This is a genomic window from Streptomyces sp. NPDC051578 (genome assembly GCF_044454045.1).
Classification (GTDB): Bacteria; Actinomycetota; Actinomycetes; order Streptomycetales; family Streptomycetaceae; genus Streptomyces.
In genome coordinates this window covers 410,069-524,674 of record NZ_JBITDH010000004.1, presented here as the reverse complement: position 1 = coordinate 524,674, position 114,606 = coordinate 410,069, and the positions used below count along the sequence as shown (strand labels likewise).

99 protein-coding genes, 1 tRNA gene and 1 pseudogene (1 of these 101 running past the window's edge) are annotated in these 114,606 nt (G+C 72.4%); 39 read left to right on the top strand and 62 right to left on the bottom strand.

The annotated features are described in order from the left end of the window. Window positions 1–359, top strand: the 3' portion of a protein-coding gene (locus ACIA6C_RS21545) for an SCO3374 family protein (RefSeq protein WP_399277967.1). Its footprint begins 247 nt before the window's first position; only the last 359 of its 606 coding nucleotides appear in the window; the start codon falls outside the window, past its left edge; its stop codon occupies window positions 357–359. Here ACIA6C_RS21545 and ACIA6C_RS21540 read toward each other — a convergent pair. From ACIA6C_RS21540 to ACIA6C_RS21490, 11 genes are all read right to left on the bottom strand, one after another. Then, window positions 341–676, bottom strand: a complete 336-nt coding sequence (locus tag ACIA6C_RS21540; RefSeq protein ID WP_190186103.1) for an Lsr2 family protein — start codon at window positions 674–676, stop codon at window positions 341–343. The two genes, ACIA6C_RS21545 and ACIA6C_RS21540, sit on opposite strands and share 19 nt — an antisense overlap. Before the next feature lie 175 nt (window positions 677–851). Next, window positions 852–1,382, bottom strand: coding sequence for an amino-acid N-acetyltransferase (locus ACIA6C_RS21535; protein ID WP_366083212.1), 531 nt, complete (start codon window positions 1,380–1,382; stop codon window positions 852–854). A gap of 9 nt (window positions 1,383–1,391) precedes the next feature. Next, complete coding sequence (locus ACIA6C_RS21530) at window positions 1,392–1,889, bottom strand: BlaI/MecI/CopY family transcriptional regulator (protein WP_399278034.1); 498 nt, start codon at window positions 1,887–1,889, stop codon at window positions 1,392–1,394. A 201-nt stretch (window positions 1,890–2,090) separates the two neighbouring features. Beyond that, the gene (locus tag ACIA6C_RS21525) at window positions 2,091–2,258 is read right to left on the bottom strand and encodes a hypothetical protein (protein ID WP_361129958.1); all 168 of its coding nucleotides are present in this window, start codon (window positions 2,256–2,258) and stop codon (window positions 2,091–2,093) included. 14 nt (window positions 2,259–2,272) lie between these two features. Continuing rightward, a complete protein-coding gene (locus ACIA6C_RS21520; protein WP_366083214.1) occupies window positions 2,273–2,878 on the bottom strand; it encodes a hypothetical protein in 606 nt (201 codons plus the stop codon). Between the two features lie 113 nt (window positions 2,879–2,991). Further along, on the bottom strand, window positions 2,992–3,183 hold the full coding sequence (locus ACIA6C_RS21515; RefSeq protein WP_190185941.1) for a DUF397 domain-containing protein: 192 nt from the start codon (window positions 3,181–3,183) through the stop codon (window positions 2,992–2,994). A gap of 199 nt (window positions 3,184–3,382) precedes the next feature. Then, entirely contained in the window at window positions 3,383–4,192 is an 810-nt protein-coding gene (locus ACIA6C_RS21510; RefSeq protein WP_190185942.1) for a type III pantothenate kinase, read from the bottom strand. A gap of 3 nt (window positions 4,193–4,195) precedes the next feature. Continuing rightward, window positions 4,196–5,185, bottom strand: coding sequence for a carboxylating nicotinate-nucleotide diphosphorylase (nadC, locus tag ACIA6C_RS21505; protein ID WP_361129961.1), 990 nt, complete (start codon window positions 5,183–5,185; stop codon window positions 4,196–4,198). Continuing rightward, a complete protein-coding gene (locus tag ACIA6C_RS21500) occupies window positions 5,182–6,939 on the bottom strand; it encodes an L-aspartate oxidase (protein ID WP_399277964.1) in 1,758 nt (585 codons plus the stop codon). The genes nadC and ACIA6C_RS21500 overlap by 4 nt, the downstream gene beginning before the upstream one ends. Continuing rightward, entirely contained in the window at window positions 6,936–7,946 is a 1,011-nt protein-coding gene (gene panC / locus ACIA6C_RS21495) for a pantoate--beta-alanine ligase (RefSeq protein WP_399277962.1), read from the bottom strand. The genes ACIA6C_RS21500 and panC overlap by 4 nt, the downstream gene beginning before the upstream one ends. Continuing rightward, window positions 7,943–8,899 carry a DUF2520 domain-containing protein gene (locus ACIA6C_RS21490; protein WP_361129970.1) on the bottom strand — a complete coding sequence of 319 codons (957 nt, stop codon included), beginning with the start codon at window positions 8,897–8,899 and terminating at the stop codon, window positions 7,943–7,945. Before ACIA6C_RS21490 ends, panC begins: the two co-directional genes overlap by 4 nt. 108 nt (window positions 8,900–9,007) lie before the next feature. Here ACIA6C_RS21490 and ACIA6C_RS21485 point away from each other — a divergent pair, with 108 nt between their 5' ends. The 3 genes from ACIA6C_RS21485 to ACIA6C_RS21475 all read left to right on the top strand — a co-directional run bounded on the left by ACIA6C_RS21485 (window position 9,008) and on the right by ACIA6C_RS21475 (window position 13,054). Next, window positions 9,008–10,132 (top strand): threonine aldolase family protein, encoded by a 1,125-nt coding sequence (locus ACIA6C_RS21485; RefSeq protein ID WP_399277960.1) that lies wholly within the window; start codon window positions 9,008–9,010, stop codon window positions 10,130–10,132. A gap of 121 nt (window positions 10,133–10,253) precedes the next feature. Beyond that, a complete protein-coding gene (locus ACIA6C_RS21480) occupies window positions 10,254–11,378 on the top strand; it encodes a DUF5937 family protein (protein WP_399277958.1) in 1,125 nt (374 codons plus the stop codon). A gap of 119 nt (window positions 11,379–11,497) precedes the next feature. Next, window positions 11,498–13,054, top strand: a complete 1,557-nt coding sequence (locus ACIA6C_RS21475; protein ID WP_399277956.1) for a M28 family metallopeptidase — start codon at window positions 11,498–11,500, stop codon at window positions 13,052–13,054. A gap of 35 nt (window positions 13,055–13,089) precedes the next feature. Here the strand turns inward: ACIA6C_RS21475 and ACIA6C_RS21470 are convergent, their stop codons facing one another. Beyond that, a complete protein-coding gene (locus tag ACIA6C_RS21470) occupies window positions 13,090–14,112 on the bottom strand; it encodes an SAM-dependent methyltransferase (RefSeq protein WP_399277954.1) in 1,023 nt (340 codons plus the stop codon). 106 nt (window positions 14,113–14,218) lie between these two features. On the opposite strand from ACIA6C_RS21470, the gene ACIA6C_RS21465 reads away from it, so the two are divergent. Both ACIA6C_RS21465 and ACIA6C_RS21460 read left to right on the top strand, forming a co-directional pair. After that, window positions 14,219–15,421: a sensor histidine kinase gene (locus ACIA6C_RS21465; protein ID WP_399277952.1), complete on the top strand. Its 1,203-nt coding sequence runs from the start codon at window positions 14,219–14,221 to the stop codon at window positions 15,419–15,421. A 3-nt stretch (window positions 15,422–15,424) separates the two neighbouring features. Beyond that, a complete protein-coding gene (locus tag ACIA6C_RS21460; protein WP_361129987.1) occupies window positions 15,425–16,102 on the top strand; it encodes a response regulator transcription factor in 678 nt (225 codons plus the stop codon). Between the two features lie 37 nt (window positions 16,103–16,139). Here the strand turns inward: ACIA6C_RS21460 and ACIA6C_RS21455 are convergent, their stop codons facing one another. The 3 genes from ACIA6C_RS21455 to ACIA6C_RS21445 all read right to left on the bottom strand — a co-directional run bounded on the left by ACIA6C_RS21455 (window position 16,140) and on the right by ACIA6C_RS21445 (window position 18,616). After that, a complete protein-coding gene (locus tag ACIA6C_RS21455) occupies window positions 16,140–16,613 on the bottom strand; it encodes a carboxymuconolactone decarboxylase family protein (protein ID WP_366081129.1) in 474 nt (157 codons plus the stop codon). 126 nt (window positions 16,614–16,739) lie between these two features. Next, on the bottom strand, window positions 16,740–18,128 hold the full coding sequence (locus ACIA6C_RS21450) for a PH domain-containing protein (RefSeq protein WP_399277949.1): 1,389 nt from the start codon (window positions 18,126–18,128) through the stop codon (window positions 16,740–16,742). Continuing rightward, entirely contained in the window at window positions 18,125–18,616 is a 492-nt protein-coding gene (locus ACIA6C_RS21445; RefSeq protein WP_399277947.1) for a PH domain-containing protein, read from the bottom strand. The genes ACIA6C_RS21450 and ACIA6C_RS21445 overlap by 4 nt, the downstream gene beginning before the upstream one ends. Before the next feature lie 31 nt (window positions 18,617–18,647). On the opposite strand from ACIA6C_RS21445, the gene ACIA6C_RS21440 reads away from it, so the two are divergent. The 3 genes and pseudogenes from ACIA6C_RS21440 (at window position 18,648) to ACIA6C_RS21430 (ending at window position 20,905) form a co-directional block, all read left to right on the top strand. Beyond that, complete coding sequence (locus ACIA6C_RS21440; RefSeq protein WP_399277945.1) at window positions 18,648–19,790, top strand: NADH-quinone oxidoreductase subunit D; 1,143 nt, start codon at window positions 18,648–18,650, stop codon at window positions 19,788–19,790. A gap of 119 nt (window positions 19,791–19,909) precedes the next feature. Beyond that, window positions 19,910–20,635: pseudogene (locus ACIA6C_RS21435) on the top strand (arylamine N-acetyltransferase); the annotation flags it as partial. A 54-nt stretch (window positions 20,636–20,689) separates the two neighbouring features. Then, the gene (locus ACIA6C_RS21430; protein WP_190185956.1) at window positions 20,690–20,905 is read left to right on the top strand and encodes a hypothetical protein; all 216 of its coding nucleotides are present in this window, start codon (window positions 20,690–20,692) and stop codon (window positions 20,903–20,905) included. A 39-nt stretch (window positions 20,906–20,944) separates the two neighbouring features. Here ACIA6C_RS21430 and ACIA6C_RS21425 read toward each other — a convergent pair whose 3' ends face one another. From ACIA6C_RS21425 to ACIA6C_RS21410, 4 genes are all read right to left on the bottom strand, one after another. Next, the gene (locus tag ACIA6C_RS21425) at window positions 20,945–22,024 is read right to left on the bottom strand and encodes a hypothetical protein (protein ID WP_399277942.1); all 1,080 of its coding nucleotides are present in this window, start codon (window positions 22,022–22,024) and stop codon (window positions 20,945–20,947) included. 112 nt (window positions 22,025–22,136) lie between these two features. Beyond that, window positions 22,137–23,120 (bottom strand): ABC transporter substrate-binding protein, encoded by a 984-nt coding sequence (locus ACIA6C_RS21420; protein ID WP_366081134.1) that lies wholly within the window; start codon window positions 23,118–23,120, stop codon window positions 22,137–22,139. A gap of 88 nt (window positions 23,121–23,208) precedes the next feature. Beyond that, window positions 23,209–23,880: an ABC transporter permease gene (locus ACIA6C_RS21415; protein WP_399277940.1), complete on the bottom strand. Its 672-nt coding sequence runs from the start codon at window positions 23,878–23,880 to the stop codon at window positions 23,209–23,211. A gap of 3 nt (window positions 23,881–23,883) precedes the next feature. Further along, entirely contained in the window at window positions 23,884–24,609 is a 726-nt protein-coding gene (locus ACIA6C_RS21410; protein ID WP_399277938.1) for an ABC transporter permease, read from the bottom strand. 167 nt (window positions 24,610–24,776) lie between these two features. Between ACIA6C_RS21410 and ACIA6C_RS21405 the strand changes: the two genes are divergently transcribed. Continuing rightward, window positions 24,777–25,739 (top strand): ABC transporter ATP-binding protein, encoded by a 963-nt coding sequence (locus ACIA6C_RS21405; protein WP_399277935.1) that lies wholly within the window; start codon window positions 24,777–24,779, stop codon window positions 25,737–25,739. 162 nt (window positions 25,740–25,901) lie between these two features. On the opposite strand, the gene ACIA6C_RS21400 is transcribed toward ACIA6C_RS21405, so the two are convergent. Beyond that, window positions 25,902–27,011, bottom strand: a complete 1,110-nt coding sequence (locus tag ACIA6C_RS21400; protein ID WP_361130015.1) for an alpha/beta hydrolase-fold protein — start codon at window positions 27,009–27,011, stop codon at window positions 25,902–25,904. A 153-nt stretch (window positions 27,012–27,164) separates the two neighbouring features. Here ACIA6C_RS21400 and ACIA6C_RS21395 point away from each other — a divergent pair, with 153 nt between their 5' ends. From ACIA6C_RS21395 to ACIA6C_RS21370, 6 genes are all read left to right on the top strand, one after another. Next, window positions 27,165–29,018 carry a phosphatidylglycerol lysyltransferase domain-containing protein gene (locus tag ACIA6C_RS21395; RefSeq protein WP_366081138.1) on the top strand — a complete coding sequence of 618 codons (1,854 nt, stop codon included), beginning with the start codon at window positions 27,165–27,167 and terminating at the stop codon, window positions 29,016–29,018. A gap of 73 nt (window positions 29,019–29,091) precedes the next feature. After that, window positions 29,092–29,964, top strand: a complete 873-nt coding sequence (gene folP, locus ACIA6C_RS21390; protein WP_399277932.1) for a dihydropteroate synthase — start codon at window positions 29,092–29,094, stop codon at window positions 29,962–29,964. 85 nt (window positions 29,965–30,049) lie between these two features. After that, window positions 30,050–30,436 (top strand): nuclear transport factor 2 family protein, encoded by a 387-nt coding sequence (locus ACIA6C_RS21385; protein ID WP_399278032.1) that lies wholly within the window; start codon window positions 30,050–30,052, stop codon window positions 30,434–30,436. A gap of 130 nt (window positions 30,437–30,566) precedes the next feature. Continuing rightward, a complete protein-coding gene (gene folB / locus ACIA6C_RS21380) occupies window positions 30,567–30,926 on the top strand; it encodes a dihydroneopterin aldolase (RefSeq protein WP_136216387.1) in 360 nt (119 codons plus the stop codon). Further along, entirely contained in the window at window positions 30,923–31,531 is a 609-nt protein-coding gene (gene folK, locus ACIA6C_RS21375) for a 2-amino-4-hydroxy-6-hydroxymethyldihydropteridine diphosphokinase (RefSeq protein WP_399277929.1), read from the top strand. Before folB ends, folK begins: the two co-directional genes overlap by 4 nt. A gap of 55 nt (window positions 31,532–31,586) precedes the next feature. Then, window positions 31,587–32,075: a DUF3180 domain-containing protein gene (locus tag ACIA6C_RS21370; protein WP_361130032.1), complete on the top strand. Its 489-nt coding sequence runs from the start codon at window positions 31,587–31,589 to the stop codon at window positions 32,073–32,075. A gap of 37 nt (window positions 32,076–32,112) precedes the next feature. Here the strand turns inward: ACIA6C_RS21370 and folE are convergent, their stop codons facing one another. From folE to dacB, 6 genes are all read right to left on the bottom strand, one after another. Continuing rightward, entirely contained in the window at window positions 32,113–32,721 is a 609-nt protein-coding gene (gene folE, locus ACIA6C_RS21365) for a GTP cyclohydrolase I FolE (protein WP_361130035.1), read from the bottom strand. Window positions 32,722–32,834: 113 nt separating this feature from the next. After that, the gene (gene ftsH, locus ACIA6C_RS21360; RefSeq protein WP_399277927.1) at window positions 32,835–34,862 is read right to left on the bottom strand and encodes an ATP-dependent zinc metalloprotease FtsH; all 2,028 of its coding nucleotides are present in this window, start codon (window positions 34,860–34,862) and stop codon (window positions 32,835–32,837) included. A gap of 237 nt (window positions 34,863–35,099) precedes the next feature. Then, a complete protein-coding gene (hpt, locus tag ACIA6C_RS21355; protein WP_136216392.1) occupies window positions 35,100–35,660 on the bottom strand; it encodes a hypoxanthine phosphoribosyltransferase in 561 nt (186 codons plus the stop codon). Between the two features lie 69 nt (window positions 35,661–35,729). Then, complete coding sequence (gene tilS / locus ACIA6C_RS21350) at window positions 35,730–36,752, bottom strand: tRNA lysidine(34) synthetase TilS (RefSeq protein WP_366081612.1); 1,023 nt, start codon at window positions 36,750–36,752, stop codon at window positions 35,730–35,732. Window positions 36,753–37,041: 289 nt separating this feature from the next. Continuing rightward, window positions 37,042–38,205, bottom strand: coding sequence for a zinc-dependent metalloprotease (locus ACIA6C_RS21345; protein WP_399277923.1), 1,164 nt, complete (start codon window positions 38,203–38,205; stop codon window positions 37,042–37,044). Between the two features lie 69 nt (window positions 38,206–38,274). Beyond that, window positions 38,275–39,729 (bottom strand): D-alanyl-D-alanine carboxypeptidase/D-alanyl-D-alanine-endopeptidase, encoded by a 1,455-nt coding sequence (gene dacB / locus ACIA6C_RS21340; protein WP_399277921.1) that lies wholly within the window; start codon window positions 39,727–39,729, stop codon window positions 38,275–38,277. Window positions 39,730–39,858: 129 nt separating this feature from the next. Here dacB and ACIA6C_RS21335 point away from each other — a divergent pair, with 129 nt between their 5' ends. Both ACIA6C_RS21335 and ACIA6C_RS21330 read left to right on the top strand, forming a co-directional pair. After that, window positions 39,859–40,353 (top strand): inorganic diphosphatase, encoded by a 495-nt coding sequence (locus ACIA6C_RS21335; RefSeq protein WP_030031597.1) that lies wholly within the window; start codon window positions 39,859–39,861, stop codon window positions 40,351–40,353. A 168-nt stretch (window positions 40,354–40,521) separates the two neighbouring features. Then, the gene (locus ACIA6C_RS21330) at window positions 40,522–42,162 is read left to right on the top strand and encodes a threonine/serine exporter family protein (protein ID WP_361130050.1); all 1,641 of its coding nucleotides are present in this window, start codon (window positions 40,522–40,524) and stop codon (window positions 42,160–42,162) included. An 83-nt stretch (window positions 42,163–42,245) separates the two neighbouring features. Here ACIA6C_RS21330 and ACIA6C_RS21325 read toward each other — a convergent pair whose 3' ends face one another. The 6 genes from ACIA6C_RS21325 to ACIA6C_RS21300 form a co-directional block, all read right to left on the bottom strand. After that, a complete protein-coding gene (locus ACIA6C_RS21325) occupies window positions 42,246–42,950 on the bottom strand; it encodes a DedA family protein (protein ID WP_399277919.1) in 705 nt (234 codons plus the stop codon). A 149-nt stretch (window positions 42,951–43,099) separates the two neighbouring features. Then, window positions 43,100–43,858: a MerR family transcriptional regulator gene (locus tag ACIA6C_RS21320; RefSeq protein ID WP_399277917.1), complete on the bottom strand. Its 759-nt coding sequence runs from the start codon at window positions 43,856–43,858 to the stop codon at window positions 43,100–43,102. A gap of 82 nt (window positions 43,859–43,940) precedes the next feature. Then, window positions 43,941–44,483 (bottom strand): DinB family protein, encoded by a 543-nt coding sequence (locus ACIA6C_RS21315; protein ID WP_399277914.1) that lies wholly within the window; start codon window positions 44,481–44,483, stop codon window positions 43,941–43,943. Window positions 44,484–44,587: 104 nt separating this feature from the next. Further along, entirely contained in the window at window positions 44,588–46,663 is a 2,076-nt protein-coding gene (mrdA, locus tag ACIA6C_RS21310; protein ID WP_399277912.1) for a penicillin-binding protein 2, read from the bottom strand. Window positions 46,664–46,835: 172 nt separating this feature from the next. Next, a complete protein-coding gene (locus ACIA6C_RS21305) occupies window positions 46,836–48,293 on the bottom strand; it encodes an aldehyde dehydrogenase family protein (RefSeq protein WP_399277910.1) in 1,458 nt (485 codons plus the stop codon). Between the two features lie 92 nt (window positions 48,294–48,385). Next, window positions 48,386–49,264, bottom strand: coding sequence for a helix-turn-helix domain-containing protein (locus ACIA6C_RS21300; RefSeq protein WP_399277908.1), 879 nt, complete (start codon window positions 49,262–49,264; stop codon window positions 48,386–48,388). A gap of 354 nt (window positions 49,265–49,618) precedes the next feature. Here ACIA6C_RS21300 and ACIA6C_RS21295 point away from each other — a divergent pair, with 354 nt between their 5' ends. Continuing rightward, on the top strand, window positions 49,619–50,155 hold the full coding sequence (locus ACIA6C_RS21295) for an ATP-binding protein (RefSeq protein WP_361130068.1): 537 nt from the start codon (window positions 49,619–49,621) through the stop codon (window positions 50,153–50,155). A 117-nt stretch (window positions 50,156–50,272) separates the two neighbouring features. Here the strand turns inward: ACIA6C_RS21295 and ACIA6C_RS21290 are convergent, their stop codons facing one another. The 3 genes from ACIA6C_RS21290 to ACIA6C_RS21280 form a co-directional block, all read right to left on the bottom strand. After that, complete coding sequence (locus ACIA6C_RS21290) at window positions 50,273–50,518, bottom strand: DUF397 domain-containing protein (RefSeq protein WP_190185982.1); 246 nt, start codon at window positions 50,516–50,518, stop codon at window positions 50,273–50,275. A gap of 140 nt (window positions 50,519–50,658) precedes the next feature. After that, window positions 50,659–52,710 (bottom strand): FUSC family protein, encoded by a 2,052-nt coding sequence (locus ACIA6C_RS21285; protein WP_399277905.1) that lies wholly within the window; start codon window positions 52,708–52,710, stop codon window positions 50,659–50,661. A 175-nt stretch (window positions 52,711–52,885) separates the two neighbouring features. Continuing rightward, complete coding sequence (locus ACIA6C_RS21280; protein WP_399277903.1) at window positions 52,886–53,470, bottom strand: TetR/AcrR family transcriptional regulator; 585 nt, start codon at window positions 53,468–53,470, stop codon at window positions 52,886–52,888. On the opposite strand from ACIA6C_RS21280, the gene ACIA6C_RS21275 reads away from it, so the two are divergent. Then, entirely contained in the window at window positions 53,462–54,223 is a 762-nt protein-coding gene (locus tag ACIA6C_RS21275) for an alpha/beta fold hydrolase (RefSeq protein ID WP_399277901.1), read from the top strand. The genes ACIA6C_RS21280 and ACIA6C_RS21275 overlap by 9 nt on opposite strands. A 290-nt stretch (window positions 54,224–54,513) precedes the next feature. On the opposite strand, the gene ACIA6C_RS21270 is transcribed toward ACIA6C_RS21275, so the two are convergent. After that, window positions 54,514–55,680: a DUF2786 domain-containing protein gene (locus tag ACIA6C_RS21270; protein WP_399277899.1), complete on the bottom strand. Its 1,167-nt coding sequence runs from the start codon at window positions 55,678–55,680 to the stop codon at window positions 54,514–54,516. Between the two features lie 280 nt (window positions 55,681–55,960). Between ACIA6C_RS21270 and ACIA6C_RS21265 the strand changes: the two genes are divergently transcribed. Further along, the gene (locus ACIA6C_RS21265) at window positions 55,961–57,643 is read left to right on the top strand and encodes a bifunctional 3'-5' exonuclease/DNA polymerase (RefSeq protein ID WP_399277897.1); all 1,683 of its coding nucleotides are present in this window, start codon (window positions 55,961–55,963) and stop codon (window positions 57,641–57,643) included. A gap of 17 nt (window positions 57,644–57,660) precedes the next feature. On the opposite strand, the gene ACIA6C_RS21260 is transcribed toward ACIA6C_RS21265, so the two are convergent. The 3 genes from ACIA6C_RS21260 to ACIA6C_RS21250 all read right to left on the bottom strand — a co-directional run bounded on the left by ACIA6C_RS21260 (window position 57,661) and on the right by ACIA6C_RS21250 (window position 60,910). Beyond that, window positions 57,661–58,923 (bottom strand): hypothetical protein, encoded by a 1,263-nt coding sequence (locus tag ACIA6C_RS21260; RefSeq protein WP_399277895.1) that lies wholly within the window; start codon window positions 58,921–58,923, stop codon window positions 57,661–57,663. 95 nt (window positions 58,924–59,018) lie between these two features. Further along, a complete protein-coding gene (locus ACIA6C_RS21255) occupies window positions 59,019–59,534 on the bottom strand; it encodes a SigE family RNA polymerase sigma factor (protein ID WP_399277893.1) in 516 nt (171 codons plus the stop codon). Window positions 59,535–59,632: 98 nt separating this feature from the next. Further along, the gene (locus tag ACIA6C_RS21250) at window positions 59,633–60,910 is read right to left on the bottom strand and encodes a serine hydrolase domain-containing protein (protein WP_399277891.1); all 1,278 of its coding nucleotides are present in this window, start codon (window positions 60,908–60,910) and stop codon (window positions 59,633–59,635) included. Between the two features lie 368 nt (window positions 60,911–61,278). On the opposite strand from ACIA6C_RS21250, the gene ACIA6C_RS21245 reads away from it, so the two are divergent. Continuing rightward, window positions 61,279–61,977 carry a response regulator transcription factor gene (locus tag ACIA6C_RS21245; protein WP_399277889.1) on the top strand — a complete coding sequence of 233 codons (699 nt, stop codon included), beginning with the start codon at window positions 61,279–61,281 and terminating at the stop codon, window positions 61,975–61,977. Window positions 61,978–62,047: 70 nt separating this feature from the next. Here ACIA6C_RS21245 and ACIA6C_RS21240 read toward each other — a convergent pair whose 3' ends face one another. Next, on the bottom strand, window positions 62,048–62,845 hold the full coding sequence (locus ACIA6C_RS21240; RefSeq protein ID WP_399277887.1) for a UbiA family prenyltransferase: 798 nt from the start codon (window positions 62,843–62,845) through the stop codon (window positions 62,048–62,050). A gap of 318 nt (window positions 62,846–63,163) precedes the next feature. Here ACIA6C_RS21240 and ACIA6C_RS21235 point away from each other — a divergent pair, with 318 nt between their 5' ends. From ACIA6C_RS21235 to ACIA6C_RS21205, 7 genes are all read left to right on the top strand, one after another. Then, window positions 63,164–64,063 carry a YqcI/YcgG family protein gene (locus ACIA6C_RS21235; protein WP_399277885.1) on the top strand — a complete coding sequence of 300 codons (900 nt, stop codon included), beginning with the start codon at window positions 63,164–63,166 and terminating at the stop codon, window positions 64,061–64,063. A 2-nt stretch (window positions 64,064–64,065) separates the two neighbouring features. Then, window positions 64,066–64,881: an arginase family protein gene (locus tag ACIA6C_RS21230; RefSeq protein WP_399277883.1), complete on the top strand. Its 816-nt coding sequence runs from the start codon at window positions 64,066–64,068 to the stop codon at window positions 64,879–64,881. Window positions 64,882–65,104: 223 nt separating this feature from the next. Further along, window positions 65,105–66,082, top strand: coding sequence for a cysteine synthase A (cysK, locus tag ACIA6C_RS21225; RefSeq protein ID WP_361130105.1), 978 nt, complete (start codon window positions 65,105–65,107; stop codon window positions 66,080–66,082). A gap of 56 nt (window positions 66,083–66,138) precedes the next feature. Then, window positions 66,139–67,254 (top strand): homoserine O-acetyltransferase, encoded by a 1,116-nt coding sequence (locus ACIA6C_RS21220; protein ID WP_399277881.1) that lies wholly within the window; start codon window positions 66,139–66,141, stop codon window positions 67,252–67,254. Between the two features lie 28 nt (window positions 67,255–67,282). After that, a complete protein-coding gene (locus ACIA6C_RS21215; RefSeq protein WP_399277879.1) occupies window positions 67,283–68,077 on the top strand; it encodes an SDR family oxidoreductase in 795 nt (264 codons plus the stop codon). Between the two features lie 42 nt (window positions 68,078–68,119). Further along, window positions 68,120–69,052, top strand: a complete 933-nt coding sequence (locus tag ACIA6C_RS21210) for a RimK family alpha-L-glutamate ligase (protein ID WP_399277877.1) — start codon at window positions 68,120–68,122, stop codon at window positions 69,050–69,052. Further along, window positions 69,049–69,951: a DMT family transporter gene (locus ACIA6C_RS21205; protein WP_399277875.1), complete on the top strand. Its 903-nt coding sequence runs from the start codon at window positions 69,049–69,051 to the stop codon at window positions 69,949–69,951. The genes ACIA6C_RS21210 and ACIA6C_RS21205 overlap by 4 nt, the downstream gene beginning before the upstream one ends. A gap of 90 nt (window positions 69,952–70,041) precedes the next feature. On the opposite strand, the gene ACIA6C_RS21200 is transcribed toward ACIA6C_RS21205, so the two are convergent. The 10 genes from ACIA6C_RS21200 to bldG all read right to left on the bottom strand — a co-directional run bounded on the left by ACIA6C_RS21200 (window position 70,042) and on the right by bldG (window position 86,949). Then, window positions 70,042–70,115 (bottom strand) — tRNA-Thr (locus tag ACIA6C_RS21200). A gap of 115 nt (window positions 70,116–70,230) precedes the next feature. Beyond that, window positions 70,231–71,784: an alpha/beta hydrolase gene (locus ACIA6C_RS21195; protein WP_399277873.1), complete on the bottom strand. Its 1,554-nt coding sequence runs from the start codon at window positions 71,782–71,784 to the stop codon at window positions 70,231–70,233. A 161-nt stretch (window positions 71,785–71,945) separates the two neighbouring features. After that, window positions 71,946–73,157 carry a DNA polymerase III subunit delta' gene (locus tag ACIA6C_RS21190; RefSeq protein ID WP_361130124.1) on the bottom strand — a complete coding sequence of 404 codons (1,212 nt, stop codon included), beginning with the start codon at window positions 73,155–73,157 and terminating at the stop codon, window positions 71,946–71,948. A gap of 252 nt (window positions 73,158–73,409) precedes the next feature. Continuing rightward, the gene (gene tmk / locus ACIA6C_RS21185; RefSeq protein WP_399277871.1) at window positions 73,410–76,601 is read right to left on the bottom strand and encodes a dTMP kinase; all 3,192 of its coding nucleotides are present in this window, start codon (window positions 76,599–76,601) and stop codon (window positions 73,410–73,412) included. Window positions 76,602–77,066: 465 nt separating this feature from the next. Further along, a complete protein-coding gene (gene topA / locus ACIA6C_RS21180; RefSeq protein ID WP_361130130.1) occupies window positions 77,067–79,889 on the bottom strand; it encodes a type I DNA topoisomerase in 2,823 nt (940 codons plus the stop codon). Between the two features lie 408 nt (window positions 79,890–80,297). Next, complete coding sequence (locus tag ACIA6C_RS21175; RefSeq protein ID WP_399277869.1) at window positions 80,298–81,827, bottom strand: methyltransferase; 1,530 nt, start codon at window positions 81,825–81,827, stop codon at window positions 80,298–80,300. A 306-nt stretch (window positions 81,828–82,133) separates the two neighbouring features. Next, window positions 82,134–82,691, bottom strand: a complete 558-nt coding sequence (locus ACIA6C_RS21170; protein ID WP_361130136.1) for a small secreted protein — start codon at window positions 82,689–82,691, stop codon at window positions 82,134–82,136. A gap of 198 nt (window positions 82,692–82,889) precedes the next feature. Continuing rightward, the gene (locus ACIA6C_RS21165) at window positions 82,890–85,295 is read right to left on the bottom strand and encodes a sodium-translocating pyrophosphatase (protein ID WP_361130139.1); all 2,406 of its coding nucleotides are present in this window, start codon (window positions 85,293–85,295) and stop codon (window positions 82,890–82,892) included. A 699-nt stretch (window positions 85,296–85,994) separates the two neighbouring features. After that, the gene (locus tag ACIA6C_RS21160) at window positions 85,995–86,435 is read right to left on the bottom strand and encodes an ATP-binding protein (protein ID WP_366079696.1); all 441 of its coding nucleotides are present in this window, start codon (window positions 86,433–86,435) and stop codon (window positions 85,995–85,997) included. Window positions 86,436–86,607: 172 nt separating this feature from the next. After that, the gene (gene bldG, locus ACIA6C_RS21155) at window positions 86,608–86,949 is read right to left on the bottom strand and encodes an anti-sigma factor antagonist BldG (protein WP_030028781.1); all 342 of its coding nucleotides are present in this window, start codon (window positions 86,947–86,949) and stop codon (window positions 86,608–86,610) included. A gap of 81 nt (window positions 86,950–87,030) precedes the next feature. Between bldG and ACIA6C_RS21150 the strand changes: the two genes are divergently transcribed. Beyond that, window positions 87,031–89,484: a DEAD/DEAH box helicase gene (locus ACIA6C_RS21150; RefSeq protein WP_399277866.1), complete on the top strand. Its 2,454-nt coding sequence runs from the start codon at window positions 87,031–87,033 to the stop codon at window positions 89,482–89,484. 721 nt (window positions 89,485–90,205) lie between these two features. Here the strand turns inward: ACIA6C_RS21150 and ACIA6C_RS21145 are convergent. The 7 genes from ACIA6C_RS21145 to ssd are packed head-to-tail and all read right to left on the bottom strand — an operon-like array spanning window position 90,206 to window position 95,215. Beyond that, window positions 90,206–90,553 (bottom strand): Rv3654c family TadE-like protein, encoded by a 348-nt coding sequence (locus ACIA6C_RS21145; protein WP_399277864.1) that lies wholly within the window; start codon window positions 90,551–90,553, stop codon window positions 90,206–90,208. After that, on the bottom strand, window positions 90,550–90,927 hold the full coding sequence (locus ACIA6C_RS21140; RefSeq protein ID WP_399277862.1) for a TadE family type IV pilus minor pilin: 378 nt from the start codon (window positions 90,925–90,927) through the stop codon (window positions 90,550–90,552). The genes ACIA6C_RS21145 and ACIA6C_RS21140 overlap by 4 nt, the downstream gene beginning before the upstream one ends. Further along, window positions 90,914–91,111: a DUF4244 domain-containing protein gene (locus ACIA6C_RS21135; RefSeq protein ID WP_399277860.1), complete on the bottom strand. Its 198-nt coding sequence runs from the start codon at window positions 91,109–91,111 to the stop codon at window positions 90,914–90,916. Before ACIA6C_RS21135 ends, ACIA6C_RS21140 begins: the two co-directional genes overlap by 14 nt. Before the next feature lie 48 nt (window positions 91,112–91,159). Further along, window positions 91,160–91,936 (bottom strand): type II secretion system F family protein, encoded by a 777-nt coding sequence (locus ACIA6C_RS21130; RefSeq protein ID WP_399277858.1) that lies wholly within the window; start codon window positions 91,934–91,936, stop codon window positions 91,160–91,162. Continuing rightward, window positions 91,936–92,805 carry a type II secretion system F family protein gene (locus ACIA6C_RS21125; protein ID WP_399277856.1) on the bottom strand — a complete coding sequence of 290 codons (870 nt, stop codon included), beginning with the start codon at window positions 92,803–92,805 and terminating at the stop codon, window positions 91,936–91,938. The genes ACIA6C_RS21130 and ACIA6C_RS21125 overlap by 1 nt, the downstream gene beginning before the upstream one ends. Window positions 92,806–92,831: 26 nt before the next feature. Then, entirely contained in the window at window positions 92,832–93,980 is a 1,149-nt protein-coding gene (locus ACIA6C_RS21120) for a TadA family conjugal transfer-associated ATPase (protein ID WP_399277854.1), read from the bottom strand. Then, entirely contained in the window at window positions 93,977–95,215 is a 1,239-nt protein-coding gene (gene ssd / locus ACIA6C_RS21115) for a septum site-determining protein Ssd (RefSeq protein ID WP_399278029.1), read from the bottom strand. Before ssd ends, ACIA6C_RS21120 begins: the two co-directional genes overlap by 4 nt. Before the next feature lie 509 nt (window positions 95,216–95,724). Between ssd and ACIA6C_RS21110 the strand changes: the two genes are divergently transcribed. Continuing rightward, window positions 95,725–96,588, top strand: a complete 864-nt coding sequence (locus ACIA6C_RS21110; protein ID WP_190186012.1) for an HAD family phosphatase — start codon at window positions 95,725–95,727, stop codon at window positions 96,586–96,588. 1,438 nt (window positions 96,589–98,026) lie between these two features. On the opposite strand, the gene ACIA6C_RS21105 is transcribed toward ACIA6C_RS21110, so the two are convergent. Further along, entirely contained in the window at window positions 98,027–98,881 is an 855-nt protein-coding gene (locus tag ACIA6C_RS21105; RefSeq protein ID WP_399277851.1) for an oxidoreductase, read from the bottom strand. 109 nt (window positions 98,882–98,990) lie between these two features. On the opposite strand from ACIA6C_RS21105, the gene ACIA6C_RS21100 reads away from it, so the two are divergent. Beyond that, window positions 98,991–100,025 carry an ATP-binding protein gene (locus tag ACIA6C_RS21100; protein WP_399277849.1) on the top strand — a complete coding sequence of 345 codons (1,035 nt, stop codon included), beginning with the start codon at window positions 98,991–98,993 and terminating at the stop codon, window positions 100,023–100,025. On the opposite strand, the gene ACIA6C_RS21095 is transcribed toward ACIA6C_RS21100, so the two are convergent. Beyond that, window positions 99,979–101,289, bottom strand: coding sequence for a hypothetical protein (locus ACIA6C_RS21095; protein WP_399277847.1), 1,311 nt, complete (start codon window positions 101,287–101,289; stop codon window positions 99,979–99,981). The genes ACIA6C_RS21100 and ACIA6C_RS21095 overlap by 47 nt on opposite strands. A gap of 231 nt (window positions 101,290–101,520) precedes the next feature. Between ACIA6C_RS21095 and ACIA6C_RS21090 the strand changes: the two genes are divergently transcribed. The 6 genes from ACIA6C_RS21090 (at window position 101,521) to ACIA6C_RS21065 (ending at window position 109,763) form a co-directional block, all read left to right on the top strand. Continuing rightward, window positions 101,521–103,956: a SulP family inorganic anion transporter gene (locus tag ACIA6C_RS21090; protein WP_399277845.1), complete on the top strand. Its 2,436-nt coding sequence runs from the start codon at window positions 101,521–101,523 to the stop codon at window positions 103,954–103,956. 272 nt (window positions 103,957–104,228) lie between these two features. Continuing rightward, window positions 104,229–106,226: an acetate--CoA ligase gene (gene acs, locus ACIA6C_RS21085; protein WP_399277843.1), complete on the top strand. Its 1,998-nt coding sequence runs from the start codon at window positions 104,229–104,231 to the stop codon at window positions 106,224–106,226. A gap of 318 nt (window positions 106,227–106,544) precedes the next feature. Then, window positions 106,545–107,981, top strand: a complete 1,437-nt coding sequence (gene nhaA / locus ACIA6C_RS21080; RefSeq protein ID WP_399277841.1) for a Na+/H+ antiporter NhaA — start codon at window positions 106,545–106,547, stop codon at window positions 107,979–107,981. 52 nt (window positions 107,982–108,033) lie between these two features. After that, entirely contained in the window at window positions 108,034–108,492 is a 459-nt protein-coding gene (locus ACIA6C_RS21075) for a phage holin family protein (protein ID WP_399277839.1), read from the top strand. Further along, window positions 108,489–109,448 (top strand): alpha/beta fold hydrolase, encoded by a 960-nt coding sequence (locus tag ACIA6C_RS21070; protein ID WP_399277837.1) that lies wholly within the window; start codon window positions 108,489–108,491, stop codon window positions 109,446–109,448. The genes ACIA6C_RS21075 and ACIA6C_RS21070 overlap by 4 nt, the downstream gene beginning before the upstream one ends. 141 nt (window positions 109,449–109,589) lie before the next feature. Beyond that, window positions 109,590–109,763, top strand: a complete 174-nt coding sequence (locus tag ACIA6C_RS21065; protein ID WP_190186021.1) for a hypothetical protein — start codon at window positions 109,590–109,592, stop codon at window positions 109,761–109,763. A gap of 33 nt (window positions 109,764–109,796) precedes the next feature. On the opposite strand, the gene ACIA6C_RS21060 is transcribed toward ACIA6C_RS21065, so the two are convergent. The 3 genes from ACIA6C_RS21060 to nth form a co-directional block, all read right to left on the bottom strand. Next, on the bottom strand, window positions 109,797–110,999 hold the full coding sequence (locus ACIA6C_RS21060) for a MarP family serine protease (RefSeq protein WP_366079679.1): 1,203 nt from the start codon (window positions 110,997–110,999) through the stop codon (window positions 109,797–109,799). 13 nt (window positions 111,000–111,012) lie between these two features. Continuing rightward, window positions 111,013–111,771 (bottom strand): NUDIX hydrolase, encoded by a 759-nt coding sequence (locus ACIA6C_RS21055; protein WP_399277834.1) that lies wholly within the window; start codon window positions 111,769–111,771, stop codon window positions 111,013–111,015. Between the two features lie 115 nt (window positions 111,772–111,886). Further along, window positions 111,887–112,882: an endonuclease III gene (gene nth / locus ACIA6C_RS21050; protein WP_399277832.1), complete on the bottom strand. Its 996-nt coding sequence runs from the start codon at window positions 112,880–112,882 to the stop codon at window positions 111,887–111,889. Between the two features lie 181 nt (window positions 112,883–113,063). Here nth and ACIA6C_RS21045 point away from each other — a divergent pair, with 181 nt between their 5' ends. Then, complete coding sequence (locus ACIA6C_RS21045; RefSeq protein ID WP_003981529.1) at window positions 113,064–113,738, top strand: Crp/Fnr family transcriptional regulator; 675 nt, start codon at window positions 113,064–113,066, stop codon at window positions 113,736–113,738. Window positions 113,739–114,606: the final 868 nt, after the last annotated feature.

The following is a 114,606-nucleotide window of genomic DNA, read 5'->3' as shown; positions in this document are numbered from 1 at the left end:
TGCGGTTCCTCGTGGCGCCCGGGGCCGCGGAGGAGCTGGACGGGCTCCTCGACTGGCTGGAATGGGGCGGGGTGGACCTCGACCTCACCGCGCTCGGCGAGGGGGGCCTGATCGCCGCCCCGGCGCCTCCGGGGCAACCCGCGGCGCACGCCCCTCGGGGGGCCGCGGTGTGGCTGCGGCCCCCCGAGCAGGGGTGCGAGGCATCACTGCCCGCCCTGCCCGGTCCGGGGCAGGGCGACGGGCCCGATCTCGTACGCCTGGTCGCCGCGGCGGCGACGGAGTGCCACAGGGCGCGCCTGCGGCGGCGTACGGCCCCGGCGGGGCGGGCCGGCGCCGTGGATCAGGCCCGGTTCTCGTAGGCCTCGCGGATCTCGGCGGGGACGCGGCCGCGGTCGTTGACCGTGAGGCCCTTGGCCTTCGCCCAGGCGCGGATCTCCGCGGTGTCCGGGTTGCCGGACGTCGCGGCGGCGCGGCCCTTGGAACGGCCCGCGGCGGCACGGCCACCGGTGCGGCGGCCGCTCTTGGTGTAAGGGTCGAGCAGGCCGCGGAGCTTTTCAGCGTTGGCGGCGGTGAGGTCGATCTCGTAGGTCTTGCCGTCCAGAGCGAACGTCACGGTCTCGTCCGCCTCGCCACCGTCGAGGTCGTCGACAAGAAGGACCTGAACCTTCTGTGCCACCGGATTTCCTTTCATCGAAAATGCAGTACGCGGAAAGGAAACCGCTTTTGCCGGGAAAACACAAACCCCCGGTGAGAGGTTCAAGGCGGCCGCGGAGCGGGAAACGTACGCGATTCGGACATAGGCCACAGGCGTGCGGAGCCCGTAAAAGCGGCTCTGATCGAGCACCCACCGATCAGAGGTGCAGAAGCATCCGACTGTTGCCCAAGGTGTTCGGCTTCACTCGTTCGAGACCGAGGAACTCGGCGACGCCCTCGTCATAGGAACGCAGGAGCTCCATGTAGACATCGGTCTCGACCGCGGTCTCCCCGATCTCGACGAAGCCGTGCTTCGCGAAGAAGTCCACTTCGAAGGTGAGGCAGAAAACCCGGCTCACGCCGAGCCGGCGCGCGGTCTCCAACAACTTCGCCAGCACCCGGTGCCCCACACCGGACCCCTTCAAGGCGCGGTCGACCGCGAGAGTGCGCACTTCGGCGAGGTCTTCCCACATCACGTGGAGAGCGCCGCAGCCGACGACCTGGCCGTCGCTGTCGCGTTCCGCGACCCAGAACTCCTGGATGTCCTCGTAAAGGACCACGGGGGCTTTGTCGAGCAGGATCCGCTGCTGCACGTACTGGTCGAGCAGGCGGCGCAGTGCGGGAACATCGCTCGTGCGCGCGCGGCGGATGGTCACTGATTTGGCGTCTTCGGCGGAAAACTCTCCCATGCGGTGACGCTATCGCCCCGGCTCGGGCGGCCGCTCGCCGGTGTCCCCCTCGGCTCCTGCGGCTTCTGCGGCTTCCCCGGCGCCCTCGGCTTCCCCGGCGCCCTCGGCTGCCACGGCCGGCGAGGGCGCCGAGGCGGGCGGGGGCGGCGCCGCTCCGGTGGCGGGTTCCGCGGGCGCCTCGTCGTCGTGGCCGACGATCCGTACGGCGTCCCGGAGGGCTTCGCGCTGTTCCTGGGACATCATGCCGAAGAAGGCCACGAGGGCGGCCGCCGGGTTGTCGCTGGTCGACCAGGCCTCGTTCATCAGTGCGGCCGAGTAGGCGGCCCGGGTGGAGACCGCCGTATAGCGATAGGCGCGGCCTTCGGCTTCCCGCCGGACCCAGCCCTTCTGATGGAGGTTGTCCATAACGGTCATGACCGTGGTGTACGCGATGGACCGTTCCTGCTGAAGGTCTTCCAAGACTTCACGAACGGTGACCGGGCGGTTCCACTGCCACACCCGTGTCATCACGGCGTCTTCGAGTTCTCCCAAGGGGCGAGGCACAACAGCACGATAGTGCGGGTTGTCAGGAATTGCCCGACTATTCGGACGACAACGCGCGACAAATGTGGGGCCCCGACTCGGTCGGGGCCCCACACGAGTTCTCGGGCCGGCTCCCGGTCCGCCGGGACAGTTCCCGGCCTGCGGGTCTGCTCCCGGTCCGCCGGGTCAGTTCCCGGTCTGCCGGGCCGCCTCGGCGCGGGCGAGTACGGCGTCCACCGCCGCGTCTTCCTTTGCCTTGTTGGCGCCGCCCTGGCTCTTCACGATCGTCTTGACGAGGAAGATGAAGAACACGGCCATCACGAAGGGGGGCACGAGCGCGGAAACGTAGTCCATGCCCACCAGCGTAGCTATCCCGCCGCGCGGTCGTCCTTCGGGGGCGGGGTGGGCTTGCGGCGCGGCGGGAAGACCTCACCCGGAGTGGGGATGGGCCGCTCCGGATGCGGCGCCGGCTTCCCACCCGGCTGCGCGGGCTTCTCGGCGGGCCGGGAGGCGGGGCGGGGCTCGGGCCTCGGCTCGGGACGCCGCTCCTCCTCGCGGCCACCGGCCAGGGCCAGCAGGCGGGTCCGGGGCGCCGGCGTGGTGGAGAGCCGGCGGCGCACGGAGCGCTCCGCGATCTTCTGGGCCCGGTCCAGCACCGCTGCGGCGACCGGGTTGGCCCGCAGCGCCCGTAGCGCGGCGAGGTCGTCGGGGACGGGCTCGTAGCCGGCGGCCAGGGCGTCCTGGAGCAGCTCCAGGTACCCGGGCAGACTCCCCGGGAGGGCGGCTCTGTAGCGGGCCAGGTCGGCGAGGAGGAACTCTCTGAGCCGCCCCGCCTCCTGCACCGCGTCGTCCACCGACGCCGCGAGGCGCAGGCAGTCCTGGACCTCGCCGGCCGTCAGGGGGGCCGGGGAGGACTGGAGGGCGTGGGCGAGCGAACGCCTGAGCAGGTGCAGCTCAGCAGCGCTGAACGCCATGCCGCCGCGGGAACCGTAGGGCGTGGGCATGGTGCGAAGATACGCGCTAATCGGACAAAATCCCCCGATGTGGGTTCTTCCCGGCGCGCCGGGGAACCGTCCCGCGGCTCTTCCTACGGCTGCGCCTTGACCGCTTCCAGGAAGGCTGCCCAGGCCGCGTGGGTGGTGGCCAGGACCAGGTGGGCCGGGTCCGCGCGGTCCGCGACGCGGACCAGGACGCCGGGGGCGGAGGCGACGTAGACGCATGCGTCGCCGTCGCCGCAGTAGGACGACTTCTGCCAGGTGAGCCGAGCGGTCGCGGTCATGGTGGTCTCCTCCGCCGGGGAAGGGTTCGGGTGTTTCCCGGAGGGACCGTAACCCCGTCGGACGTGCGTTCCGGCCATTTCGGGGAAATTCCTCGTCGGGGAATTCCCCGTCCGGCCCGGCCCGCGGGGCTTGGCCGGACGCCGGAGCGGCCGGTCCGGCGAGGCGGCTCGGCCCGCCCGGGCGGGCAGGGCGCGGGAGCTAGTCGAAGTTGGGCGCGTTCCGCTCGTAGACCAGCCGCAGGCCGATCAGCGTCAGCCACGGCTCGTGGTCGTCGATCGCCGAGGACTCGCCGAGGACCATCGGGGCCAGGCCGCCCGTCGCGATGACGCGCACGTCGTCCGGCTCGCCGTGGGGGCCGGCCAGCTCCTTGGCCATGCGCGCGACGACCCCGTCGACCTGGCCCGCGAAGCCGTACACCACGCCCGACTGCATCGCCTCGACGGTGGACTTGCCGATCACGTTGCGCGGGCGGGCCAGCTCGATCTTGCGCAGCTGCGCGCCCCGGACGCCCAGTGCCTCCATCGAGATCTCGATGCCCGGCGCGATCACCCCGCCCACGTACTCCCCCTTCGCCGACACCGCGTCGAAGGTGGTCGCCGTACCGAAGTCGACCACGATCGCCGGGCCGCCGTAGAGCTCGACGGCCGCGACCGCGTTGATGATGCGGTCCGCGCCGACCTCCTTCGGGTTGTCCATCAGGATCGGCACACCGGTCTTGATGCCGGGCTCCACCAACACCGCGGGGACGTCCCCGTAGTACCGGCGGGTGACCTCGCGCAGCTCGTGCAGCACCGAGGGCACCGTCGAGCAGATCGCGATGCCGTGGATCCCGTCGCCCAGTTCGGTGCCGAGCATCGGGTGCGTGCCCATCAGGCCCTGCATCAGGACGGCCATCTCGTCGGCCGTCCGCCGCGGGTCGGTCGAGATGCGCCAGTGCTCGACGATCTCGTCACCGTCGAACAGGCCCAGAACCGTATGGGTGTTGCCGACGTCGATGGTCAGGAGCATGGGTTACACCGCCTCGCGCAGATCGAGGCCGATGTCGAGGATCGGCGAGGAGTGCGTCAGCGCGCCGACCGCGAGGTAGTCCACGCCGGTCAGGGCGTAGTCGCGGGCGGTGTCCAGGGTGAGCCGGCCCGAGGACTCCAGGACCGCGCGGCCGGCGACGAGGGCGACCGCCTCGGCCGTCTGGGCCACCGTGAAATTGTCCAGCAGGATCAGGTCGGCGCCGGCCTCCAGGACCTCGCCGATCTGCTCCAGCGTGTCGACCTCGACCTCGATCGGGACCTCCGGGAAGGCCTCGCGCACGGCGGAGAACGCCTGCGCCACGCCGCCCGCGGCGACGACGTGGTTGTCCTTGACCAGGGCCGCGTCCGACAGGGACATGCGGTGGTTGACGCCGCCGCCGCAGCGGACCGCGTACTTCTCCAGCGCGCGCAGGCCCGGGGTCGTCTTGCGGGTGTCGCGGACCTTGGCCGTCGTGCCCTCCAGGACGTCCGCCCAGCGGCGGGTGGCGGTCGCGATGCCGGACATCCGGCACAGCAGGTTCAGCGCGCTGCGCTCGGCGGTCAGCAGGTCGCGGGTGCGGGAGCGTACGGACAGCAGCAGCTGCCCGGCCTTGACGGCGTCGCCGTCCTCCGCGTGCCGCTCCACCTCGAACGCCTCGGTGCACACCATCGAGAACACGGCCTCGGCGACGCGCAGACCGGCCACGACGCCGTCCTCGCGGGCGACGAAGTCCGCGACGGCCTCCGCCTCTTCGGGCACGGTGGCGACGGTGGTGACGTCGACCCCGCCGTCCAGGTCCTCGGACAGCGCCATGTGCGCGATGTCCTCGACCTCGACCGGGTCCAGGCCCGCGTCGGTCAGCAGCTGGGCCAGCGCCGGGTCCAGGCCGGACTCCTCGCCGTCACCGCAGGCGCAGTCGTCGCCGCAACCGCCCTCCGACCGGTCGATGAGGGGGAGTTCGTCGTGCTGGTGGTCGTGCTCGTGCGTGCTCACGCTGACTGCTCCATGCTGTCGTTGACGGTGTCGGTGCCATCGGGGGACCGCTGTACGGACGGGAAGTCCGCCGAGTCGGTGGGGGTGACGACCAGGGCCCGCTTCTCGGTCGCGGAGAGCCGGACGACGAGGTGGCGCCGCCAGTTCTCGTCGTCCCGGTCGGGGTGGTCCTCGCGCCAGTGGCAGCCGCGGGTCTCCTCGCGCCGCCGCGCCGCGGCGACCAGGACCCGGGCCACGCACAGGAGGTTGGTGGCCTCCCAAGTGTCGACGCCCGGTTCGGCGGTCTTGCCGTGCGCCTCCAGGTCGCCCAGGGCGGCCGCGTACAGCTTTTCGAGCGCGGCGGCGGCGCCGGCGAGGGAGCCGGCGGAGCGCAGCACGCCCGCGCCGTCCGTCATGATGCGCTGGACCTCGTAGCGCGCCCCGGCGGGCTGCAGCGGGCCGGTGGCCGGGACGGGAACGACCGGGGCATGGGCGGCGGGCGGGTGGGCCACGATGTCCTCGGCGATGCGCTCGGCGAAGACCAGGCCCTCCAGCAGCGAGTTGGAGGCGAGCCGGTTCGCGCCGTGCACGCCGGTGCAGGCCACCTCGCCGCAGGCGTACAGGCCGGGGACGGTGGTGCGGCCGTGCAGGTCGGTGCGTACGCCGCCGGACGCGTAGTGGGCGGCGGGAGCGACCGGGATGGGCTCGGTCACCGGGTCGATGCCGTGGGCGCGGCAGGCGGCGAGGATGGTGGGGAAGCGCTGCTCCCACATCTCGGCGCCGAAGTGCCTGGCGTCCAGGTACATGTGGCCGGTGCCCTGCTCCTGCATGCGGCGCATGATGCCCTTGGCGACGATGTCGCGCGGGGCGAGTTCGGCCAGCTCGTGCTGGCCCACCATGAAGCGCACCCCGTCGGCGTCGACGAGGTGGGCGCCCTCGCCGCGGACCGCCTCCGACACCAGCGGCTGCTGGCCCTCGGCGTCCGGCCCCAGGAACAGCACCGTCGGGTGGAACTGGACGAACTCCAGGTCGGAGACCTCGGCGCCGGCGCGCAGGGCGAGGGCCACGCCGTCACCCGTGGAGACGGACGGGTTGGTGGTGGCGGAGAAGACCTGGCCCATGCCGCCGGTCGCGAGGATCACGGCCGGGGCGTGGACGGCGCCCACGCCGTCGTGCTGGCCTTCGCCCATGACGTGCAGGGTGACGCCGGCCGTACGGCCTTCGGCGTCCTGGAGGAGGTCCAGTACGAGGGCGTTCTCGACGGTACGGATACCGGCCGCCTGGACGGCCTCGACCAGGGCCCGGGAGATCTCGGCGCCCGTCGCGTCGCCGCCCGCGTGCGCGATCCGGCGGCGGTGGTGGCCGCCCTCGCGGGTCAGCTCGATCTCGCCCGTCTCGGCGGAGGTGTCGAAGACCGCGCCGGACTCCATGAGGCGGCGTACCGCGCCCGGGCCCTCGGTGACGAGCAGCCGTACGGCCGCCTCGTCGCACAGGCCGGCCCCGGCCACCAGCGTGTCGTCCAGGTGCTGCTCGGGGGTGTCGCCCTCGCCGAGGGCGGCCGCGATGCCGCCCTGTGCCCAGCGGGTGGAGCCGTCGTCGAGCCGGGCCTTGGTGACCACGACCGTACGGCGGCCCGCCGCGGCGCAGCGCAGCGCCACCGTCAGGCCCGCGACGCCCGAGCCGACGACCACGACGTCGGCTTCGACGGCCCAGCCGGGGGCGGGGGCGTGCAGCCGTATGCCGGTGCCGGCGGTGCCTGTGCCTGGGGTGCTCACGTGTGTGCTCCGAACTCCAATGGGATGTTGTCGATCAGCCGGGTCGTGCCCACCTTCGCGGCGACGGCCAGGACGGCCTGGCCGGTGAAGTCGGGGCCGACCTCGGTGAAGTCCTGCGGATCCACCAGCGCCAGGTAGTCCAAGGCCAGCGGCGGGTCCTGACGGGCCGCCTCCTCCAGGACGTGGCGGGCGGCCGCCCGCACGGCGTCGGGCAGGCCCGTACCGGCGGCGGAGACCGCCACCGAGACGGCGTGCGCGTCGGCGGAGGCGCGGATCTCGCCGAGCCGGGCCAGGCCGGTGGCCCGCTGGTCGCTGGCGGGGGCGGCCTCGGCGCGGGCGCGCAGGGCGGCCTGGGCTGCGAGGCGGTCGCGGCCCGCGAACAGGGCGCGGGACAGGGCGAGGGCCGTGCGGCGCTCGGCGGGCGCGAGGTAGCGGTTGCGGGAGGAGAGGGCGAGGCCGTCCTCCTCGCGGACGGTGGGTACGCCGACCACGTCCACCGCGAAGTTGAGGTCGGTGACCATCCGCCGGATCAGGGCCAGCTGCTGCGCGTCCTTCTGGCCGAAGAGGGCCAGGTCGGGACGGGTGAGGTGGAGCAGCTTGGCGACGACGGTGAGCATGCCGTCGAAGTGGCCGGGGCGGGTGGCCCCTTCGAGGCGGCCGCCCATGGGGCCGGCGCTGATGCGCACCTGGGGGTCGCCGCCGGGGTAGACCTCGTCGACGGCCGGGGCGAACACGGCGTCGGCGCCCGCCGCACGGGCGATCGCGAGATCGGCGTCGAGGGTGCGGGGGTAGCGGTCGAGGTCCTCGTTGGCCCCGAACTGGAGGGGGTTGACGAAGACGGTGACCACGACCTGGCCGGCGGGGCCGGCCAGATCACGGGCGGTGCGGACCAAGGTGGCGTGGCCGTCGTGCAGGGCGCCCATGGTCATGACGACGGCGCGGCGGCCGGTGCGCGGGAGCCGGTGCAGCGCGTCGGCGGTGTTCAGCAGCAGGGGGTGCTCGGTCATCGGCCGTCGCCCTCGGGGTCGGTTTCGGGGTCGGGGGTCGTCGCGCCCCCGGCGAGGGCGCCCAGCAGGTCCTCGGCGAGTTCCGGCTTGAGCAGACCGTGCGCCAGGGCGCGGTCGGCGGTGGTGCGGGCCATCGCGAGGTAGCCGGGCACGGCGGCGGGGGCGTGCTTGCGCAGCTCGGAGACGTGCGCGGCGACCGTACCGGCGTCACCGCGGGCCACCGGCCCGGTGAGCGCGGAGTCGCCGGAGCGCAGGGCGTTGTCGAGGGCCGCGCCGAGGAGGGGGCCGAGCATCCGGTCGGGGTGCTCGACGCCTGCCTTGCCGAGCAGTTCCATGGCCTGGGCGACCAGCGTGACCAGGTGGTTCGCGCCGAGGGCGAGGGCGGCGTGGTAGAGCGGGCGGTTCTCCTCCGCGATCCACTCGGGTTCCCCGCCCATCTCGATGACCAGGGCCTCGGCGGCGAGCCGCAGCTCGTCGGGGGCGGTCACGCCGAAGGAGCAGCCGGCCAGGCGCTGCACGTCGACCTCGGTGCCGGTGAAGGTCATCGCGGGGTGCAGGGCCAGCGGGAGGGCGCCCGCGCGCCGGGCCGGGTCCAGGACGGCGGTCCCGTAGCGCCCGGACGTGTGGACGAGGAGCTGGCCGGGGCGGATCGCGCCCGTCTCGGCGAGGCCCTCGACGAGGCCGGGCAGGGCGTCGTCCGGGACCGTCAGGAGCACCAGGTCGGCGTGTTCGAGCACCCGCTCGGCCGGGACGACCGGCACGTCGGGCAGCATCCGCGCGGCCCGGCGGCGGGAGGCGTCGGAGACACCGGAGACGGCGACGGGGCGGTGCCCGGCCTGCTGGAGGGCGCGGGCCAGCGCGGGGCCGACCCGGCCGGCGCCGACGACGCCCACGGCGAGCCGGGCAGGGCGGTCGGACGGATCCCGGGGCTCCGTCTGATGGGCTGCGTTCACGCGGGGAATGCCTTCCGTTCCAGTCCGCGGGGGGTACCGGACGATACGCCGCCATGCTAGCCCCTGGGCGTGTCGGCCCGTCGGCGGCGGCCGGGCGATGATCAGGTCATGACGGATGACGAAGACCGGACGAAGCGGCTGGTGGCGGCGTGGCGGGGGGCGGAGCGGAAGCTGTCCGGGAGCCTGCTGGAGCCGACGCTGGGCGAGCTGCTGGCGACCCTGCCCGGGCTGGCCGGGGCGGACCCCGACGAGCCCGTCGACGCGTACGGCGACGGGGTGGTGGCGCGGCTGGAGCAGCGCGTCGCGGAGCTGCTGGGGACGGAGGACGCGGCGTTCTTCCCGAGCGGGACGATGGCCCAGCAGGTCGCGCTGCGGTGCTGGGCGGGGCGGACGGGGAACCCGGTGGTCGCGCTGCACCCGATGAGCCACCCGGAGCTGTGGGAGGGCGGCGCGCTGTCGGTGGTGTCGGGGCTTCGGACGGTGCACCCGACGCGGGAGGCGCGGCAGCCGACGGCGCGGGAGGTCGCGGAGCTGCCGGAGCCGTTCGGCACGCTGATGCTGGAGCTGCCGCTGCGGGAGGCGGGGTTCGTGCTGCCGACGTGGGAGGAGCTCGTCGCGCTGGTGGAGGCGGCCCGCGAACGGGATGCGGTGGTCCACTTCGACGGGGCCCGGCTGTGGGAATCGACGGTGCGGTTCGGGCGGCCGCTGCCGGAGATCGCGGGGCTCGCGGATTCGGTGTACGTGTCGTTCTACAAGTCGCTCGGGGGGCTGAGCGGGGCGGCGCTGGCGGGCTCCGCGTCGCTCGTCGCGGAGGCGAGGGTCTGGCGGCACCGGTACGGGGGCCAGGTCTTCCGCCAGTTCCCGCAGGCGCTGTCGGCGCTGGCCGGCCTGGACCGGGAGCTCCCGCGCCTGCCGTCGTACGTGGCCCAGGCGGGGGTGGTCGCGCAGGCGCTGCGCGAGGGGTTCGGGCGGGCCGGGCTGCCGTGGTTCCGGGTGCATCCGGAAGTGCCGCACACGCACCAGTTCCAGGTGTGGCTGCCGTACAAGGCGGAGCGGCTGACGGAGGCGGGGGTGCGGCAGGCGGAGGAGACCGGGCGCGTGCTGTTCCGCCGCTGGGCGCCCGCCGGGCCTCCGGGCGTGTCCATGACGGAGCTGGAGGTCACCGCCCCGTCCCTCTCCTGGACCCCGTCGGACGTCCAGTCGGCCGTCGCCGACTTCACCACCCGCCTCTAGCCGAACCGCCCCCCACTCCGGCCGAAACCGCAGCCCGGCCGGCGGTGAGGCCCGGGGGGAGGGGGTCGCTCGGACGGACCTTGTGGGGGGCGGGGGGACGGGCGGCCGGGAGAATGGGGCGATGAGCGTCACCATCGACATCGCCGGGCTCCCCGCGGAGCGGATCCGCTTCGCGCCCTCCCCCCTCGCGGAACTCTGCATGGCCCTGCACGCGCTCTCCCAGACCGCCCACCACCCCCGCCTCGCCCCCTGGGCCACCGCCACCACCGCCGCGCTCGACCCCTGCCTCGCCGACCGGCTCCTGGAGGCCGACTTCCTCTGGCGCAGCTCCTTCTCCGACATCTTCATGCCCTTCGCCGGCACCCCTGGCGGCACCGGCCTCCCCGCCGCGACCCTGGCCGAGGAGCTCGACGTACTCGACGGCCTCGACGACGAGCGCTTCGTGACGGCCGCCCTCGAACACTGCTGGCTCGCGCTCTACAACGAGGGCGGCGTCCCCTCCCCCCTCAAGGACCCCGGCTCCCGCGCCAGGGTGCTGGAGGCCGCCGCCGCCCGCGGTCCGGCCCAGCTGCGGTTCTCCCGGCGGCTGCTGGACGACACCGCCGCCGTCCGCGTCTGGCTGCGCCGCCTCCTGGAGGACTGCGACGAGGCGTTCTTCGCCGAGACCTGGCAGCGCACCGGCCCCCAGCAGGCCGCCGACGCCCGCCACAAGACCGAGGTGCTGCGCCGCAAGGGCCTGCCGGCCGCGCTCCGCGAGGTCTCGGCGGCGCTGAGCGTCGACGCGGCCGGGACCACCATCACCGCCGACAAGATGGTCGACGGGTCGACCACCGCCACCGACCCCACCATCGGCGCCGGCCTCGTCCTCATCCCCACCAACTTCGGCTGGCCGCACCTGCTCGTACTGCACGCGCCCGGCTGGCGGCCGGTCGTCCACTACCCCCTCGGCACGCCCGAACCGGCCTCCTCCCCCGGCTCGGTGGAGCAGCTGCGGCGCCGCATGGACGCCCTCGCGCACCCGATGCGGATGCAGCTGTGCCGCAGCCTGGCCAGGGCCCCGTACACCACGGGCGAGCTGGCCACCGTGTGCGGCATATCCGCCCCGGAGGTCTCCCGCCACCTCTCCGTGCTCAAGAAGGCCGGGCTCCTGCACACCCGCCGCCAAGGCCGCTACGCGCAGCACCAGTTGGACCTGTCAGTGGTGTCCCGCATCGGATCCGACTTCATCGAGGGGATCCTCCGCTGACCCGTGACCGGTAACTCCTCTTGGACTGGCCGGAATTCGCAGTCTGGCGGGAGCGGCTCCCCGCTGCTTAACGTGCGTCCACCGTTCGGCCCGCCGCACCTTGCCGTGAAAGGACCTCCATGCCCTCACGCCGTATAGCCGCAGCCACCGCCGCCCTGGCCGCGCTGGCCCTCGCCTCCCCGTTGCTGCTCGCCGGGCCCGCCGGTGCCAGCAGCCCGCAGAGCGACGCCGCCCAGGGTGACGCGCTCGCGAAGAAGCTGGTCCGGGAGGCGACCGGCAAGGGCGCCGAAAACCACCTCAAGGTCTTCCAGTCCATCGCCGACTACAACAACGGCACCCGGGTGGCCGGCTCCAAGGGCCACGTGCAGTCCGCCCAGTACGTGGAGGCCGTGATGAAGGCGGCCGGGTACAAGGTCACGCGGAACGCGTTCGACTTCGTGTACGTCGAGACGGTCGCCGAGACGCTGAAGGTCAACGGCGCCTCCCCGCGCGAGGTCCCCATCAAGCTGATGACGTACACCGCCAGCGGCCCGGCCGACGGCGTCACGGCGCGCCTCGCCGTCGCCCCCGTCGACGCGGACGGTACGAACGGCTGCGAGCCGGGCGACTTCGCCCCCGGCGCGTTCACCGGCCGCATCGCGCTCGTCAAGCGCGGCGGCTGCACCTTCGCCGTCAAGCAGGCCAACGCCGCGGCGGCCGGTGCGGTCGGCGCGATCATCTACAACAACACCGAGGGCGCCCTGAACGGCACGCTCGGCGAGGCCGACGCGGGCAAGGTCCCCACCGGCGGCGTCAGCCAGGCGGAGGGCGAGAAGCTCGCCGCCGAGGCCGCGGCCGGACCGGTCGAGGTCACCCTGGACATCCGCGAACTGCGCGAGAACCGCACGACGTACAACGTCATCGCCGAGACCCGCGGCGGCGACGAGAACAACACCGTCTTCCTCGGCGCGCACCTCGACTCGGTCGCGGCGGGCCCCGGCATCAACGACAACGGCTCCGGATCGGCCGGCATCCTCCAGGTCGCGCAGCGCCTCGCGAGCAGCCAGACGAAGATCAAGAACAAGGTCAGGTTCGCCTGGTGGTCGGCGGAGGAGTTCGGCCTGCTCGGCTCCGAGGCGTACGTGGGCGGCCTGACGGACGCGCAGAAGAAGCAGATCCGCCTCTACCTGAACTTCGACATGATCGCCTCGCCCAACGGCGCCTACTTCGTCTACGACGGCGACGACTCCGACAAGGTCGGCTCCGGCCCCGGACCCGAGGGCTCCGCCCAACTGGAGAAGGGCATCACGGACTTCCTGGACGGGCGGAACATCCCGCACGAGGGATCGGACTTCACCGGCCGCTCGGACTACGGCCCGTTCATCGAGGCCGGGATCCCCGCAGGCGGTACGGACACGGGAGCCGAGGGCATCAAGACCGCGGCGCAGGCCGCCAAGTTCGGCGGCCAGGCCGGTGTGGCCTACGACGTGAACTACCACGGCAAGGGCGACACCATCGCCAACATCGACCCCAAGGCGCTCGACGTCAACGTCGACGTCATCGCGAACGCCGTCGGCCACTACGCCTACGACCTGGCCCCGCTCGCGCGGCCGGCCGCCGCGCGGCCCGCGGGCGGCGGCGCGGGCGGCAGCGGCGGCGGTCTGCGCGAGGGCCACGGCCCCGGCCTGACGCGGTAGTGCGGCGGGTCCGGCAGGGGCGGCGCCGCACGGCGTCAGCCCGGCCGGACCCCGGAGCCGGACCCCGGCAGGCCCGGCAGGCCGTACAGGCCCGGGGTCCCTCGCAGCCCCACCGGCTGCACCAGCCACCCGAAGTCCCCGAGCCCGCCGCGCGCGGTGAGTTCGGCCGCCTCCCCCGCCGAGGCGAGGGCGCGCACGTATCCCGCCGGGTCCGTCGACGCCAGCGTCAGCGGCGGGCGGGCGCCCGAGACTCCGAGCCCCGCCAGCGCCTCCCGCTGCGTGAGCAGGGCCGCGCCCGGCCCCGCGCAGGCGTCGAGGGCCACGTGCGCGGTGATGTCGCAGCTGCCGTCCGGGACCGGCGGGACCTCCCGGCCGCCGCGGAAGCCGGTCAGGGTGCCGTACGGGGGCCGCGCCCCGCGGGTGTGCGCGTAGTCCACCGCCACCGCCAGGCCCCGGTCGAGGGTCGCGACGGCCGCCGCCCAGGCCTCGTCGCGCGGGCGGCCGATCTCGGCCCGGCCCCCGCCCGGCCACCACCGCTCCAGCCAGGCCCGGTCCCCGCTGTCCAGCGGGCCGCCCGGGCCTTCCGTACCGTCGGGCGCGACCAGTACGTACCGCCCGTCCTCGGCGACCTCCAGCGGTACGTTGTCCAGCCACTCGTTGGCGAACAGCAGCCCCGCGGTCCCCGCGGGCGGCCGCGCGACCCAGCGGATGCGGGGGTCCAGTCCCTCGGGCCGGCCCGCGCGTTCCACGGCGTACGGGCGCACCCGCCCCGCCGCCTCCGCGGGCAGGGCGGCGAGCACCCCGGTCAGGAGTTCCCCGCGCCCGGCCCCCACGTCGACCAGATCCAGCGTCTCCGGGCAGCCGAGGGCCTCGTCCACCGCGAGGAGGAGCCGGGCCACGGCGCCCGCGTAGAGCGGCGAGGCGTGCACGGAGGTACGGAAGTGCCCGGCGGGGCCGGGGCCGCGCGGGTCGACGTAGAAGCCGCCCGGTCCGTACAGCGCCGCCTCCATGGCGGTACGCCAGCGGACCGGCCCGATCCCTTCACCCTGAGCGCTCATCCCCCACAGGCTAAGCTCCCCTCCACCTTGGGGAGTACGCCCCCTTCGCGCGGATCGCCCCTGTGGTTGACTCCAGCACCTATCTCCTTTGCCTACGCTGGGTTACGTGCAGCGCCTTTACGATTTCCTCCGCAGACACCCGACAGGGGTCGACAGCTTCTGGGCCGTCCTCCTGTGCGGGATCGCGCTGCTGGACCTGGCGTCCGCCGGCCACCGCGGCACCGGTGAGCGGCTGCTCACGGTCCCGTCGGTGATCGCGATGGGCGTCGTCATCGCGCTGCGCCGCACGTGGACGCCGCAGATGTTCTGGCTGGCGGTGGGCACGGGCGTCTACCAGCTATCCGCCGGGGTCGAGGTGCACAACGGCGACTTCGGGATGCTGGTGATCCTCTACACCGTGGCCGCCTCGGGGGAGGTCTCGCGCCGGCTCTCGCGCTTCGCGTTCGCCCTCGGGCTGACCGCCTCGCCCCTGTACGCCCTGCGTTTCCACATCGACAAGGGCGGCACCAGCGACAACCTCCTCTTCACCCTCTTCGCCGTCGTCCCCTTCGCCCTGGCCTGGGTGCTGGGCGACTCCCTGCGCACCCGCCGCGCCTACTACGCGCAGCTCGTCGAGCGGAACCAGCGGCTGGAGAAGGAGCGCGAGGCGCAGGCCAAGGTGGCCGTCGCCGCCGAGCGCGCCCGGATCGCCCGGGAACTGCACGACGTCGTCGCGCACAACGTCTCGGTGATGGTGGTCCAGGCGGACGGCGCCGCGTACGTGATGGACGTGGCACCGGAACAGGCCAAGGAGGCGCTCCAGACCATCTCGGGCACCGGCCGCCAGGCGCTGGCCGAGATGCGGCGGCTGCTGGGCGTGCTGCGCACCGGCGAGCCGCAGGAGTCCGAGGACTACGTGCCGCAGCCGGACGTCGAGCAGATCGAGGTCCTGGTCGAGCAGGTCCGCACGGCCGGGCTCGCCGTGGACTTCGCGGTCGAGGGCGCGCCGCGGCGGCTGCCGAGCGGGGTGGAGCTGACGGCGTACCGGATCGTGCAGGAGGCACTGACCAACACGCGTAAGCACGGCGGCCCGGAGGCCAGGGCGAGCGTCCGGCTGGTGTACTTCGACGACGGCCTCGGGCTGCTGATCGAGGACGACGGCCGGGGCGCGGCCCACGAACTGTACGAGGACGGCGGCGCGGACGGCGCCGGGCACGGACTGATCGGCATGCGGGAGCGCGTCGGTATGGTCGGGGGCACGCTGGACGCGGGCCCGCGGCCCGGCGGCGGCTTCCGGATCAGCGCGCTCCTCCCACTCAAGAAGAGGTGATTGATGTCCATCCGCGTGATGCTGGTCGACGACCAGGTCCTGCTGCGCACGGGCTTCCGCATGGTGCTGGCGGCCCAGCCGGACATGGAGGTCGTCGCCGAGGCCGGTGACGGCCTGGAGGCGCTGGAGGTGCTGCGGGCCACGAAGGTGGACGTGGTGCTGATGGACGTGCGGATGCCGAGGCTCGACGGGGTGGAGGCGACGCGGCGCATCTGCGAGCCGGAGGAGCACCCCAAGGTGATCATCCTGACCACCTTCGACCTGGACGAATACGCGTTCTCGGGCCTCAAGGCGGGCGCGAGCGGCTTCATGCTCAAGGACGTCCCTCCGGCGGAGCTGCTGGCCGCGATCCGCTCGGTGCACAGCGGCGACGCGGTGGTGGCGCCGTCGACGACGCGGCGGCTGCTGGACCGGTTCGCGCCGATGCTGCCGACGACCTCCCAGGAGCCGCGCAACAAGGAGATCGAGCGGCTGACGGAGCGGGAGCGGGAGGTCATGCTGCTGGTGGCGCAGGGCCTGTCGAACGGCGAGATCGCGGCCCGGCTGGTCCTGTCGGAGGCGACGGTCAAGACGCACGTGGGCCGCATCCTGACGAAGCTGGGCCTGCGCGACCGCGTCCAAGTGGTCGTCCTGGCCTACGAATCCGGCCTGGTCCGCGCGGGCAGCCCCCCGTCGGCCTGACCGGCGGGAGGCCGCTTGCGGCCCGCGTCGAGCACCCTCAGCCGAACTGGCCGGGCTGGTAGTCGCCCGCGGGCTGCCGCACGATGACGTTCAGCCGGTTGTAGGCGTTGATGAGGGCGATCAGGGAGACGAGGGCGGCGAGCTGCTCCTCGTCGTAGTGCTTGGCGGCGTTCGCCCACGCCTCGTCGCTGACACCGCCGGCCGCGTCCGCGATGCGGGTCCCCTGCTCCGCCAGTTCCAGCGCGGCGCGTTCGGCCTCGGTGAACACCGTGGCCTCCCGCCACACCGCGACCAGGTGCAGGCGCCCCGGGGTCTCACCGGCGGCTGCGGCGTCCTTGACGTGCATGTCGGTGCAGAAGCCGCACCCGTTGATCTGGCTCGCGCGGATCTTCACCAGTTCCTGCGTCGCGGCGGGCAGCGCCGAATCCGACAGCAGCTTGCCGGCCGAGTTGATGTGCTTGAAGAACTTCCCGGCGGTCGCGCTGCCGAAGAGGTTCAGACGGGCGCTCATGGTGCTCTCCTTTGCCGTTGCGGGGTTACACCGCTATGACCGGCCGGCCCGCCCCCGTGTGACAGCTGCCGATATGACGTACATCACCCTCGATGGGCGAGGGTGGCGCCGGCATCGGCATCGGCATCAGGTCATCCAGCGGTCCGGGCGGGCCGAGGCCCGGGAGGTGCGGGAGCGGTCCGCTTGGGCGTAGAGGAGGGCGGAGGCCTCCGGGGCCGGGCGGAGCCGGGCCGTCACCGTGCCGTTGGCGCCGGTGTCGACGTGGACGTCGGCCACGCCGTGGAGCCGCTTCCACGGGCCCCGGGTGAGCCGGACGCTCTGCACCTTGGCGTGTGGGACGATCTCCGTACGGCGGCACATCAGCCCCCGCCGGGCGGCGAACACGTCCGCGGAGACCGCTACGCCGTAGCCCCGCCACCACACCGGGACCACCCACCGCGCACCGGCCCCCGTGGCCGGGGAGAAGCTCAGGGCCGCCAGGTCCACACCCAGGAGCACGCGCGCGATCACCTCGTACGCGGCGGCCCGCGCGGCCACCGGCACCAGCACGTCGTTCTTCGAGCCCGCCACCGCCAGCTCCACCCGTACCCAGCCGCGCCACCGCCACAGCAGCGGCTCGACGATCCGTACGGTCTGCACCCGGCCCGGCGGCACCGTCTCGTGGGCCCGGTCCGCCAGCCCGTGGTCGAGCCGCAGCCCGTCGGGGGACTCCGCGACCGTCCAGTCGTACTCGGTCAGGAACCGGCCCGCGCTGCTGCTCCAGGCCCAGCCGAGCAGCGGCAGCAGGGACGCCGCCGCCGCCCAGGGGTTGGCGCTGAACCACCACACCGCGACCGGCACGAGCAGCCCGCCCGCGACCGCCGCCAGCACGCCCAGGCTGAGCAGCAAGGAGACCAGCAGCTCGCGCGGCCCGACCCGGAGCAGCGCGCGCTCCGGCGCCTCGCCCAGGGCGACCGCCTCGGCCGGGGCGAAGCCGGCGGCCCGCGCCAGCAGTTCGGCGCGCAACGCGGCGGCGTCCTTCTCGGCCAGGTACGCCAGCTCGTCCTTGTCATCGGTGCCGATGACGTCGATCCGCAGCTTCGCCACCCCCGCGAGCCGGGCCAGCATCGGCCGGGTGACGTCCACCGCCTGGACCCGGTCGAGCCGGATGTGGGCGGTGCGGCGGAAGAGGAGCCCGCTGCGGATGCGCAGCTCGGTGTCGGTGACGGCGTAGTGCGTGAACCACCAGCTCAGCAGCCCGTACGTACCGAAGACCAAGAGCAGCGCGACGAGGACCAGGAAGCGGAGCGACACGGGCAGCTCGGTGATCCACTCCTCCGCCCGGTCGCCCTGCTGCGCGAGCACGCCGATGACGGCCGCGATGGGGACCCAGGCGCGCAGCAGCGGGGTCAGCGGGTGCAGCCGCCGCTCGTACGCGGCCACCGCCACCGGGGCGCCCACCGCCTCCGCGGCCCCCGCCACCGGGGTGCCCACCGCCTCCGCGCCCCCCGCGGCCTCGCCGCCCGCCGGGCTCACAGACCCGCCGATCTTGCTTCGCCCAGCTCCGTCAGCCGGTCGCGCAGCCGCTCGGCCTCGTCCGGCACCAGCCCGGGGATCTTCGCGTCGGTCGCCGCGGCCGCCGTGTGCAGCTGCACGGACGCCAGCCCGAAGCGCCGCTCCAGCGGCCCCGAGGTCACCTCCACCAGCTGCATCCGGCCGTACGGCACCACCGTCTGGGCCCGCCAGAGCACCCCCCGGCTGATCAGCAGGTCGTCGGCGCGCTCCGCGTACCGCCAGGAGCGCCAGTTCCGCCCGAGCAGCACCCAGGCCCAGGCCGCCGCCGCGAGCCACAGCACCCCGCAGGCCGCCCACGCCGGGCCGGCGGCCAGTCCCAGGACGACCCCCGTCACCGCCGCGAGGAGCACCGACCAGAACCCCAGCAGCAACCGGCGGAGCCTGAGCAGGCCACCCGGCAGTCCCACCCAGTCGGGGTGGCTCGTCCCACCCCTCGTCCCTGTTTCCATCCGCATAGCGTATGGCTGAGACAATGCGGCCATGACGGAGACGACGGTCGGTATCGGCGGAGCGGCGGAAAGCACCGACATGGTGCTCAACATCGGACCGCAGCACCCTTCCACGCACGGCGTCCTGCGCCTGCGCCTCGTCCTGGACGGGGAGCGCATCGTGAGCGCCGAGCCGGTGGTCGGCTACATGCACCGCGGCGCCGAGAAGCTCTTCGAGGCCCGCGACTACCGGCAGATCGTGATGCTGGCCAACCGCCACGACTGGCTGTCCGCGTTCTCGAACGAACTCGGCGTGGTCATGGCCGTCGAGCGGATGCTGGGCATGGAGGTCCCCGAGCGGGCCGTGTGGATGCGGACCCTGCTCGCCGAGCTGAACCGGGTACTGAACCACCTGATGTTCCTCGGGTCGTACCCGCTCGAACTGGGCGGGATCACCCCGATCTTCCACGCGTTCCGTGAGCGCGAGGAGCTCCAGGCCGTCATGGAGGAGATCTCCGGCGGCCGGATGCACTACATGTTCAACCGGGTCGGCGGCCTCAAGGAGGACCTGCCGGCCGGCTGGCTCGGCCGGGCCCGTGCCGCGGTCGCGGACGTCCGTACCCGCATGGACGTCTACGACAAGCTGGTCCACGGCAACGAGATCTTCCGCGGCCGCACGCGCGGGGTCGGCGTGCTGTCGGCGGAGGCCGTGCACGCGTACGGGGTCTCCGGCCCGATCGCCCGCGCCTCCGGCGTCGACTTCGACCTGCGCCGCGACGAGCCGTACCTGGCCTACGGCGAGCTCCAGGACGTCCTCAAGGTGATCACCCGCCCCGAGGGCGACTGCCTGGCCCGCTTCGAGGTGCTGCTCGACCAGACGCACAACGCCCTCGACCTCGCCGAGGCCTGCCTGGACCGGATGGCGCAGCTGCCGCCGGGGCCGGTCAACCAGCGCCTGCCGAAGGTGCTGAAGGCGCCCGAGGGGAGCACGTACGCCTGGACCGAGAACCCGCTCGGCATCAACGGCTACTACCTCGTCTCGAAGGGCGAGAAGACCCCGTACCGGCTGAAACTGCGCTCGGCGTCCTTCAACAACATCCAGGCGCTCGCGGTGCTGCTGCCGGGACAGCTGGTCGCGGACATGGTGGCGATCCTCGGCTCGCTGTTCTTCGTGGTCGGCGACATCGACAAGTAGTCGGCGACATCGACAAGTAACCGTCCGGCGAGGGGGCGACCGACAGTTCCAGCTCGGCCGGCCCCCCGGCATCGACTCCGAGTTGTCGGTACGGCGCCTGGCCTCGGGGGGGCGGCTACTGCTTCCACCTCAACGGCGCGTTCTCGGCGCTCCTCGAAACCCTGGGCTACGACGTGACGCGCCACTACGGCGGCGTCGTCCCGGACCTCGGTTCGCGCGACGTCAGCGGTGACCACCTCACGCTGACCGTGCGCGTCGAGGGGGCGGAGTACCTCGTGGACGTCGGGCTCGGCGACGGCCCTCACGAGCCGCTGCCGCTGCGCGAAGGCACGTACGAGCAGGGCGGCTTCCCCTACGCAGTGGAGCGGCTGGAGCCGCAGGAGGCGCAGGGCGTGGCGGGGCCAGGGTCAGCGGCCGGGCCAGGGGCAGGGGCCGGGGCCGGGCCAGGGGCAGGGGCCGGGGCCGGGGCCGGGGGCTGGAGCCTGCCCAACCCGTCCCGCCCGAAGCCCCGGATGAACTTCCGCTCCGCGCCCGCCGTGATGGCCGACTTCGCCCCCATGCACGCCTGGCTCTCGGCCGACGAGGGCTCCCCCTTCGTGGGCACGCCGGCCCTGTACCGGCGTGACGCCCAGGGCATCGACGCGCTCCAGGGGCGCGTCCTGAGCCGCATCGACCCGCTCGGGGGCACGAGCAGGCGGGAGTTGTCGGACTCCGGGGAGTTCTACGAGGTCCTCGCCACCGTCTTCGGGCGGGACCTCGGCGACCTGACCCCGGCGGACCACACGGCCCTGTGGTCCCGGGTGCTGCGCGCCCACGAGGCCTGGGCGGCGGCCCGGTCGGCCTGAGCCCGGCCGTCGGAGGGGGGCGAGGCTGTCGGTGACGGGGTGCAGACTGGGGGCATGTCCCACTCCCCCCGGCGGGCCTGTCCCGCCTGCGGCCGCGACTGCGCCGTGACGGCCGGCCGGATCGCCCGCCACGACCCGCCCGGCGGCCGGGAGCGCGGCGGCCTGGTGTCCTGCCCCGGTTCCCGCGCCCGCGTGGTCCTCGGCGCCTCGGCCCCCACCCTGGACGGCTTCACCCTCGGCCCCCACCCGGGCCAGCTGCCGCTGTTCTGAGCCGGGGTACGCGTCGAAGGGTCCCGCCCGGAACGGCCCTCAGGAGATCGCGGTACGCAGGCGGGCCACGTCGACCGGCTCGGTCTCGTCGTGCTCCGTCAGGTCGATGACCTGGCCCACCGCGCGCTGTTCGGCGGTCGCCGCCTTGAACTCCGGTTCGGCGTCGCCCTGTCCGGCCGACTCCGCCTTGTGCACCGCGAGGGCCTCCGCGCCGACGACGTCCGCGAGGTCCTCGTTCTGCACGGACTCGATCACGGCGCGGGCCTGGGCGGCGTTCTTGGTGCCGAAGAAGTCGAAGCCGCCCTCGACGCGCGAAGCGGAGCGCCGGGGTGCCGGGTACGGGGTCACCGCCGCGGCGAGCCGCCGGGCCGGAACCTGCGCGGCCCCGGCGCCGGCCTCGGCGTCCGTCTCAGTGCCGGCTCCGGCACCCGTCTCCCGGTCCGCCCCATCTGCCGTCGTACGGCCGTGCGCGTCGGACCCGGCGACCGGAGCCGCGGTCAGCGCCGCCCCCGACGCGCCCGCTACCGCGGCCCGCTGCTCCGCCTTGCGCACCAGCGCGGCCATCGCCGCGTTCGCGCGGGCGTACCCGACCGCCGTGGGCGCCCCGCTGCCGGTGCGCTCCTGCGACACCGCCGGGAGTTCCTTCGGCGCGGCCGGCCCCGAAGCCGCCTCGATGGCGAGCAGCCTGCGCCGCTCCAGGGCGCTGGCGCGCTCCGTCTCGGCGGTCGCGTACCGGCGCAGCAGCGAGGCGTGTTCGCCGCGCAGGCCCGCCAGTTCGACCCGCTTGGCCCGCAGCTTCGCGTCCAGCTTGGCGCGCAGCGCGCGGGCTTCTTCCAGGTCGGATTCGAGCTCGGCTATCCGCTCTTCCGTCTTCCACTCGTCCTTGACCCGCTCTCGAGCGAGCTCCGCCACCCGGCGCCCGGCCGAGCGGTCCCAGGAGCGCATGACGACGGCGCCCGCCACGCCCGCGGCCGCGGTGAGGGCCACGAGCAGGCGCAGCGCCACCGGCTGCGCGAGCAGCCAGGCCGCACCGGCAGCGGCCACGGAAACACCGGCGAGGGCCGTCGGCGTGAGCAGACGGTGCAGAGGTTCTGGATTGCGGTGGCGTCCACGGGGCATGGCCTGAAATTTACAGGGCGTAGGCGTGGTGTGGGGTAGCCGCCCGGCAATCTCTTACCGGGCGGTTACCCGCCATTTCCGCACCAACCGCGTAACTGATCTTCGTACGCGGCTACTTCTTGAGCAGACCCTTGGATTCCAGGTACGCCTTGGCCACATCGGCGGCCTTCGCGCGCTCGGCGTCCACCTTCCGGTTGAGGTCGGCGAGGTCGGCCGTCGTCAGCGTCTTGGTGAGCGGGTCGAGCGCCGCGGCGACCTCCGCGGAGCCTGCGTCCTTGGCGTTGACGACCGGCAGGACGTTGTCGGCGTTCTGCAGCTTCTTGTCGTCCTCCAGCAGGACCAGGCCGTAGTTGTCGAGCGTGGCGTCGGTGGTCGTGGTGAGCACGAGCTGGTCCACGCCGTCCTTGACGGCCTGCTTGGCCTGCGGGGTGCCGACGCCCTTCGGGTCGACACCGGAGACCGAAATTCCGTATGTCTTCTCCAGCCCCGGCTGGCAGAAGGGGCGGACGGCGCATTCGTCACCGGCGGCGATCTTCACCTTGAGGCCCGACTTGCCGAGATCGGAAAGGCTCTTGAGGTTGTTCTTCGCGGCGAATTCCTTCGTCACCGCGAAAGCGTTCTGGTCGACGGCCGAACCCGCCGGCAGGACCTTCAGCCCGAGCGGCGTCGCGAGCTTCTCCAGCGCCGCCACCGTCGCCGTCGCATCGCTCGACGCGACCGGCTTGTCCTTCGGCGCGTCCTTGCCGTTGACCTTGGCGTTCAGGAACTCCGCGAGGGTCGCCGCGTACTCGGGGACGACGTCGATCTCGCCCTTCTCCAGCGACGGCTCGTACAGCTCACGGTTGTTGACCGTGGTGACGGAGGTCGAGTAGCCCGCGTTCCGCAGGACTTGCGCGTACAGCTCCGCCAGTACGTTCGACTCGGTGAAGCCGGCCGCACCGATCACCAGCTTGCCCTTGGCGCCGCCGTCCGGGGCGGAGGAGGACGAGCCGCCGTCCTTCGTCTTCTCCAGGCTGTCGCCGCCGCACGCGGTGAGCGATGCGGCCAGGGCGGCCGCACCCAGCGCCGCGCCGAGGACGTGCAGGGACTTGCTCATGTGGTGCTCCTCCAAAGGAGTGGGCGGACGGAAGACTTCGGGAAAGGGAGGCATCGGGAACGGGAGGCATCGGGGTCGAGCGGTGGGATCAGCGGGCCGCCGACGGGTGGCGCGGCAGCAGCCTGTCCGCCGCCACCAGCGCCCCCTCCACCAGCAGGGCCAGCAGCGCCACGAGTACGGCGCCCGCCACCACCTGCGGGGTGTTGTACGTGTTGAACCCGGCGGTGATGATCCGGCCCAGACCGCCCTGGCCGACCATCGCCGCGATCGTGGCGGTGGCGATGACCTGGACGGCGCCCGAGCGCAGCCCCGTCATCACCAGCCTGCGGGCGAGAGGCAGTTCCACCCGCAGGAAGAGCTGGACCCCGGACATGCCCATGCCCCGGGCCGCCTCGACCACCGAGCGGTCGACCTCGCGCATGCCCACGTAGGCGTTGGTCAGCAACGGGGGGACCGCGAACAGCACGAGCGCGATGACGGTCGGCAGATAGCCGGCGCTGCGCAGCGGCGAGACCATGAACAGGGCCAGCACGGCGAAGACCGGGACGGCCCGGCCGGCGTTGGACACGTTCACCGCGAGGGTGCCGCCCTTGCCGAGGTGGCCGAGCCACAGGCCGAGGGGCAGCGCCACCGCGCAGGCGATGGCCAGCGCGATCCCGCTGACGTACACGTGCTCGCCGAGCCGGTGCCAGACGCCGTTCTCGCCGGCCCAGTTGGCGCCGTCCGCCAGCCAGTCCCACGTCCCGCCCAGTACGCCCATGGCTCAGGCCCCCTCGGCCGGGACGGGTACGGGAACGTCCGGGGTCGCCGCCTTGCGCACGCGGCCCGCCCGGGTCCAGGGCGTGAGCAGCCGCTGCAGGCCGAGCAGCAGCAGGTCCGCCACCAGCGCGAGCAGCACGCACAGCACGGAGGCGGTGAGCACCTGCGCCTTGAAGGAGCTGTTGACGGCGGGAGCGATGAGGTTGCCCAGCCCGCCCTTGCCCACGATGGAGCCGACGGTCGTCAGCGCCACGGTGGACACGGTGGCGATCCGTACTCCGGCCAGCAGCGCGGGCAGCGCCAGCGGCAGCTCGACCTGCCACAGCAAGCGGCCCGGCCCGTATCCCATCCCGAGCGCCGCCTCCCGTACCTCCTGCGGCACGGCCTCCAGACCGGCCATCACGTTGCGGACGAGGATGGTCAGCGAGTACAGCACCAGCCCGGTCACCACCAGCGCCGCCGAGAGCCCGAAGAACGGCAGCAGCAGCGAGAACATGGCGAGGGACGGGACCGTGTAGAGCAGGGTGGTCAGACCGAGGACGGGCGCGGCCCAGCGGCGGCCCCGGCGGGCCAGCAGCGCGAGCGGCACCGACACGGCGAGACCGATCAGCACCGAGACGGCGGTGATCCAGACGTGCTGGACGGTGGCGTCGGTGAGTTCCCGGGAGCGGGAGGTGACGTACTCCCAGCAGAGCCAGTCGTTGTCCACGAGGCAGTTCCGCTTGTCCACCCTGCCCCCCCTCACCGGACGCATACGTTTTCGATCAAGGCCCCCGTAGCGCGGGGACACGGCCGGAACCGACCATAACCCCCGGCACCGACAATGGCCGGAATCCTTCGCACCGAGGCAACACGCCCTTCACACACCTTGCCCCCGGGTTGAGGAAAGATGGCGAGGTGATCCGATTCGAGCATGTGACCAAGCGCTACCCCGACGGGACCACGGCCGTCGAGGACCTGTCCTTCGAGGTGGCGGAGGGTGAGCTGGTCACGCTGGTCGGCCCCTCCGGCTGCGGCAAGACGACCACCATGAAGATGGTGAACCGGCTCATCGAGCCGACCTCCGGCCGGATCCTGCTGGACGGCGAGGACGTCTGCGCCGCCGATCCCGTCGAACTGCGGCGGCGCATCGGCTACGTCATCCAGCAGGTCGGGCTGTTCCCGCACAGGACGGTGCTGGAGAACACCGCCACCGTGCCCCAGCTCATCGGCACTCCCAAGGCCAAGGCCCGCGCCCGCGCCGCCGAGCTCCTCGAACTCGTCGGGCTGGACCCGTCGGTGTACGGCGACCGCTACCCGGAGCAGCTGTCGGGCGGCCAGCGCCAGCGGGTCGGCGTGGCCCGCGCGCTGGCCGCCGATCCGCCGGTGCTGCTGATGGACGAGCCGTTCGGCGCGGTGGACCCGGTGGTGCGCGAGCACCTCCAGAACGAGTTCCTGGAGCTCCAGCGCACCGTGCGCAAGACGATCCTGCTGGTCACCCACGACCTGGAGGAGGCGATCCGGCTCGGCGACCGCATCGCCGTCTACGGAGCGGGCACCATCGAGCAGTTCGCCCGCCCGGCTGTGGTGCTGGCCGCTCCCGCCACCGAGTACGTGGCCTCCTTCGTCGGCGCCGACCGCGGCCTCAAGCGCCTCGCGGTCACCCCCGTCGACGCGGCCGACCTGTCCCCGGCGGACGGCGCCGCCCCGGCCGCCGACATCGCGCTGGGGGCCACGTTGCGCGAGGCGCTCGCGGCCCTGCTCCAGGAGGACTCCGGCCGGATCGGGGTCAAGGACCCGGACTCCGGCGCGCTGCTCGGCGTACTGACCCCCGAGTCCGTGCACCGGGCGCTGCGCCGGGCCCGGCTCCAGGAGGCGTGAGCCAGGCGCCAGCGGGCGTGAGGCCGGCTCCAGGGGGCGTGAGCCAGGCTCCGAGGGCGTGAAGGCTGGCTCGGAGGGCCTGGACGCAAAAGGAGGGTGACCGGCCTTCAGGGCCGGTCACCCTCCTCGCTTCCCCCGCCGGAACCCCGCCGGCGGCCCACCTCAGGCCTGCATCCGGCCGCTCAGCCACACCAGCATCGGCGCGATCTCGCGGCGCCAGGTGTTGAAGTTGTGGCCGCCGCTGTCGAGGATGATCGAAGAGACCCGGTCGGAGCCCTTGACCAGCTTGATGAACTTCATGGTGTCGCCGAGGTTGTCCTCGCCCTTCTCGCTGGTCGTGACGAGGAAGGACGTACCGGCCGGCTTCTTGTGCTCGATGCTGTGCAGGATGTCGGCGCGCTTCTTGAGCTTGTCGTCGCCCTTGAACAGGTCACCGGTCGTCGGGTCGTCGGCGGCCTGGTAGTACGCGGACAGGCCCACACCGGCACCGAAGGTCTGCGGGTAGTGCGCGGCGATCTTCAAGGCGCAGTAGCCGCCCGTGGAGTTGCCGATGAAGCCCATGTTCTGCGGCTTCTTGCCCACCCGGAAGGTGGTCTGGATGGCCTGCGGCAGGTCCTGCGCGAAGAAGGTCTCGGTCTGCGGGCCGCCCGGGATGTCCACGCACTCCGTGTCGCGCGGGGGCGCGATCGTCGGGCGCAGCATCACGAGGATCATCGGCTGCATCTTGCCCGCTTTGGCCTGCTTGAAGGCCGTCATCGGGTAGTTCAGCCCTTTGATCAGGTTTTCGGCCGTGCCCGGGTAGCCCGTCAGCACGATGGAGGCCGGGAAGTTCTTGTTCTTGTAGTGCGGCTGGAAGTACTCCGGCGGCAGCCACACGTACCCGGGGCTCGTTATCTTCGACTTGGGGCCGGTTATGGCAACCTTCAGGATCTGACCACCGACCTGAGGCTTGGCGCCGCCGGGCACGTCCAGGCTCTGCTTGTCGACGACCTTGATGTCCTTGGTGCTCATCGAGTGGTCGACGACCTTGCCCATGGACGTCTGCTGGCCGAACAGGTCGGCCCAGGAACCGTAGAAGAGGAAGGACTTGTTCGCCGCCAGGCCGACCGCCGCGAAGAGCGCCAGCTGGGTCACGAGCAGGAGGCCGATCCGGCCGAGCAACGCACGCCAGGTGCGGCCCGAGAGCCGCGGCCAGAACCACACGGTGGCCGCGAACAGCAGCACACCGAGGATGATGGCCAGGACCAGAACCGTATTACTGGTGAGACCCATGAGCAGTCAGTCGACTTTCTGGTGGCAGGACTGGTTTTTTCTCGACGGAAGAGTGAACCCGCTCGCCCTTGATGTCGTCCTAGGGGACGCACCACACTCCGGAGGCTGTCGCGGCCTTCGGCCACATGATCTCTCGCGGAGCAACGGGAAGCGATGTCTAGCAGGATAGATGGCGATAAGTCGGGACAGGTTCCGAAGGCGGTCCGCCGAATCTTCCGCGGACCCCAGCCGGAGTCGGTGCCCGGCCTGGTAGGTACGGCCGTCATGATCGTCGGCCTTCTGGACATCGCGGCAGGTGTCTTCCCGCGATTCCGGCACAGCCGGTTCCACTCGTTCACCGAGGTGCTGCCCGGCTCCCTGGGTCCGTTCGCCGCCGCGCTGTCCATCAGTGCGGGCGTACTGATCCTGCTGCTGGCCCACGGCCTCAAGCGGCGCAAGCGGCGTGCCTGGCGGGCCGCGGTCGTCCTGCTGCCCGCGGGCGCCGTGGCGCAATTCACATACCGGCACTCCTTCATCGGCGTGATCATCGCGGCGGTGCTCCTGGCCCTGCTGCTGCGCCACCAGAGTGAATTCAAGGCGCTCCCGGACCCGCGCAGCCGCTGGAAGGCGCTGGCCAACTTCGTCCTGCTCAGCGCCGGCTCCATCGGCCTCGGCCTGGTCATCGTCAACGTCCACCCGAACAAGGTCGTCGGCAACCCGAGCCTGTACGAGCAGATCACGCACGTCGTCTACGGGCTCTTCGGCTTCGAGGGCCCGGTCGAGTACGCGGGCCGCGTCTCCTGGACCGTCGGCTACTCCCTCGGCGCGCTCGGCATGCTGACCGCCGTCACCACCATCTACCTGGCCTTCCGGCCCGAACACCCGGCCGCCCGGCTCACCGCCGACGACGAGGCGAAGCTGCGCGAGCTGCTGGCCAAGCACGGCGGCCGCGACTCGCTCGGCCACTTCGCGCTGCGCCGCGACAAGGCCGTCGTCTTCTCCCCCAGCGGCAAGGCCGCCGTCACCTACCGCGTCGTCTCCGGCGTGATGCTCGCCTCCGGCGACCCGGTCGGCGACGTCGAGGCGTGGCCCGGCGCCATCGAGCGGTTCATGGAGGAGGCCAAGGCCCACTCCTGGACCCCGGCCGTCGTGGGGTGCAGCGAGACCGGCGGCGAGGTCTGGACGCGCGAGACCGGCCTGGACGCCCTGGAACTCGGTGACGAGGCGATCGTCGACGTCAAAGACTTCTCGCTCGCCGGACGCGCCATGCGCAACGTCCGCCAGATGGTCAAGCGCATCGAGCGCAACGGCTACACCACCAAGGTCCGCCGGGTCAGCGAGCTGACCGAGGAGGAACTGGAGCAGGTCCGCGGCGCCGCCGCGGCCTGGCGCGGCACCGATACCGAGCGCGGCTTCTCCATGGCGCTGGGCCGGGTCGGCGACCCGGGCGACGGGGACTGCTTCATCGCCACCGCGCACCGCGTGGAGGAGGGCGACACCAGCCCCTTCGGCGACCTCAAGGCCATCCTGCACTTCGTCCCCTGGGGCAAGGACGGCATGTCGCTGGAGCTGATGCGCCGCGACCGCGCCGCCGACCCCGGCATGAACGAGCTGCTGATCGTGGCCTCCCTGGGGGCCTGCCCGGATCTCGGCATCGAGAAGGTCTCCCTGAACTTCGCGATGTTCCGCGCGGCCCTGGCCCGCGGCGAGAAGATCGGCGCCGGACCGGTGCTGCGGATGTGGCGCGGCCTGCTGGTCTTCCTGTCGCGCTGGTTCCAGATCGAGTCGCTGTACAAGTTCAACGAGAAGTTCCGCCCGCGCTGGGAACCCCGCTTCATGGTCTACCGGCAGACCCGCGACCTGCCCCGCATCGGCTTCGCCGTGATGCAGGCCGAGGGCTTCGTGACGCTGGCCCTGCCCCGGCTCTTCGCGAGCCGCCGCCCGCCCAAGCAGGTCCGCCCCTGCGCCCACACGGACGGCCCGGCGGTACCGGCCCAGCCGGGAGAGCGCGAGGTGCAGGCCGCGTAGCTCCCGCTCGCGTCCCACCCAGGGCCCGTCCCCGTACGCCGAACGGCCGGGGGACGGGCCCTACCCTTGAGCTATGAACACCAACCACGGGGCCACCGCCAGGGGCCGGGTGACGGGCCTGCCGGAGTGGGACCGCTGCGGGGTCATGGGCGTCGTGAACGTCACCCCCGACTCCTTCTCCGACGGCGGCCGCTGGTTCGACACCACCGCCGCCGTCAAGCGGGGCCTCGATCTCGTCGCCCAGGGCGCCGACCTGGTCGACGTCGGCGGGGAGTCCACCCGGCCCGGCGCCAGCCGCGTCGACGCCGAGGAGGAGCTGCGCCGCGTCGTCCCCGTCGTGCGCGGCCTGGCCGCCGAGGGGATCGTCGTCTCCGTCGACACCATGCGGGCGCAGGTCGCGGCCCGGGCCGTCGAGGCCGGGGCGCGCCTGGTCAACGACGTCAGCGGCGGGCTCGCCGACCCCGGCATGATCCCGGCCGTGGCCGCCGCCGAGGTGCCGTTCGTGGTCATGCACTGGCGCGGTTTCAGCGCCGGCATGAACAGCCTCGCCGTCTACGGGGACGTCCTCGCCGAGGTCTGCGCCGAACTGCGCGACCGCATCGACGCCGTCGTCGCCGGCGGCATCGCGCCCGAGCGGCTCGTGGTCGACCCGGGACTGGGCTTCGCGAAGAACGCCGAGCACGACCTGGCCCTCGTCGCCCACCTGAGCGAGCTGCGGGAGCTGGGCTTCCCGCTGCTGGTCGCCGCCTCGCGGAAGCGTTTCCTCGGTCGGGTCCTGGCCGGGCCCGAGGGCGGCGCCCCGCCGCCCGCCCGGGAGCGGGACGCCGCCACGGCCGCCGTGTCCGCCATCGCCGCCCACCAGGGCGCCTGGGCGGTACGGGTCCACGAGGTACGGGCGAGCGCGGACGCGGTTCGGGTGGCCCGAGCCGTGGAAGGGGCACTGTGATCCGTCAGACCGACCGGGAAGGGGCACGGTGAGCCGTACCGACATCGAGGCCGTCGAAGAGATCAACACCGCCTTCTACGAGGCCATGGAGCAGGGGGACTTCGACGCACTGTCGGCACTCTGGCTGGAGGACGAGATCTCCTGCGTGCACCCCGGCTGGCCGGTGCTCTCCGGCCGCGGCGAGGTGCTGCGCTCGTACGCCCTGATCATGTCCCACACGGAGTACATCCAGTTCTTCCTCACCGACACCAAGGTGGCCGTGCTCGGCGACACCGCGCTGGTCACCTGTACCGAGAACATCCTCAGCGGCGGCCCCGCCGAGGACGGCGGGGAGCTGGGCCCGCTGGTCGGCCAGCTGGTCGTCGCCACGAATGTGTTCCGACGCACATCCGAAGGCTGGCGCCTGTGGTCCCACCACGGATCCCCGGTCCTTACGGACTCCGAAGATGAGGACGAAGGGGACACCGACTGACCCCATGGGCGGGGCCCGAGGTTTATCGCAGGTAAATTCGAAGGTGGACGACGCCGACCGCACTCGGCGTAGGCCCATGGCCCCGGGGAGTCCCGGGACCGGAAGCACCTACGAAACAGGAGTGATTCGCGTGGATCGTGTCGCGCTGCGCGGCCTCAAGGCTCGCGGGCACCACGGCGTCTTCCCCCGGGAACGCGAGGAAGGCCAGACCTTCATCGTCGACCTGGTGCTGCACATCGACGCCCGTCCCGCGGCGGCTGACGACGACCTGGCCAAGACCGTGCACTACGGGGTGGTGGCCGAGGAAGTCGTCGACGTGGTCCAGGGAGAGCCGGTCGACCTGATCGAGACCCTCGCCGAGCGGATCGCCCAGCAGTGCCTCAAGCACGAAGCGGTGGCGCAGGTCGAGGTCGTCGTCCACAAGCCGGACGCGCCGATCACCGTCCCCTTCGACGACGTGACCATCACGATCACCCGGAGCCGCGCATGAACAACGGACTCAACGCCCAGAGCGACCCGACCGTCCAGCCCGTGCCCGCCTCGGTGGTGGAGGCGGTCGACGCGGCGGACACGACGCTGTCCAACCCGAAATGGGCCGTCATCGCGCTCGGCGCGAACCTCGGCAACCGCCTGGAGACGCTCCAGGGCGCCATCGACGCCCTCGGCGACACCCCGGGACTGCGGGTCAAGGGCGTCTCGCCCGTCTACGAGACCGAGCCGTGGGGCGTCGCGCCCGGCTCGCAGCCCTCGTACCTGAACGCGGTCGTCACCGTGAAGACCACCCTGCCCCCCTCCTCCCTGCTGGAGCGCGGGCACGCCATCGAGGAGGCCTTCGACCGCGTCCGCGAGGAGCGCTGGGGGCCGCGCACGATCGACGTCGACATCGTCGCGTACGCCGATGTCGTCTCGGACGATCCCGCCCTGACCCTCCCGCACCCGCGGGCCCACCAGCGGGCCTTCGTGCTCGCGCCGTGGCACGACATCGACGCCGAGGCCCGGATCCCGGGCCGTGGAGCGGTCTCCGCGCTGCTGGCCGGAATCGGCCTCACCGGCGTCGCGCCGCGCCCGGATCTGGAACTCCACCTCCCCGAGTAGTCGTTAGCCTGTTCACTGCTGACGGAAAGCGGCTCAGAAAGCGGGGAACGGGCACGTGAAGCAACTGAGGCCGGCGGTCCTGGCGGGCATCTTCGTGGTCGCCGGGGTGCTGTCCTGGGCGGGCGCCCGGCTCTGGAACACGTACGGCACCCTCCCGGGCGTCCCCCTGGCGGCGCCGATCGTCCTCGCGGTGATCGCGGTGATCCTCTTCGCGACGGGACTGTCGATGCGCAGCCGGCTCAAGGCGCAGCGCGAGCGCCGACCGGGGGCCAAGGGCGTCGAGCCGTTGATGGCGGCCCGAGCAGTGGTGTTCGGGCAAGCCAGCGCCCTCGTCGCGGCCCTCGTCGCCGGCATGTACGGGGGCGTCGGCGTGTTCCTGCTGACCGACTCCCTCGACGTCCCCGCCCGCCGCGACCAGGCCTGGTACGCGGGCGGATCCGTCCTGGCGGGCGCCGCGGTCATCGCGGCGGCCCTGTTCCTGGAGCACGTCCTGAAACTCCCCGAGGACGACGACGCCGACCCCCGGTCCCAGGCCCGCGCCTGACGCCGGCAGCCGGTCCCGTGCGGGACCGGCCGAGGGGTCAGCGCGCCATGATCAGGCTCATCGCCTCGTTGCGGGTCGCCGGGTCGCGGAGCTGGCCGCGGACCGCCGAGGTGATGGTCTTCGCGCCGGGCTTGCGGACACCGCGCATCGTCATGCACATGTGCTCGCACTCGATGACCACGATGACGCCGCGCGGCTCGAGGATCTCCATGAGCGAGTCGGCGACCTGCGTCGTCAGCCGCTCCTGCACCTGCGGGCGCCGGGCGTAGACGTCCACGAGGCGGGCGAGCTTCGACAGGCCGGTGATCTTGCCGTCCGCCGACGGGATGTAGCCGACGTGCGCGACACCGTGGAACGGGACCAGGTGGTGCTCACAGCTCGACATGACCTCGATGTCCTTCACCAGGACCATCTCGTCGTGGCCCAGGTCGAACGTCGTCGTCAGGACCTCCTCCGGCTTCTGCCACAGGCCGGCGAATATCTCCCTGTACGAGCGCGCCACACGGGCCGGCGTCTCCAGCAGGCCCTCACGGTCCGGATCCTCACCGACCGCGATCAGGAGCTCGCGCACGGCCGCCTCGGCGCGCTTCTCGTCGAACTCGCCGATCCTGCCCTCGCCACCGGTCAGGGTCACTGGGTCGGTCATCTCTTCCTCGTTCCTGTGTGCACAGCGCTCGCGGACAGGTGAAAGTGCCGCGCCCCCCAGGCTAGAACCTGGGGGGCGCGGCACGCATTCCGGGGCCCTTCGGCCCGCACCGACTACTCGGCGCGGTCCTCCGGAGAGGCCTCGGGGGCCTTCTCCACCGACACCGCGGGCGACGCCGCCGAGGCGCCGTTCGCCGAGTTCGTCAGCTGGAGCTCCTTCGGAGAGAGCACCGGCGGACGGGTGGAGGGGGTACGGCGGGCGGAACCGGTCCACGCCGGACGGGCCGGGCGCTTCACGATCGTGGAGAAGATCTCCGCGATCTCCTCCTTGCCCAGCGTCTCCTTCTCCAGCAGCGCCAGCACGAGGTTGTCCAGGACGTCCCGGTTCTCGACCAGGATCTCCCAGGCCTCGTTGTGCGCGGTCTCGATGAGCTTCTTGACCTCTTCGTCGACCAGCGCCGCGACCTCTTCCGAGTAGTCCCGCGGGTGCGACATCTCGCGGCCCAGGAACGGTTCGGTGTTGTCGCCGCCGAACTTGATCGCGCCCAGCCGCTCGGTCATGCCGTACTGGGTGACCATGGCCCGCGCCGTGGCGGTGGCCTTCTCGATGTCGTTCGCCGCGCCCGTGGTCGGGTCGTGGAAGACCAGTTCCTCGGCCGCGCGCCCGCCCAGCATGTACGCGAGCTGGTCGAGCATCTCGTTGCGCGTGGTCGAGTACTTGTCCTCGTCGGGCAGGACCATGGTGTAACCCAGGGCCCGGCCGCGGGACAGGATCGTGATCTTGTGGACCGGGTCGGAGTTCGGGGAGGCCGCCGCGACCAGGGCGTGACCGCCCTCGTGGTACGCGGTGATCTTCTTTTCCCGGTCCGACATGATCCGGGTCCGCTTCTGCGGGCCCGCCACGACGCGGTCGATCGCCTCGTCCAGCATGTGGTTGTCGATCAGCTTCTTGTTCGAGCGGGCCGTGAGCAGCGCGGCCTCGTTCAGAACGTTGGACAGATCGGCACCCGTGAAGCCGGGGGTGCGGCGGGCGACGGCCGAGAGGTCGACGTCCGGTGCGACCGGCTTGCCCTTCTGGTGGACCTTGAGGATCTCCAGACGGCCCTGCATGTCCGGACGGTCGACCGCGATCTGCCGGTCGAAGCGGCCCGGGCGCAGCAGCGCCGGGTCGAGGATGTCGGGACGGTTCGTGGCGGCGATCAGGATGACGCCGCCCTTCACGTCGAAGCCGTCCATCTCGACCAGCAGCTGGTTGAGGGTCTGCTCGCGCTCGTCGTGACCGCCGCCGAGACCCGCACCGCGGTGCCGGCCGACGGCGTCGATCTCGTCGACGAAGACGATCGCCGGCGCGTTCGCCTTGGCCTGTTCGAACAGGTCGCGGACGCGCGAGGCACCGACACCGACGAACATCTCGACGAAGTCGGAACCGGAGATCGAGTAGAAGGGAACACCGGCCTCGCCCGCGACGGCACGCGCGAGCAGGGTCTTGCCGGTGCCGGGCGGGCCGTAGAGCAGCACACCCTTGGGGATCTTGGCGCCGACGGCCTGGAACTTCGCCGGCTCCTGGAGGAACTCCTTGATCTCGTGGAGTTCCTCGACGGCCTCGTCGGAGCCCGCGACATCGGCGAACGTGGTCTTCGGGGTGTCCTTGGTGATGAGCTTGGCCTTGGACTTCCCGAAGTTCATCACCCGGGAGCCGCCGCCCTGCATCTGGTTCATCAGGAACAAGAAGACGACGACGATGAGGACGAACGGGAGCAGCGAGAACAGCACGCTCAGGAACGGGCTGGTCTTGTCCGGCGAGACGGTGTACCCGTCGGTGATCTGACCGGCTTCGTACTTGGTCTGGAGGTTCTGGGCGAGCTGGACGCCCTGGTCCCCGATGTAGTTGGCCTGGAACTTGGTGCCGTCGTTGTTGCCGAGCTTCTGGTCCTTCTTGAGCTCGATCTTGATCATCTGGCTGTCGCCGGTGGTGAGCTTGGCGCTCTGCACCTGGCCACTGTTGATCGCCTTGATGACCTCGCTGGTCTCCACCGACTTGTAGCCGCCGCCGGAGCCGACGACGTTCATCAACACGACCACGGCGAGGACGGCCAGCACGATCCACATGACCGGCCCACGGAAGTATCGCTTCACGTCCATCCATACGGGACGCCAGGCGCCCCGTCCCTCCTGCCCGTAGGTAAATGCTGCTGTGAGTAAAGACTGTTCTTCGGAATGTACCCCTGAATTGTCACCCGCGGCCTCGTGGGACGGCTGACAGACCCGTCTTCCCCTGGTCCAACGGCGGGAACCGCCGCCAGGTTCCCCGGAGCCCACGGGTTTCCCCCGGGTTCCCCGGGGGCGGGTACGGGGGTCACCGCACGGCCCGCGGGCCGGTCAGCCGCCGTAGACGTGCGGGGCGAGTGTGCCGACGAACGGCAGGTTGCGGTACTTCTCCGCGTAGTCCAGGCCGTACCCGACCACGAACTCGTTCGGGATGTCGAAGCCGACCCACCGGACGTCGATGGCGACCTTCGCGGCGTCGGGCTTGCGCAGCAGCGTGACGACCTCCAGGGAGGCCGGCTCGCGGGAGCCCAGGTTCGACAGCAGCCACGACAGGGTCAGGCCCGAGTCGATGATGTCCTCGACGATCAGGACGTGCTTGCCCTTGATGTCGGTGTCCAGGTCCTTGAGGATCCGCACGACACCGGAGGACTGGGTCCCGGCGCCGTAGGACGACACCGCCATCCAGTCCATGGTCAGCGGGGTGGACAAGGCGCGCGCCAGGTCCGCCATCACCATCACGGCGCCCTTGAGCACACCGACGATGAGCAGGTCCTTGCCCGCGTACTCCGCGTCGATCTTCGCGGCCAGCTCGGCCAGCTTCGCGTCGATCTCTTCCTTGGTGATGAGCACCGACTGGAGGTCGTCGCCCATGTCCTTCTCGTCCACCCGCATCACTTTCGTCGTCGGCCGGGACTCCGGAGGTGGGTGCCCCCGGAGGACTCAGCCGCGTTTCAGCACCAATCAGCCCTGCCGGATGACAAGTCTGCCACCCTGCCGCTGGGCCTCGACCCGGCCGGGCAGGTTGATGGCGCCCTGACCGCGCCATCCGGTGATGAGTCGGTCGACTTCCTCGATGTGACGGGCGAAGAGCGAGCCGGCGGGAGACCCGGCGGCGACCACGGCCCGGCGCAGGACACGGCGGCGGACGGCCGGGGGCAGGGCGTACAGCTTCGCGCACTCCAGGCGGCCGTCATCGTCGCGTACGCGGGTCTCCGCGTCGGCGGCCCAGGCGTCCAGGGCGTCGGCGTCGTCGCGGGAGAGCTGGGCGGTACGGGCGAGCGCCTCGACGACGCCCTTGCCGAGCGCCTTCTCCAGGGCGGGCAGTCCCTCGTGGCGCAGCCGGGAGCGCGTGTAGGCGGGGTCGGCGTTGTGCGGGTCGTCCCAGACGGGGAGGGACTGGACCATGCAGGCCTTGCGGGCGGTCTGCCGGTCGATGTGGAGGAACGGGCGCCGGTAGCGGTGGCTGCGGCCGGTGCCGCCGGACACTTCCGCCATGCCGGACAGCGAGCGGATGCCCGAGCCCCGGGCCAGGCCCAGCAGGACGGTTTCGGCTTGATCGTCACGCGTGTGGCCGAGCAGCACGGCGACCGCCCCGAGCCGGTCCGCGGCCTCGTCCAGCGCGGCGTAACGGGCATCGCGGGCGGCGGCCTCGGGCCCGCCGTCGCGGCCGACGCGCACGGCGACGGACTCCACCGGGTCCAGGCGGAGCGCGGTCATGCGGGAGACGACCTCGGCGGCGCGCAGGTCGGAGCCTGGCTGGAGGCCGTGGTCAACGGTGACCCCGCCGGCGCGGACGCCGAGCTTGGGGGCCTCGAAGGCGAGGGCGGAGGCGAGCGCCATGGAGTCGGCGCCGCCCGAGCAGGCGACGAGGACGAGCGGCGCGGCGCCGTCCCGGTCCGCCGGGTCAGTCAGGTCGGTCAGGATGTCGTGGAGTACGCGGCGGACCGCCAGGCGTATCGCCGCGACCGCAGGATGGGGACCCATGTCCGGTGCCCTTCGTGGAGTTCGGATGCCTCGGAGGCGTGGGGGTGGTGCGCAGGGGTGTCCTCGGTCCGCCCGGTATCGGTGGCGGTCCCCGCGGGGAACCGCCCGATGCCGGCCGCCACTCCGAATGTCACTCAGAGTGCGTCGATGGTGACAGAACCGGGCCGTTCCCTGAGCATCGCACGCCCTTCGACGGCCCACGGTCCCTCGGAAGGGTGATGCTGCTTCCCCCAACGAGACAAGTTCACACCTGCCCGACGCGGCAATGCGCCCCGCGCCGCGCGCGTGTTCACGCCCCCTCGCTCCCGTCGCGCCCCTCGCTCCCCTTGCGGTGGACGCGGGCCACCCAGTCCGCGGGCTTGGCGATCTCAGCCTTGGTGGGCAGCGTGTTCGGGGAGGTCCAGACCCGGTTGAAGCCCTCCATCCCGACCTGGCCGACGACGGCGCGGACGAACCGCTCGCCGTCCCGGTACTGGCGCATCTTCGCGTCGAGGCCCAGCACCTTGCGCAGCGCGGCGTCGAGGCGGCCCGCCCCGCTGGCCCGCCGCTGCTGGAACTTCTCCCGGATCTCGGCCACCGAGGGCACCACCTCCGGCCCCACGCCGTCCATCACGAAGTCGGCGTGGCCCTCCAGCAGCGACATCACGGCGGTGAGCCGGGCCAGCACCTCGCGCTGCTCCGGGGTCTGCACCAGGTCGACCAGCGACCGGCCCTCGTCGCCCTGCTCGGAGTCGGGACGGGCCCCGGCGAAGGACTGGGCGGCCTCGCGCAGCCGTTCCAGCACCGTCATCGGGTCCATCTCGGTGGCCCCGAGGAACGTCTGGATCTCGCCCTCCAGGTGAGCGCGCAGCCACGGGACGGCCGTGAACTGCGTACGGTGGGTCTCCTCGTGCAGGCACACCCACAGCCGGAAGTCGTGCGGGTTCACCGCCAGCTCCCGCTCGACGTGCACGATGTTCGGGGCGACGAGCAGCAGCCGGCCGCCGCCCTGGGCCGAGCCCGGCAGGTCGAGCGTCGCGGGCGCGAAGGTCTCGTACTGGCCGAGCACCCGGGAGGCCAGGAAGCTCAGCAGCATGCCCAGCTCGACGCCGGTGACCTTGCCGCCCACCGCGCCCAAGACGGCGCCGCCGGGGGAGTTGCCGCGGCGCTCCCGCATCTTGCCGAGCAGCGGGGCCAGCAGCTCCCGGAAGCCGGCCACGTTGGCACGGACCCATCCGGCCCGGTCGACGACCAGGACGGGCGTGTCGTGGACGGTGGTGCCCTCGGGCAGCGCACCCATCATCCGGGTGAAGTCGCGCACGTGCCGTTCCGACGTCCTGGCGTGCTCGCGCAGCTCCGCCACCACGGCCCGGGCCTCGTCCCTGCTGACCTCCGGGCCGGGCCGGACCAGCCGGATCGCGGTCGCCACCGCGAGGTTCCAGTCGACCATCTCCGCACCACCGATGCTCGTCATGCGTCAACCGTACGTGGACCGGCCCGTCCACGGGATCCCCTCGGCGCGGGCGGCCACGGCCCGCCGCGGCTACGGTGCGGCCGCCACCGCGGCCGCCAGCCTGTCCAGGCCACGCTCGGCGGTCGGGCCGTCGGGGGCCTCGGCGCTCAGGAAGGCGAAGGCCAGCAGCCGTCCCGAGGGGGCCACGACGGTCCCGGCGAGGGCGTTCACGCCGGTCAGGGTGCCCGTCTTGGCCCTGACCAGGCCGGCGGCCTGGGAGCCGCCGGAGTTACGGGTGCGCAGGGTGCCGGTGAATCCGGCGACGGGGAGGCCGGTGAGGACCGGCCGCAGCTCGGGCCGCTGCGGGTCGGCGGCGCGGGCGAGGAGGCTGGTGAGCAGGGCGCTGCTGACCTTGTCGGCGCGGTTGAGGCCGCTGCCGTCGGCGAAGCGGGCGCCCGCGGTGTCGACGCCGAGGGAGGCGAGCCGCGCGGTTACGGCCTTCTCGGCACCCTCGAAGCTGGCGGGCTGGCCGGAGGCGATGGCCGTCTGGCGGGCGAGCGCCTCGGCGATGTCGTTGTCGCTGTTGGTCAGCATCCGCTCGACGAGGGCGCCGAGCGGGGCGGACAGGGTGGTGGCCAGTGGCTGGGCGCCCGCGGGCGCCTTGGCTCTCGCCGGGTCGGCGGTGACCTTGATGCCGCGTTCCTTGAGCAGGGCGGCGAAGGAGCCGGCGGTGTCCCGCGCCGGGTCCTTGCTCCGCTCGACCGGGCCCGAGGGCGACTCGCCGGGCCGGCCCTCGTCGGCCATGAGGGCGGTGACGGGGGCGAGGTTCACGTTCTCGCCGATCGGATGGCGGACGGGGCCGCTGTAGAGGGAGTCGTCGTAGCCCAGGGTCACCGAGTCGGTGCCGGCGGCCTTGAGAGCCTGGGCGGCGTCGGCGGCGAGCGCGACGAGGCTGCCGCCCGATCCGGCGGGGTTCTTCTTCATCGCGGTGAGCGAGGGGTCGCCGCCGCCGACCAGGACGACCTGCCCGGGCGCTGCTCCGGGGACCACCGTGGTGCGGATCCGGTACTCGGGCCCCAGCGCGGCCAGCGCGGCCGAAGCGGTGGCGATCTTGACGGTGGAGGCCGGGGTCATGGCCTCGCGCGGCCCGGACTCGTACAGCACCTGCCCCGTCACCGCGTCCACGACGGAGGCGGTGCGGGCGGTGCCCAGGGCGGGGTCGGCCAACAGGGGCTCCAGCGCGGCCGCCAGAGCACCGGGATCGGGCGCCCCGGCCTTGCGCAGGGCGCCCGGACCGACCCCGGCGAGCACGCCGGGCGCGCTCGGGGCGGGCTGCGGAAGCGACCCCGCCGCGTGATCTGCGCCACCCGTGAGGCTCCAGGAGGCGGCCCTGTCCCGCTCGGCCTTACGCTGGCCGGAGTCCCACGGACCCGCGGCGGCCACCGTCACGGCCGAAAGGGCGAGGCCGGCGACGGCCGACCCCGCGATGAGCTGCCACGTCTTGACCGGAGGCACCTCGGACCAGCCCCTTTCGCGATCACACATATGCGTGAGGGACACTTAACCATTGCGTCTTGCCGCGAGCATGGCACCCACCCGGTTGGGCTGGGCCGGACGGGCGCGCTGAATCAATGCAGTCTCGAAGCAATGAAGCTGATCATGGAGGAGCAGGACGTGGAGTTCGACGTCACCATCGAGATCCCCAAGGGTTCGCGGAACAAGTACGAGGTGGACCACGAGACCGGCCGGATCCGTCTGGACCGTCGCCTGTTCACCTCCACCAGCTACCCGGCCGACTACGGCTTCGTCGAGAACACCCTGGGTGAGGACGGCGACCCGCTGGACGCCCTGGTCATCCTGGACGAGCCGACCTTCCCGGGCTGCCTGATCAAGTGCCGCGCGATCGGCATGTTCCGCATGACGGACGAGGCGGGCGGCGACGACAAGCTGCTGTGCGTGCCGGCCTCCGACCCGCGCGTGGAGCATCTGCGCGACATCCACCACGTCTCCGAGTTCGACCGCCTGGAGATCCAGCACTTCTTCGAGGTCTACAAGGACCTGGAGCCGGGCAAGTCGGTCGAGGGCGCCAACTGGGTGGGCCGCGCCGAGGCCGAGGCCGAGATCGAGGCCTCGTACAAGCGCCTGGAGGCCCAGGGCGGCCACCACTGAGCCCTGTGCTCGGACGTGGGTGAGCGGGACGTCCCGCCGCCCCTGTGACACCGCGGGCGGTGCCCCCTCAGGGGGCGCCGCCCGTCGTCGTGTCCGGGACTCCGCTTTCGCCGGGGAGGAAACGATTCCGCATACTGATACCGCTGGTGATCGTTGACTGGAGGACGCGTGGCGGAGGCCGACGGGGCAGAGGACAGGAAGCCCACGTCCGACGAGGCGCACAGCGCATTCGCCCGGCCGGCCGGGACGGCCCCCGACGCGCCGGAAGAGGACCAGCCGACCTCGGAGTTCGCCGTCCCCGACGGCATGGCCGCCCTGCCCGCCGAGCCCGAGGGTTCCGCTTTCGCTCCCCCGGCCACCTACAGCGCCCAGCACTCCCCTCCCGCGTACACCCCCGGCCAGGGCTTCCCGGTGGCCGCGATGACGCAGTCGCCGTGGCAGGACCGCATGCGCACCATGCTGCGCATGCCGGTGGACGTCCGGCCCGTCCCGGAGCCGGTGCAGAAGCAGAGCGAGGCCGGGCCCGCCGTGGGCCGCGTACTCGACCTCACGCTGCGCATCGGCGAGCTGCTCCTGGCGGGCGGCGAGGGGGCCGAGGACGTCGAGGCCGCCATGTTCGCCGTGGCCCGCAGCTACGGGCTGGACCGCTGCGAGCCCACGGTCACCTTCACCCTGCTCTCGATCACCCACCAGCCCTCCCTGGTGGACGACCCGGTCTCGGCGAGCCGGACCGTACGCCGCCGGGGCACCGACTACACCCGCCTCGCGGCCGTCTACCGCCTGGTGGACGACATCAGCGCCCACGAGGTCGACGTCTCCCTGGAGGAGGCCTACCGGCGCCTCGCGGAGATCCGCCGCAACCGGCACCCGTACCCCGGCTGGGTGCTCACGGCCGCCGCCGGGCTGCTCGCCGGGGCCGCCTCCACCCTGGTCGGCGGTGGTGTGTTCGTCTTCGTCGCCGCCGCGGTCGGCGCGGTCCTGGGCGACCGGCTGGCCTGGCTCTGCGCCGGACGCGGGCTGCCGGAGTTCTACCAGTTCGTGGTGGCCGCGATGCCTCCCGCCGCGATCGGCGTGGCGCTGAAACTCGCCGACATCGACGTGCGCGCCTCCGCGGTGATCACCGGTGGGCTGTTCGCCCTGCTGCCGGGACGGGCCCTGGTCGCGGCCGTGCAGGACGGCCTGACCGGTTTCTACATCACCGCCTCCGCCCGGTTGCTGGAGGTGATGTACCTCTTCATCGGGATCATCATGGGCGTGCTGGTGGTGCTGTACGTCGGGCTCCAGCTGCACGCCAAGCCCAATCCGGACGAGGTGCTGCTGATCACGCAGCGGCCGCTGATCCAGATCGCGGCCTCGATGGTGCTGGTGTTCACCTTCGCGATCCTGCTCCAGCAGGAACGCTCCACCGTGGGGATCGTGACCTTGAACGGCGGGGTCGCCTGGGTGACGTTCGGCGCCCTGCACTACGCGGGCAACATCCCGCCCGTGCCCTCCACCGCCATCGCGGCCGGGCTGGTCGGCCTGTTCGGACAGCTCTTCTCCCGCTACCGCTTCGCCTCCGCGCTGCCCTACACGACGGCGGCCATCGGCCCGCTGCTGCCGGGCTCGGCGACCTACTACGGGCTGCTGCTGATCGCCGAGAACCGGCTGAGCGAGGGCCTCGCCTCGCTCGTGAACGCAGCCGCCATCGCCCTGGCCATCGCCATCGGCGTGAACCTGGGGTCCGAGACCTCGCGGCTGTTCATGCGCATCCCGGGGGCCGCGAGCGCGGCCACCCGCCGGGCGGCGAAGCGCACCCGCGGCTTCTGAGGCCCGTCACCGCACGCGACGGCGCCCCGGAGGCCTTGGCTCTCCGGGGCGCCGTCGTACGTCGTGCGGATCGGTGCGGGGGCTCAGCGCTTGGCGTGGCGGCCGCGGCCGGAGGTCTGGGGTTCGGCCTCCCGCTGGCGGCCCACGGCGGCCGGAGCCCCGGCGCCGGCGCCCTTCTTCTGCTTGCGCGCCTTGAGCACCTCGAAGATCACCGGGATCACCGAGACGAGGACGATGCCGATGAAGATCGCCTCGATGTTGTTCTTGATGAAGTCGAACTGGCCCAGGTTGTACCCGAGCAGCGTCACGCCCGCGCCCCACACGGTGCCGCCGATGATGTTGAACGCCAGGAAGGTGCGGTACTTCATCGCGCCGGCGCCCGCGACCATGGGCGCGAACGTACGGATGATCGGGACGAAACGGGCGAGCACGATGGCCTTGGGGCCGTGCTTGTCCATGAAGTCGTGCGCCGCGTCGAGGTTCTCCCGCTTGAACAGCCTGGAGTTCGGCCGGCTGAACAGCTTGGGCCCGAAGAACTTGCCGATCAGGTAGCCCACCTGGTCACCGAGGATCGCGGCGGCCACGATCAGTGTGCAGACCAGCCACAGCGGCTCGCTGATGTCACCGCTCGCGGTGAACAGGCCCGCCGTGAACAGCAGGGAGTCACCGGGGAGGAACGCGAACAGCCCCGACTCGGCGAAGACGATGACCAGGATGCCGACCAGGCCGAAGTGCGAGATCAGATAGTCCGGGGACAGCCACTCAGGGGCGAGCGCAAGCGTGTACACGAGTTCCGGGCTCTCCTGGATCGGGGGACGTCCGCTGCGCGGCGCGCGGCACGGGTGGTTTCAAACCACGGGTGGTTTCAATTATGAACGCACACCGCCCCCGCCGGGTTCCAGGGACCGGGAGGGGGCGGTACGGGAGACGACGTGCGTCACACGGCGCGCACCGCGTTGGCCAGGATCGCGTCCCGCAGGTGCTCCGCGAGCCCGGGCCGCATGGCGTCGTAGAACGCCTTGAAGCGCTCGTCCGAGACGTACATCCCGCCCAGGCACGAGTGCATCTCGTACGGGCAGTCGTAGAACCACTTCGAGATGTGCTGCCGGTGCTCCTCCGCCATGGCCATGGCCCGCTCCCCCTCGGGGGCCTCCCCGGCCTCCATCAGGGCCGCGTAGCGGGCACCCCAGTCGGCGGCCTCGGCCTGCATCCGCTTCCAGTCGTCCTTCGTGTACGAGGCCGCCCGGCGCTGCGACTCCCGGTAGGAGTCGGTGCCGCCCCAGCGCCGCTCGGCCTCCTCCGCGTACTGCTCCGGGTCCTTGTCCCCGAAGACCTCGAACTTCTCCTCGGGCGTGAGGTTGATTCCCATCTGGTGCGCCTCCATGGCGTGCTCAACGGCCTTGGCCATCCGCTGGAGCCGGTCGATCCGGTCGGACAGGAGGGCGTGCTGCCGGCGCAGGTGCTCCCTCGGGTCCGATTCCGGGTCGTCCAGCAGGACCGCGACCTCTTCGAGCGGGAAGCCGAGCTCCCGGTAGAACAGGATCCGCTGCAGCCGGTCGAGGTCGGCGTCGTCGTACCGCCGGTGTCCCGCCCCGCTGCGCCCGCTCGGGCTGAGCAGGCCGATCTCGTCGTAGTGGTGCAGCGTGCGCACCGTCACTCCGGCGAAACCGGCGACCTGGCCCACGGAGTAGCCCATCGCTTCCGCTCCTCTGGTTGGGTACGCCCTCCACTGTGGGTCCTCACGCGACGTGAGGTGCAAGTCCCGCCCGCGGGGGCCGCTACTCGGGCCTGGAGGCGAGGGCCACCAGCTCGAAGGCCGTCTTGCCGTCCAGGGACTCGCGCACGACGTCGGCGTGGCCGGCGTGCCGGGCGAACTCCTCGATCAGGTGCAGCAGCAGCCAGCGCATCGACACCTTGCCGTCCTTGGGGAACCACGGCGCGTCGGGCAGCGGGAAGGTCTCGTTCAGGCTGTCCAGGCCCGCGACGAACTCGGCCGTCTGCGCCGCCACGTCGTCCCAGAAGGCCAGGACCTCCGCGACCGTCTCCTCCCCGACGAGCCGGAAGGAGTCGCCCCAGGTCTCCTCGGTGCGCTGGCGCTCGTTCGGCCGCTGCTGCGCCATCCGCAGCCAGTTGAGCTCGCACTCCGCGCAGTGCTTGAGCAGCCCCGACAGCGACAGCTCGCTCGCGCTCGGGCGGCTCGCCGCCTGCTCCTCGCTGAGGCCGAGCACGGAGCGGCGGATGCCGCCGCGCTGGGCCTCCACGAAGGACAGGAGCGCGCCGCGCTCGTCGCCGTGGGCTTCCGCGGGAACGTGAGTGACCATGCTGACCGACCGCCTCGTGTGCTGGTGCTCTCTTGCTGACGAGAACCACGCTACGCAGGCTTGCGGTCAGGTTCCGTCCTCGATCGCGTCCCGCCGGGCGGGTGTCACGGGGCGTCGGGGCGGATCGCCGGGAGGGCCGTGCGCGGCTGCGGGAGGAGCGCCTTGGAGAGGTCCTGCCTGCCCGCGTCGTCGAGCCCGTACATCGCCTCGTAGATGTTGCGGACGGCGGGTCCCGAGGCGCCGGAGCCGGTGCCGCCCTGCGAGATCGTCATCACGATCGAGTAGTCCGCGGTGTACGAGGCGAACCACGAGGTGGTCTGCTTGCCCTGGACCTCGGCGGTGCCGGTCTTGGCGTGCATCGGGATCTGCTTCTGGGGCCAGCCGCCGAAGCGCCAGGCGGCGCTGCCGTTCGTCACGACGGAGGCCAGGGCCTCGTCGATGTCGTCACGGGTGTCGGCATCCATCGGCAGGCGGCCCTGCTCCTTCGGCGCGATCTCCTTGACCGAGGTCCCGTCGGCGCTGACGACCGCCTTGCCGATGCTGGGCTGGTGCAGCGTGCCGCCGTTGGCGATGGCCGCGTAGACGGAGGCCATCTGCACCGGCGTGACGAGGGTGTCGCCCTGGCCGATGGAGTAATTGATCGCGTCGCCCTCGCGGAGCTGGTTGCCCTGGCGGCAGTTCTCGTAGGCGATCTTCTCCGCGAACGTGCCGTCCTTCTTGCCGTCGCGGCACCAGGCGGCCTTGTTCGCCTCGAAGAAGTCCTTCTTCCACTGCCGGTCGGGGACCCGGCCCGGGACCTCGTTGGGCAGGTCGATGCCGGTGGGCTTGCCCAGGCCGAACTCGTGGGCCGTCTTGAAGAACCAGTCGGCCGGGTCCTTCTTCGGCTTGATGCCGCCGTCGTTCTTCCACTCCTGGTCCGCGATGCCGTAGTACACGGTGTCGCAGGAGACTTCGAGGGCCTTGCCGATGGTGATGTCGCCGTAGCCCTGCGACTCGAAGTTGGTGAAGGTCTGGTTCCCGACCCGGTACGAGCTGGGGCAGCCGTAGCGGCCGTTGAAGGGGTACCCGGCGTTCACCGCGGCCGTCGAGGAGACCACCTTGAAGATCGAGCCGGGTGCGGCCTGCCCCTGGATCGCCCGGTTCAGCAGCGGGTAGTTGGAGTCCTTGTCGGTGAGCGCCTTGTAGTCCTTGGCCGATATCCCGCCGACCCAGGCGTTGGGGTCGTAGGTCGGGTTGGAGGCCATCGCGACGATCCGGCCGGTCTTGGCCTCCATGACCACGACGGCGCCCGAGTCGGCCTTGTAGTTGCTGTTGGTGTTCTTGTCGTACGTCTTGCGGGCCTCGACCATGGCGTTGTTCAGCTCGCGCTCGGCGACCGCCTGCACGCGCGAGTCGATCGAGGTGACGATGTTCGAGCCGGGCTGCGGCTTCACGCTCACGCCCTCGCCGATGACCCGGCCGAGGTTGTCCACCTCGTAGCGGGTGATGCCCGCCTTGCCGCGCAGCTCCTTGTCGTACGTGCGCTCCAGGCCGGAGCGGCCCACCTGGTCGGAGCGCAGGTAGGGGGAGTCGGTGTTCTTGGCCTTCTTGATCTCCTCGTCGGTGACCGGCGAGAGGTAGCCGAGCACCTGGGAGGTGTTGGCCTGGTCGGGGGCGGCGTAGCGGCGCAAGGCGGTGGGCTCGGCGGTGATGCCGGGGAACTGCTCGGCGTGCTCGCGTATCTCCAGGACCTGGTCGGTGGTCGCCTCGTCGGTGACCGGGATCGGCTGGTACGGGGAGCCGTTCCAGCAGGGCTTGGGGGTCTTGGCGTCGCAGAGCCGGACGCTGTTGACCACGTCCTCGGCCGGCAGGCCCAGGACTCCCGCGAGGCGGGTCAGGACGCCCTTGCCCCGGTCCTTCATCTTCGACAGGTCGGTGCGGCTGGCGGAGACCACCATGCGGGTCTCGTTGTCGGCCAGGGCGACGCCGCGGTCGTCGAGGATGGAGCCGCGCACGGCGGGCTGGACCACCTGCTGGGTGTTGTTGTTCTTCGCCTCGTCCGTGTACTCCTGGCCGTTGCGTATCTGGAGGTACCAGAGACGTCCGCCGAGGGTGAGCAGCAGCGAGAAGACCACCACCTGGATGATCACCAGTCGGTTCTGGACCCGGGGGGTCCGCCCGGTCTCCGGTATGTTGCTCAACTCGGCTCTCCCCCGGACGTTCCCGCCTGACGCTTGCCCGGCCGAGTGTAGAACGGGAAGCGGAACGGACCGCGCCCGGACCGGCCGGCGGCCGCCGCCCGGCCGTCGGAAGGGGCGGCCCGCCCGGCGGACGGGGCTGCCCGGCCGTCGGAACGGCAAGGCCGCCCGGCCGTCAGAAGGGGAAGTGCGTCCGGCCGTGCTGGACCGAGATCCACTTCTGGGTGGTGAAGGCCTCCACCGTCGCCTCGCCGTTCAGCCGGCCCAGGCCCGAGGCCTTCTCGCCGCCGAAGGCCGCCAGCGGCTCGTCGCCGATGGTGGAGTCGTTGACGTGGATCATCCCGGTCTCGATCCGCTGGGCGAACCGCACCCCGCGCTCCACGTCCCGCGTGTGCACGGCGCCGCTGAGCCCGTAAGGGGTGGCGTTCGTGAGCCGGACGGCCTCGTCCTCGCCGTCGAACACCACCAGCAGCGCCACCGGGCCGAAGATCTCCTGGCCCAGGAGCGGGGAGTCCTCGGGGAGCCCGGCCAGCACCGTCGGTTCGACGAGGTTGCCGCGCGTAGAACCGCGTACGAGCGCCTGCGCGCCCTCCTCGACCGCCCGGTCCACGAGGGCGGTCAGGGCGTCGGCCTGGAAGGAGTTGATGAGGGGGCCGATGTGGGTGTCGGCCTCGTGCGGGTCACCGGTCTTGAGGCCGCGTACGCGCGCCGTGAACTTCTCGGTGAACTCCTCGGCGACGGAGGCGTCCACCAGGATCCGGTTGGCCGCCATGCAGACCTGGCCCTGGTACACGAAGCGGCTGAACACGGCCGCGTCGACGGCGTAGTCGAGGTCGGCGTCGTCCAGGACGACCAGGGCGCTGTTGCCGCTGAGTTCGAGGACGGTCCGCTTGAAGTGGCGGGCGGCGACGGAGCCCACGTGCCGCCCGACCCGGTCGGAACCGGCGAAGGAGATGACCTTGGGGACGGGGTGGGTGAGGATCGCGTCGCCTATCTCGGCGATGTCGGTGACCAGGACGTTGAGCAGACCGGCTGGGAGCCCGGCGTCCTCGAAGATCTTGGCGATGACCCCGCCGCCCACCACGGGGGCGTTCTGGTTCGGCTTGATGACGACGGCGTTGCCGAGCGCGAGCGCGGGGGCGACCGACTTCATGGTCACCAGGAACGGGAAGTTGAACGGGCTGATGACGGCGATCACGCCGACCGGGAGGCGCTGGACCCGGTTCTCCTTGCCCTCGACCGGCGAGGGCAGGATCCGGCCTTCGGGGCGGATGGCCAGCTGGATCGCCTCGCGGATGAACTCCATCGCGAGGTGGACCTCGTACTCGGCCTTGGGACGGGTCCCGCCGAGCTCGTCGATCATCGCCTCGACGATCTCCTTCCGGCGGTCCTCGGTGATCCGAAGGGCCCGCTCCAGGACGGCGCGTCTCGCGTAGGGGCTGGTGGCGGCCCACTCCCGCTGCGCGCGTTCGGCGGCGCGGTAGGCCTGGTCGACCTGCTCGACCGTGGCCGCGGTGATGGCGGCGAGCTTCTCGCCGTTGTAGGGGTTGACGTCGATGATGTCCCACGAACCGGCGCCGGGCAGCCATTCGCCATCGATGTACTGGTGGGCCAGGTCGTCGAATATGGACATGCCATCCCTTACTGCGAGCGCGCACCCGTGCGCTGCACCGGAGACCGATCGGTCGTCGTCATGCACTGATCAGACGTCATAGTACGTGCGAATCAAGACAGTTGAAGGAGACCGCGCAGGAGATCGCGGGTCCGGTCGGGATCGGGGCAGTCCGCCTGGAGCCGCTCCATCGCCCGGGCGTACTGCGCCACTTCCTCGTCCTTGTCCAGGTAGAGGGCGCTGGTGAGCTGTTCCAGATAGACGATGTCCTGGAGGTCGGACTCCGGGAAGCGCAGCAGGGTGAACGCGCCGCTCTCACCCGCGTGGCCGCCGAAGGAGAAGGGCATCACCTGGAGCTGGACGTTGGGGCGCTGGGAGACCTCGATGAGGTGCTCCAGCTGGCCGCGCATCACGTCGCGGTCGCCGTAGGGGCGGCGCAGCGCGGCCTCGTCGAGGACGGCGTGGAAGACCGGGGCGTTCTCGGAGACCAGGACCTTCTGGCGCTCCAGGCGCAGCGCGACGCGGCGGTCGATCTCGGCCGGGGAGGCGTCCGGCATGCCGCGCTTGACGACGGCCTGGGCGTAGGCCTCCGTCTGGAGCAGCCCGTGGACGAACTGGACCTCGTAGATGCGGATGAGGGAGGCGGCGCCTTCGAGGCCGATGTACGTCTGGAACCAGCCGGGCAGCACGTCGCCGTAACTGTGCCACCAGCCGGCCGCGTTGGCCTCGCGGACCAGGCCGAGGAGGGACTCCCGCTCCGCGCCGTCCGTGACTCCGTAGAGCGTCAGGAGGTCTTCGACGTCCCGGGCCTTGAAGCTCACCCTTCCCAACTCCAAGCGGCTGATCTTCGATTCGGATGCGCGGATCGAGTAGCCGGCCGCCTCACGGGTGATGCCGCGGGATTCTCGGAGTCGCCTGAGCTGTGAGCCCAGGAGGATGCGGCGCACCACGGAACCGCTGGCTTCTGCGGTCACTAGTCCTGCCCTCCCCATCGCAATGGTGTGCGCGTGGTCAGCGCTGTCGTCTGCGTGCTGCGTCGCCGGGGCCCCCGAACCCCAGGGGCCGCAGTCTGCCACCAAAACGCACCCGTCCGTACTCGTTCTGTAACGGAATCCGGCGTCCCGGAAAAGAAGTCCGTAAGTATGCGTAGGAAGAAATGAGCAAGAACCATCACGGGACGGGACAGGTCCGGCGCGTGCACGTGCATCTGCCCTTGCATCCGGCTTCGGCATTCGGAACGATGGTCCCCGCGCACCTGCGTGCACTTCGCGCCGGCGCCGGACCCACCCCGCAGTTCTTTCTGGCCGGAGACGCCGCTCCGTCCGCGAATCCCGGGAGTGCCTCGCATGGGGACGAATGGATCGACCATGCTGGAGCCGTTACGGCAGGGGTTGCCCCCGGTCGACCCCACGGCCGTCTCGGGGTCCGCTTCCTGCGCCTTGCCCGCCCGCTTCGAAGCGGTGCGCGGAGCGCGCTCCTTCACCCGTTCGACGCTGTCCCAGTGGGGCCTCGACCAGCGCTTCGACGACGTGTCACTGGTCGTCTCGGAACTCGTCACCAACGCGCTGCGCCACGCCCTGCCCGGCGATGCCCGGGGGGCGGCCCCCGACCCGGACGCCCCGGTACGGCTGCACCTGATGCGGTGGAGCACCCGGCTGGTGTGCGCGGTACGGGACCCCAGCGAGGACCGGCCGGGCGGGGCGTTCTCGCCGGAGCGGACCGAGGAGAACTTCGACCTGGAGTCCGGGCGCGGGCTGTTCCTGGTGGACTCGTACAGCGACAGCTGGGGCTGGCACCCGCTCGCGGGGCGGCTGACCGGCAAGGTCGTGTGGGCGCTGTTCCTGCTCCACGACCGAGCGGGCGGCGCGACCGGCCCGGGCTGACGGGTACCGGCCAGTCCCCATGCGTACCGGCCGGGATTGATCTCTGCGATCAGTCCCGGCCGGTGCACGTGCATGGCTGGAAGTAACGCTGCGCCTGACTCCGGTTCGATCAGCGGTTCAGATGACCAGATGGTCGAACTCGCCGTCCTTGACGCCCAGCAGCAGCGCCACTATCTCGGCGGGCGTGTAGATGAGCGCCGGGCCGTCCGGGAAGCGCGAGTTGCGCATCGCGACGTCGCCGCCCGGCAGTTTGGCGAACTCGACACAGGAGCCTTGCGAATTGCTGTGTCTGCTCTTCTGCCACGTCAGTCCGAACAAGGAAGTGAGTTCTGCAGCTGCCATCCCGTTGTACGCGTGGTCCACAGGAAGCCCCCGATAGTGCAGATGTCAACTGCACCGGATCATAGCTCTGTTCATGGCGTGCTGCACGGGCAGATGCACGTGCACGCAGGGTGCCGTTGTGATCACTGGACTGCCGTACACCTCCGCCGCACCACCGCTGATCAGGGACGCAGCGCTTCCGAGAGCTCCTCCAGCGCCTCCAGCACGTGCCGGGCCGCCGCCCGCAGCACCCCGGGGTCCTGAGCTTCCCAGCCGGGATCGGCCAGAACCGCCCGCACGGCACCCCACTGCGGGGCCCGCCGTTCCCGGACCGCTTTCGCACCGGCCCCGGTGTCCGCCCGCACCGCCGCGGCCAGCCGGGCCGCGCCCGGGACCGGGGCGTGGACGCGGTCCGGGATGTGCGCCTCCAGCAGCATCACGGCCCGGCCCAGGGCGGCCACCGCGTCGGCCGCGCCGTCCGCCGCCGCCCGGGACAGCCCGCGGTGGCGCACCGGTTCCCCTTCGGCCCGGCCGAGCGCCTCCTGCCAGGCGATCCGGGCGTCGCGGGTGGCGAGCAGCGCCCGCCTGACGTCCTCGGGCCGGGAGCCGCCCGGATCGGCGTACCGGGTGAGCACGGCGTGCGCGTACCGTCCGCCGGCCGCCAGCCAGTCGGCGAGGCGGGTGCGCAGCCGCGGCGTCTCCCAGGCCGGGTAGAGGGCGTACCCGGCCATCGCCAGGACACCGCCGACCAGGGTGAGGGCGACCCGGTCGGGCACGGTCTGGTCCCAGCGCAGGCCGCCCATGCCGAGCAGGAACACCACGTAGGCCGAGACGCAGGCCTGCGCGACGGCGTAACCGGTGCGCATCAGCGCGTACATCAGGCCCGCGCTGAGGACGGCCAGGAGCCCGGAGAGGTACATCCCGGGCTGTGCGAGCCGGACGGCGGCGGTGGCGACGGACACCCCGACGAGGGTTCCGCCGAAGCGGGCGACCGCCCGGGACCAGGTCTGGGTGAAGTCGGGCCGCATCACCATGACGGAGGCCATCGGCGCCCAGTAGCCGTGCCCGAACGGCAGCGCCCGGCCGATGGCGTAGCCCGCGCAGGCGACGGCGGTGACCCGCAGGGCGTGCCGCAGCACCGGTGACCCGGACCGCAGTTCGCCCCGTACGGCCTTCACCACCAGCGGCACCAGTGCGGGCAGTGTGGGGCGCAGCATCGCGGCGCCGGGATCCGCGGTCCGACCGGCGCCGGGCTCGGCGGTCTCCAGTACGTCGTCCAGCAGCGCCGTCAGCCGGCGCGCGGCCCGCAGCGGCGCGCCCTGGAGGAGGTCCCCCTGGTCGGGCGCCTTCAGCACCGCGAGAGACGGTGCGGGCAGCCGGACCGGTTCCCCGTGCCGGATCGCCCGCGCGGCGGCGTCCAGGACCGCCCCGGCGGCGGCCAGCAGCTCGGACACCCGGTCCCGCGCCGGCCCTTCGGCGGGGGCTCCGACCGCCGGGTCGGCCAGCGAGGCCAGCACCGGCCGGATCCGCTCCGCGAGCCCCCGCGCCCCGTGCAGCTCGGCGGGCCGCCGACGGGCCTGGCGGACGGTGACGGTGGCGGCGTCCCGCGCCTTCATCAGGGGCTGCGGATCGAAGGGGGCCAGGGGGTCCTGGCGCAGCCGGCGGGCGTAGTCGGCCTCGGCGGCGAGCGCGTCGGCGAGGGCGTCGCGCTGGGCGCCCCAGCGGCGGACCGGGAAGAGGACGATGAGCAGCGCCTGCACCACACCGCCGGCGGCGATCATCGCGGCGTGGCCGGCAGCCTGTGCGACGGAGGTCGGCAGGGTGACGGTGACCAGCATGATCGCGACGTTGCCGGAGGCGATGATCCCGGCGGTGGGACCGGCCGCCCAGAGCAGGCCGGCGAGGAAGGTCCAGGCCGCGAGCAGGGCCAGGAACGCGAGGGTGTCGCGGGAGCCGACGAGGTAGCCGACGAACGTGGACACGGCCAGGGTCAGCCCGGAGACGAGGGCCAGCGCGGGGCGCGGGCGCCAGCTCTGCTGGAAGGTGGCGACGGCGGCCGTGAAGGCCCCGAAGGCGGAACTCGCGGCCGCCCCCGGGCCGAGGAGGGCCAGCCCGGCGCCGATCACGATCGCCAGCCCGACGGCGGCCCGCAGGGCGACGAGCGGCTGCAACCGCGCCCGCTCCACCTTCATCCCGCCCCGGGCGGTGTCCTTCAACGCCCGAAGCCAGCCCATGGGCCCGAGCGTAACGGCCGCCCGCCGCCCTGCCCCGGACCGCTGTCGTGCGCCGCGCCGCCGAGCGGACGCACGATGGCGGTCACCAGGCAGGCCTGTTGTCACCCGACGGTGGGTGCGTGCTGCGGGGCGTGAACCTGTGCGGCGCTCGGGCTGTCTTGGCCGGTGTTCGGGATCAGTTCTCGCCGGCCGGAGAGAGGGCTGTGCGCAACAAGGTGGCCATCGATCGGCCGGCCACCCGCAGCGGTTCCGGATCGCGTGCAGCCCGGCTGAGCATGAAAGCCCCCTCCAGCATCACGACCATCGAGTACGCGAGGGACTGCGCCGTCCTCGGATCGGCCACCCAGCGGCCGAACCACCGCGTCGCCATGCCGATCCACTCCTCGAAGACCTCCGCCGTCGCGATCCGCAGCACCTCATTGCTGCTCGCGACCTCCAAGGCCACGGTCCCGATCGGGCACGCGTCGGCGTAGTCGGCCGCTGCAAGGTCGTCTGCGGCCGCTTCGAACGCGCGCACGAGGGACTCCGCCGGATCCGGCACGCTGTCCAGTAGAGCCAGGACCATTCGGCCGTACTCGGTCCCGGACGTCCGGATCATGTCCTCGGCCAGTTGCTGCTTGCCGCCGGGGAAGAAGTGGTAGATCGAGCCGAACGGTGCGTCCGCCTCTGCGGCGATCCGCTTCAGGCCGGTGGCCGAGTAGCCGAGTCGGCGGAACAGCACCGCGGCGGCACCCTGGATCCTGGCTCGCGTGTGACCCAAGGGCGCAAGGTCGTCCCGCTGCTGGACGGATACCGCTGCGTCCTGCCCACACTGCCCCCGGGCGGGCACCGTCAGCCGATGAAGGCGAATGCCGACCTGTCCCAGCGCGGTGTCGCCCGGCTCCTCGGCGAGTTCATCGAGGGACTCGGTCTGGACCAGGTGACCCTCGTACTGAACGACTGGGGCGGTGGCCAGTTCCTGGTGTCGGAAGGGCGGGACCAGCGCATCGCACGCCTGGTGCTGGTTGCCTGCGAGGCCTTCGACAACTTTCCCCCGGGGCCGGCCAGAGCCATGGCGCAGGTGTGCAGGATTCCCGGTGGCGTCTGGTTCCTGACGCGGCTCATGCGCGTTCCCGCCTTCCGTCACAGCCGGGGCGGATACGGCGGGATGAGCCTGCGGGGAGTCCCGGACGAGATCATGGACGACTGGTTCGCTCCCGCCACCCGCAGCCGGGCCATCCGCAGGGACTTCACCAAATTCGCCACAGGGGCACCCGAACGCAGTACCTTGCTCGCGTGGAGCGAGCGACTGCGTGACTTCGACCGCCCGGTATTGGTCGTCTGGGCGACCGAGGACCGCTTGATGCCGCGTGAGCACGGTCCCCGGCTGGCCGAGCTGTACCCGCAGGGCCGGCTGGTCGAGATCGCCGACTCGTCCACCCTCATCCCCGAGGACCAGCCCGAACGACTCGCCCGAGTACTCACCGAGTTCCTGATCCAGACCGGAGTAGAACCGGTCCGAAAGGTCTCCTGAGCGCGGGGCGGCAGGCGGATGCCACGGCCGCTACCGTCTTTCCCTCGAAGTCGAAACCGCATGCCGGGCCGGCGCCGCTCGGCGCCCGGTGAAGCGACGCATCGGATCACCGGTCAGCGCCGGCTCGTGTACGAGGCACCGTGCCGGGCGCCTCGTCCCCGTCGGCCCCCACCAGAGCGTCCATTGGCCCGGACAGGCCGAGGCTTACGATCTTCGCTGACAGCGACGGGAAGGCCGCCGAACGAGCACTGGTGACGAGCCGCCTGCCGCGCGTCGGAGCTCGCTGTGCCTCAGCCCGGGAGGGGGTGGCGCCGGCCCGGCATGTGGGCGCGGTCGGCGGCCGCCGTGCCGTCCTCCCAGCCCGCGTGGTCGGTGGCGCCGCGCAGGCGGGTGGTCGTGGTGCGGGGGAACATCTCCTGCGCCCGGGAGGTGACGGCGACGTCCCGGGCCACCAGCGCGGGCAGGTGCGCCGGGGTTTCGGACGCCGTGTGCTCCGCCGTCTGCGCCAGGCGGTGTCCGAGGCGGCTGGCGTAGGCGAGGAGGAACGACTGCCGGAAGGTCTTCGTGCGCTTGCGCCCGCCCGAGCGCTGCGCCGCCTCCGCGCGGGTCATCGCCGCCGTGCCCTGCACGAGCAGCGAGGTGTACAGCAGTTCCACCGCCTCCAGGTCGCTCTCGAAGCCGACCACCGTCGAGAAGAAGAAGCCGCTGTTCCACACCGCCCGGCACCGGTTGGCCGTGGCCACCGCGTCGAGCAGCACGGCCTTGGCCTCCTCGTACGGCGGCTCGACGCCGATCCGGCAGGCACCGGGCGTCCGGGCCGGCCCCGCGCTCCCGGCCGCGAGCAGCGCCTCGTCGACCGTGTGCCGGGCCATCAGCTCCTGCGCCTTCGCGCTCAGCGCCTCGGCCTCTTCCGGGTAGGTGGTCGCCTCGGCCTTCGCGAGCAGCGCGCGGATCCGCCCGAGCATCCGCGGCTCGATGTGCGCGTGCTCGCCGAGGTCGGACGGGTCGCCGGGCAGCGGCCCCACCGGTTCGATCGACGGCAGCCGGATCAGCAGCCGGAACACCTCCAGGACCGCCGTCGCCAGCGTGAACCGGTCCGTCTTCTCGCGCTGCGCCAGCTGGTCGCCGTAGCGGGCGTCCTGCTGCCACCACGCCTCGGCGTCCGTCCACCGCTCCGGCAGCCGCGCGTAGCGCCGCGCCTCGGCCGCGACGAGGTCGGCGGTGATCCGGGCGTGCCGCTCGTCCAGGTCCCGGCGGACCAGCCGGAGCACGTCGGCCGGCCGCCAGCCGCGCTCCCAGGCCTGCCGTACGTACGTCTCCCCGCGCGCCAGCAGCTCCGCCGCGGCTCCGCTCCAACGGGCGGGATCGGCGGCGAGCAGCGAGGCACCGGTGTCCAGCGCGCCGTCGTCCTGGGCGTAGAGGGCGGCTTCGCAGGCGCGGTCGACGATGTCCTTCACACCCCTCAGCTTGTCACGCCCTCCCCCGCCCCCCACGCCCCGAGCCACCCCGCCCACCCCGGCGGGCGGGGGCCGGGCCAGCCCGGCGGGCGTTCGATGCCCGGGGGCCGGGGCGGGGCCAGGGATGCGAGGGCGAGGCACGGGGCGGGGCCAGGGCCGAGGCCCGACCGTACCCGCCACCCCGCCCGAGCCGCCGGGCGATCGGGGCCGGGGCCCGGTCCCCGTGGCCGTCCGGGCCGGCGGCCGGGCGCTGTCAGCGCCCGGTGGGACACTCGCACCCATGAACGAGCACGCCGGCCGGTGGGCCCTCGCCGAGGACGGCGACGGCTGGTGGCACGCCGCGCCCCTGGCCCCCGCCGGGGCGGCGCCGCTGCGCGTACGGGAGCCCGCCGAGGCGGTGCGCGCGGCACCCGAAGGCACGCGCTGGGTCTGGCAGTCGACCGCCGCCGTCTACCCCCGCCTGCTCGCCGCCGGGGTGCGGGTCGAGCGGTGCTACGACGTCGAGGACGCCGAGCTGCTGCTCCTGCGCCACGAGGGCAGGTTCGGCGAACCCCGCTCGGCCGCGGCCGCCTGGGCCCGGCTGAGCGGACTGCCGGTCCCGTCCGACCCGCCGGTGCGCGCCGCCGAGCCCGGGACGCAGGACTCCCTCTTCGATCCGCGCCCCGCCCCGGTGCCGCTGGACGCGCTCATCGCCGTCCACGCCGACCAGGCGCAGCGGCACGAAGCCACCGCCCACCCCGACCGCACGCGCCTGCTCACCGCCGCCGAGTCCGCCGCGTTCCTCGTCGCCGCCGAGATGCACCGGGCCGGCCTGCCCTGGCGGGCCGACGTACACCGGGCCCTGCTCACCGAGCTGCTCGGCGAGCGCTACGCGGGCGGCGGTGCGCCCCGGCGCCTCGCGGAGCTGGCCGACCGGATCTCCACCGCGTTCGGCCGGCGCGTGCACCCCGAGCTGCCCGCCGATGTCGTCAAGGCCTTCGCCGAGGCCGGGATCAAGCTCAGGTCCACCCGGCGCTGGGAGATCCAGGGCGTCGACCACCCGGCGGTGGCCCCGCTCATCGAGTTCAAGAAGCTGTACCGGATCTACACCGCCCACGGCTGGTCCTGGCTCGGGGACTGGGTCCACGACGGCCGCTTCCGCCCGGAGTTCATCCCCGGCGGCACCCTGACGGGCCGCTGGGTCACCAATGGGGGAGGCGCCCTGCAGATCCCGAAGGTGATCCGCCGGGCCGTCGTCGCCGACCCCGGCTGGCGGCTCGTCGTGGCCGACGCCGACCAGATGGAGCCCCGGGTGCTCGCCGCGATCTCCCGCGACCCGGCCTTCATGGAGGTGGCCGGCCGCCCCGAGGACCTCTACACCTCCATCTCCCGCCAGGGGTTCTCCGGTGACCGGGACAAGGCCAAGCTGGCCGTGCTCGGCGCGGTCTACGGACAGACCTCCGGTGACGGCCTCAAGAACCTGGCCGCGCTCCGCCGCCGGTTCCCCCGGGCCGTGGCCTACGTGGACGACGCCGCCAAGGCGGGTGAAGAGGGCCGGCTGGTGCGCACCTGGCTCGGACGGACCTGCCCGCCGCCCGCCGGCTCCGCCGAGGAAGACGACGGCGAGGCCGGCATCCCGCAGGACCGGGAGGCCGGTGGCTGGACCCCGGGCTACGCATCGACCAATACCCGCGCCCGCGGCCGCTTCACCCGCAACTTCGTGGTGCAGGGCAGCGCCGCCGACTGGGCGCTGCTGATGCTCGCCGCCCTGCGGCAGGACATCGCCGCCGCCGGGCTCCGCGCCGAGCTGGTCTTCTTCCAGCACGACGAGGTGATCGTGCACTGTCCGGCGGAGGAGGCCGGGGCCGTCGTAGAGGCCATCCGCGCGGCCGGTGACCGGGCGGGCCGGATCACCTTCGGCGACACCCCGGTCCGGTTCCCGTTCAGCACGGCCGTCGTGGAGTGCTACGCCGACGCGAAGTGACCTGCCCGGGCGGCGCCCTACTTCGGCAGCTGCGACCAGCGGCCGTCCGTCGCGATAGCCGTGAGCTGCTCCATCGTCAGCGCGGGCGCGGGGCGCGTCGCGGGCTCGTGTGGGTCTCCCGCGTTGTACCCCCTGACGATCAGCCGCAGCCCGTTGGGACGCAGCACGTCCACGTTCCACTCGACGACACCCGACCCGCCGGCTTCGCGCGGGTGCTGGCCGGTCAGCACCTCGGCGCCGTCCGGTGTCGTGGTGAGCGTCCCGCGCCCCGCGTCGCTCTCGGCCCGGTAGTGGTCGGTGAGCTGCTGTCTGCCCCGACCGCCCGGGTAGTCCTCGATGACCTGGTAGGCCAGCTGGATCATCGACCGGCCCTTCCCGTCGTCGAGCACGACGTCGGCGCCGTTGCCCCCGCCGCTCTTCCCGACCGTCGGGATGCCGTACCCGCGCACCAGGTCCTCCAGGGCCCGCAGGGCGGCGTTCGGTCCGCTGTCCGGGGCGCCCGCACCGCCGGGTTCCTCGTTCGGCTTGAGGTCCGCCAGCGCCGGGTGCCACAGCGGTGACACGGCGAGCGCCCTCAACTGCTCCATGGCCAGCGGCGGCGCGGGTCTCGTGGCGGCGGGCTTCTCCCCGCCCGGGCCGTTGCTCTCTTCCGCCTCCACGAGGTAGCCCTGCGGTGTGATCCGCGTGGCCCGCCACTCCTTGACCGGACCGCCCCCCTCAGGCTGCCAGGTCTCCTGGACGAGCGTGAGCCGCGATCCGTCCGGGAGCTGTTCGGCGGCGCAGCTGTCGAAGTTCCCGTCTGCCTTGGCCGGGCACGTGCCGTGAGCCTTGGCGCTCTCGCTGTCCGGGTCGATACGCGTCAGTTTGATGCCGACCAGTGCCGCGCCGTTGCCGTCGTCGAACACCCCGCGCACCATCGGGGCGGTGCTGATGTTGCCGTCGGCCACCGTCTGCGAGAGCCTGCCGTTCGGCAGCAGGCTCTTGAAGAGGGCGACCATCTGCGCGGCGGTGACGGCTCCGGCGCCGGGTGGCGGGGTCGCCGGGGCCTGCGCGAGATGGGCTGCCTCACCGCCCCCGGTCGGGTCCAGCAGCCCGCCGGTATAGGCACCGCCCGTGCCGATCACGGCCAGCACGAGCACGGATGTCCCGGCCACGGCCCGTCGGCGGGCCACGAGCCGTCGGCCGCGCCGCTCGCCGGCCTCCACGAGGGCCTGCCTGTCGGCGGTGAAACCGTCGCCCGCACGCCGCAGGGCTTCACCGAGCTCGTCTTCAAAGGGCATGGCGCGTCAAACCTTCCGTCCAGGGGAAGCGGATCTCGAACCGGGGACCGCGGGACTGTCGCTGTCGGGTGCGGGCTGGCACAGGGCCACGGATTTCACAGCTGCGCGAACTCCGACAGCGAGCCGCCCAGCTGCGCGCGGAGCCGGGCCAACGCCCGTGTGGAGCGGGTTCGTACGGCCGCCGAGCTGACGTTCATGGCGTCGGCGGTCTCCTCGACGCTGCGGTCTTCCCAATACCGCAGCACCAGCACCGCCCGGTCCTTGGGCGCGAGTTGCCCCAGGGCTTCCAGCAGCGTCAACCGCAGCGCCGGGTCTGCGCCGTCGGCCCCCGGACCGCCTGTCTCCGGGAACTCCCCGATCGGGCGCTCCCCCGCGGAACGGCGGCGCCGGTGGGTGAGGAACGTCCGTACCAGCACGGTCTGCGCGTAGGCGGCGGGATTGTCGATACGGGACACCCGTCCCCACAACACGTACATCCGGCCCAGGGTTTCCTGGACCAGGTCCTCCGCGAGGTGGGTGTCCCCGCTCGCGAGCAGGCACGCCGACCGGTACAGCGGACCCGATCTTCCTGACGCGAACTCACGGAACCCGTCTCTGCGACCTTGTCGCATTCCCTCCCCCTCGCGTCTCTGTCATCCCCTTGACGCGATGGCCCCGCGCGGATGTTTCACGTGAAACCCGACTGCTCATCCGGCGGTCGGCTCAGCCCTCAGTGGCCGGTCACCGACTGGGCGGGCAGGTCGAAGACGTGCTCGGGAGTCACCGTCTTGGTGATCGCCTGACCGAACAGGGTGCTGGGCTCCGCACCTTGGTGCGTGATGTCCGTATTGAGCAGTACCACCAGCGTGGCCTGCGGTCCGGGCAGGTAGACGGTCAGGGACTCGTAGCCGGGCAGCGAACCGTTGTGTCCGATCCAGCCTTCGACATTGAAGATGCCGAGTCCGTAGCCGGCGTCCGGGATGTCGCCCGCGTTCAGGACCTTGAGCCGCTGGGCCTGGGTCGACGGCGTCAGCAGTGTGCCGGTGGCCAGCACCTTGGCCCACGTCCGCAGGTCATCGCGGTCGGAGATCATCGCTCCGGCGGCCCAGCCCCAGGAGGGGTTCCAGTCCGCCGCGTCCTCCGTCTTACCGGAGGCGGTCTGGTTCGTGTAGCCCTGGGCGTGCGGCTTCGGGAACTCCGCGCCGGTGGGGAAGAGCGTGTGGTGCAGCCCTGCGGGTTCGATCACGTTGTGCTGGATGTAGTCGGCGAGCTTGTCCCCGCTGGCCTTCTCCACCACCAGTCCGAGCAGGATCAGGTTGGTGTTGCAGTAAGAGAATGTGGCGCCTGGCGCGAACAGCACCGGGTGTTTGAAGGAGTATCCCAGCAGTTCCCGCGGGGTGAACGGACGCCTGGGGTTGGTGGTCAGGGCCTTGAAGAAGCCCGGGTCCTCGGAGTAGTTGAAGAGACCGCTGCGCATCTCGGCGAGCTGGCGCAGGGTGATCCGGTCCCCGTTGGGGACTCCGGATACGTACCTGCCGATGTGGTCGTCGAGCCTGACCTTGCCCGCGTCGACCAGCTTGAGCAGGGCGGTCACCGTGAACGTCTTGGTCTCGCTGCCGATCCGCATGTTCAGATCCGGTGTCATCGGCGCACCGGTCGCCTTGGCGGCCACGCCGAAGGCCCGCTCGTAGGTGCCCTTGCCGGGTGCCGACAGGGAGACGATCACCCCGGGGACCTGGGCTTCCTTCATCACCTTCTGGATGGCCGCGTCCAACTGCCGCGCCACGGCGGGGGTCAGTTGTGCGAACTCGTCGGAAGCCGAAGGCGAGGGCTGCGACGAAGGGGCGGCAGGCCGGGCGGCAGTGGCCGGGCGCTGTTCCGCGCTACGGGTCACGGACGCGGAAGTGGCGGCCGTGTCCCAGGCGTACCCGGCGCTCACGCCGAGCGGAACCACCACGAGCCCCACCGCGGCCGCTCCGACCGCCGCACCGCGCCACCGTTTCGTCATGCCAGGCCTCCTACCACGAGACCCCCGAGCACCACCAACCCAAGCTAGCCCCACATCCCCCGACGCGGCGACCGGAACCAGCCACCCAGGCGCCGCGACGGCCGCTCCCGGGCCCGCGCGGAACAGCGGCCGCACCCCGCTCCGACGAGGCCCAACAGAGCTGCGGCGGGGCGAGTTCGGGGTACGTGCCGCCGGCCCACACCTGGGCCCTCGGCCAGCAACGACTACGTGCAGTGACCCCTGATCCCACCAATTGGATCTTCCCTTTCGGGCACACCGCTCGGATGTTAGCTTGCCCACGCCATCACACGGAGAGCGTCGCCCGGGACCGGGCGGCCACGACGCTTCGTGGCCGGAAGGAGACACCAGTGGGTCATCAGGCGGCTGCTCAGCAGCTCCGTGCAGCCACACCGGAGATCATCGAGGCGTACTGGGCGGCACTGGGAAGACTCGGCAGCCCACTGGTGTCCCGCGAGGACATCTGGCGGCAGTGCCGCCACCAGGCGCAGAACATCGTGGCCGAGTGCGCGCAGACGCTTGAGGGCGGCGAGCACGCGGAGCTGCCGGGGGTGCGGGAGTACTCCCGGTTGCTGGGGGCCCACCGCGTCGTCCAGCAGGTTCCGGTTTCCGAGTCGGTGCGCGCGGCCGAGGTGCTGTGGCAGGCGATGCAGGTCGCGGTCGCGCAGGCCGTCGAGCTGGTGCCGGCCGAGCAGCGGCACGCGGCGGCCCAGACGGTGAGCACCGCGTTCCGGGCCGCTGCCGGGAGCCGCCTTTACCAGGGGATCCGGGGGTACGAGGAAGCCCAGCGGCCGGCCGCGGCCGAAGCGCCGGAACCAGGGACCTCAACTCCGGTGGACTCCGGGGACGCGCAGGCACTCGACCTGCTGACGCTGCGGGAGCGGCAGATCCTGGAGGCGGTCCGGGCGGGCCTGACGAACCGCCTCATCGGTCGCCGGTTCGAGATCAGCGAGGCGACCGTCAAACGGCACCTGCACAACGCGTACCGCAAGCTCGGTGCCAGCTCCCGGGTCCAGGCACCCAACAAGGCCTTCCCCGTACAGGGTTGACCCCACCCCCCCGACCGCCGCTCATCTCGTTCCTCGCCGCCCACCGCCGCTCACCACCGCCCACCGCCGCTCACCCCGCGGCGAAGGCGCCCAGTACGAGCAGGTTCGCGGCGTACTGCGTGACCATGAACGCCCTGTAGGCACCCCTGCGTTGCGTCCGATCGGCGCTTTCCCGCCGGGCATCGCGCACCACCCGGTCGACGACCCACACCGCCCCGACCGCGACCGGCACCACCCCCACCAGAGCGAGCGGCGCCCACAAGGCAGCCGCCGCCGTCCCGGCCGCGCCGACCAGCACCGCGCCCGCCACGGCCAACGCCCGCGCCGCCGCCTCGCCGTGGATGACCGCCACCGTACGCCGACCCCCCGCCGCGTCCCCGCCGACGTCCCCCAGGTCCTTGACCAGGGAGCCGACCAGGGCCATCCAGGCCGCCATCACGCAGCCGAACACCCCGCCCGTCGCCGTCCATCCGGACCCGGACGCCGCGACGCCGGCCGCGTACGAGGTCGCGCCCAGGCCGAACACCACCACCGCGCAGAGCACGCTCGACTGCTTCGCCCGCACCGGCGGGGCCGAGTACGCCCAGCCGAGCAGCAGGAACCCCACCACCCAGCCGAACACCCCTGCCCCGGCCGCCCCTGCGAGCACCAGCGCCGCAGCGGCCAGCAGGGCCGTGACGGCCGCCGCGGTGGGGACCGGCAGGTCGCCCCGGGCAATCGGGCGCCGGGAGCTGTTCGCCCGGTCCTCCCGTACGTCCGTCACACCGTTGAGCAGGTACGCGCAGGCCACGGCGCACCACCAGGCCGCCAGGCCGAGCACGGTCCGGCCCGTGACCTGCGGCAGCCCGGCGGCGGACACCGTCCCCACGACGAACCTCAGCAGGAAGACCAGCTGTACCGAAGGGCGTGCCTCTGCCCAGCACAGACGTGCCGCATTCGCCGCGGTACGCCATCGGAGACCCGGAATGCGAGCCGTGACGGGAACGCTCAGGTAGCCAGCTGAATTGATCACGGCCGCAGCCTAGGAATGGCCTTCGGCGCATCGCCATACAACCATCGGCGTACGCGGTGTACACCCCCACTGAGCCCTTGGTGGCAATGCGTTGAGATGCCCGGAATTCGTCGGGCACGATGAGGAACGCCGCAGTCCGGTGACGTCGATCCGGACTTCGCGGCGGGGATACGAATGGCACCCGAACCGGAGTCTTCGCCTCCGCGATATTCCCCGAGTCGGCGGAATGGCCCGGAAAAGGAGCGCCGACCCTCTCACCCCCTCATGCGAAACGGCAGGGACCCCGTAGAAATGGATGTTCAGGTGGACAGGTCGCGACAGACCACGAAACTGACCTCCCAGACGCAAGTCCTCGAATGCGGGGAGGGATGGCACAGAGCCGTCTTCGAAGACATCGCATCACGCCTCGACGATCCGGACTTCCCGTGCGTCTTCTCGCGGAACGCGTTCCGGAAGGGTCTCCTGAGGTTCGTCTTCGTGGAGAGCGCCGACCGCGACGGCATGCGGCACCTGGCCGAGGCCCTCACCGAGTACGTCGAGCTGTCCCGGTCCTGGGACGGCCGACTGGACACCGCGTATCCGCTGGTCGTGACGTTCTCGGCCCACGCCGCGACCGCGCACACCGTCGAGGACTACCACTCCTTCGGCTGGCGGGTACTACAGGAACTGCACCACCTCGATCCCGCTCCATGGCCGTCCGACGTCGCGCTCGACCCGGATTCCGCATCGTGGTCCATGTGCTTCAACGGAATGCCGTTGTTCTGCAATATGAGCAGTCCCGCCCACCGCAACCGGCGCAGCAGGAACCTCGGCGGGAATTTCGCCCTCGTCATCAACCCGCGGGAACGGTTCGACGTGTTCGCGGGTGAGACCCCGAGCGGTCGGCAGGTCCGCGCGAACATACGCAAGCGCATCCACAGTTACGACGGCATCCGGCATTCGCCGCAATTGGGCTCGTACGGCGTCGGCGCACTCGAATGGTTCCAGTACGGACTCATCGACGAAAACACCGAACAAAGCGGCACGTGCCCATTCAAGCCCCAGACGGAAATCGAAACGGACAGGAAATCCTGAAAATGATCGACCTCATCGTTTCCCAGGGACGCGTCGCCGACCGGGAACCGCGCATGATCGAGGGCGCCGCCCGCATCGCGCGGGCCCTGGAGAGCCGCTACGGACTCACCGGCCGGTTCATCGGGGAGCCCGCGCCGCCGGCCGATGACGACTGGACCGTCAGCCTCCCGCAGGCCGGCGAGACCCTGACCGGTCTGCGCCGGGCCGTCAGCGAGAGCATCGCGAGCGGCAACCGGACGGTCATGATCTCCAACACCTGCTCGGCGAGCCTCGCCACCCTGCCGGTCGTGGCCCGGGAGCACCCGGACGCCGTAGTGCTCTACATCGACGGGCACGGCGACTTCAACACGCCGGAGACGACCGGCACCGGGTACCTGGGCGGCATGGTCCTCTCCGGTGCGTGCGGGCTCTGGGACAGCGGCCACGGCTCGGGCCTGCGCCCCGCGAAGGCGGTTCTGGTCGGGGCCCGCGACATCGACGAGGCCGAGGGCGAGCTGATCGCGAAGCACGGCGTCCGGGTCATCCCCCCGGCGCAGACCACCGCCGAGAACATCCTGGACGCCGTCGGGGACTCCCCGGTGTGGGTGCACATCGACTGGGACGTGCTCGAACCGGGACACGTACCGGCCGACTACACGGTGCCCGACGGCCTGCTCCCCGAGCAGATCCGGGCCATCTTCGACGCGATCCCGCCGCAGCAGCTCCGTGGGGTCGAACTGGCCGAGTTCAACGCCCCGCTGGACGACGAGCTCAGCGATCAGGCGGTCGAAACCATCCTCGCCATGGTCGCCCCGGCCTTCGAGAACGCCCCGGCCTGACAGGGGCCCGCACCTCCTGCCCCGCACCTTCTGCGAGAACACACCGCGCGCGTCCGGCCGCCGCAATCCCCGGCCGCCGGGCCCCGCGGACCCGCCCCGGCCCCCGGCCCCCGGCCCCGGGGCTCCCGGCTCCCCGCCCCGCCCCGCCCTTCGCCCATCGCCCATCGCCCTTCGCCCCACCGCGTCAGCACCGCTGACTCCACCCGCCCAAGGAGTACCCCCGATGCCCCTCCACGACAGCATCCTCGACACCATCGGCCGCACCCCCATCGTCAGGCTGAACCGCATGTCCCCCGCACACGCCACGGTCTACGTGAAGGTGGAGTCCTTCAATCCCGGCGGCTCGGTGAAGGACCGTCTGGCGCTCTCCGTGGTCCTCGACGCCGAGGCGAAGGGGCAGCTCAAGCCCGGCGACACCATCGTGGAGTGCACCTCCGGGAACGTCGGGATCGCCCTCGCGATGGTGGCCGCGGCCCGCGGCTACCGCTTCGTCGCGGTCATGGGCGACACGTACTCCGCCGAGCGGCGCAAGCTGATCCGGGCCTACGGCGGCAAGGTGCTGCTCTTCCCGGGCCACCTGGGCAGCAGCGGCGGCAACCGGATCGCCGACGAACTCGCCGAGAAGCACGGCTGGTTCCGGGCCAACCAGTTCGACAACCCGGCGAACCCCGCGTACCACCGCGAGACCACCGCCTCGGAGATCCTCGCCGACTTCGCGGGCAAGCGGCTCGACTACTTCGTCACCGGCTTCGGCACCAGCGGCACCCTCACCGGCGTCGGACAGATGCTCAAGGCCGCCCGCCCCGAGGTGCGCATCGTCGCCGCCGAACCGGACAACGCCGCCGTGCTCGCCGGGCAGGAGTGGAACGTCCACCGGATCCAGGGCTGGGCACCCAACTTCGTACCGGGCGTGCTCGACGCCAGCGTCATCGACGAACTGGTCACGGTGGACGAGGTGGAAGGGCGGGACACCGCGCGCAGGCTCGCCGCCGAGGAAGGCATCTTCACCGGCATCTCGGCCGGCGCCACCCTGGCGACCGCACTGCGCGTCGCCGAGACCGCGCCCGCGGGCTCGGTGCTCCTCGCGATGCTCCCGGACACCGGTGAGCGCTACCTCTCCACCTTCCTCATGGAAGGCATGCCCGAGGGATCGGACGACGAGTGGCTCGCCTCCCTGGAGAGCGGTGACGGCGGGGCCTGACCCGGCAGACGGCTCCCTCGCTCGCGGCACACCATCACCTGGCAGGAACCAGACACATGAGGGAATTCATCCCCCCCGCGGCCCGTTTCGCCGACCTCCCCGCGTCGTTCTCCATGCACCGGGGCGGCACGCTGAGCGGCGCGCGCATCGCGTACGAGACCTTCGGACGGCTGTCCCCGGAACGCGACAACGCGGTCCTGATCCTCACCGGTCTCTCGCCCGACGCCCACGCCGCCTCCCACCCCGCGGACACCGACCCCGGCTGGTGGGAAGCCATGGTCGGACCCGGAAAACCCGTCGACACCGATCGCTGGTACGTGATCTGCCTGAACTCCCTGGGCAGTTGCAAGGGCTCCACCGGGCCCGCCTCGATCGACCCCGGCACGGGCCGCCCCTACGGTCCCGGCTTCCCCGAACTGTCGATGGAGGACATCGCCGACTCCGCGGCCCACACGGTGCGCGCCCTGGGCGTCGACCGGTTGGCGTGCGTGATCGGCACGTCCATGGGCGGCATGAGCGCCCTGTCCCTGCTGGCGCGCCACCCGGGCCTGGCCCGCGGCCACATCAACGTCTGCGGTGCGGCCCGTTCGCTGCCGTTCTCGATAGCGATCCGCTCCCTGCAACGCGAGGCGATCCGGTGCGACCCGCACTGGAACGGGGGCCGGTACGACGACGAGAGCTACCCGAGGCGCGGCATGTTCACCGCGCGGAAGCTGGGGATGCTGACGTACCGGTCGGCCCGGGAATGGGACGCCCGGTTCGACCGCGCACGCATCGCGCCGCAGGACCGTACGGACACCGGGCCGTTCGGCCGTGAATTCCAGGTGGAGGAGTACCTGGAGCGCCACGCCCGGCGCTTCGCGCACCGTTTCGACCCCAACAGCTACCTCTGCCTCAGCCGCTGCATGGACCGGTTCGACCTCGGCGAATCCTGCGGCGGCACCACCGACGAGGCCCTCTCCCGCATCCCTCTGGAAAAGGCCCTGGTCATCGGTGTCGAAACCGACATCCTGTTCCCGCTCCGCCAGCAGCGACAGATCGCCGACGGCCTTTGCGCCGGCGGAACGGACGTCGAATTCGTGGCGATGGACTCGCCCGAGGGGCATGACGCCTTCCTCATCGACACCGCCCGTTTCGGCGCACCCGTCGCGAAGTTCCTCACCCTTCTCTAGCCGCCGCCCCCCACTTTTGGAGAACCGCATGCCCGACCCCGTACCCGGCCCCGTACCCGGCTCCGTGACCGATCCCACGCCCGATCCCTCGTCCGGAATCGCCCTGGTCACCGGCGCCAACCGGGGCATCGGCTTCGAGACCGCACGTCAGCTCGCCGCCACCGGCATCCGGGTGCTGCTCGCGGGCCGCGACCGCGAAGCGGTCACCGAAGCCGCGGAGAAGCTGCGCGCCGACGGCCTCGCCGCCGACCCCCTCGTACTCGACGTCACGGACCCGCGCAGCATCCGGGCCGCCGCCTGCGAGGTCGACCGCAACCACGGCCGCCTCGACATCCTGGTCAACAACGCCGGCATCCGGATCGAGGAGTACGGCAGGCAGCCGTCCGAGCAGCCGATGCGGCAGTGGCGCGAGACCTTCGACACCAACCTGTTCGGCGTCGTCGAGGTGACCCGGGCCTTCCTCCCGCTGCTCGCCAGGTCACCGGCGGGACGCATCGTCAACGTGTCCAGTCTGCTCGGCTCGCTGACCAGGCACAGCGACCCCCGGTCGTACGCGTACAGCCCCATGTTCAAATCGCTCCCGGCCTACAGCGCCTCCAAGAGCGCGGTCAATTCGTGGACCGTCCACCTCGCCTACGAACTGCGCGGAACCCCGGTCAAGGTGAACGCCGTGCACCCGGGTTACACCCGGACCGCGATGAATGACGGCGCGGGTGATCTCGACGTCGCGGACGGAGCCAGGACCAGCGTCACGATGGCGCTGCTCGGCGACGACGGCCCCACCGGCACCTACACGCACAGCGGAGAAACCGTCCCCTGGTAGCCGCCCGGCCCTCCCCTCCTCCCCCGAATTGGAGTTCACCCGATGGGCAACCATCTGGCATTGGTCACCGACGAGACCAGCATTGCCATCGACTACGACATGCCGCTGCTGCTCGACGCCTGCCGGGAAGAGGGCATCAGAGCCGAGATATGTTCCTGGCGCGATCCGGACATCGAATGGGACCGCTTCGACGCCGTCCTGCTCCGCTCCCCGTGGAGCTACGTGGAAAGCCTTCCGCAGTTCCTGGACTGGTGCGAGTACGTCACCGACGTGACGTACCTGTTCAACCCACTGCCGGTGGTGCGCTGGAACCTCGACAAGCACTACCTGGCCGATCTGGCCGCGGCCGGCGTCCCGGTCGTGCCCAGCGGCTTCGTGGCCCCCGGCGCGGACGCCGCCGCCGCCGTACGCACCTTCCTCGCCCGGCACGAGCAGGCCCGGGAGATCGTGGTCAAGCCGACCGTCGGCGCCTACTCCAAGGACGTGCAACGCTTCCCCCGGTCGTCGCGGGCCGAGGCGGCCGCGTACGTCGCCAAGCTGCTCGACCAGGACCGCCACGTCATCCTGCAGCCCTACCTGGACTCCGTCGACCACCACGGCGAAACCGACCTCATCCACTTCGACGGGGTGTACAGCCACGCCATCCGCAAGCGCGCTCTGCTCCTGGCGGACGGCACCGTCGACGAACCGACCCAGGACGCCCGCACCGCGCGGGACGCCGCCGAGGACGAACGCGCGGTCGCATCCGCCGCGCTGGGCGCCGCGGCCGCACACCTCCAGCTGACGGAACCGCTGCTCTACGGCCGCGTCGACCTCATCCGCGACGCCGACGCGAAACCCCTGGTCCTCGAACTGGAGCTTTGCGAGCCTTCGTTCAGCATGTCGTTCTCGGAACCCTCCGCCAGGCGATTCGCGCAGGTCATCGCAGTACGGCTCGAAGAAATCTCCCGCAACCGCACGAACGGACAGTCATGACGGCTCAACAGGGTTCCCTCGCCCCCCTCACCACCCCCGCGGTCTCCAGCGGCACCCTCTACGCGGCGCTCGGAGTGCTCAGCTTCTCCTTCAGCTTCCCCGGAACGATGTGGGCGCTGGACGGGTTCGGGCCGTGGAGCGCCATCGGCGTCCGCGGTGTGCTGGCCGCGCTCATCGCCGCCGCCGCGCTCCTACTGACCCGGGCGCCGCTGCCGGCCCGCGGGGACTGGCCCGCACTCGCCGTCGTCGCGGGCGGCTGCGCCGTCGGCTTCCCCCTCCTGACCACGCTCGCCCTGCAGACCTCGTCCACCGCCAACTCGGCGGTCGTGATCGGCGCCCTGCCGATGGCCACGGCCGTGTTCTCCGCCGTCCTCACCCGGCGCAGCCCGTCGAAGGTCTTCTGGGCCGCGGCCGGCGTCGGTGCGGCGACCGTCATCGTCTACACGCTCTCGCAGAACCACGGCCGGCCGACCGTCGCGGACCTCTACCTCTTCGGCGCCCTGCTGGTCTGCGCGGCCGGCTACGCCCAGGGCGGCCGGCTCTCCGCCCGCATGCCGGGCTGGCGCGTCATCGCCTGGGGCGTGGTCCTCGCCGCCCCCGTCAACCTCGCCGTGGCCCTGTGGGCCCTCCCCCACGAGCCCGTCCACCTCACCGCGAAGGCCGTGGTCGGCATGGCCTACATCGCCGGTATCTCGCAGTTCGGCGGCTTCGTCGTCTGGTACAAGGGCATGGGCCTCATCGGCGTGGCGCGCGCCAGCCAGCTCCAGCTGGCCCAGCCCCTGCTGACGCTGGTGTGGGCGGTACTCCTGCTCGGCGAACACATCACCTGGGCCGTCCCCCTCACAGCGGCCATCGTCCTCACCTGCATCGTGACCACCCAGCGCGCCCGCACCTCCTGACCCCCCACCCCGGCGGGCGCCCCACCCGGGGCCCCGCCGGACATAGCAAAAGCCCCAGGTCACGGCGAGTGAGTCCTGGGGCTTCCACAGAGCCGCCTTCGGGATTCGAACCCGAGACCTACGCATTACGAGTGCGTTGCTCTGGCCAACTGAGCTAAGGCGGCACCGCTGGATCGACAAGAATTCCCCCGGAGAGGTGCTCTCATCAGCAGCGGCGCCAAGTCTACAGGGTTGAACGGGGTGCCCCGAACCGGGTTGTGCGGACGGGGGTGGCGGGGGTCAGCAGCGCTTGGCCGGGGGTGGCGGGGTGCCGTCCAGGAGGTAGCGGTTGATCGCCGTGTCGACGCAGTCGCTGCCGCGCCCGTACGCGGTGTGGCCGTCGCCGTCGTAGGTCAGCAGGGTGCCCGAGTCGAGCTGGTCGGCGAGGCCCTTGGCCCACTTGTACGGGGTCGCCGGGTCGCGCGTGGTGCCGACGACCACGATCGGCGCGGCGCCCTTCGCCGTCAGCCGGCCCGCGGCGCCGGTGGCCTGGACCGGCCAGTACGCGCAGTTCAGCGAGGCCCAGGCCAGCCCGGCCCCGAAGACCGGCGAGGCCTTCTCGAAGGACGGCAGTGCGGCCTCGACCGCCGCCGGCCCGGTGAAGGCCGGGGGCTGGTCCAGGCAGTTCACGGCGGCGTTCGCGAACATCAGGTTCGCGTACTTGCCGTCCGGCTCCCGCTCGTAGTAGCTGTCGGCGAGGGCCAGCAGGCCCGAGCCGTCGCCGCCCAGCGCCGACGTGAGCGCCTCGCGCAGCTGCGGCCAGGCGCTCTCGTCGTACAGCGCAGCGATCACCCCGGTCGTCGCCAGGGACTCGCCGAGCGGCCGGGCCGCGTCGCCCGTGGGCAGGGGCTGGGCGTCCACCTTGCGGAAGAACTCCTCCAGCCGCTGCGCCACCGCAACCGGTGAGCCCTTGCCGAGCGGGCAGCCGGGCTGCTTCGCGCAGTCTTTGGCGAAGGAGCGGAAGGCCGTCTCGAAGCCCTCCGTCTGGTCCCGGTTCATCTCCAGCGCGGACCGGGAGGGGTCCATCGCACCGTCCAGGACGAGCCGGCCCACACGGCCGGGGAAGAGGTTCGCGTACGTCGCGCCGAGGAAGGTGCCGTACGAGGCGCCGACGTACGTGAGCTTCTCGTCGCCCAGCACCGCACGCAGCATGTCCATGTCCCGCGCCGCGTCCACGGTCCCGACGTGCGGCAGGATCCGCCGCGAGTGCGTCTCGCAGCCCGCCGCGAACTCCTTGAACGCCGCCACCAGCGCCGCCTGCTCGGCCTTGTCGTCGGGCGTCTGGTCCACCTGGGTGTACTTGTCCATCGCCGGGCCGGACAGGCACTCGACGGGCGTGCTGCGGTCCACCCCGCGCGGGTCGAAGGACACCATGTCGTACTGGGCGCGGACCGCTGCCGGGTAGCCGATGCCCGCGTACGCCTGGAGGTACCCGATCCCCGACCCCCCGGGCCCGCCCGGGTTGACCACCAGGGAGCCCAGCCGCTTACCGGGGCCCGTCGCCACCCGCCGGGCCACCGCCACGTCGATCGCCTGGGCCGAGCCGGGAGTTCCCGGGTCCGCGTAGTCCAGGGGGGCCTTCATCGTCGCGCACTGGAAGCCGGGCACACCGCACTCGCGCCAGCTCAGCTTCTGCTCGTAGTACGGACGCAGCGCCGCCGGTACGGTGCCCGGCGCGGCCGGGGACGCGGAGGCCCGGGGCTCCCCCAGTCCACCGGAGGTGCACCCGGAGAGCAGCAGCCCGGCAGCTGCGATCACGGTTCCGGTCGTACGCAGCAGGCGGCTGGTGTCCATGCGGCGAGCCTACGACCTGCCGGTCACCCCGGACGGCGCCGCGACGGCCACGGCGCCCACCCGCAGGCCGCCCAGCGCCCGGCCCCGCAGGGGGAAGGGGACTCGCCGGGACGGCAGCGCCGGACCCCTCGTACGGGTGAACACGTCAACGGAGGGCGTGCTCAGCCCGCCCGCAGCGCCATCGTCATGGCCTCCACCGCGAGGAGCGGGGCCACGTTCCGGTCGAGGGCGTCGCGGCACGCGATGATCGCCTCGATCCGCCGCAGGGTCCGCTCGGGGCCCGAGGCGCGGGCGATCCGCTCCAGGTCCGCCCGTATCTCCTCGTTCGCGATGGCCAGGTCAGAGCCGAGCTGGAGGGCCAGCACGTCCCGGTAGAAGCCGGTGAGGTCGATCAGTGCCAGGTCGAGGCTGTCGCGCTGGGTCCGGGTACGACGGCGCTTCTGCCGGTCCTCCAGCTCCTTCATCACGCCCGCCGTACCGCGCGGCATCCGGCTGCCCGCGCCCGCCCCGGCGCCGAGCGCGGCCCGCAGCTCCTCGGTCTCCTTGGTGTCGACCTCCTCCGCGACCTGCTTGGCGTCCTCGGCGGCGGCGTCGACGAGCTCCTGGGCGGCTTTCAGGCAGCCGCCCACATCGTCCACGCGCAGCGGGAGCCGCAGCACGGTGGCGCGGCGCGACCTGGCGGCCTCGTCGGTCGCCAGCCGGCGGGCCCGGCCGATGTGGCCCTGGGTCGCCCGGGCGGCGGCAGCGGCGACGGCGGGTTCGATGCCGTCGCGCCGCACCAGCACATCGGCGACGGCGGCGACCGGCGGCGTACGCAGCGTCAGGTGCCGGCAGCGCGAGCGGATGGTGGGCAGCACGTCCTCCAGGGAGGGCGCGCACAGCAGCCACACCGTCCGCGGAGCGGGCTCCTCCACGGCCTTGAGCAGCACGTTGCCCGCGCCTTCGGTGAGCCGGTCGGCATCCTCCAGGACGATGACCTGCCAGCGCCCGACAGCGGGCGAGAGCTGGGCCCGGCGGACCAGGTCCCGGGTCTCCTTCACACCGATGGACAGCAGATCGGTGCGGACGATCTCCACATCGGCGTGCGTCCCGACGAGGGTGGTGTGGCAGCCCTCGCAGAAGCCGCAGCCCGGCTCTCCCCCGAGGGCGCGGTCGGGGCTGGTGCACTGGAGGGCGGCCGCGAAGGCGCGGGCGGCAGTGGACCGGCCGGAGCCGGGCGGCCCCGTGAACAGCCAGGCGTGGGTCATCTTGGACGCGGCCGGGGGCGGCACTCCGTCCGAGACGGCCGTGACCAGGGCGTCCGCATCACGGGCTGCGGCGGCGAGCTGCGCCTGCACTCGATCCTGGCCCACCAGGTCGTCCCATACGGGCATCCCGCCCACCGCCCTTCCTCGTCCGTGCCGTGCCGTCCCCGGCCGTGCGTGCGTGTTCGTGTTCGCGTGCCTACCCGGGTGACTGTCCGGCCCTGTTCACATTCCCTGTCCACATTGTGGCCGTAGCCACTGACAACGACCGACGACCCGGCTCCGGGGGCCCGGCACCGACACGCACCGGTGCCGGCGCGCACCGGCACCGACGCGCGCCGGGACCGAAACCGCGGCGGCGGAAACCCGGCCCGGCCCCGCTCAGCGGCGACGGCGCGGGCGGTCGTCGTCGCCGTCGTCGTCCGGGCGCGACCCCAGCAGTTCGTCGGCCAGGGTCGGCAGATCGTCCAGCGGGGTCGTCTCGGCCCACTCCGAGGGGGCCCGGCGCGGCCGGCCGTCCTCGTCCAGGGCCGGGAGCTCGCGCGTCACGTCGTTCCCGGCGTCGCGGAACACATCCGCAGGCACCCGGTCCGCCGGACTTTCCTGCGAGTGGCGGGCGGTGGGGCGCGACGCGGACGGGGCAGCGGAACCCGACGGGGCCGACGGGGCACGCCCCGTACCGGCGGGCCGGTCCCGGCGCGGGTCCTCGGGACGGACCGGCGGCAGTACGGAGGTCTCCGCCGCCGGGTCCACCTTCGGGACCGGCACCGTCTGCGTGACGTCGTCGGGCTGTACGACCCGCTTGACCACCGGGGTTTCGACCGTGACGGCATCGTCCGGATGCGGCTGCCGCGACCGCGGCTGCTCGGGCTCCTTGCGCATGGAGACGGCGGGAGCCGCGGGGGCGACGGGAGGCGCGGGGTCCACAGGGGCCGCGGGAGCCGCCTCGGGGCGGGGCTGCGCAGCCGACCGGGCAGCAGCGGCGGCAGCCGCCGCGGCCGCCGACGCCTCCGCGAGGCGGCGTGCCTCCTCGGCCCGCAGCAGGGCTTCCTCCGCCCGCCGCTGCCTCTCCAGCCGCCGCTCCTCCGCCTCGGCCCGCAGCCGGGCCTCTTCCTCGGCCTGGGCACGCAGCCGCTCCGCTTCCGCGGCGCGGACCCGCTCCTCGGCCTCCTCACGCAGGCGCGCGGCCTCGGCCCGGGCGCGGGCCTCCTCCTCGGCGCGCAGCCGCTCCTCCTCCGCCTTGCGGGCGGCCTCGGCCTCGGCCTTGATCCGGGCGGCCTCGGCCTCACGGGCCAGGCGGGCTTCCTCCTCAGCCCGCAGCCTGGCCTCCTCCGCCTTGCGCGCCGTCTCTTCCTCGGCCTTGCGCCGGGCCTCCTCCTCGGCGAGCCGGCGGGCCTCGGCCCGGGCGGCGATCTCGGCCTCGGAGAGCGGGAGCATCCGGTCCAGCCGGTGCCGTACGACCGTGGTCACCGAGCCGGGCTCCTGGCCGGCGTCGACCACCAGGTAGCGCCCGGGGTCGGCCGCGGCCAGCGTCAGGAACCCGGCCCGCACCCGCTGGTGGAACTCCGTCGGCTCCGACTCCAGCCGGTCCGGCGCCTCGGTGAACCGCTCCCTGGCCGTCTCCGGCGACACGTCGAGCAGCACGGTCAGGTTCGGTACCAGCCCGCCCGTGGCCCAGCGGGAGATACGGGCGATCTCGGTCGGGGACAGGTCGCGCCCGGCGCCCTGGTAGGCCACGGAGGAGTCGATGTAGCGGTCGGTGATGACCACCGCGCCGCGTTCCAGGGCGGGCCGGACCACCGTGTCCACGTGCTCCGCCCGGTCGGCGGCGTACAGCAGCGCCTCGGCGCGGTGGGACAGCCCGGCGGAGGAGACGTCCAGCAGGATGGCGCGCAGCCGCTTGCCGACCGGCGTCGCCCCGGGCTCGCGCGTCACGACGACCTCGTGGCCCTTGCCCCGTATCCAGTCGGCCAGCGCCTCCACCTGCGTGGACTTGCCGGCGCCGTCACCGCCCTCCAGAGCGATGAAGAATCCGGTCGCCGACGGGGCCTGTACCGGCTCCCCGCCGCGCAGCGCCTCGCGCAGGTCACGGCGCAGCGGCACACCCGCGCGGTCGTCGGCCTTCGCCAGCACGAGCACCGCGACCGGCAGCAGCAGCGCGCCGACCAGCATCAGGGTGAACGAGGCGCCCCCGTGGGCGAACACGACCCGGCCGCCGCCCAGCCGGTGCGGACCGATGGCCGCGGCGAGCACGGGCGCGAGGACGGCCCCGACGGCGACGGCGACCCGGACGACGGCCTGGAGGTGCTCGGTGACCCGCGCCCGGCGGAACTCCTCGGTCTCCTGGTCGAGCAGGATGTGCCCGGTACGGGCGGCCACCCCCGCCGCCAGACCGGCCGACAACGACAGGAACAGCACGGTCGCCGTGTCGGAGACCAGCCCGGCCAGCAGCAGCGCGAACCCCGCCACCGCTATGGCGAGCGCCAGCAGTCGGCGCCGCGACAGCCCCGGCAGCACCTTGCCGGACTGCGCGGCACGGATGCCCAGACCGGTGCCGCCGACCAGGGCGAGGACCAGCAGCGCGTACGAGGAAGGGCCACCACCGAGGTCGAAGGCGTGCAGCACCGCCACGGAGGCGGCGCAGGCCACCGCCGCGGCAACGGCCGCGCAGGCCGTCACGAGCAGCGCGATGGCCCCCGTACGGCCCTTCTCCGGCCGGTCCCCCGCCTTGGGCGCGCGCAGCCCCTCCAGCGGTGACCTCGGACGCGGCGCCTTCACCTCGGGTAGCACCAGCGGCAGCAGCAGGGAGACGGACGCGGCGAACAGGCCGGCGGCGACGTACGAACCCAGCGCCGCCTCGTTCTCGGCGAACCACTCCACGCCCAGGCCGAGGGCCCGCCCTACCAGGCTCGTGGCCAGCAGCACCGCCGCGGCTACGGGCATCGCCGCGAATCCCGTACGCAGCGTCAGGCGGCGCAGTGTGTCCAGGTGGTCGGGGAGCGGCCGTACGGTCGCACCCTCCGGCGGCGGCGCGGGCAGCAGCGCGGGAGCGGCGCTCTCCTTCGCCAGCGTCCACAGCCGCTCGGCGGCACCGGAGGCGAAGACGGTGGCCAGCAGCGCGGTCACGGCCTGCGCCGGGATCCAGTCGAGCCAGAGCGGGGCGACGACGAACAGTGCTATCCGCACCCCGTCGGCGCCGACCATCGTCCAGCGACGGTCCAGCCTGCCGCCGGGGGCGGTCAGCTTGGACAGCGGGCCGAGGAGCACGGCGCCGAAGAGCAGCGCGGCCAGGATCCGGACCCCGAAGACGGCGGCGACGGCGAAGGCGGCACCGCGGTAGCCGCCGCCGAAGGCCTCCTCGGAGACGGCGGCCTGGAGCGTCAGCAGCACCAGCGTCAGCAGGGCGAGGGCATCGCCGATGCCGCTCACCAGCTGGGCGCTCCACAGTCTGCGCAGCCGGGGTGTGCGCAGCAGGGCGCGGACCGCTCGCTCCCGGGAGTCGGCGGCTAGGGCTTCGTCGTAGGGGGGGTTCTCGGAGGCGGTCACGACCGGTGGCTGCTCGGCTCGCGTCATCCGCCCAGCCTATCCGCTGCGCTTGGCGGCCGCGGAGCCTGTGGATAACCCCCGGCCGGGCCCGGCCGGGGCCGCGGCGGCCGCCGTGTCCGGCCGGGGATGCGGGGCTTCGCCCCGCGCCCCCGTGCCCTGCCCCGGGCTCGGGGCGGCCGGGGCGGCTTGCCGCTGTGCGGAACCGTCCCCTACCCGCCCTTCCACCGTTCCCCGGGCTCCGCCCGGACCCGCGCCTCAAACGCCGGCGGGGCTGGAAAACCGGCCCCGCCCGAACCCGCGCCCGAGGTGGCGGGGCTGGAAAACCGGCCCCGCCCGGACCCGCGCCCGAGGTGGCGGGGCTGGAAAACCGGCCCCGCCCGGACCCGCGGCTCAAACGCCGGCGGGGCTGGAGAAGTCCCGGGCGTCGGCGGGGGTGGAGAACCGGCCCCGCCCGAGTCCGCGCCCAAGCCGGCGGGGCCGGAGAAGCGGAGGCTAGTCGTCCGACGTCGGGGCGGATGCCGCCGTCTTCTTGGCCGCGGGGGCCTTCTTCGCCACCGTCTTCTTCGCGACGGCCTTCTTGGCCGTCGTCGTCTTCTTCGCCGCAGCGGTCTTCGTCGCCGTGGCCTTCTTGGCGGTGGCCTTCTTCGCCGGAGCCTTCTTCGCCGTCTTCTTCGCCGGCCCCTTCGCCCGCTTCTCCGCGAGCAGCTCGTAGCCCCGCTCCGGCGTGATCGTCTCGACGTCGTCGTCCCGCCGCAGCGTCGCGTTCGTCTCGCCGTCCGTCACGTACGGCCCGAACCGGCCGTCCTTGACGACCACCGGCTTCTCACTGACCGGGTCGGTGCCCAGCTCCTTGAGCGGCGGCTTGGCCGCGGCCCGCCCCCGCTGCTTCGGCTGCGCGTAGATCGCGAGCGCTTCGTCCAGCGTGATCGAGAACAGCTGGTCCTCGGTCTCCAGCGACCGCGAGTCCGTGCCCTTCTTGAGGTACGGGCCGTAGCGGCCGTTCTGCGCCGTGATCTCCACGCCCTCGGCGTCGACGCCCACCACCCGCGGCAGGGACATCAGCTTGAGCGCGTCGTCCAGCGTCACCGTGTCCAGGGACATCGACTTGAACAGCGAGGCCGTCCGCGGCTTCACCGCGTTCTTGCCCGTCTTCGGCGTGCCCTCGGGCAGGATCTCCGTCACGTACGGCCCGTAGCGACCGTCCTTCGCGACGATCTGGTTCCCGCTCACCGGGTCGGCGCCCAGCTCGAACTCTCCGCTCGGCTTCGCGAAGAGTTCCTCCGCGTACTCCGTCGTCAGCTCGTCGGGCGCGAGGTCGTCGGGGACGTCCGCCCGCTGGTGGCCCTCGGCGTCCTTTTCACCGCGCTCCACGTACGGCCCGTAACGGCCGACGCGCAGCACGATCCCGTCGCCGACGGGGAACGAGGAGATCTCGCGGGCGTCGATCGCGCCCAGGTCGGTGACGAGCTCCTTGAGACCGCCGAGGTGGTCGCCGTCGGCCGGTACGACCTCCGACGCGTCCTCCGCACCGAAGTAGAAGCGCTTGAGCCACGGCACGGACTGTGCCTCGCCCCGCGCGATGCGGTCGAGGTCGTCCTCCATCTTCGCGGTGAAGTCGTAGTCGACGAGCCGCCCGAAGTGCGTCTCCAGCAGGTTGACGACGGCGAACGACAGGAAGGACGGCACCAGGGCCGTGCCCTTCTTGAAGACGTAGCCGCGGTCCAGGATCGTGCCGATGATCGACGCGTACGTCGACGGGCGGCCGATCTCCCGCTCCTCCAGCTCCTTGACCAGCGAGGCCTCGGTGTAGCGGGCCGGCGGCTTGGTCGAGTGGCCGTCCGCCGTGATCTCCTCGGCCGACAGCGCGTCGCCCTCGGCGACCTGCGGCAGCCGCTTCTCGCGGTCGTCCAGCTCGGCGTTCGGGTCGTCCGCGCCCTCGACGTACGCCTTCATGAAGCCGTGGAAGGTGATCGTCTTGCCGGAGGCGCTGAACTCGGCGTCGCGGCCGTCCGAGGCCCGCCCGCCGATCTTCACGGTCACGGAGTTCCCGACCGCGTCCTTCATCTGGGAGGCGACGGTCCGCTTCCAGATCAGCTCGTACAGGCGGAACTGGTCGCCGGTCAGACCCGTCTCGGCGGGCGTGCGGAAACGATCACCCGAAGGCCGGATCGCCTCGTGCGCCTCCTGGGCGTTCTTGACCTTGCCCGCGTAGACGCGCGGCTTCTCCGGCAGGTAGTCGGCCCCGTACAGCTGCGTGACCTGCGCCCGCGCCGCCGACACCGCGGTGTCGGAGAGCGTGGTGGAGTCCGTACGCATGTAGGTGATGAAGCCGTTCTCGTACAGCTTCTGGGCCACCTGCATCGTCGCCTTCGCACCGAAGCCGAGCTTGCGCGAGGCCTCCTGCTGGAGCGTCGTCGTGCGGAACGGGGCGTACGGGGAGCGGCGGTAGGGCTTGGACTCGACCGACCGGACGGCGAACGACGTCTGCTCCAGCGCGGCGGCCAGGGCCCGGGCGTTCGCCTCGTCGAGGTGCAGGACCTCGCTCTTGAGCTGCCCGTTCGAACCGAAGTCGCGACCCTGGGCGATGCGCTTGCCGTCGACCGTGTTCAGGCGGGCGACCAGCGTGGACGGGTCCGACGGGTCACCGGCGCGTCCGGTGCCGAAGGTGCCGGTCAGGTCCCAGTACTCGGCGGAACGGAAGGCGATGCGTTCGCGTTCCCGCTCGACGACGAGGCGGGTGGCCACCGACTGGACGCGGCCCGCCGACAGCTTCGGCATGACCTTCTTCCACAGGACCGGCGAGACCTCGTAGCCGTAGAGGCGGTCGAGGATGCGGCGGGTCTCCTGCGCGTCGACCATGCGCTGGTTCAGCTCGCGCGGGTTGGCGACGGCGTCGCGGATGGCGTCCTTGGTGATCTCGTGGAAGACCATCCGGTGGACGGGGACCTTGGGCTTGAGGACTTCCTGGAGGTGCCACGCGATGGCTTCGCCCTCGCGGTCCTCATCGGTGGCGAGGAAGAGCTCGTCGGACTCGGCCAGCAGCTCCTTGAGCTTCCTGACCTGAGCCTTCTTGTCCGCATTCACCACATAGATCGGCTGGAAATCGTGCTCGACGTCGACGCCGAGACGACGGACCTCGCCGGTGTACTTGTCGGGAACCTCGGCCGCGCCGCTGGGGAGGTCGCGGATGTGCCCGACGCTCGCCTCGACGACGTATCCCGGGCCGAGGTAGCCCTTGATCGTCTTCGCCTTGGCAGGGGACTCGACGATGACGAGTCGGCGGCCGCCCTCTGCGGTCTCGCTAGTCGGGGACAACTTGGCTCTTCTCTCCGGTCGGCACTCGGTCGCGGTACGGCGACGCTGCGGAGTGTGACGGTACAACCCGCCCCCGTGTCAAACGGGACAAGCCCGCAACGGCCACTCGAACGGTAACCCGACAAGTGCCACTTCTGCCGCCCGGATACCGCGCCGGACCCTCGGCGATCACCGGGCCGGGTGGCCGGGGGGCCGTCTGGCCCCGCTCCGGAACCGGGGCCCGGAGGCCGCCCGGCACCGCTCCGGAAGCCGGGCCGGACCCCGGCCCCACGGGGCTCCCGCCCTGCCCGGCGGGACGTCCGCGATGGTGCTGCGCGGCGCCCCCCCCGAGGACGGGGCGCCGGCCGGGGAACACCGGCGCAGGGCGGGCGCGCGAGCACCCGCCGCCGTCCGGGCCGCGTCCGCCGGCTACCGCCCGGGGGCGGTGACGGGCTCCAGGAAACCCTGCTCCACCAGCATCCGGATCGCCTCCGGAGTACGGTCGCGCAGGACGACCGGGTCCTCCTGCATCAGCTGCGCGATCGCGTCCAGGATGCGCCCGGCGCTGAGTGAGCCGTCACACACTCCGGCGAAGCCCGCGCCGACCGTGTCCACCTTGGTCGCCCTCCGCATCCCGCGGTTCTGCCGCAGCACCACGTGCTCCGGATCCTCCGCCCCGGGCGCGCCGACCTGCTCCTGGACGACCTCCTCGGCCAGCGCGAAGTACCCCGCCAGCAGAGCGGCGTCATCGTGCTCGCGCAGGAAGTCCTGGCGGGCGAAGTGGGCCAGGACCGTCTCGCCGAGCGGCTGCTCCACCGAGTGCGGCCACTCCTCCACCACGATCGAGGGCTCGGCCGCGTCCGTGCGGCGCAGGGTGATCCAGCCGAAGCCGACCGCCTTGGTCTTGCGGGCCTCGAACTCGTCCAGCCAGTCCTCGTACCGCCGCGCGTACTCGGCGGGGTCGGCGCGGTGGTCGCCGGCGTCGCGCAGCCACAGCTCGGCGTACTGCGTCACGTCCTGCACGTCCCGCTGCACGATCCACGCGTCGCAGCCGCGCGGCACCCAGGAGCGGAGCCGGTCGCGCCAGTCCTCGCCCTCCACGTGCTGCCAGTTCCCGAGGAACTGCGCGAACCCGCCCGGGTTGAGCCGGGCGCCGGCCTCCTGGACCAGGGTCCGGCACAGGTCGTCGCCGCCCATCCCGCCGTCCCGGTACGTCAGCCGCGCGCCCGGGGAGATGACGAACGGGGGGTTCGACACGATCAGGTCGAACGTGGCGTCCCCGACCGGCTCGAAGAGCGACCCGGCGAGCAGCTCGGCCGCCGGGGCGCCGGAGAGCGCCAGCGTCAGCCGGGTGAATTCCAGCGCCCTGGGGTTGACGTCGGTGGCGGTGACCCGCGTCGCGTGCTGGGCGGCGTGCAGCGCCTGGATCCCCGATCCCGTGCCCAGGTCCAGGGCGGAGCCGACGGGAATGCGGACGGTGATCCCGGCCAGCGTGGTGGACGCGCCGCCCACGCCGAGCACCACGCCCTCCTCCCGGCTGCCGATCCCGCCCGCGCCGCCCACGGCGCAGCCCAGGTCGGAGACGATGAACCAGTCCTCCCCGTCGGGCCCGCCGTAGGGGCGCACGTCGACGGTGGCCCGCACCGCGCCCTCGCCGCCGGCGGCCTCCTCACGCCGCAGCCAGCCGTCGGCGAGCGCCGCCTCGACGGGCAGCGCCGCCGCGGCCCGCGCCTCGGGCACCGGCTGCTGGAGCAGGAAGAGCCGGACCAGCGTGGCGAGCGGGGCGTCTGCGTGGTCGCGGGTGGCGCGCAGGGCCGGAACCGTCTCGCTGCGGGCCAGCGCGGCGTAGGCGGGGGCGCCGAGCAGGTCGAGCAGCCCGTCGGCGGTGAAGCCGGCGGCCAGGAGGGCGGTGCGGAGCTCGGCGGCGCGGTTGGGCGAAGGGAGGCTGGTGGTACTCACCCGCCCATTGTGGCTGCTGACTCCGACAATGCGTGTGCCGCGCGGCCGTTCAAAGGGGCGGGGGCGCGGCGGGCGGGGGGGTGCGGGGAGGGGCCGGTCCGGGCCGGGCCGGGCGGCGCGGGGGCGACCCCGGCCCGGGCGCGTTCTGCCACCGGTCGTCGGCCGGCGGCAGTGGGCCGGGACGGGCGGCGGGGGGCAAGAGGGTGGCCGGGGGCCGCATCCGGCCCCGCCCGGCCGTGGCGACGTACGACGATCACACCGGGACCGGCCTCCACCGCACCGGCCCCGCCCCGCGGGCGCCGGCCGCTACTTCGCCGACGTCTGGACCTGGCAGCCCTTCTGGCCGTTCATCGCCTTGTCCAGGCCGCCCGACTTCAACCCGTTCAGCGCGTCCTTGCCGCCCTGCGTCGCGGTCTCCAGACCACCGGCGACCTCGTTGAGGCCCGCGGCGAACTTCGTCTGGTCCTTGACGTCGAGGGCGTCCATCTTGACCTTCAGATCGGCGTAGCCCTTCGACGTCGACTCGAAGCCCTTCACCGCCGCGTTCTGCGTCGCCTCGCCGTTCTTCACGGGCGGAACCCCCGCGCTCGACACGGCGTTCCCCATCGACTTGTACGCGTCCGACATGACCTGGAAGGCCGCGGAGTCGGTCTTCTGGACCTCCTCCGGCTTGCTGCTCTCCGTGGCCACCCGCTTGATGTCGACGTTGGCGACCTCGATCTTCTTGAGTTCGGGCTGCCAGGCGTCACAGACCTTCTTGGCCCATGCGTCGGCCTTCTTGTCGCCGTCGTCCCCGCCGCACCCGGACAGCACGAGCATCAGTACCGCACCGCCGGACACCGCGGCCGCAAACTTCTTGTTCACCGGATTGGTCCCTTCGAAGGCTCTCGGCCCGGAAGATACACGCCAGCCATCGGGTGACATGCAAAGGCGGACGGACGGCGCGTCAGTCCGCGCCGCCCGTCCGCCGTTCGGGCGTACCTTCGAGCCGGTCCGCCCGGGGGCCCGGGAAAGGCCCCGAGAGGCCCGCTCAGAGCCCCGCACGGACCCGCTGAGGGCCCGTCAGGAGACCGTCGCCGCGTCGGCGGACGGCGTGGCCACCCGCTCCGCCGCGCCGCTGTCGGTGTCGTCGCCGACCGCGATGCCGCGCCGCTTCGAGATGTACACCGCGGCGACGATGACGACGATGGCCAGGGCCGCGACGATCGCCCGCACCGTCGCGCTGGTGTCCGCGCCGAAGCTGAACTGCACGACCGCCGGGGCGATCAGCAGCGCCACCAGGTTCATGACCTTGAGCAGCGGGTTGATGGCCGGGCCCGCGGTGTCCTTGAACGGGTCGCCGACGGTGTCGCCGATCACGGTCGCGGCGTGGGCCTCACTGCCCTTGCCGCCGTGGTGGCCGTCCTCGACCAGCTTCTTCGCGTTGTCCCACGCACCACCGGAGTTGGCGAGGAAGACGGCCATCAGCGTGCCCGTGCCGATGGCGCCCGCGAGGAACGAGCCGAGCGCGCCGACGCCGAGCGAGAACCCGACCGCGATCGGCGTGAGGACCGCGAGCAGGCCGGGCGTGGCGAGTTCGCGCAGCGCGTCCTTGGTGCAGATGTCGACGACGCGCCCGTACTCGGGCTTCTCCGAGTAGTCCATGATCCCGGGGTGCTCGCGGAACTGCCGGCGCACCTCGTAGACGACGGCGCCCGCGGAACGGGAGACGGCGTTGATGGCCAGGCCCGAGAACAGGAACACGACGGCCGCGCCGAGGATCAGACCGACCAGGTTGTTGGGCTGGGCGATGTCGAGGCTGAGGTTCATCTCCCCGGCCTTGGCGCCGACCTCCTTCACGGCGGTCGCGATCGCGTCGTTGTACGAACCGAACAGCGCGGACGCCGCGAGGACCGCCGTCGCGATGGCGATGCCCTTGGTGATGGCCTTCGTCGTGTTGCCGACGGCGTCCAGGTCGGTGAGCACCTGCGCACCCGCGCCCTGCACGTCGCCCGACATCTCGGCGATGCCCTGGGCGTTGTCGGAGACCGGCCCGAAGGTGTCCATGGCGACGATGACGCCGACCGTGGTCAGCAGGCCGGTGCCGGCCAGGGCCACCGCGAAGAGCGCCAGCGTGATCGACGCGCCGCCGAGCAGGAACGCCCCGTAGACGCCGAGGCCGATGAGCAGCGCGGTGTAGACGGCGGATTCCAGGCCAACCGAGATGCCGGCGAGGACGACGGTGGCCGCGCCGGTCAGGGATGACTTGCCGATGTCCCGGACGGGACGCCGGTTGGTCTCGGTGAAGTAGCCGGTCAGCTGCTGGATCAGGGCGGCGAGCACGATGCCGATGGCGACGGCGACGACCGCCAGGATGCGCGGGTCACCGCTGTGGTTGGTGATCGCGGCGTTCTCGACTCCGATGAGCTCCTTGTAGGTCGCCGGCAGGTACGCGTAGACGGCGACCGCGACGAGCACCAGCGAGATCACCGCGGAGATGAAGAACCCGCGGTTGATCGCGGTCATCCCGCTGCGGTCGGAACGGCGCGGGGAGACCGCGAAGATTCCGATCATGGCGGTGATGACGCCGATGGCGGGGACGATCAGCGGGAAGGCCAGGCCCAGGTCGCCGAAGGCGGCCTTGCCGAGGATCAGGGCGGCCACGAGGGTGACGGCGTACGACTCGAAGAGGTCGGCCGCCATCCCGGCGCAGTCGCCGACGTTGTCGCCCACATTGTCGGCGATGGTCGCGGCATTCCGCGGGTCGTCCTCCGGAATGCCCTGCTCGACCTTGCCGACCAGGTCGGCGCCCACGTCGGCGGCCTTGGTGAAGATGCCGCCGCCCACGCGCATGAACATCGCGATGAGGGCCGCGCCGAGGCCGAAGCCCTCCAGGACCTTGGGCGCGTCGGCCGCGTAGACGAGCACGACGCAGGACGCGCCGAGCAGGCCGAGGCCGACGGTGAACATGCCGACCACGCCGCCGGTGCGGAAGGCGATCCTCATCGCCTTGTGGGCGACCTCGGTGAGGTCCTTGGCGGGGCCGCCTTCGACGGGGGTCGCCTCGCGCGCCGCGGCGGCCACGCGGACGTTCGCGCGGACGGCCAGGCGCATGCCGATGTAACCGGTGGCGGCCGAGAAGAGGGCGCCGACGAGGAAGAAGGCGGACCGGCCGGCCCGCTGGGACCAGTCGTCGGCGGGGAGCAGGAAGAGCAGGAAGAAAACGACGACGGCGAAGACGCCGAGCGTGCGCAGCTGCCGGCCGAGGTAGGCGTTGGCGCCTTCCTGAACGGCGGCGGCGATCTTCTTCATGCTGTCGGTGCCCTCGTCGGCGGCGAGCACCTGGCGGACCAGGATCTGCGCGACGACGAGTGCGGCGAGTGCGACCGCGGCGATCACCATGACGATGAGGCGATTGTCATCGGTGAGCACTGCGGCTGCCAGATCGGAGTTGCCGACCGGCGCGTTGGGGGTGAAGAGCCCCGTCATTCGTCCTCCTTGACGTGATGAGCTCAAGATGTGGACGGATTGTAGGGAGCGCGACCTGATCAAAACAGTGGGCGGGAAACGGAATTGGCCTGCTCTTGCTCCCCAGCAATAGATCCCGTCACTCCATTACCCTCGAAAGTAGTAATGGGGCAAAGGCATTGACGATTGATCATTGAGCCGGATATTCATGGCGGCGTCTTCCGGAAAACGGAAAAGGCCCTGCTCAGCAGGGCCTTGATAAAGATCAGAAGATACGATGGCACGCGCGCCCGGCACCACCCCGGCGGCCCGGTACCCCCTGCCCCGGAGCCCAACCCCCGACCGCACCACCCCACCACCCGGCCCCCCGGCGAGGCCGAGACCCGCGCCACCCCGGATGCCCCGACCCGGGGGAGGCGGGGTCCGCGCACCTGACCGCCGCGGGGCGGGGGCAGCTCGGGGGGCGGGGGCGGCCCGAGGGCGGGTCCGGCGCGGGGGCGCGGCGCGGCGCAGGGGCACGGCGCGGCGGAAACGGCGCGACGAGGCGGCGGGGCGCCGGGGCGCCGTCGGCGGGACTGCGGGCAGGACGCGGCTTCGAGCAGGACGCGACGACGGCCGGGGCGCACCTACGACGGGGACGCCGCTACAGAAGGGACGCCACCACGCCGGCACCCCCTGACGGCAGGGCCTCCTACGGCAGAGCCCACGACCGCAGACCCATTACGGCAGCGCCTCGACCCGCGCGACCGGCCAGGTCATCCGGATGGTCCCGCCCGCTTCGCCGCTGGTCACCTCGACGTCGTCGACGAGCCCACTGATGACGGCCAGGCCCATCTCGTCCTCGCCCTCGATGTCGGGGTCCAGGACGGCTTCGATCCCGGGCACGGCCTCCGCCGGACCGCCGGCCGGCCCGGGCACCTCGTCGCCGACCTCGATGGAGAACTGCTTCTCCTCCTCGGTCAGCACGACCCGGACGGGCGCGGTGAGCCCGTTGCTGCGGTGCAGCCCGACGGCACGCGAGCAGGCCTCGCCCACGGCGAGGCGGACCTCGTCGAGGACTGCTTCCTCCACGCCGGCCCTGCGCGCCACGGCTGCGGCGACCAAACGGGCCGTCCGGACGTGTTCGGGCTGGGCGCTGAAGCGGAGTTCAACGGTGGCCATGCGCGTCCCCCTCGGACTACGGGGCGCCTCGACTGCGGGCGCCACGAACTACGGGCGCGGGCTCAGGCCCCGAGCGGGTGCTCGGGCGTGCCTTACAGGGGCCCGGACCGCCCATGGCCCGGTACCCCCGCCCGTCGTCGGCTCCTTGACGGCTGGTCGCCGTCAGGGAACGTCAGTCGGTGGCGTTGACGGCGTCGTCCACAGTGGTGTGGATCGGGAACACCTTCGTCAGACCGGTGATACGGAAGATCTTGAGGATGCGCTCCTGGTTGCAGACCAGACGCAGCGAGCCCTCGTGCGCGCGAACGCGCTTGAGGCCTCCCACGAGCACACCGAGGCCGGTGGAGTCGAGGAAGTCCACTCGCTCCATGTCGACAACCAAGTGGTAGCTGCCGTCGTTCACCAACTCCACCAACTGCTCGCGCAGCTTGGGCGCGGTATACACATCAATCTCGCCACCGACCTCTACGACCGTGCGGTCGCCGACAGTGCGAGTCGACAGGGACAGGTCCACGGATCCTCCAGCACCTTGCTATCGAGCGGCGCCCCCCAGGGGCCTCCCTACCCGAAGGTAGAGGAGGGATTGGCTGCCGCGATGGCATTCAATCACTTACCGGCAGGCGCGCACGACGCCTTGGGACCATTGTCCCGCACGCCAGTGACACACTCGGTTCCAATGGCCAACACTCACGGTCCCGGTCGGCCCACGGCACACGCGGACACACGACCCACCCCCGGCACGGTCCTGGACCGGCTGGCAGCGGGGCCTTCCCGGGCTGCGCGCATCACCCATACGGAGCACCTGCCCCCTCGGGCGGGTCGTCATGCGGTCTGGCCGGACCGTATTCGATCAGATGTCGTAGCGGCCATCGCGGCCGCAGGGATCGACCATCCGTGGGCCCACCAGGCCGAAGCCGCCGAGCACGCCCTGGACGGCACCTCCGTGGTCGTCGCCACCGGCACCGCCTCCGGCAAGTCGCTGGCGTACCTGGCGCCCGTCCTGTCCGCCCTCGCGGACGGCGCGCAGGCGCCCAACGGGCGCGGGGCGACCGCCCTCTACCTCTCCCCGACCAAGGCCCTGGCGGCCGACCAGCGGCGGGCCGTCCGGGAGCTGGCCGCGCCGCTGGGCAACGCGATCCGGCCCGCGGTCTACGACGGGGACACGCCGGTCGAGGAACGCGAATGGGTCCGCCAGTACGCGAACTACGTGCTCACCAACCCCGACATGCTCCACCGGGGCATCCTTCCCGGCCACCCGCGCTGGTCCTCGTTCCTCAAGGCGCTGCGCTACGTCGTGATCGACGAGTGCCACACCTACCGGGGGGTCTTCGGGTCGCATGTGGCGCAGGTGCTGCGACGGCTGCGGCGGCTGTGTGCGCGCTACGGCTCCGAGCCCGTCTTCCTGCTGGCCTCCGCCACCGCCAGCGATCCGGCGGCAGCGGCGTCCAGGCTGACGGGGCTGGCGGTCACCGAGGTCGTCGACGACGCCTCGCCGCGCGGCGAGGTGGTCTTCGCCCTGTGGGAACCACCACTGACCGACCTCAAGGGGGAGAAGGGCGCCCCCGTCCGCCGCACCGCCACCGCCGAGACCGCCGACCTGCTGACCGACCTGGTGGTACAAGGCGTCCGTACGGTCGCCTTCGTGCGCTCCCGGCGCGGCGCCGAGCTGATCTCGGTGATCGCCCAGGAACGGCTGGCGGCGGTGGACCGTTCGCTGCCCGGGCGTGTCGCCGCGTACCGGGGCGGATACCTGCCCGAGGAGCGGCGCGCCCTGGAGCGGGCCCTGCACTCCGGGGAACTGCTCGGACTGGCCGCGACCACCGCGCTGGAGCTGGGCGTCGACGTGTCCGGCCTGGACGCCGTCCTGATCACCGGCTACCCCGGCACCCGGGCCTCCCTGTGGCAGCAGGCGGGGCGGGCCGGACGCTCGGGGCAGGGGGCCCTGGCCGTCCTGGTGGCCCGGGACGACCCGCTGGACACCTACCTGGTCCACCACCCCGAGGCGCTGTTCCGCAGGCCCGTGGAGGCCACCGTCCTGGACCCCGACAACCCGTACGTCCTGGCCCCCCACCTGTGCGCGGCCGCCGCGGAGCTCCCGCTGACGGATGCCGACCTGACCCTGTTCGGACCGACGGCCGGGGAGCTGCTCCCCCAGCTGGAGGCGGCGAAACTGCTCCGGCGCCGGGCCACGGCCTGGCACTGGACCCGGCGGGAGCGGGCCGCGGACCTGACCGACATCAGGGGCGGCGGCGGGCGCCCCGTGCAGATCGTGGAGGCCGCCACGGGGCGGCTGCTCGGCACGGTCGACGAGTCGGCCTCCCACACCGCCGTCCACGACGGGGCCGTCCACCTCCACCAGGGCCGCACCTACCTGGTGAAGCACCTGGACCTGGAGGACTCGGTGGCCCTGGTGGAGGAGGCCAGCCCGCCGTTCTCGACGACCGCCCGGGACACCACCTCCATCTCGGTGCTGGAGACCGAGCACGAGATCCCCTGGGGGCCGGCGCGGCTCTGCTTCGGCTCGGTCGAGGTGACCAACCAGGTCGTCTCCTACCTGCGGCGCAGACTGCTCTCCGGTGAGGTGCTCGGGGAGGCCAAGCTGGACCTGCCGCCGCGCACGCTGCGCACCCGGGCCGTGTGGTGGACGGTCACCGAGGACCAGCTGGACGAGGCCCGGATCACCCCGGAGATCCTCGGCGGCGCCCTGCACGCCGCTGAGCACGCCTCCATCGGGCTGCTCCCGCTGTTCGCCACGTGCGACCGCTGGGACATCGGCGGAGTCTCCGTCCCGCTGCACCCGGACACCCTGCTTCCGACGGTGTTCGTCTACGACGGCCACCCCGGCGGCGCCGGCTTCGCGGAACGGGCCTTCCACACGGCCCGCGCCTGGCTGACGGCGACCCGCGACGCCATCGCCGCCTGCGAATGCGCCGCCGGCTGCCCCTCCTGCATCCAGTCCCCCAAGTGCGGCAACGGCAACGACCCCCTCCACAAACGCGGCGCGATCCGCCTCCTCACCCGCCTCCTCGCCCAAGCCCCACCCCCCTGACCCCACCACCGGGGCAGCCGGCAGCACCGCTCCCCCGGCCCGCCGCCCGGGACGGCCTGACTCCGCGACCGGAGCAGAACCCAGCACGCCACTGCCTGCCGACCCGCGCCCGGCCGGCGTACGACTGCGGACCGGAGCCCGGCCCCGGCCCCGGGGCGACTGGCTCCGCGGCCGGAGCAGACTCCCCGCGCGACGGCCTGCCGACACGAACCCGCCCGGGGTGCGGCCGCCGACCGGAGCCCGACCCCAGCCCCAGCCCTGGCCCTGGCCCTGGCCCTGGCCCTGGCCCTGGCCCAGGGTGACGGGATCCCCGGCAGGAGCAGCGCACGAGCCCCCGCCTCGCGGCCTGCCGACCCGAGCCCGGCCGGGTACGACCGCGTACCTGAACCCCGGCCCCAGCCCCGGCCCAGGGCGACAAGATTCGGGGCCGGAGCAGAACCCAGCACGCCACGGCCTACCGACCCGAGCCCGCCCGGGGTAAGGCCGCTGACCGGAGTCCGGCCCCAACCCTGGCCGGGGTGCGGCCCCGAACCTGAGGCCGGCCCCGGACGGTCGGGCGGCGACACGAGCGGGCTCGGCACGCCACGGCCCGGTGTGGCCCGCGGACAGCCGGGTCCACAGCAGGCGGCCCTGCACACCGCAGCCCCACATGGCCCGAGGTCCGCCGGTCCGCAGCAGACCCCGGCCCCACGCGGCCCGGGCGGGCTCGACCGGTGGCGGGTCAGGCGGCCTCCGGCGGGGGGAGGGGTGGGCCCGCGCGGGCGGTGGATGACGGGGTGAAGGGGCCCGCGGGGAAGTGGGCCGTCACGTCTGCCACCTCGCCCCGCAGGCGGCACTGCGTCAGCGCCGCCCCCTGGGCCCGGGCCACCCTGGCCGCCGTGCCGCACGCGGCCTCGGGGCCGTGCGTCCAGGCCGTCGCCGCCGCGAGGGACGCCAGATCCGCGGCGGCCGCCGCCCGGTGGCGGGCCACCACCACCTGGCCCAGCAGAAGCACGCCCCCGAACACCGCCCCCAGCACGGTCGTCACCACCGCGGCCCACACCGTCGCGGAGCCCCGGTCCCGGCTCACGGCGGCGGCCCCACGCTGTCCTCCGCCAGCGCCACGGCTTGCGCGCCCAGCCGGACCGGCAGCCCGCCAGGCCCCGGAGCGGGCGCCGACACCCGGACCCGCCACAGGTCGCCCGACCGCTCCAACCCCACGTCCGCCCCCGGCGGGGCGGCGGCCTTGGCCGCCGCCACCGCCACCTCCGCCGGTTCCGACCGGCCCGCGGCCCTCGCCCCGGCCCGCGCCGCGTCCACGCACCGGATCTGCGCGGCCGCCGCCATCAGCGCCCACACCAGCAGCGCCGCGAACAGCACCAGCGCCGGGATCACCAGGGCGGCCTCCGCCGTCACATATCCGCGGTCGCCGATTCCCCGTCGGCCGTTCTCAGAACGGCACATCGAGGGCCTTCCCGATGGTCGACTGAAGCGCCGTCGAGACCACTTCACTCGTCACCACCTTGTACAGAACAGCGGCGAATGCACACGCCGCGATCGTGCCCATGGCGTATTCGGAAGTCGACATCCCGGCATCGTGGCCACGACCGCTCAGCGCCGTCCGGATACGAATCCAGATGATCTTCATGACTGCCTCCTGTTGATTATGTTCTTGATCTGTTTTCAGCTGGTGATCTCAACTGCCCGATAGAAGACCGGAAGCCATACCGATCACCACAGGCGCCACCCCCATCGCAAGGAATGCGGGGAGAAAACAGAGGCCCACCGGCGCGGTGACGAGCACCGCCGCTCGCTGCGCCCTGGCAGTGGCGTGCCGGACCCGGTCGACCCGCAGGGCCGCCGCCAGGCGGGAGACCGGCTCCGCGGCCGGCGCCCCCGTACGGGCGGCCCGCTCCAGGCACTCCGCCAGGGCCCGGGCACCCGGTATCTCGGCCAACCTGCCCCACGCCGCCCCTGGTTCGCCGCCGAGCCGCAGCTCCGCCCCGGCCAACGCCAGCCGCTCACCGACCGGGCCGCCCAGCGATTCACCCACCACCTCGGCCGCTTCCACCGGACCGGCCCCGGCCGCCAGACACGCGGCTAGGAGATCGGCCGCGAACGGCAACTGCCGTTCCGCCTCAGCCGGATCCACCCCGGCCCCCGGGCGGCGACGCCGAAGCACCTGCCGCACCCCGACCGCGGCCCCGCAGCCCAGTAGCGTCCCCGTCACCCCGCCGACGAGCACCCAGCACGCCACCACCGCTCCGGCCGGCCCGGCCCACGCCACCGCCAGCGCGCGTATCCGTAAGCCCCGCGCCGGCCTCGGCCGGGCGGACGGCACCGTCAACACAGCCGCGACCCTCCGGCGGGCCGCCCGTTCCCGCACCCGCGCCGCCACCACCAGCGCCAGACCCAGCACGGCCACCGCGAGGCAGACCGCCACACCCAGCCGGTGAACCACCGACCCGCCCATCACCGCTCCCCCATCCGTACGATCCGCCGGCACCACAGCAGTCCCAGCGCCTCCAACACCCCGCCGGCCAGCAAGCAGCCCCACCCCATCGGGGTGTGCAGCAGCACCCGCAGCGGATCCGCGCCGAGCGCCGTCCCCATCAGCAACCCCACCAGCGGCAGCAGCGCGAGTACCACCGCGGTCGATCGGGCTCCCGCCAACTGGGCCCGTAGCGACTCGTGCCGGTCCCGCTCGGCCCGCAACGCCCCTTCCAGCCGCTCCAGTCCGGCGGCCAGCCCGGCTCCGCCGTCCACCGAGACCCGCCAGCAGGCCGCCATCCCGGCCAGGCCCTCGGAACCCGGCTCCCGCGCCGCCTCCCGAAGCGCCGCCGCCACATCACCACCGAAGGCCGCGGCTGCCAGCACCCCGGATTCCGCAGGACCGGCCCGGCCCTCCCCGCCGGCCGTCCGCCGGATCGCCGCCGTCAGCGCCTGTCCCGGCTGCGCGCCCGCCCGCAGCTCCCCCACGGCCGCCCCGCACAGCGCCACCACCTCGGCGGCCCGTCCGGCCCGGGCCCGTTCCCGCTCCCGGACCCGCAGCCACCGCCGCACCAGCGGCACCGAGACCGCCCCCAGCACCAGCGGGATCACCGATCCGCCGAGCAGCGCGACCAGCAGGCCCACCCCGAGACCGGCCCACTCCCGCCACTGCGCGGCCCGTACCCGCACCGCGATCACCAGCCGCTCCCAGCTCACGGGACCGCCCGGTACCACCGGCACACCCCCGCCCAGCACCAGCCGGGCCCTTCGCGACACCTGGTCACCCCCGGCCAGCAGCCACGCCGCTGCCCCGGCACACAACACCCCGGCGAACACCGGTACCGATCCCACGGAGCCCACCGGGCCCACCCCGGCGCTCACCCGGCACCGCCCAACAACGGGCCGAGCCGGGCCCAGCCGGACTCCCGGACGAAGCCCCGCGCCCCCCAGCGCAGCGCGGGCACGGTGACCACCAGGCCGGCCCGATCCCGCTCCAGCACATGCACCTCGGCAACCCGCCGACGGCCCGACCGGTCCCGGACCAGATGCACCACCAGAGCCAGCGCGGCCGCCAACTGGCTGTGCAGTGCGGCCCGGTCGAGCCCGGCCGCCGTCCCGAGGGCCTCCAGCCGGGCCGGTACGTGCGCCGCGGCATTGGCGTGCACGGTGCCGCAGCCACCCTCGTGTCCCGTGTTCAACGCGGCCAGCAGGTCCGCCACTTCGGCACCCCGGACCTCTCCGACCACCAGACGGTCGGGACGCATCCGCAGCGCCTGCCGGACCAGGTCGGCGAGAGTGACCAGACCCGCCCCCTCCTGGTTGGCGGGCCGGGTTTCCAGCCGCACCACATGCGGATGGTCCGGTCGCAGCTCGGCCGAGTCCTCGGCGAGGACGATCCGCTCACCCGGGCCGACCAGTCCCAGCAAGGCGCTGAGCAGGGTGGTCTTGCCCGTCCCGGTCCCACCGGAGACGAGGAACGACAACCGAGCCTCGACCATCGCCGCCAGCAGCGTCTGCCCGCCCGGCGGCAGCGTGCCCGCGGCCACCAGCTCGTCCAGAGTGAACGCCTTGGGCCGCACCACCCGCAGCGACAGGCACGCCGACCCCACCGCAACCGGTGGCAACACGGCATGCAGCCGGGTTCCGTCCGGCATCCGGGCGTCCACCCAGGGCCGGGCGTCATCCAGGCGCCGTCCGGCGACCGCCGCCAGCCGTTGGGCCAGCCGTCGCACCGCCTCGGCGTCGGCGAAGGTCACCCCGGTCAGCTCAAGCCCCCCACCCCGGTCCACCCACACCCGGTCCGGGGCCGCCACCAGCACATCGGTGACCTCCGGATCGGCGAGCAGCGTCTCCAGCGGGCCCGCGCCGACCAACTCCGAGCGCAACTCCGCAGCGGCGCCCAGCACTTCCGCATCTCCGAGCAGCCGGCCCTGCGCCCGCAAGGCCGCCGCCACCCTGGCCGGGGTCGGCTCCGCCCCGCTCTCCGCGAGCCGCTGCCGCACCGCGTCCAGCAGCACCGCGCTCATGCCGGCACCCCCTGGGCGGAGCCGAGCGCCCGCTGCCAGAAGCCGTCGCAGAACCGGGCGAGCGCGCTACGCCCCCGCGCCCCCGGCGGTTCGCCTTCGGCCACCCGCCCCGGAAGCCCCACCTCCACCGGCACCACCCCGGCCAACGGCGCCCCCAGCAGGTCCGCCACCGCTTCGGCGTCGAGCCCGTCAGGGCAGCGGCCCCGCACGACCACGCGGACATCCCTGGCCACCATCCGCACCCCGGCGGCCACCCGCCCGGCGGCGGCCACGGCGCGCAGCTCACCCGGCACGACCATCAGCACCAGGTCCAGCTGGGCCAGCACCTCGGCGACGGCTTCGTCCACCCGCCGGGGCAGGTCGACCACCACCACCCCGCCCCGGCGCCGCGCGGCGGCGACCACCGACCGCATCGCGGCGGGCGGCACCACGACCCGGTCCCCGCGGTCCCAGCTCAGCACCCTGAGGGCGTGCAGCTCGGGCAGCGATTCCTCCAGCGCCCCCGCACCGACCCGGCCCCGCGACCCGGCGAAGTCCGGCCAGCGCAGTCCCTCGGCGCCCTCGCCGCCGAGCAGCACATCCATGCCACCGCCGAGCGGGTCACCGTCGATGAGGATGGTCCGCTCCCCGCCCCGGGCGGCCCGCACGGCGAGGGCGCAGGCCAGGGTGGACGCCCCGGCTCCGCCGCTGCCGCCGATCACCCCTACGGCGAGGGCGGGTCGGCCGGCCCCTTCCACCACGTCGGCGATGCGGTCGACGAGCCTGCTCTCGGCGTCGGGCAGCCGCAGCACCTCCTCGGCGCCGATCTCCACCGCCCGCTGCCACACCCCGGGGTCGTCCAGGTCCCGCCCGACGAGCAAGACGCCGTCCCGGCGCGGCGCTCCCCGGACCCGTCGGGCGGCGTCGTCCCCGACCAGGACGAGGGGAGCGGATTCCCAGCCGGTGCGGCTGCGGGACCGGCCGTTGGCTTCACCGCCATCGGGCGTGCTGTTGACGTGAGTTGGGCCCTCGCCACCCCCAGCACTCGGGCCACTGGTGCCACTCAGGAGCCTTCCGGGCCCACTGGCACCGGCGTCACCGAACGCTCCGATTTGCTCGGGCACCGTGTGGTGCACATGCGGCTCGGCGCCCGCCGCGGCGCACAGGCGCAGCAGGTCGTCGAGCAGCACGGGATCCTCGGTGATGATCAGCGGGCGCCCACCACCGGGCACGGCGCCGCCCGTCCGGTTCGGCACCCCGGCCCCACCCGACACCGCGAACTCCGGAACAACACACGACTTCGATCCAGCCACGATCTCCGCCCCCTTCTCACTGCAAATCCATGAACCGCGGACTTCGCGGCTGGAATCACGGTGCAGCGATCAGGAAAAAGAAGTGGATCTTGCTCGATATCTGTGGACAAGAACGCGGTTGTGGATATCTCCGCCACCCCATCGGGTGAGTTCACAGTGCTCCGGAACAACTACACAGAGTCACGAGTTCAGAGAGATGAGGGCCCTCGCCACGCGGGCCCACCGAAGGGGAGGGGCCGAGAAGATGTTCATCAAGAGCCGTAGGCAAGGGGCGCGAACCGCGTCCGGACATGCGACGACCCCCGCCGGGGGGGAGAGCGGGGGTCGTCCCCACGGTCCGACTCGGGGGGGGAGGAGCCAGACCGGGTTAGCACGGTCGCGAACGATCCGTGACTTCCATGGTGTACCCGAGAGCCTTCTCAGGCAAACCCACGCGCCACACCTTACGCCGAATGGTGGGCGCATATGCTCGGGGCGTGGAAAATCAGCCCTTGCCGCACTCCTCGCCTCGGACCGCTGCCTTCTTCGACCTGGACAAGACGGTCATTGCGAAGTCAAGCACCCTGACGTTCAGCAAGTCGTTCTACCGGGGCGGTCTCATCAACCGGCGGGCCGTCCTGCGCACCGCATACACCCAGTTCATCTTCCTGGCCGGCGGCGCCGACCACGACCAGATGGAACGGATGCGGGAGTACCTGTCCGCCCTCTGCAAGGGGTGGAACGTCCAGCAGGTGCGCGAGATCGTCGCCGAAGCCCTGCACGACCTCATCGACCCGATCATCTACGACGAGGCCGCGTCGCTGATCGAAGCCCACCACACCGCCGGACGTGACGTGGTGATCGTGTCCACCTCGGGCGCCGAAGTGGTCGAGCCCATCGGGGAGATGCTCGGTGCGGACCGCGTCGTGGCCACCCGCATGGTCGTCGGCGAGGACGGCTGCTTCACCGGGGAGATCGACTACTACGCCTACGGCCCGACGAAGGCCGAGGCGGTACGCGAGCTCGCCGAGTCCGAGGGGTACGACCTCGCGCGGTGCTACGCCTACAGCGACTCGATCACCGATGTGCCGATGCTGGAGGCCGTCGGACACCCGCACGCGGTGAACCCCGACCGGGCCCTGCGACGCGAGGCGGTGGCGCGGGAGTGGCCGGTGCTGGTGTTCAACCGGCCGGTGCGGTTGAAGCAGCGGGTGCCGGGGCTGTCGATGGCCGCACGACCGGCCTGGGTGGCCGCGGCGGCCGTGGGAGCGGCGGCGGCCACAGCCGGCCTGGTCTGGTACGCCAGCCGCCGCCGCGCCACAGCTGCCGCCGCCTGAGACCGGCCTGCCCCGCCCGAGCCGGCCCGGCACCGCAGCCGCGCCGGCTCGGATCCGGGCCTTGCCACAGGCGCCGGTTCTGCCCTCGCCCGCACCCCGGAATGCCACGTCGCCCCCGGTCGGGGCAACCCAGCCCCGCCCCGGCTAGGGCCACCTCCCGGCCGCGAGCGCCCGCTTCGGCGCCGAGCCGCCCCCAGCCATCAACGCCGGTACGACTCCACAAGGGCCCGTCACGCGCGCGGGCTCAACCCCGCCCCGGCTGCCCAGCGACCCGGCTCGTACTTCTGCGGGCGCCTACCCGGGCCTGCTCGGCCGCCTGGCACGCCCCCTCGCTCAACGCCGACCCCACCGCAGAGCCACGCTTCGGCACCAGCCGGGTAACCCGACCCCGCTTCGGCACCAGCCAGGTACCGCCCCCGGCTGGGGCGCCCCGAGCCATCCCGGGCTGCCGGTCCGGCCCTGCCCGACTCCTTAGTGGCCCGGCCCGACTGCTCAGCGGGCCGGCTCGTACCTCTCCGGGCCGCCGCAGGGTGGCGCGCTGCCCGGGCGTCTCGGCTCGGCCCACGTCCAGGCCTCCATCGGCGCCGCTTCGGCCCGGCCGGGCCCCCGCCGGTGCCGATACGGCTCAGCCACGGCTGCCGCGGGTGCAGGCGCCGCCCCTCACGGAACACGGCCAGGGGTGGCTCCGCCAGCAGCCACCAGTGACCTCGTGGCCGACCCAGGGAACCTCCTGACCCGGGTCGCACCGGCACTGGTTGGGCTCAGCCCTGGCCGTCGCCAGCGAGGGCCAGGTCGGCCCTCTCGGGCAGCCCGATGCCCCCGTTCGACCGCTTCCGGGCCCGGCCGCGCCGGTGTGGGCCCTTGCCGGCCGACCTGCGTGACGGTTCGGAGGCTGCGGGACGCCGGATGCGGGCGGCCGGGTGCTGGCGGCTCCGGCGCTCCGGCGCTCCGGCCGCCGCAGTAAGGCTCCCGTATTGCCCGATCCAAGCGTCCGGAATATCCCGGAACGCGTAGAAAGGTAAAGAAGTGAGGCCAGGGGTTTCGCTCCTCTCGGAAGCGGAGTACAAAGGAGTCAACGGCCCGCGAGACCAAAGAACATCCGAGAGGATCATCTTTAAAACGCAGTAAGGCCCACGGACCGAAGCAGGAACGCCGAGCACCCACGCGACGTCGACCCGTCGATTACGGGCCAGCCGCACCAGGCCAAGGGCAAGTTCCCGGCTTGATGGGCATCATCGAGGACGCTTGGTAACCCGGCGGGAATGCCAGCGGCGACACCAAAGCAGTACGGTGTCGCCGCAACCCTGTTCGGAAGACTTCCCGAGACTCTTCCGCCCGCCGCCTACCCCCCACCGCCCGCCGCCCGTCAGTCGCCGGGCCGCAGCCCCGGCCCTCACCCCCCGGCCCCGGCCCCCAGGTCCACGGCAAACGCGCCCCGTCAGGCCGCGCCGCGCTGGAGCGCCTCGCAGACCGCCGTCGACTCGCGCACTCCCAGTTCGACGGCCCGCCCGCAGTGGGCGATCCAGGCCGACATCCCGTCCGGGGTGCCCGAGACGTAGCCCTCGAAGGCCGCCACGTACGCCTCCGGGCCCTGTTCCGCGTGGCCCACCTCCGCCGGGCAGATCGCCTTCGGGTCGAGGCCACTGTTGATCAGCACGATGCGCTCGGCCGCCCGCGCAACCAGTCCGTTGTACGTACCGAAGGGGCGCAGCGCCAGCAGCTCGCCGTGCACGACCGCCGCGGTGATCAGCGCCGGGGCGGAGCCTCCCGCGATGACCAGTCGGGACAGGCCGTCCAGCCGTCCCGCGACCTCCTCCGCGCTGGGCAGGGGGGCTTCGATCAGCGGCTCGTCCACGGGCTCGCCCGCCAGCCGCGGCCGCCCCACCGTGTCGCCCCCGCCCGCGCGCCCGGGAGAGTCGATCCCCGCCGCAAGGGTGGAGCCCGAGGCCACCAGGTGCAGCCGCGCGAGGACCCGTAGCGGCGACTGGCGCCAGATGCTCAGCAGCTGACCGGCCTCGGCCGTCAGCCGCAGGGCCGCGCCCACCGTGCGCGCCTCTTCCTCCGTGCCGAAGTCGGTCCGGCGGCGCACCTCTTCCAGCGCCCAGTCAGCCCCGGACAGCGCCGCGCTGGCCCTCGCCCCGCGCAGGGCGGCCTCCGATGTGATCTCGCCGCCGCGCCGGCGCATGACCCGGTGCCCGTAGACCCGGTCCACGGCCTTGCGTACGGAATCCACGGAATCGGCGACACCCGGCAGCCCGGCCAGTGGGGCCAGCGGGTCAGCAGCGCTACTCATAAGTAAGGAGCCTACGCACTGCGCCCCCATAGCACCGACCCCTCCTTGGAGTGGTCTTCTTCACTCCCTCAGGGCACTCAAAGCAACCGATCCACTACGCTTGGTGAACATGAAGATCGCTTTCGTGGGAAAGGGCGGCAGCGGCAAGACCACGCTGTCGGCCCTCTTCATCCGCCACCTCGCTGCCAACGAAGCCCCCGTCGTCGCGGTGGACGCCGACATCAACCAACACCTCGGCGTCGCGCTCGGGCTGAGCGAGGACGAGGCCGCCGCACTGCCCGCCATGGGCGCGCACCTATCGATGATCAAGGACTACCTGCGCGGGTCCAACCCGCGCATCGCGTCTGCGGACACCATGATCAAGACGACCCCGCCCGGAAGCGGCTCACGGCTGCTGCGGATCATCGAGGACAACCCGGTGTACGACGCGTGCGCGCGCCCGGTACTGCTCGACGGAGACCCCGTACGGCTGATGGCCACGGGCCCCTTCACCGAGGCCGATCTCGGCGTGGCCTGCTACCACTCCAAGGTCGGCGCGGTCGAACTGTGCCTGAACCACCTGGTGGACGGCCCCGACGAGTACGTCGTCGTCGACATGACCGCCGGCTCGGACTCCTTCGCCTCGGGCATGTTCACCCGCTTCGACATGACCTTCCTGGTGGCCGAGCCGACCCGCAAGGGCGTGTCCGTCTACCGCCAGTACAAGGAGTACGCCCGGGACTACGGGGTCGCCCTCAGGGTGATCGGGAACAAGGTGCAGGGGCCCGAGGACATCGAGTTCCTCCAGGACGAGGTGGGCGACGACCTGTTGGTCACCTTCGGCCACTCGGACTGGGTCCGGTCGCTGGAGAAGGGGCGGCCGGCCGCGTTCGAGCTGCTGGAGGCGAGCAACCGGCTGGCACTGCAGGTGCTCCAGGACGCCGCAGAGGACTCGTACGCCGACCGCGACTGGGTCCGGTACACCCAGCAGATGGTCCACTTCCACTTGAAGAACGCCGAGAGCTGGGGCAACGCCAAGACCGGGGCCGACCTCGCGCAGCAGATCGACCCCGGCTTCGTCCTCGACGAGGCGCGCCCCGCCGACTCGCAGGGGCTGGTCAGCCCTCGTCCGAACCGGACTCGGCCGGCCCCGCAGCCGGCTTGACCTCGGCCGGGGCGGCCGGCTTGGCCGGCGGCCCCGCCGTCAGGAACTTCGTCCAGCCCTCCTTGGGCGCCTCGCCCACGTCGAGGGTGCGCATCCACTCCAGGACCTTGGGGTCCTGGGCGTCCAGCCAGTCGGCCAGCTCGCGGAACGGCACGCAGCGGACCTCCTTCTGCGTGCACATCGACTTGATGGAGTCTTCGACGGCCTTCATGTAGGTGCCGCCGTTCCAGGACTCGAAGTGGTTGCCGATGATCAGCGGCGCGCGGTTGCCCTGGTAGACGCGGTCGAAGGCCTTCTGCAGGCCGTCGCGCATCTGCTCGCCCCAGTACGCGTGCTGCGAGGGGTCGCCCTGCGTGGTCGTCCCGGACTGGTTGACCATGTAGTTGTAGTCCATGCTCAGGGTTTCGAACGCCCGGCCCGGCATGGGCACCAGCTGGAGCGGGATGTCCCAGAGGCCGTCCGTCTTCTTCGGCCAGATCTGCTTGCTGATGCCGCTGGAGTCGTACCGGAAGCCCATGTCCTTCGCCGCCAGCATGAAGTTCTTCTGGCCTTCGAGGCAGGGCGTGCGGGCGCCGATGAGTTCCTTGTCGTAGTCGAAGGGGAGCGCTTCCATGCCCTTGAGCTCGGGCGAGTTGGTCTTCCAGTTCTTGACGAAGGTCTTCGCCTGGTTGATCTCGCTCTTCCACTCCTCGACGGACCAGGTGCCCACGCCGCCGTCTGGGCCGCAGAAGTGGCCGTTGAAGTGGGTGCCGATCTCGTTGCCCTCCAGCCAGGCCGAGCGGACCTGGGTGGCGGTGTCCTTGATGCCCTGTGGGTCACCGAAGCCGATGTCGGAGCGGCCCGGGGCGTGCTGTGGGGCGGTGTAGAGGGAACGTTTCTCCTCCGGCAGCAGGTACAGGCCGCTGAGGAAGTAGGTCATCCGCGCGTTGTACTCCTTCCCCACTTCGCGGAAGTGGGAGAAGAGCTTCTGACTGTCCTCGCCGGCGCCGTCCCAGGAGAAGACGACGAACTGCGGGGGCTTTTCACCTGGCTTGAGCTTCTGGGGCTGCTGTACGTTCGGCTGCCGGCCGGTGTACGCGGTCGAGCCGTCGCCGATGAGCCGGTTGACACTGCCGGGGGCAACCTCCGGCACGGCGCCCTTCTTGGCGTTCGGACCCCCGAGAGCAGGGGGTTTGGCGGGTTCCGAGCTTCCGCACCCGGCGGCGCACAGGACCAGGGCCGTGGCGACCAGGCCGCCGGCGATCTTCTTCGTAGCGGCGATCATCCGCACACCTCTCCCTCGCAGTTCCCTCGCGGGACTTCCGGGCGGCACCGTCCCATGCGGTCTGCTTTGAAGATGATGTGACAAGCCGGACAAAATGCTTAATCACTCCTGAGGGCTAATTACTCGGCCGTTTGCCCTCATTCCCTCCCCTCGTTCTTTACTCTCCATTACCATTCATTTACCGAGTGTTGACTCCCGCCGCTTCATCCCTCCTCAGAGGAGACGGGACCCATGACAGCCACTTCCGCCACCGACCCATCAGCCGCCAACTCCGCCCCCGACTCGCCGGCCACCGGCCACCGGCCCCGCAACCTGCGGCCGGGCAGTCGCCCGAGCCGTCGATCGGGCAAGGGGCTGCCCGCAGGCCTGTCCGCCGATCTCTCAGCCTCCGTCGCGGTCTTCCTGATCGCGCTGCCCCTGTCCCTCGGCATCGCGCTGGCCACCGGCGCCCCGCTCCAGGCCGGACTGGTCGCCGCGGCGGCCGGCGGGATCGTGGCCGGACGGTTCGGCGGCGCACCGCTCCTGGTGAGCGGCGCGGCCACGGGACTCACGGTGGTCACCGCCGAGTTGATCCAGCGCTACGGATGGCGCACCACCTGCGCCATCACCGTGCTCGCCGGCTGCTGCCAGCTCGGGCTCGCGTTCCTGCGCACCGCCCGGTCGGCGCTCATGGTGAGCCCGGCCATCGTGCACGGCATGCTCGCGGGCATCGGGGTGACCATCGCGCTGGCCCAGCTGCACATCGTGCTCGGCGGCACCCCGCAGAGCTCCGTCCTCGCCAATGTCCGGGGGCTGCCGGCCCAGTTGGCCAACCTGCATCCCGCCGCGGTCGGCATCAGCGTGCTGACGCTGGTCGTGCTGCTCGGCTGGCCGCGACTGCCCGGGCGGGCCGGGCGGGCCCTGCGCAAGGTGCCCGCCGCACTCGCCGCCGTCGCGACCGCCACGGCCTTCGCGACCGTGTCCGGACTGCACCTGCCCCGGGTGGACCTGCCCTCCTGGCGCAGCCACGCACTACCCGAGCTGCCCGAGGGACCGGTGCTGGGCATCATCGCCGCCGTACTGACGGTCACGCTGGTCGGCAGTGTGGAGTCCCTGCTGTCCGCCGTGGCCACCGACAAGCTCACCGCCTCCGCCCGGACGAGGGGCAGCCGCCCGCCGCGCGCCGATCTCAACCGTGAGCTGCGCGGGCAGGGCGCGGCGAACGTGCTCTCCGGAGCGCTGGGCGGACTTCCCGTGGCCGGCGGGGCGGTACGCAGCGCGGCGAACGTCCGGGCCGGGGCGGTCAGCCGCCGGGCGTCGATGCTCCACGGCCTGTGGATCATGCTCGCCGCCGGGCTGCTCGTCCCGGTGCTCGACCTGATCCCGCTCGCCTCGCTCGCCGCGCTGGTGATGGTGGTGGGGGTGCAGATGGTGAGCGCGACGCACGTGCGCACCGTCACCCGGCACCGCGAAATCCTGGTCTACGTGACGACGATCGCGGCCGTGGTCCTCGGCGGCGTCCTGGAGGGGGTCGCCATCGGCATCGCGGTGGCCGTGGCGGTCGCCCTCCACCGGCTCGCGCGGACGCGGATCACGGTGGAAGAGCTGGAGGGCGTCCACCGTGTCTGGGCGCGAGGGCAGTTGACGTTCCTCGCCGTCCCGCGACTGAGCCGGGTGCTGAACCAGATCCCGCACGAGGCCCAGGCGGTGATCGAGCTCGACGGCTCGTTCATGGACCACGCCGCCTTCGAGACGCTCCAGGACTGGCAGGACGCGCATGTCGCGCACGGCGGTTCGGTCGAGGTGACGGGCCGTACCGGGCCGCGGGCCGCCGGGAGCGGCCGGGCCGACGGCGATGCGCCGGCCGGACCGGGAGGAGATCTGCGCGGGGCGCACCACTGCTGCCGCCCGTGGACGCCCTGGAAGAACCACTGCGACCACCGCGCCGCCGGGCGCGAGGAGGACCGTACGCCGCCCAGCCCGGCGGGGGCGACCGCCGTGACGGAGTCCCGGCGGCGCGGAGCCGGACAACTGGCCAGCGGGATCAGCGCCTTCCAGCGGGACACCGCACCGCACGTGCGGGACGAGCTGGCCCGGCTCGCCCGCGAAGGGCAGCAGCCGTCCCAGCTGTTCCTCACCTGCGCCGATTCGCGGCTGGTGACCAGCATGATCACGGCCAGCGGACCGGGCGACCTCTTCACCGTCCGCAACGTCGGCAACCTGGTCCCCCTGCCGGGTGCGGAGGCCACGGACGATTCGGTCGCGGCGGCGATCGAGTACGCCGTGGACGTGCTCAAGGTGGACAGCATCACCGTGTGCGGGCACTCGGGCTGTGGCGCGATGCAGGCGCTGCTGAACTCGAACCCGGACGCGCCGATGACCCCGCTGCGGCGCTGGTTGCGGCACGGGCTGCCCAGCCTGGAGCGGATGACGAGCCGGCACCACCCCTGGGCCCGGATCGCGGGCCGGCTGCCGGCGGACGCCGTGGAGCAGCTGTGCCTGACCAATGTCGTCCAGCAGCTGGAGCACCTGCGGGCGCACGAATCGGTGGCGAGACGGCTGGCCGAGGGCACGCTGGAGCTGCACGGGATGTACTTCCACGTGGGCGAGGCCCAGGCCTACCTGCTGTCGGGGGGTGACGACTTCTTCGACTGCCGGGTCTTCGACAGCATCGGCGGCCACGCCTGACCGCTCGGGCCCCCGACCCCGACCGACACCCGCCCCGCCCCGTCCGCCCCGCACCGTACGGAATCGGCCACGCCGAGGCCCGCGGTGCTCACGAACCGATAACCTCCCGTATCCGTGCCACTGCGTGGCCCCTTCCCGCACCGCACCCGCACCGCGCCGTGAAGCGCTGTGCGACGCGGCGGGAAGGGGTCATCGGCATGGGCTCAGCCGTGTTATAGGTCTAAACCAATTTTCGGCTACCCCTTGTCACCTGGGCCGCTGACTGATGAGCTATGCCCGGGGACACAACGGACACCCTGGGAAAGGGAGATGTCGTGAGCAATGAAAGCCTGGCCAACCTGTTGAAGGAGGAGCGCCGATTCGCTCCCCCTGCCGACCTGGCCGCCGCTGCCAACGTGACAGGGGCTGCGTACGCACAGGCCGAGGCGGACCGGCTGGGCTTCTGGGCCGAGCAGGCCCGGCGGCTGACCTGGGCCACCGAGCCGACGCAGACGCTCGACTGGACCAACCCGCCCTTCGCCAAATGGTTCGCGGACGGCAAGCTGAACGTCGCGTACAACTGCGTCGACCGGCACGTGGAGGCCGGCAACGGCGACCGCGTCGCCCTCCACTTCGAAGGTGAGCCCGGCGACAGCCGCGCGATCACCTACGCCGAGCTCAAGGACGAGGTCTCCAAGGCCGCCAACGCCCTGACCGAGCTGGGCGTGCGGGCCGGGGACCGGGTGGCGGTGTACCTGCCGATGATTCCCGAGGCGGTCGTCTCGATGCTCGCCTGCGCACGCGTCGGCGCCGCCCACTCGGTGGTCTTCGGCGGTTTCTCCGCCGACGCCGTCGCCTCCCGCATCCAGGACGCCGACGCCAAGCTGGTCATCACCTCCGACGGCGGCTACCGCCGCGGCAAGCCCAGCGCCCTCAAGCCCGCGATCGACGAGGCCGTCGCCAAGTGCCCGCAGGTCGAGCACGTCCTCGTCGTGCGCCGCACCGGACAGGACACCGCCTTCACCGAGGACCGCGACGTCTGGTGGCACGACATCGTCGACCGCCAGTCCACGGAGCACACCCCGCAGGCCTTCGACGCCGAGCACCCGCTGTTCATCCTGTACACCTCGGGGACCACGGGTAAGCCCAAGGGCATCCTGCACACCTCCGGCGGCTACCTGACGCAGGCCTCGTACACCCACCACGCGGTGTTCGACCTCAAGCCGGAGACGGACGTCTACTGGTGCACCGCCGACATCGGCTGGGTGACCGGGCACTCCTACATCGTCTACGGTCCGCTCGCCAACGGCGCCACCCAGGTGATGTACGAGGGCACCCCGGACACCCCGCACCAGGGCCGGTTCTGGGAGGTCGTGCAGAAGTACGGCGTCACCATCCTCTACACCGCGCCGACCGCGATCCGGACGTTCATGAAGTGGGGCGACGACATCCCCGCGAAGTTCGACCTGTCGAGCCTGCGGGTGCTCGGCTCGGTGGGCGAGCCGATCAACCCCGAGGCCTGGATCTGGTACCGCAAGAACATCGGCGGCGATCGCTGCCCGATCGTGGACACCTGGTGGCAGACCGAGACCGGCGCCATGATGATCTCCCCGCTCCCGGGCGTCACCGAGACCAAGCCGGGTTCGGCGCAGCGCGCCCTTCCGGGCATCGGCGCCACGGTCGTGGACGACGAGGGCCGCGAGGTCCCCGACGGCGGGGGCGGCTACCTGGTGCTCACCGAGCCGTGGCCGGCGATGCTGCGCACCATCTGGGGTGATGACCAGCGGTTCATCGACACCTACTGGTCGCGCTTCGAGGGCAAGTACTTCGCGGGCGACGGCGCGAAGAAGGACGAGGACGGCGACATCTGGCTGCTCGGCCGGGTCGATGACGTGATGTTGGTTTCCGGCCACAACATCTCGACCACGGAGGTCGAGTCCGCGCTCGTCTCCCACCCCTCGGTCGCCGAGGCGGCGGTGGTGGGCGCGAACGACGAGACCACCGGCCAGGCCATCGTCGCCTTCGTCATCCTGCGCGGCAGCGCGTCCGAGACGCAGACCCTGGTCGCCGAGCTGCGCGACCACGTGGGCGCGACGCTCGGCCCGATCGCCAAGCCCAAGCGCATCCTGCCGGTGCAGGAGCTGCCGAAGACCCGCTCGGGCAAGATCATGCGCCGTCTGCTGCGGGACGTGGCGGAGAACCGGGCCGTCGGTGACGTGACCACGCTCGCCGACTCCTCCGTCATGGACCTGATCCAGAGCAAGCTGCCGGCCGCCGGCAGCGAGGACTGAGCCGGGCAAGGACTGAGCCGGGCGGAGCGAGGCCCCGACCTGGACCGACCGAGCAGGCGAAGCGCGGCCCCGGCCGGGGCCGCGCTGAGCAGGCGGGGCGGGTCGGAAGACGGGCGCAGCCATCCCTGACGCTGCCAAAGGGTCATCCGGTGCGACGCGCCGGATGACCCTTTCGCGCATAAAGTGAAGATCGCCGGATACGCCCTTGCGCGCTCCCTGTAAAGTACGAAGGACGTAAAGAATTACCCAGGGTGCGCCGGGAAGTCTGGTCGGCAACGAGCTTCGCCATGCCGTCCAACCGCCCCGGAGGTGCCTCACGTGGCCGCGCCCAGCCCCACCGACCACCAGAGCCGCAAGCTGCTCGGCCGGCTCTCGCTGCCTGAGCGCCGCTTCGTCGCGGACGCCCTGCGGACCGAAACCGTCGGCGGTGTGCTCCTGCTGGTGGCCGCGATCACCGCACTCGTCTGGGCCAACGTCCCCCCGATCGCGGGCGCCTACGACAGCGTGCGGTCGTTCCACATCGGCCCCGGTTCGCTCGGCCTGGACCTCTCCCTCCAGCACTGGGCGGCGGACGGCCTGCTCGCGGTCTTCTTCTTCGTCGCCGGCATCGAGCTCAAGCGCGAACTCGTCGCGGGCGACCTGCGCGACCCCAAGGCTGCCGCCCTCCCGGTGATCGCCGCCCTCAGCGGCATGGTGATGCCCGCGCTGGTCTACGTACTGGTCAACCTCCTCGGCGACGGTTCGAGGCACGGCTGGGCGGTCCCGACCGCCACCGACATCGCGTTCGCGCTCGCCGTCCTCGCGGTCATCGGCACCTCCCTGCCGTCGGCCCTGCGCGCGTTCCTGCTGACCCTCGCGGTCGTGGACGACCTCTTCGCCATCCTGATCATCGCGGTGTTCTTCACCAGCGACATCGACTTCCCGGCGCTCGGCGGCGCCGTCGCCGGCCTGGTGCTCTTCTGGTTCCTGCTCCGCAGCGGCGTCCGCGGCTGGTACGTGTACGTCCCGCTCGCCCTCGTGATCTGGGGCCTGATGTACAACAGCGGGGTCCACGCCACCATCGCGGGCGTCGCCATGGGCCTGATGCTGCGCTGCAGCCGCAAGGAGGGCGAAGACGCCTCCCCCGGGGAGCACATCGAACACCTCGTACGGCCCCTTTCGGCGGCCCTGGCCGTCCCCCTCTTCGCCCTGTTCGCCGCCGGCGTCTCCCTCTCCGACAAGGCGATCGCCCAGGTCTTCACCCGGCCGGAGACCCTCGGCGTGGTGCTCGGCCTGGTCGTCGGCAAGACGATCGGCATCTTCGGCGGCACCTGGCTGGCCGCCCGCTTCACCAAGGCCGAACTGAACGAGGACCTCGCCTGGCCGGACGTGCTCGCGGTCGCCTCGCTCGCCGGCATCGGCTTCACGGTGTCCCTGCTCATCGGGGAACTCGCCTTCGCGGGCGACGAGACGCTCACCGACGAGGTCAAGGCCGCGGTCCTGATCGGCTCGCTCACAGCCGCGATCATCGCGGGTGTGCTGCTCAAGCTCCGCGACCGCAAGTACCGGGCGCTGACGGAGGCCGAGGACCGCGACGAGGACCGCGACGGCATCCCGGACATCTACGAACTGGACAACCCCGAGTACCACCTGCGCATGGCGCGCATCCACGAGGAGAAGGCGGCGGAGCACCGCCGCCTCGCGGCGGCGGCCGCGGCACTCGCGGGAAACGAAGCGGCGGCCGGGTCCAGCGCAGAGCGCGACCGTCCGGCATGATCTGAACTGACGGAGGACAGCCGTCGACGACGGACGACGTAGGGAGAGAGCGATGAGCGCGTTGGACCAAGGGGTGGAAGGAGCCGAGCGCACACTCGGCCAGCTGGTCGCCTCGGCGACCGCCGAGATGTCCGCCCTGGTGCACGACGAGATCGCCCTCGCGAAGGCGGAGCTGCGCCAGGACGTCAAGCGCGCGGGCATCGGCGGGGCCGCCATCTCCATCGCAGGGGTGTTCGCCCTGTTCTCCCTGCCGGTGCTGAGCTTCGCCGCGGCCTACGGGATCCACAACCTCGGGCTGGGGCTGGCCTGGTCCTTCCTCATCGTCGGTGGCGCGTTCCTGCTGCTCGCCGGGGTGGCGTCGATGCTGGCCGTCTCGAAGTTCAAGAAGGTCAAGCCGCCGGAGAGGTCCATCGCCTCCATGAAGCAGACGGCGGCGGTCGTCGGGACCGTCAAGCCGCACCCGCGCCCGGTCAGTGACAAGGCTGTGGGTGTGGCACGCTCGTCCTCATGACAGCGCCCTCGCCGGCTTCCGGCCCCCCGCCCACGGCCGCCTCGGCGGTACGGCTCGACATCCCCGGCGGGAAAGAGGTGACGCACCGGGACGTCGCCGCCAACGGCGCGCGGTTCCACGTCGCCGAGCTCGGTGACGGGCCGTTGGTGCTGCTGCTGCACGGCTTCCCGCAGTTCTGGTGGACGTGGCGGCACCAGCTGACCGCCCTCGCCGACGCCGGTTACCGCGCCGTCGCGATGGACCTGCGCGGGGTGGGCGGCAGCGACCGCACGCCGCGCGGCTACGACCCGGCGAACCTGGCGCTCGACATCACCGGTGTCATCCGCTCCCTCGGCGAGCCGGACGCCGCGCTCGTCGGGCACGACCTGGGCGGTTACCTCGCCTGGACGGCGGCCGTGATGCGGCCGAAGCTGGTCCGCCGGCTGGTGGTCTCCTCGATGCCGCACCCGCGCCGCTGGCGCGCGGCGATGCTCTCGGACTTCGGGCAGACCCGGGCGAGTTCGCACATCTGGGGGTTCCAGCGGCCGTTCGTCCCGGAACGGCAGCTCGTCGCCGACGACGGGGCGCTGGTGGGCCGGCTGATCCGGGAGTGGTCCGGTCCGGTGCCGCCCGAGGACGCCGATGTCGAGGTGTACCGGCGCGCGATGTGCATCCCGTCGACCGCGCACTGCTCGATCGAGCCGTACCGCTGGATGATGCGTTCGATGGCCCGGCCCGACGGTCTCCAGTTCAACCGGCGCATGAAGCGGCCGGTGCGGGTGCCGACGCTGCACCTGCACGGCTCGCTCGATCCGGTGATGCGTACGCGCAGCGCTGCCGGTTCCGGGGAGTACGTCGAAGCCCCGTACCGCTGGCGGCTGTTCGACGGTCTGGGTCACTTCCCGCACGAGGAGGACCCCGCGGCCTTCTCGGCGGAGCTGGTGAACTGGCTCAAGGACCCGGAACCGGACCGCTGAGCCCGGCGGGACGGCTGCCGGGGGATCCCTCGGCCGATCCCCCGTGCGCTTGTATGACGGTCGTTCAATTGCCCGGCGCATAGGCCAATTGGCCGCCCTGGACGGGATTACCGACCTTGGGGCCCGGGCACAGCTCGGAGTATGGGCTGGACGCACGACTACGGTGACACCGCACACGAACGCCGCTCGGCCGCCGCGCCGGGCACCCACGAGAGGGAGGGCCGCGACGGCCACGACCCTCGACTCGGGATTCCGCGCATCCTGCGCCGCCGGGCCCGCTGGGTATCGGCCCGGCTGCGCCATCCGCGGATGTAGGACGCCCCCCGGGCCCCCGGCCCGGGCCGAGGCTCAGAGCGCGCAGCCCTGGCTGTCGACCCGCTGCTGGGCGGTCTTCCCGCTGCGGATGTCGTCGCGGATCTCGTCCGCCGTCAGGGCGTAGCCGGTCTCGGGGTCGTCGAGGGACTTGGCGAAGACGACCCCGTACACCTTGCCGTCGGGCGTCAGCAGCGGACCGCCGGAGTTGCCCTGGCGGACCGTCGCGAACAGGGAGTACACGTCCCGTCGGACCGTGCCGCGGTGGTAGATGTCCGGACCGTTGGCGTTGATCCGGCCGCGCACGCGCGCCGCACGGATGTCGTATGCACCGTTTTCCGGGAAGCCGGCCACGATCGCATCGCTGCCGCTCACCGCGTCCTTGTCGGTGAACTCCAGCGCGGGCGCCTTCAGCTTGGGCACGTCCAGGACGGCGATGTCACGCTCCCAGTCGTAGAGCACCACCTTGCCGTCGTAGAGCTTGCCCTCGCCGCCCACCTGCACGGTCGGCTCGGCGACCCCGCCGACGACGTGCGCGTTGGTCATGACCTTGCCCGGCGCGAACACGAAGCCCGTGCCCTCCAGCACCTTGCTGCAACTGGGCGCGGTGCCCACGACCTTCACGATCGAGCGCCTTGCGAGGTCGGCGACGCCGCTGCGGGCGAGCGCCGGATCGGGCGACCTCACCTCGGTGATCGGCTCGTTGGAGAACGGGCTGAACACCTGGGGGAAACCGTTTTGCGCCAGGGTCGAACTGAAATCCGAGAACCAGGTGTTCGCCTGCGCGGGCATGACCCGTGACACGCCGAGCAGCACCTTGGAGTTGCGGACCTCCTTGCCCAGGGTGGGCAGCGAGGTCCCGGCGAGCGCGGAACCGATCAGCCACGCCACCATCAGCATCGCGACGACGTTCACCAGCGCCCCGCCCGTCGCGTCGATCGCGCGGGCCGGGGACCAGGTGATGTGGCGTCTGAGTCGGCTGCCCAGATGGGTGGTGAGGGCTTGGCCGACCGAGGCGCAGACGATGATCACGACGACGGCGATCACCACGACGGTGGTGGACACCTGGGTGCCGTCGTCCGTGACCCGGTCCCAGATCAAAGGCAGCAGGGACACGGCGATGAGACCACCGCCCAGGAAGCCGATCACCGACAGGATGCCGACGACGAAGCCCTGGCGGTAGCCGACGATCGCGAACCACACGGCGGCGACCAGCAACAGGATGTCCAGCACGTTCACGTGGGCCACCGTCTCATGCGCGCCAGTCGATCGTGACCTCACGTGAGCGGTCCCACTCCCGCTCCCACCCCGCGAAGTGGAGCAACCGGTCGATCACCCCGGCGGTGAAACCCCAGACCAGAGCCGATTCGACGGTGAAAGCGGGGCCCAGATGACCGCTCGGATGCACGGCCGTCACACGGTGCGCCGGGTCCGCGAGATCCGCCACCGGCACCGTGAACACCCGGGCCGTCTCCGCCGGGTCCACGGCGCCGACCGGGGTCGGGACCCGCCACCACCCGAGCACCGGGGTCACGACGAACTCGCTGACCGGGATGTAGAGGCGGGGAAGCGCCCCGAAGAGCTGGACCCCGGCGGGATCGAGGCCGGTCTCCTCCTGGGCCTCCCTCAGGGCGGCGCGCAGCGGGCCGGTGGTGTGCGGATCGCCGTCCTCGGGATCGAGGGCGCCGCCCGGGAAGGAGGGCTGGCCGGCATGGGACCGAAGGCTCCCCGCGCGTTCCTGGAGCAGCAGCTCCGGGCCGCGGGGGCCCTCGCCGAAGAGGATCAGCACGGCGGACTGGCGGCCCCGCCCGTCCTCGGGGGGCAGGAACCGGCTCAGCTGGTGGGGCCGCACCGTGCGCGCGGCCTCGACCACTGGGCCCAGCCAGGCGGGAAGCCCCCGGGTGCTCAGGGTCACGCCGCCGCGGGGGCCGACGTACGACTGATCACCCTGGGCCTCCGACGCGCCCACCGGCGCGCCCGTCACGCTCTCGTCCCTCGTACCCCGCGTCATAGGCACCCCTGCTCCCTGGATCCGTGTCCACCCCGGCGACGGCGACACCCGCTCAACGTGGTCCGGCGCCGGTTTCGTTCCTCCGCGGCCCGCCTCGCGGCGCCGCGTTTCCCACTCAGGGCGCCGGGGCGCCCAGCGGTGGTGCGGGCAGGCCCGGGTAGTCCGCCGGCGGGCTCAACCGCTGGCCGGGCTGGCCGCCCTTCTCGTACTTGAGCAGCTTCCGCGCCTTCTCCGGATCCGTCTCGCCCTCCCCGTACGACGGGCAGAGCGGGGCGATCGGGCAGGCGCCGCAGGCGGGCTTGCGCGCATGGCAGATCCGGCGGCCGTGGAAGACGACGCGGTGCGAGAGCATGGTCCACTCGCTCTTGGGGAAGATCGCGCAGATCTCCTCCTCGACCTTCTCCGGGTCTTCCTGCTCGGTCCACTTGAAGCGGCGCACCAGCCGGCCGAAGTGGGTGTCGACGGTGATCCCAGGGACGCCGAAGGCGTTCCCGAGGACCACGTTGGCCGTCTTGCGGCCCACGCCGGGCAGGGTCACCAGGTCTTCCAGCCGGCCCGGCACCTCTCCGCCGAACTTCTCGCACAGGGCCTGCGACAGACCGAGGAGGGAGCGCGACTTGGCCCGGAAGAACCCGGTCGGCCGGATCAGCTCCTCCAGATCCTCCGGCGCGGCAGCCGCCATGGCCTCGGGGGTCGGGTAGGCGGCGAACAGGGCCGGGGTCGTCTGGTTCACGCGCAGGTCGGTGGTCTGCGCGGAGAGGACGGTGGCGACCAGGAGCTCGAACGGGTTGCGGAAATCCAGTTCCGGATGGGCGTACGGGTACACCTCGGCCAGTTCCCGGTTGATCCGGCGGGCCCTGCGGATCATCGCGAGGCGGGACTCCGGCTTCGACTGCTTGGCGGGCCGCCCGGGGGCCTGCTTCGCGGTCGGTCCGGCCGTCTGCTTCGCGGGCCGACCCGACGCTTGTTTCTTTGTCGAACCTTTGCCCTGGGGGCTCAGAGGAACCTCCGAGGGCGACGCTCCGGGGGCTTGTTCGCCCACGGCTGAATTCTGGGCCGCCGTCACTCCCGCGGACCCCATGGCCTGTGCTCTCACCGGCTTATTGGACACCCGGCCAGCCTAAGGCCGGCCGCCGACAGCCGCCCGGACCTCAGGTAACACCACTCTGATGGGGCTCCAGCCACCCAGCACACCCGTACGTCCGGCATCCTTGTGATTGATCGCACTGTTTCAGCCGTCCGGCAAAATGGGGAGCGGTCCCCTTGAGCTGGTCGACATAGGAGAGAGACTCGTGGACGACGTTCTGCGGCGCGCCCCGCTGTTCGCGGCGCTCGATGACGAGCAGGCCGCGGAGCTCCGCGCCTCCATGGGCGAGGTGACCCTCGCACGCGGTGACGCCCTGTTCCACGAGGGCGACCCCGGTGACCGGCTCTACGTCGTCACCGAGGGCAAGGTCAAGCTGCACCGCACCTCCCCCGACGGCCGCGAGAACATGCTGGCCGTCCTCGGTCCCGGCGAGCTGATCGGCGAGCTGTCGCTGTTCGACCCGGGCCCGCGAACCGCCACCGCGACCGCGCTGACCGAGGTCAAGCTGCTCGGCCTGGGCCACGGCGACCTCCAGCCCTGGCTGAACGCCCGGCCCGAGGTCGCGACGGCACTGCTGCGCGCCGTGGCGCGACGCCTGCGCAAGACCAACGACCAGATGTCCGACCTGGTCTTCTCCGACGTTCCGGGCCGCGTGGCCCGGGCCCTCCTGGACCTGTCGCGCCGCTTCGGCGTGCAGTCGGAGGAGGGCATCCACGTCGTGCACGACCTCACGCAGGAGGAACTGGCGCAGCTCGTCGGCGCCTCCCGCGAGACGGTGAACAAGGCGCTGGCCGACTTCGCCGGGCGCGGCTGGCTGCGGCTGGAGGCGCGTGCGGTGATCCTGCTGGACGTGGAGCGACTGGCGAAGCGCTCGCGCTGACGCGGCGGCACGCCACGGGCTTACAGCGGAAGGGTCCTGCCCCGAGGGGGGCGGGGCCCTTCTGCCGTGCTGGGGGGGCCGGGGGCAGCCACTTGGCGGAGGCGTGGGCGGCGGGTGCGGGGGGCGTGGGCGGCGGGGTGCGGGGTGCGGGCCGCCGTTCGGCGGGGCACGGGCCGCCGTTCGGCGGGGCACGGGCGGCGCCCCGTCCGGTCGGTGCGTGCGTGCGTGCGCCAGCCGGTGCCGATGGACGCCCAGTCGGTGCGGTGTCGCCCAGAGGGTGCCGGCATGCCCGGCTTGTGCGGGCGCACACCCGGTTGGTGCGGGGCACGCCCGGTCGGTGCCGGCACGATCAGTCCGTGCGGGCTGGGCCCCGGTCGGGTGAGCACGCCCACTCCATGCGGGCCAGGCCGGTCGGTGTAGGCACGCCCCGTCAGTGCCAGCCCGCCGGGTTGGCGCGGGGGGCACGCCCAGTCGGCGCGGGTACATCCAGTCGGTGCCGGCACGCCTGGTCGGTGCGGGCCCATGCCCAACCCGTGCGGGTACGTCCAGCCGATGCCGACATGTCCGCTGGTGCAGGCACGTCCGGTCGGCGCAGGCACGCCTGGTCGGCGCAGGCGCGCCTAGTTGGTGCGAGGCACGCCCGGTCGGTGCAGGCACGTCCGGTCGGCGCAAGCACGTCCGGTCGGCGCAAGCACGCCTAGTGGCGCGGGCCCATGCCCAACCGGTGCGGTACGTCCAGCCGATGCCGACATGCCCGCTGGTGCAGGCACGTCCGGTCGGTGCAGGCACGTCCGGTCGGCGCAAGCACGTCCGGTCGGCGCAAGCACGCCTAGTGGCGCGGGCCCATGCCCAACCGGTGCGGTACGTC

Coding starts and splice junctions, on each gene's coding strand:
- ACIA6C_RS21535 (WP_366083212.1), bottom strand. CDS start 1,382: ATGGGAGAGTTTTCCGCCGAAGACGCCAAATCAGTGACCATCCGCCGC.
- ACIA6C_RS21530 (WP_399278034.1), bottom strand. CDS start 1,889: ATGACACGGGTGTGGCAGTGGAACCGCCCGGTCACCGTTCGTGAAGTC.
- ACIA6C_RS21525 (WP_361129958.1), bottom strand. CDS start 2,258: ATGGACTACGTTTCCGCGCTCGTGCCCCCCTTCGTGATGGCCGTGTTC.
- ACIA6C_RS21520 (WP_366083214.1), bottom strand. CDS start 2,878: ATGGCGTTCAGCGCTGCTGAGCTGCACCTGCTCAGGCGTTCGCTCGCC.
- ACIA6C_RS21515 (WP_190185941.1), bottom strand. CDS start 3,183: ATGACCGCGACCGCTCGGCTCACCTGGCAGAAGTCGTCCTACTGCGGC.
- ACIA6C_RS21510 (WP_190185942.1), bottom strand. CDS start 4,192: ATGCTCCTGACCATCGACGTCGGCAACACCCATACGGTTCTGGGCCTG.
- panC (WP_399277962.1), bottom strand. CDS start 7,946: ATGACCGAGCACCCCCTGCTGCTGAACACCGCCGACGCGCTGCACCGG.
- ACIA6C_RS21485 (WP_399277960.1), top strand. CDS start 9,008: ATGACGGATGACGAAGACCGGACGAAGCGGCTGGTGGCGGCGTGGCGG.
- ACIA6C_RS21480 (WP_399277958.1), top strand. CDS start 10,254: ATGAGCGTCACCATCGACATCGCCGGGCTCCCCGCGGAGCGGATCCGC.
- ACIA6C_RS21475 (WP_399277956.1), top strand. CDS start 11,498: ATGCCCTCACGCCGTATAGCCGCAGCCACCGCCGCCCTGGCCGCGCTG.
- ACIA6C_RS21470 (WP_399277954.1), bottom strand. CDS start 14,112: ATGAGCGCTCAGGGTGAAGGGATCGGGCCGGTCCGCTGGCGTACCGCC.
- ACIA6C_RS21460 (WP_361129987.1), top strand. CDS start 15,425: ATGTCCATCCGCGTGATGCTGGTCGACGACCAGGTCCTGCTGCGCACG.
- ACIA6C_RS21455 (WP_366081129.1), bottom strand. CDS start 16,613: ATGAGCGCCCGTCTGAACCTCTTCGGCAGCGCGACCGCCGGGAAGTTC.
- ACIA6C_RS21445 (WP_399277947.1), bottom strand. CDS start 18,616: ATGGAAACAGGGACGAGGGGTGGGACGAGCCACCCCGACTGGGTGGGA.
- ACIA6C_RS21440 (WP_399277945.1), top strand. CDS start 18,648: ATGACGGAGACGACGGTCGGTATCGGCGGAGCGGCGGAAAGCACCGAC.
- ACIA6C_RS21430 (WP_190185956.1), top strand. CDS start 20,690: ATGTCCCACTCCCCCCGGCGGGCCTGTCCCGCCTGCGGCCGCGACTGC.
- ACIA6C_RS21425 (WP_399277942.1), bottom strand. CDS start 22,024: ATGCCCCGTGGACGCCACCGCAATCCAGAACCTCTGCACCGTCTGCTC.
- ACIA6C_RS21420 (WP_366081134.1), bottom strand. CDS start 23,120: ATGAGCAAGTCCCTGCACGTCCTCGGCGCGGCGCTGGGTGCGGCCGCC.
- ACIA6C_RS21415 (WP_399277940.1), bottom strand. CDS start 23,880: ATGGGCGTACTGGGCGGGACGTGGGACTGGCTGGCGGACGGCGCCAAC.
- ACIA6C_RS21400 (WP_361130015.1), bottom strand. CDS start 27,011: ATGGGTCTCACCAGTAATACGGTTCTGGTCCTGGCCATCATCCTCGGT.
- ACIA6C_RS21395 (WP_366081138.1), top strand. CDS start 27,165: ATGTCTAGCAGGATAGATGGCGATAAGTCGGGACAGGTTCCGAAGGCG.
- folP (WP_399277932.1), top strand. CDS start 29,092: ATGAACACCAACCACGGGGCCACCGCCAGGGGCCGGGTGACGGGCCTG.
- ACIA6C_RS21385 (WP_399278032.1), top strand. CDS start 30,050: ATGGAGCAGGGGGACTTCGACGCACTGTCGGCACTCTGGCTGGAGGAC.
- folK (WP_399277929.1), top strand. CDS start 30,923: ATGAACAACGGACTCAACGCCCAGAGCGACCCGACCGTCCAGCCCGTG.
- folE (WP_361130035.1), bottom strand. CDS start 32,721: ATGACCGACCCAGTGACCCTGACCGGTGGCGAGGGCAGGATCGGCGAG.
- ftsH (WP_399277927.1), bottom strand. CDS start 34,862: ATGGACGTGAAGCGATACTTCCGTGGGCCGGTCATGTGGATCGTGCTG.
- hpt (WP_136216392.1), bottom strand. CDS start 35,660: ATGCGGGTGGACGAGAAGGACATGGGCGACGACCTCCAGTCGGTGCTC.
- tilS (WP_366081612.1), bottom strand. CDS start 36,752: ATGGGTCCCCATCCTGCGGTCGCGGCGATACGCCTGGCGGTCCGCCGC.
- ACIA6C_RS21345 (WP_399277923.1), bottom strand. CDS start 38,205: ATGACGAGCATCGGTGGTGCGGAGATGGTCGACTGGAACCTCGCGGTG.
- dacB (WP_399277921.1), bottom strand. CDS start 39,729: ATGTGTGATCGCGAAAGGGGCTGGTCCGAGGTGCCTCCGGTCAAGACG.
- ACIA6C_RS21320 (WP_399277917.1), bottom strand. CDS start 43,858: ATGGGCTACTCCGTGGGCCAGGTCGCCGGTTTCGCCGGAGTGACGGTG.
- ACIA6C_RS21315 (WP_399277914.1), bottom strand. CDS start 44,483: ATGGTCACTCACGTTCCCGCGGAAGCCCACGGCGACGAGCGCGGCGCG.
- ACIA6C_RS21305 (WP_399277910.1), bottom strand. CDS start 48,293: ATGTCCATATTCGACGACCTGGCCCACCAGTACATCGATGGCGAATGG.
- ACIA6C_RS21300 (WP_399277908.1), bottom strand. CDS start 49,264: ATGGGGAGGGCAGGACTAGTGACCGCAGAAGCCAGCGGTTCCGTGGTG.
- ACIA6C_RS21295 (WP_361130068.1), top strand. CDS start 49,619: ATGGGGACGAATGGATCGACCATGCTGGAGCCGTTACGGCAGGGGTTG.
- ACIA6C_RS21285 (WP_399277905.1), bottom strand. CDS start 52,710: ATGGGCTGGCTTCGGGCGTTGAAGGACACCGCCCGGGGCGGGATGAAG.
- ACIA6C_RS21265 (WP_399277897.1), top strand. CDS start 55,961: ATGAACGAGCACGCCGGCCGGTGGGCCCTCGCCGAGGACGGCGACGGC.
- ACIA6C_RS21260 (WP_399277895.1), bottom strand. CDS start 58,923: ATGCCCTTTGAAGACGAGCTCGGTGAAGCCCTGCGGCGTGCGGGCGAC.
- ACIA6C_RS21255 (WP_399277893.1), bottom strand. CDS start 59,534: ATGCGACAAGGTCGCAGAGACGGGTTCCGTGAGTTCGCGTCAGGAAGA.
- ACIA6C_RS21250 (WP_399277891.1), bottom strand. CDS start 60,910: ATGACGAAACGGTGGCGCGGTGCGGCGGTCGGAGCGGCCGCGGTGGGG.
- ACIA6C_RS21235 (WP_399277885.1), top strand. CDS start 63,164: ATGGCACCCGAACCGGAGTCTTCGCCTCCGCGATATTCCCCGAGTCGG.
- ACIA6C_RS21230 (WP_399277883.1), top strand. CDS start 64,066: ATGATCGACCTCATCGTTTCCCAGGGACGCGTCGCCGACCGGGAACCG.
- cysK (WP_361130105.1), top strand. CDS start 65,105: ATGCCCCTCCACGACAGCATCCTCGACACCATCGGCCGCACCCCCATC.
- ACIA6C_RS21220 (WP_399277881.1), top strand. CDS start 66,139: ATGAGGGAATTCATCCCCCCCGCGGCCCGTTTCGCCGACCTCCCCGCG.
- ACIA6C_RS21215 (WP_399277879.1), top strand. CDS start 67,283: ATGCCCGACCCCGTACCCGGCCCCGTACCCGGCTCCGTGACCGATCCC.
- ACIA6C_RS21210 (WP_399277877.1), top strand. CDS start 68,120: ATGGGCAACCATCTGGCATTGGTCACCGACGAGACCAGCATTGCCATC.
- ACIA6C_RS21205 (WP_399277875.1), top strand. CDS start 69,049: ATGACGGCTCAACAGGGTTCCCTCGCCCCCCTCACCACCCCCGCGGTC.
- ACIA6C_RS21195 (WP_399277873.1), bottom strand. CDS start 71,784: ATGGACACCAGCCGCCTGCTGCGTACGACCGGAACCGTGATCGCAGCT.
- ACIA6C_RS21190 (WP_361130124.1), bottom strand. CDS start 73,157: ATGCCCGTATGGGACGACCTGGTGGGCCAGGATCGAGTGCAGGCGCAG.
- tmk (WP_399277871.1), bottom strand. CDS start 76,601: ATGACGCGAGCCGAGCAGCCACCGGTCGTGACCGCCTCCGAGAACCCC.
- ACIA6C_RS21165 (WP_361130139.1), bottom strand. CDS start 85,295: ATGACGGGGCTCTTCACCCCCAACGCGCCGGTCGGCAACTCCGATCTG.
- ACIA6C_RS21160 (WP_366079696.1), bottom strand. CDS start 86,435: ATGGCCACCGTTGAACTCCGCTTCAGCGCCCAGCCCGAACACGTCCGG.
- ACIA6C_RS21150 (WP_399277866.1), top strand. CDS start 87,031: ATGGCATTCAATCACTTACCGGCAGGCGCGCACGACGCCTTGGGACCA.
- ACIA6C_RS21140 (WP_399277862.1), bottom strand. CDS start 90,927: ATGTGCCGTTCTGAGAACGGCCGACGGGGAATCGGCGACCGCGGATAT.
- ACIA6C_RS21135 (WP_399277860.1), bottom strand. CDS start 91,111: ATGAAGATCATCTGGATTCGTATCCGGACGGCGCTGAGCGGTCGTGGC.
- ACIA6C_RS21130 (WP_399277858.1), bottom strand. CDS start 91,936: ATGGGCGGGTCGGTGGTTCACCGGCTGGGTGTGGCGGTCTGCCTCGCG.
- ACIA6C_RS21120 (WP_399277854.1), bottom strand. CDS start 93,980: ATGAGCGCGGTGCTGCTGGACGCGGTGCGGCAGCGGCTCGCGGAGAGC.
- ACIA6C_RS21110 (WP_190186012.1), top strand. CDS start 95,725: ATGGTGGGCGCATATGCTCGGGGCGTGGAAAATCAGCCCTTGCCGCAC.
- ACIA6C_RS21105 (WP_399277851.1), bottom strand. CDS start 98,881: ATGAGTAGCGCTGCTGACCCGCTGGCCCCACTGGCCGGGCTGCCGGGT.
- ACIA6C_RS21100 (WP_399277849.1), top strand. CDS start 98,991: ATGAAGATCGCTTTCGTGGGAAAGGGCGGCAGCGGCAAGACCACGCTG.
- ACIA6C_RS21095 (WP_399277847.1), bottom strand. CDS start 101,289: ATGATCGCCGCTACGAAGAAGATCGCCGGCGGCCTGGTCGCCACGGCC.
- ACIA6C_RS21090 (WP_399277845.1), top strand. CDS start 101,521: ATGACAGCCACTTCCGCCACCGACCCATCAGCCGCCAACTCCGCCCCC.
- acs (WP_399277843.1), top strand. CDS start 104,229: ATGCCCGGGGACACAACGGACACCCTGGGAAAGGGAGATGTCGTGAGC.
- ACIA6C_RS21075 (WP_399277839.1), top strand. CDS start 108,034: ATGAGCGCGTTGGACCAAGGGGTGGAAGGAGCCGAGCGCACACTCGGC.
- ACIA6C_RS21070 (WP_399277837.1), top strand. CDS start 108,489: ATGACAGCGCCCTCGCCGGCTTCCGGCCCCCCGCCCACGGCCGCCTCG.
- ACIA6C_RS21065 (WP_190186021.1), top strand. CDS start 109,590: ATGGGCTGGACGCACGACTACGGTGACACCGCACACGAACGCCGCTCG.
- ACIA6C_RS21055 (WP_399277834.1), bottom strand. CDS start 111,771: ATGACGCGGGGTACGAGGGACGAGAGCGTGACGGGCGCGCCGGTGGGC.